This is a genomic window from Pseudomonas sp. MG-9 (genome assembly GCF_018729515.1).
GTDB classification, from domain to species: domain Bacteria; phylum Pseudomonadota; class Gammaproteobacteria; order Pseudomonadales; family Pseudomonadaceae; genus Aquipseudomonas; species Aquipseudomonas serboccidentalis.
The window spans coordinates 225,799-341,141 of the sequence record NZ_JAHHZH010000004.1; the positions used below are offsets into that span (position 1 = coordinate 225,799).

Sequence of the window (115,343 nt, forward strand, 5' to 3'; positions counted from 1 at the left end):
TCTTTTTAGCGGTACACGCCATCCTTGCCGTGAGCAGCCGTCGCGCGATTGCTGCGCACGCTGATCATCTGTTTGATGTCGATCCATTCGATCCCCTGGGACTTGAGCTTGGGTAATTCCCGCTCCAGCACCGCCAGCGTCTGCGGGTACGGATGGCCGATCATCACTGCCGAGCCCTGTTTGCGTGCCAGGCTGATCGCCGTCTGCAACTGGGTGAAGATGGCGGCCTCGGTTCGCTCGTCATCGAGGAACACATCCCGCGAGACGCTCGCCAGATCGATCTTCTGAGCCTGTTGCGCAGCCACGGTTTGCGCGCTGGTGCGGCTGTCGACGAAGAACTTGTGACGACGCTGCAACTCACCCATCAGCCATGCCATCGCTACGGGTTGTGCGGTCATGCGGCTGCCCATGTGGTTATTGATGCCGGCGGTATACGGGACCATTTTGAAGGCGGCGTCGAGGCGTTTTTCCAGTTCTTCGAGCGGCAGCTCGGGATGCCAGGCGTAGGGGCCGGTGGCCGGGTCCATGGGCATGTGCAGGATCACGATCTTGCCGGCGCGATGGGCTTCGCGGGCGAACTCGGTGGCATGCGGGGTGTCGGGCATGATCGCCGTGGTCACCGGGCCGGGCAGGGCCAGCACGCGGCGATCCCGGGGCAGGTTTTGCCCCAGGTCGTCGATGATCAGCGTCAGGTAGGCTTTTTGTGCTGTGACTCTGGCGGGCTCTGCGTGAGCAGCACCCGCCAGACAGCACAGCAGGACGACGAGGAAACGCAAAGACATCCTCAACGGCCGGAGGTGATGCTCAGGCCTTTGAGCAGGCTCAGGGCCTGGGCCAACTGGTAATCGTCATCCTGCGGCATGGCTTTGGCCTTGGCGCTGGAACCGGTCGGCTTGTCCGCGCCGCCATTGCCGTTGCCCAGGTGACCTTGCAGGTCGGCTTCCTTGAAGTAGTCGCCGTCCGCTTCGTTGGTGATCTTGGCCTTGCGCACTTCGATGTCCGGGACGATGCCCTGGGCCTGGATCGAGCGGCCATTCGGCGTGAAGTACAGCGCCGTGGTGATCTTCAGCGCACGGTCGTTGTTCAGCGGCAGCACGGTCTGCACCGAGCCTTTACCGAAACTGGTGGTGCCCATGACCACGGCGCGCTTCTGATCCTGCAGGGCACCGGCGACGATTTCCGAGGCCGAGGCGCTGCCACCGTTGATCAGCACCACCATCGGCACCGCTTCGCTTTCGTCTTTGCCGGTGGCGGAGAAGCGCAGCTCGGAGTTGGCGATCCGGCCTTTGGTGTAGACGATCAGGCCTTTCTTGATGAAGTGGTCGACCACTTCCACTGCGGCCTGCAACACGCCGCCCGGGTTGTTGCGCAGGTCGAGGATGATGCCGTTGAGCTTCTTGCCGTTGTCCTTGCGCAGCTTGGCCAGGGCCTTGGAGACCTCTTCGCCGGTCTTGACCTGGAACTGGGTGATGCGGATGTAGCCGTAGCCCGATTCCAGCAGCTGTGCCTTGACGCTCTTCACTTGAATCACGGCGCGGGCCAGGGTCACGTCAAACGGCGTGCCGCCGTCACGGACCAGGGTCAGGGTGATTTTCTGGCCGATCTTGCCGCGCATCTTGTCCACGGCTTCGGTCATGGTCTGGCCGCGAGTCGGCTGACCGTTGATCTTGACGATGAAATCACCGGCCTGGATGCCGGCCTTCGATGCCGGGGTGTCGTCGATCGGCGAGACGACTTTGATGAAGCCGTCTTCGGAACCGACTTCGATGCCCAGGCCGCCGAATTCGCCGCTGGTGCTTTCCTGCAACTCGGTGAAGTCTTCAGGGCCCAGGTACGCGGAGTGTGGATCGAGGTTGCTGAGCATGCCCTTGATCGCGTTTTCCAGCAGGGTCTTGTCGTCCACCGGCTCGACATAGGCGGCCTTGATCCGATCCATTACCTCGGCAAAGGTGCGCAACTCTTCCAGCGGCAACGGTGCCTTGGCGGTCGCGGCAGTGCCTGCCGGAGCGACGGCCGGGGCCGGTTGAGCAGCGAACGCCAGAGGCGCGCCGATCACCAGGGCGATCGTCAGGGCCAGCGAGGTAAGGCGGGACAAATGCAGCATGTCGAACGAACTCCTGAATTAGGCGACGCGCTTATCCTTGCGCGTGACACCATTGCGCCGGATCACTCGGGTGACCCTGCTGACGAATTGCGAAATACAGCGCTGGCGTGTCCTGACCACCACTGTTACCCACAGTGGAGATCGACTCACCGGCTTTTACCACGTCACCGGCCGACTTGAGCAGCGTCTGGTTGTGACCGTAAAGACTCAGATAACCATTGCCGTGATCGAGGATCACCAGCAGTCCGGCACCGCGCAACCAGTCGGCGAACACCACGCGTCCGCCGTGCACGGCATGCACCTGGCTGCCGGCGGCGGCGCTGATCATCACGCCATCCCACTTGGTGCGCGCATCGTCGCCACGGCTTTCGCCGAAACGTGCCAGCAATCGACCATCAACCGGCCACGGAAGTTTTCCCCGGGTTGCAGCAAAAGGGCCACCGAAGGTCTCGCCGCTGCTGGAAACCAGCGCGCCTGGCGTTGATCTGACGGGTTTTCGTGGGGCGTCGCTGTTATCAGCCTGCGCCTCACGCAAACGCTTTTTTTCCGCTTCCTGCTGGGCGATCAGCGCTTTCTGCCGCGCTTCTTCTGCCTCACGGGCCTGGCGGGCCAGGGTTTCTTCAATGGTTTTAAGGACTTTAGACAGGTCTGCCTGATCCTGCTCGCGGGCGGCCAGCTTCTGGTCGCGGGCTTTCACGTCATCGTTGAGCTTGGCGAGGACTTGCTGGCGTTCCTTGCGTACTTTTTCCAGTTCGTCGCGCTGGGTGTCGAGGCTGCTTTTCTGGACCAGCAATTGCGCTTGCTGCATGGCGATGTCTTTTTCGACATTGGCCAGTTGGCGCAGGGTTTCGTTGAAGTTCTTCAACTGTTCCAGGCGGGCCTGGCTCAGGTAATCGTAATAGGTGAGGGTGCGGGCGAATTTCTCGGGATTCTGCTGGTTGAGCAGCAGCTTGAGATATTCCTGACGGCCGTTCTGATAGGCCGCGCGGGCCTGCATGGCGATCAGTCGCTGTTGTTCAGTGCGCGCGCTCTGGAGTTTTTTTTTCTCCGCATCAAGCCGCTGCAGCTCGGATTCGCTTTTCTTCAGCTCTTTTTGCAGGGCATCGACCTGCTTCTCGAGCTTGCCCATCTCGGTTTCGGTGCCCTTGAGCTCTTTCTGCACGCCGGATTTTTCTTCCTGCAGCTTGCCCAGCAGCTTTTTCAGCTCGGCAATGTCCTGACGCGTGGCATCCAACTGCTGTTGGGTTTGCGCGCGCTCGTCAGCGAAGGCCGGTTGGAGCAGGCAGGTCAGAGCGAGGGCGATCAGGACGCGGAGCATAGAGGCGGGCGGCACCAGGGTAATGGACGGCCTAGTATGCCCGCCCGACGCTGCAAAAAAAACGCCCAATTGGGCTTGTGTGATAACTGGCTGGAGATACAGCTGAAAATAATCTTTGAAACCTCCACAAACCAATGTAGGAGTGAGCCTGCTCGCGATGGCGTTCTCACATTCAACAGAGTAGTTGACTGTCAGATTGCTATCGCGAGCAGGCTCACTCCTACAGGGTTTTGCGGTGTTTTATTGATTCGGGTCAGACCAGAATCGACGTACCGGTCATTTCCGCCGGTTTCTCCAGGCCCAGCAGCATCAGCATGGTCGGTGCCACGTCCGCCAGTACGCCGCCCTCGCGGACCTTGAGGTCACGCTTGCCGACATAAATGAACGGTACCGGCTCGGTGGTGTGCGCGGTGTGCGCCTGGCCGGTGGACGCGTCGGACATCTGCTCGACGTTACCGTGATCGGCGGTGATCAGCGCTTCGCCGCCGACTTTTTCCAGTGCCTCGACGATGCGGCCGACGCAGGTGTCCAGGCATTCCACGGCTTTCACCGCAGCGTCAAACACGCCGCTGTGGCCGACCATATCGCCGTTGGCATAGTTGACCACGATCACGTCGTAGCGCTGGTGTTCGATCGCATCGACGATGCGGTCGGTGACTTCCGGTGCGCTCATTTCCGGTTGCAGGTCGTAGGTGGCGACTTTCGGCGACGGGATCAGGATGCGCTCTTCGCCCGGGAACGGTTCTTCACGGCCACCGGAGAAGAAGAAGGTCACGTGCGCGTATTTTTCGGTTTCAGCGATACGCAGCTGGGTCTTGCCGTTCTTCGCCAGATAGTCGCCGAGCACGTTTTCCAGGCTGCCGGCGGCGAAGGCCGATGGCGCAGGGATGCTGGCGGCGTATTGGGTCAGCATGACGAAGCCGGCCAGTTTCGGCTGACGCACGCGCTCGAACTCCTTGAAATCGTCTTCGACGAACACGCGGGTCAGCTCGCGGGCACGGTCGGCGCGGAAGTTCATGAACACCACGGCATCGCCGTCCTCAACCTTGACCGGCTCGCCGATGGTGGTGGCTTTGACGAATTCGTCGCTCTCGCCACGGGCATAGGCGGCATCGAGGCCTGCCTGGGCGGTGGCCGCGTTGAATTCGGCGTTGCCGTCGACAATCAGGTTGTAGGCCTGGGATACGCGGTCCCAACGGTTGTCACGGTCCATCGCGTAGTAGCGACCGACGATGCTGGCGATGCGACCCTTGCCCAGCGCCTGGAAGGTCGCGTCGAGCAGTTCGATCGACGAAGTGGCGCTTTTCGGCGGGGTGTCGCGGCCGTCGAGGAAGGCGTGCAGGTAGATTTTTTCGGCGCCACGCTTGAAGGCCAGTTCGGCCATGGCGATCAGGTGATCCTGGTGGCTGTGCACGCCGCCATCGGACAGCAGGCCCATGAAATGCACGGCCTTGCCGGCAGCCACGGCTTTATCCACGGCGGCGCAGATGGTCGGGTTTTCGAAGAACTCGCCGTCGCGGATCGCTTTGGTCACACGGGTGAAGTCCTGATACACCACGCGACCGGCGCCGAGGTTCATGTGGCCGACTTCGGAGTTGCCCATTTGACCGTCCGGCAGGCCGACGTCCATGCCGCTGCCCGAGATCAAACCGTTCGGCACGCTGGCCCACAGGCGATCAAGTACCGGCTTCTTCGCCGCATACACGGCATTGGATTCGTGGCTGTCACTGTGACCGAAGCCGTCGAGAATCATCAGGACCAAAGGTTTAGGCGTGGTAGTCATGGAATCCACTCGTGGCTAATAAAGAAGAGGGCGATGGAAAAGGGAGTAGGAGTTTAAAGCGAAGTTCCTGCGGCGTCACCGCCGGACGGGGTTTGGCCCACCATAGCGGCTGTGTATACTGGCCGACATTTTAACGCCCTGGAACCTCCTTCGATGGTTGCTCACCTGATTGAATTTGCCACTAACCACTACATTCTTGTCGGTATCTTCGTCGTACTGCTGGCTCTGTTGCTTGCCCACACCATGCAGGGCGGCGGTAAAAGCCTGAGCACCGGCGAGCTGACCGCACTGGTCAACAAAGAAGCAGGCGTGGTGGTGGACATCCGTCCGACGAAGGATTTCGCTGCCGGCCACATCGTTGGCGCGGTGAACATTCCCCAGGACAAACTGGCTGCGCGCATCGGCGAGCTGGAAAAACACAAGGCCAAGACCATCATTCTGGTCGACGCCCTGGGCCAGACCGCCGGTACCCACGCCCGCGAACTGATGAAATCCGGCTTCACCGCCGCCAAGCTGTCCGGCGGGATCTCCAGCTGGAAAGGCGACAACCTGCCGCTGGTGAAGTGATATGAGCGAAGTCATCGTCTACTCCAGCGATTACTGCCCTTATTGCATGCGAGCCAAGCAATTGCTCGCGAACAAAGGTGTGGCCTTCAAAGAGATCAAGGTCGATGGCAAGCCGCAGGTGCGCGCCGAAATGACCCAGAAAGCCGGACGCACGTCCGTGCCGCAGATCTGGATCGGTGAAAAGCACATCGGCGGTTGTGATGATTTGTATGCCCTGGAGCGCGCCGGCAAGCTCGACGCGCTGCTCAAGGCCTGAACGGCTGCACCCACGTACAGCACTCCCTAAAAGACCCAAGATCGATAAGGATCTGAGATGACTGACCAACAGAACACTGCAGCCAGCGAAGAAGAAACCGCACCGCAATTCTCCTTGCAGCGCATCTACGTACGCGACCTGTCCTTCGAAGCTCCGAAAAGCCCGGCGATCTTCCGCCAGCAGTGGGATCCGACCGTCGGTCTGGATCTGAACACCCGTCAGAAAGAACTGGAAAACGATTTCTACGAAGTCGTGCTGACCCTGTCCGTCACCGTGAAAAACGGCGACGAAGTGGCCTTCATCGCTGAAGTGCAACAGGCCGGTATCTTCCTGATCAAGAACCTGGACGCGGCTTCGATGAGCCACACCCTGGGTGCGTTCTGCCCGAACATCCTGTTCCCGTACGCTCGCGAAACCCTGGACAGCCTGGTGACCCGTGGTTCGTTCCCGGCCCTGATGCTGGCTCCGGTGAACTTCGACGCCCTGTACGCGCAAGAGCTGCAGCGCATGCAGGAAAGCGGCGAGACGCCAACCGTTCAATAAAAGCTTCGTTTGCCCCATGAAAAAAGCGCCTTCAAACGGCGCTTTTTTCATGGGGTAAACGAAACCTTCGTGTAGGAGCTGCCGAAGGCTGCGATCTTTTGATCTTGATCCCCGAAAAACAAGATCAAAAGATCGCAGCCTTCGGCAGCTCCTACAGAGGGTTGTAGGTCCGCTGCGGTGTTACTTGAAGTCGTTCTGCCGCCACGCTTCGTACACGGCCACCGCCACGGTGTTGGACAGGTTCAGGCTGCGGCAGCCTTCACGCATCGGCAGGCGCAGGCGCTGTTCGGCGGGCAGGGCGTCCAGCACCTCTGGCGGCAGGCCACGGCTTTCCGGGCCGAAGATGAACGCATCGCCAGGGACGAACGCGGCGTCGTGAAACGGCCGCGAGCCCTTGGTGGTAAAGGCGAACAACCGTGGGTTGCCCAGGCTTTCAAGGCAGCTGGCGAGGTCGGTATGGCGCTGCAGCGTGGCATATTCGTGGTAGTCGAGGCCGGCCCGGCGCAAGCGCTTGTCGTCCATCTCGAAACCCAGCGGTTCGATCAAATGCAGGTGGCAGCCGCTGTTGGCGCACAGCCTGATAACGTTGCCGGTATTCGGCGGAATTTCTGGTTGAAAAAGGATGACGTGAAACATGCACGGCTCCGAAGGTAAAGATGACGCGCATTCTACGCCGCAAGCCGACCCGCGTTCGAAACTATTCCCGCGGGTGATCGGTTCGCTGGCGATTTTCGGCCTGATGGTCGGTTTGATGATCGGTCGCCTGACCACGCCAGATCCGAGCGTGCTGCAGCAGGTCGACGTGACGGATGACGGCCTGGTGGTCTGGTTCAACAACGAGCCCAAACTGCACGGCGAGATCATCGACGGCACCGTGGCCCTGCTGTTTCAGGCTGAAGGTAATGCGCAGAAGGGTCAGCTCAGGCTCAACGGCAAGGACGTGAATTGGCGGACGCGAGTGAGTGATGGTGGTTTGTTGTTGACGGTGCTGGCGGCGCGGCCGCTGCAGGGGGACTGGGCCGGCAGTCAGGTCGATGACCGCTGGCGGCTGGAGATCCATCTCCGGGAGCAATAAAAGCGGGAATCCCTGACCTGCCTGTATCAGGGTTCCCAAAACGGGGTGGACTTCGCTGAGAGCGTCGGTCCGGTGTAAAGAGGGAACCCCCGGCCTGCCTGTACCAAGGATCCCAAAAGGGTGGGCGCATCGCGTTGCGGTGTGCGTCCGGTGTAAAGAGGGGAATCCCCGGCCTGCCTGTACCAAGGTCCCCGAAACGGGTGGTGAATCGAATCACCTGTGAGGGTTATTGCAGGGGGCGTGCCAGTTTTAGTATTTGGAAACAGAAAAATCTCTCAGAAACGCGAAAGCCCCGTCATTCGGGGCTTTCGCGTTTCTGTGGCTTGGGTTTTTCAGTTTTTGCTGGATGTTTTTTGAACAGGTTGCGATGCCCGATCACGGGTCATCGTGCATTGATGCGGTGCACGCAGGCCTAAAAGCATCGCGAGCGGGCTCACTCTTACCGTTGAAATGCGTTCCCCTGTAGGAGTGAGCCTGCTCGCGAATGGATGTAACGGGCAGCGATGAGCTCAGGGCTTAACCCTCATCCCCCTCATCATCATCCCCGCCATCCACTTTCATCCCCAATTCCTTGATCTTGCGCGTCAGGGTATTGCGACCCCAACCGAGCAATACCGCCGCATCACGACGGCGACCGGCCGTGTGCTTCAGCGCGGTCTCGATCATGATCCGCTCAAATGCCGGCACTGCGCTGTCGAGCAAGCTCGACTGGCCACGGGCCAAGGCCTGATCGGCCCACTGGCGCAGTGCCTGTTCCCAGTTGGTCACCGGTGCCGAATCCTGCGGCAAGCTCAGCAATTCCGGCGGCAGGTCGCTGATGTGCACCTCGCGCCCGGACGCCATCACGGTGATCCAGCGGCAAGTGTTTTCCAGCTGCCGTACGTTGCCCGGCCATGGCAGGTTCTTCAGGTATTCCTCGGTCTCGGTTTTCAGCAGCTTCGGCTCCACTGCCAGTTCTTGCGCGGCGCGGCTGAGGAAGTGCTTGGCCAGGGTCGGAATGTCTTCGCGACGATCCGACAGGCGTGGAATGTGGATGCGGATCACGTTGAGGCGGTGGAACAAGTCCTCACGGAATTTCCCGGCGTGCACCAGGGTTTCCAGATTCTGGTGCGTCGCGGCGATGATCCGTACGTCGACTTTGACCGGCACGTGCCCGCCAACGCGATAGAACTCGCCGTCAGCCAGCACCCGCAGCAAGCGGGTCTGGGTGTCGGCCGGCATGTCGCCGATTTCATCGAGGAACAGCGTGCCGCCGTCAGCCTGTTCGAAACGTCCGCGCCGCAGGTTTGCCGCGCCGGTAAACGCGCCTTTCTCGTGACCGAACAGCTCGGACTCCATCAGATCCTTCGGGATCGCCGCCATGTTCAGCGCGATGAACGGCGAGGCCGCCCGCGGGCTGTGGCGGTGCAGGGCGTGGGCCACCAGCTCTTTACCGGTGCCGGATTCGCCGTTGATCAGCACAGTGATGTTGGAGTGGCTCAAGCGGCCGATGGCGCGAAACACTTCCTGCATCGCCGGCGCTTCGCCGATGATTTCCGGGGTGCGGGTCAGTGCCGGCACCACTTCCAGGCCTTGCTGTTCCTGCGCATGCTGATTGGCGCGCTTGACCAGCGATACCGCCTCATCCACGTCGAACGGCTTGGGCAGGTATTCGAAGGCGCCGCCCTGATACGAGGCCACTGCGCTGTCCAGGTCGGAGTGAGCGGTCATGATGATCACTGGCAACCGTGGGTGCTGTTCGCGAATCCGCGCCAGCAGGTCCAGACCACTGGCGCCCGGCATGCGGATGTCGGAAATGATCACATCAGGCTGCTGACGGGCCAGACGACTCATCACGCCATCGGCGCTGTCGAAGCTCTGGGTGGTCATGCCTTCTTGCTGCAAGGCCTTTTCCAGAACCCAACGGATAGAACGGTCGTCATCGACGATCCACACGGTTTCACTACGGCTCATGTCGATGTGGCTCCTTGTTCCAGTGGCAGAAAGATCGAGAACGTGGTGTGGCCGGGGTGGCTGTCACACTCGATCAGGCCCTGGTGCTGGCTGATGATGTTCTGGGTGATGGACAGGCCCAGCCCGGTACCGTCCGGGCGGCCGCTGACCATGGGAAAGAAGATGGTTTCCTGGAGTTCCGCCGGGATCCCGGGGCCGTTGTCGATAATCTCGATCTTGGTCACCAGGCGATGGCGGACGTGCCCAATGGTGAACTGGCGCATGGTCCGGGAGCGCAGGCTGATGCGGCCCAGGCGCAGCTCGTTCTGGCTGCTGATCGCCTGCATCGCGTTGCGTACGATGTTCAGTACGGCCTGAATCATTTGTTCGCGGTCGATCAACACGTCGGGAATGCTCGGGTCGTAATCGCGCACCAAGGTGATGCAGCCCTGACTTTCCGCTTCGACCAGCTGGCAGACGCGTTCGAGCACTTCGTGGACGTTGCACAGGGCCAGCGACGGCAGCTTGTTCGAGCCGAGCATGCGGTCGACCAGATTGCGCAGGCGGTCGGCCTCTTCAATGATCACGTTGGTGTAGTCGCGCAGGTTGTCTTCCGGCAGTTCGCGGGCCAGCAACTGCGCGGCGCCACGGATGCCACCCAGCGGATTCTTGATCTCGTGGGCGAGGCCGCGCACCAGCATCTTGCTGGTTTCCTGCTTGGACAATTGCGCCTCTTCCTTGGTGATCCGCAGCAGGCGATCACGCGGGTGTACCTCCAGCAGAAGCATGGTCTCGCCGTTGCTGAGGATCGGCGTCACCGCGTAGTCCACGGTCAGGGTCTGGCCGGTGAGGGCGGTGAGCATCGCTTCGCGCTTGGTGAACGGGTGTGCCTGTTCCACCGCCTGACGCAGCGAGTTGAGCGCCTCGGTGGATTCGGTGAACAGCTCGCTGATGAACTGTCCATGACTGCGCTGACCGCTGATGGCCAGCAGCATTTCCGCCGCCGGGTTCATGTACTCAAGGCGCAGTTCGGCGTCGAGCAGAATGGTGGCGGTGGTCAGGTTGTCGAGCAGCAAACGGTGGATTGCGTCGCTTATGGTCATCTGGACCCCTTTTGGAGCAAGGCGTGCGCGAGAACTAAGCGCTGATGCGAGGAAAATGCAAAAACCAAACCAAGGCTCCGAAAAGAAGCGCTCAACCCCTGAAACAGGCGTTTGACGCTCGTTTGCGTGGCGTCCTGCCGGGGCTGGCGGGTACTTTCGAACCAAAATGGGTTGGAATGTGGGTACGGTGCAGCTTGTTGCACCAATATAGTGCGCAAAGCTGGGCGGCGTTAGAAGAAACGCAGGAAGGGATTTTTCGGCTCGGGCGGTTTGTCCTTCAGCGGGCATTCCGGGCGCACGCCGTAGTCCTCGCCGACGCAGGGTTTGACCTGGCGTTTCTGCGCAAGCGAGATGCGCAGCATGTGGAACGGCTGGTTGGCAGTACGTTCGACGGTGCGGCCTTGCTCATCGAGGATTTCCACCGACAGGTTGTGGCTGCCCCGGTCGATGTTGCTTAACGCAAATACCGGGCTCAAGCCCGGTTCGCCTGTGGCCTGGCCGTCCAGCAGCAGGCGATAGCGATGACCGTGTTGCAGGCCCGGTTCGCTGGTGACGCTGACGATCAATTCACCGGCGCTACTGCGGATGGTCGCGTCCGGCTCGGGAATCAGAATGCGCAGCATGTCGTAGTGGAACAGCGGTTGCTCCAGGGATTTTTTTGCAGTGCTGATCGGCACGGCGGCCGTGGGGTTGGCCGACATGCGATTGCTGGTCGCGATGGGTACGCGCTTGGCGTTGCCACGCGGCTGGTCGGTGTAGACGCGATTGCCCTGCGCATCGACATAGGTGAAGACCTCCGCCGAAACGGGCAGGGCCAGCAGGCACAGAATCAGCCAGACGCCTCTCATGGCTTGTGCACCCGCTGCACCGTAAGCACCACGACCGGGCTCTGCTGGATGATTGCCTGACCATCAATCACCTGCACCGCCAGGCGATGCTCACCACGATCGATATTCACCAGTTGCAGGATCGGCACGTTGCTCGGCTGGCCGTACGGCTCGTCGTCCAGGACCAGCCTTAATTGGTGCGGCGCCTGCAGACGCGGTGTGATCAGCACATTGACGGTGAACGTGCCGTTGTTGGCGCGCAGGGCTTCTTCGCTGGGCAGGCCAGTCAGTTCCAGCACTTCATAAGCGTTGCGTGCCGCTGGGCGTTTGTCCGTGCTGGAAGGCGCCGGTGCGCTCGGTGCCTGGGGCTCGACGCTGTTGAGCGGCGGCAACTCCACTGGCTGCGCCTGTACGCCGTCCGGCGAATGATCGCTGTAGACCGTGTTGCCGTTGGTGTCGGTGTACTTGTAGATCTGCGCGGCGGCGGGCAGGGCGATCACCAGCAGGAGGAATAGAAGACCACGACCCATGGACTCGACCGATCAACAATGAGATTGGCTTGCAGCATAGGCCAGGGACGGCGGTAAGCCCAACCGGGACAACATCCGCTCACACAAACCGCCCGGATCTTTATCGTGAAACGCCCGCCTCAAGTACGCTTTCGCGGGCGCCAGACAGGACACCAGCCTCGTAATGCTCGATGTAAGTCAAAGCGCCATTGGCGTCGGTATCGCGCAGCTCGCCGTCTTTTTTGCCGGCGACGAAGTTCACGGTCTGGGTGTGGCCGTTGTCGGCCTTGAGTGTCCATGGGCCACTTTGCAGGTTGTCGGTGTAGTTGCCGGTACCTGCTTTGGTTGTCCACAGGCCTTGGCGCTTGTCGTCGACATAACTGCCGCGCTCGGTGGTGCCGGCGGTGGTCAGTTCGCTCGGGCCATTGAGTTGTCCGTGGGCATAGGTCTGGAACCCGCTGGCAACCCACTCCATGTCGTCGTAGTTGTGAAGTTGCCAGCGGCCCTCACGCAAATCATTGTGGTACTCGCCGTCCAGCGTTTGCCCGTCCTGATAAATGGACCACTGCCCCTCCCGTTTACCCTCGGCAAAATGACCGGACTCCGAATATTTCTCGTCTTTGGAAATAGACCACGGACCGGTACGCACACCCTGCTTGTAGGCGCCTTGGGCTGAGATGGATCCGGAATCATAAGACACCGATTGGCCATCTTCACCGCCGGTGAATTTCATCGGGTCGGATTCCCAGGCGATACGTCTGACCCGATAGTTGTACAGCGTGCGGTTGCCCTCGACGAGGGTTTTGTCGAGCCAGCGCCAGAAGGTGACGGTCAGAAAGCGTCCGTCTTTTTCCTGATAGGTCTTCTTGAAAAAGTACGGTTCGTCGTCCGGTGTCGGGTCGGGGAGTGGGTCGTAGTACTGGCTGTAATAGCTAACCAGCGTTCCTTGGCTGAGATCGAGCTGGTCGAACTCCGGCACGCCGGACGCTTCGTAGAAGAAACGATAGTTGAGCGGGGTGATACGGCTAAGGGCTTTCTTGACGGTCAGCGCATCCAGGCGTTTCTGGCCTTCGGTGATACGATCCAGCGCCGGCTGCAGGAGCGTGACGCGGCTGTAGAGCTGATCATTGGCGTCGTATTTGTAGGCGTAGACCTTGTAGCGATCGTTTTGTCGGAATAGCACGAAGCGCGTCGGATCCTCGCTGTCGAGTGACTTGAGAAATACCGAATCGATGGTCGCCTGACCGAAGTCATCCAGCAGCTGCGGGTTTGCCTCAGGCGTGTCGCAGACGCAGTAGTAACCTTTGACGCCGCCAGCTTCTTTGATAAATGCCAGAGTGGCCGAGCTTTCCTGCAATCCCTGGATCAGCGGATGAGCCAGTGGTTTGTTTTCATAAAACTCAGCTGCGTTCACAGCCTGACAGGCGAGGCCGGTCATCAGGGGCAGAGCCCATAACCACTTCATGCGAATCCCTTCGTCAAGGCGCCAGTTGTGGCGCAGAGGCGGCGGATTATCCATGGATGAGCGCGCACAAAAAAGGCCTCCCGAAGGAGGCCTCTTTTTGTCACGCCGCGTAGCGCGGCGCTACCGGATCAGCAGCTGTAGTACAGCTCATATTCCAGTGGGTGCACGAAGGTGCGAACCTTGATTTCTTCTTCGGATTTCAGCGCGATGTAAGCGTCGATGAAGTCGTCGGAGAACACGCCGCCCTTGGTCAGGAACGCACGGCCCTTGTCCAGCTCTTCCAGGGCTTCTTTCAGGCTGCCGCAAACTTGTGGGATCTCTTTCGCCTCTTCAGGCGGCAGGTCGTACAGGTTTTTGTCAGCGGCATCGCCTGGGTGGATCTTGTTCTGGATACCGTCCAGGCCGGCCATCAGCAGTGCTGCGAAAGCCAGGTACGGGTTGGCAGCCGGATCCGGGAAGCGCGCTTCGATACGACGGCCACGTGGGCTGTTGACGTAAGGAATGCGGATCGAGGCGGAACGGTTGCGCGCCGAGTAGGCCAGCATTACCGGAGCTTCGAAACCTGGCACCAGACGCTTGTAGGAGTTGGTGGCCGGGTTGGTGAAGCCGTTCAGGGCCTTACCGTGCTTGATGATACCGCCGATGAAGTACAGGGCGGTTTCGGACAGGCCGGCATAGCCTTCGCCAGCGAAGGTGTTCTTGCCGTCTTTGGCGATGGACATGTGGACGTGCATGCCCGAGCCGTTGTCGCCGTACAGTGGCTTCGGCATGAAGGTCGCGGTGCGGCCGTAAGCGTCGGCAACGTTGTGTACAACGTATTTCAGAGTCTGAACTTCGTCAGCTTTCTTCACCAGGGTGTTGAACTTGACACCAATTTCGTTCTGACCGGCAGTCGCCACTTCGTGGTGGTGAACTTCAACGGTCTGGCCCATTTCTTCCAGTGCGTTGCACATGGCAGTACGGATTTCGTGGTCGTGGTCAAACGGCGGAACCGGGAAGTAGCCGCCTTTGATACCAGGACGGTGGCCTTTGTTGCCGCCTTCGATGTCCTGGTCGGACATCCACGAACCCTGTTCGGAGTAGATCTTGAACATCGAGCCGGAGATGTCCGACTTGAACTTCACTTCGTCGAAGATGAAGAATTCTGGCTCTGGACCGGCGAAGACGGTGTCACCGATACCGGTGGTCTTCAGGTATTCCTCGGCGCGGTGAGCAATGGCGCGCGGGTCACGATCGTAACCTTGCATGGTCGACGGTTCGATGATGTCGCACACCAGGATCAGGGTTGGATCTTCGGTGAACGGATCGAGAACGGCAGTATCGTCGTCCGGCAGCAGGATCATGTCGGAGGCTTCGATGCCTTTCCAGCCAGCGATGGAGGAACCGTCGAACATCTTGCCGACTTCGAAGAAGTCGTCTTCCAGCGCATCGCGAGCCGGCATGGTCACGTGGTGCTGAGTGCCTTTGGTGTCCGTGAAGCGCAGATCAATCCACTTGACGTCATGATCTTTGATGAGTTGAACCGACTTCGACATAGTGTCCTCCGGGTGGCTTAGGGCTTGGTAGTGGATGCCCTTAATATGGGTGATGCCGGCGCAGATACTCTGCCAAGGCAACCTGCCTCACAAGGGAGCAAATTGCATGCCAGTGCCCCACCATGGGTTTTTTGCCCCAAATTCACGCTTCCCGCGGTGCGAAGCGCAATAAAGGGGAAAATCTCGCCCCTTAATGTAGCGTGCAAATTTGAAAGTGACCCGTTTTGGTGCATGAAAAACCTTCTGCATATTAACTGGTTAAACCTTGAGCAATTTCCGCTATAATCCGCGCCCCCCTTTTTCGGCTGGCCCTGCGCGCGCTGTTTTCATGAAACTAATCGTAAAAGTCTTCCCCGAGATCACCATCAAGAGCCGCCCTGTCCGGATGCGTTTCATCCGCCAGCTGGCCAAGAACATCCGCGCCGTGCTCCGCGATCTGGACCCGGCCGTGGTGGTGAACGGTGTGTGGGACAATCTCGAGCTGGAAACCCGCGTTACCGACCCCAAAGCCTTGAAAGAGATGGGTGAGCGCCTGGTCTGCACGCCGGGCGTTGCGCATTTTCTGCAGATCGACGAGTACCCGCTGGGCGACTTCGACGACATCACCGAGAAGTGCAAACAGCACTACGGCGATGTGCTGGCCGGGAAGATTTTCTCGGTGCGCTGCAAGCGTGCAGGCAAGCACCCGTTCAGCTCGATGGACGTCGAGAAGTATGTCGGCAGCAAGCTGCGTCGTGAGTGCGGCGCGGCCGGAATCGACCTCAAAGCACCGGAAATCGAAGTTCGCATCGAAGTTCGCGACCAACGGTTGTTTGTCATCCACAGCCAGCACAACGGCATCGGCGGCTACCCGCTCGGCGCCCTGGAGCAGACGCTGGTATTGATGTCCGGTGGCTTTGACTCGACGGTTGCCGCTTACCAGATCATGCGCCGCGGCCTGATGGCGCATTTCTGCTTCTTCAATCTGGGCGGTCGTGCCCACGAATTGGGCGTGATGGAAGTCGCGCATTTCATCTGGAAGAAGTACGGCAGCTCGCAACGCGTGCTATTTGTCAGTGTTCCGTTCGAAGAAGTGTTGGGCGAAATTCTCGGCAAAGTCGATAACAGTCATATGGGCGTCGTATTGAAGCGTATGATGTTGCGCGCGTCCTCCGCCATTGCCGACCGCCTGCACATCGATGCACTGGTGACCGGCGAAGCGATCTCCCAGGTGTCGAGCCAGACCTTGCCGAACCTGTCGGTGATCGACTGCGTGACCGACAAGCTGGTCCTGCGCCCACTGATCGTTGCGCACAAGCAGGACATCATCGACACGGCCAACGAGATCGGCACCGCCGATTTTGCCCGGCACATGCCGGAATACTGCGGGGTCATTTCGGTCAATCCGAAGACCGCCGCCAAACGCTACCGCGTCGAGCACGAAGAGAAAGAATTCGACATGGCGGTCCTCGAGCGTGCGCTCGAAAACGCCAAACTGGTGCCAATCGATCGGGTGATCGACGAATTGGGCCAGGACTTGCAGATCGAAGAAGTCGGCGAAGCGCTGGCCGGTCAGATCGTCATCGACATCCGTCACCCGGATGCGGCCGAGGATGACCCGCTGGAACTCGCCGGCATAGAGGTACAGACGATGCCGTTCTACGCAGTGAACGCTCGTTTCAAGGAGCTGGATCCGACTCGCCAGTACCTGCTGTATTGCGACAAAGGCGTGATGAGTCGCCTGCATGCTCACCATTTGCTCAGTGAGGGGCATGCCAATGTGCGCGTTTATCGACCGAGCTAAGTGCCCGGGGCTGTTTGCCTGTGGCCTGCGTCACCGGCCCCCCGACACCGCCGTCAAGCTGTAACGGCCATGCCGGACACTACTGTTAATCGCTGCCAAGACTTGTCAGCAAACCGAATCCTCTGATCGAGATACACAAGTGATCGAAAATCTACGTAACATCGCCATCATTGCCCACGTTGACCATGGTAAGACCACCCTGGTAGACAAACTCCTGCGTCAATCCGGCACCCTGGAGCGCAACGAGCTCAACGACGAGCGCGTGATGGACTCCAACGACCAGGAAAAAGAGCGCGGTATTACCATTCTGGCGAAAAACACCGCCATCAACTGGAACGGCTACCACATCAACATCGTGGACACCCCGGGCCACGCCGACTTCGGCGGCGAAGTAGAACGCGTAATGTCGATGGTTGACTCCGTTCTGCTGCTGGTTGACGCTCAAGACGGCCCTATGCCGCAAACCCGTTTCGTGACCAAGAAGGCGTTCGAAGCCGGCCTGCGTCCAATCGTGGTCATCAACAAGGTTGACCGTCCAGGCGCGCGTCCGGACTGGGTTCTGGATCAGATCTTCGACCTGTTCGACAACCTCGGTGCGACCGAAGAACAACTGGACTTCCAGGTTGTTTACGCTTCGGCCCTGAACGGCATCGCCGGTCTGGACCACACCGCCATGGGCGAAGACATGACTGCTCTGTACCAGGCAGTTGTTGACCACGTTCCGCCTCCGGCCGTTGACCGTGACGGTCCGTTCCAGATGCAGATTTCCGCTCTGGACTACAACAGCTTCCTGGGTGTTATCGGTGTTGGCCGTATCGCTCGTGGTCGCGTCAAGCCGAACACCCCGGTTGTCGCTATCAGCGCCGACGGCAAGCGCCGCAACGGTCGTATCCTGAAGCTGATGGGTCACCACGGTCTGCACCGCGTTGACGTTGAAGAAGCAGCGGCCGGCGACATCGTCTGCATCAGCGGCTTCGACGAGCTGTTCATCTCCGACACTCTGTGCGATATCAACACCGTCGAGGCGATGAAGCCGCTGACCGTTGACGAGCCAACCGTTTCCATGACCTTCCAGGTAAACGACTCGCCATTCTGCGGTAAAGAAGGCAAGTTCGTGACCTCCCGTAACATCAAGGATCGTCTGGACAAAGAGCTGCTGTACAACGTTGCACTGCGCGTTGAAGAAGGCGACTCGGCTGACAAGTTCAAGGTTTCCGGCCGTGGTGAGCTGCACCTCTCGGTACTGATCGAAACCATGCGTCGCGAAGGCTTCGAGCTGGCCCTGGGCCGTCCTGAAGTGATCATCCGTGAAGTTGACGGCGTGAAGCAGGAACCGTTCGAAAACGTAACCATCGACATCCCTGAAGAATCGCAGGGCAAGGTCATGGAAGAGATGGGTCTGCGTAAGGGCGACCTGAGCAACATGGTGCCGGATGGCAAGGGCCGTGTTCGTCTGGAATACAACATCCCTGCTCGCGGTCTGATCGGTTTCCGTAACCAGTTCCTGACCCTGACCAACGGTGCTGGCATCCTGACCTCGATCTTCGACCGTTACGCTCCAGTGAAGTCGGGCCACATGTCCGGCCGTCAGAACGGCGTTCTGGTTTCGGTTGAAACCGGCAAGGCACTGACCTACTCGCTGGAAACCCTGCAGGCTCGTGGCAAGCTGTTCGTAGAACACGGCCAGGAGATCTACAACGGTCAGATCGTTGGTCAGAACAGCCGCGACAACGACCTGGGTGTGAACCCAACCAAAGGCAAGAAGCTCGACAACATGCGTGCTTCGGGTAAAGACGAAACCATCGCTCTGGTACCACCTGTTCGCTTCACCCTGGAACAGGCTCTGGAATACATCCAGGAAGACGAGCTGTGCGAAGTCACTCCTAAGTCCATCCGTCTTCGCAAGAAGATCCTGGACGAAAGCGAGCGTACCCGCGCTGCCAAGAAAGCCAAGGCATAAGATTTAGCCCAGGCTGAAAAAAACGCCCCCGGTCGCGAGACCGGGGGCGTTTTTGTTTGTCTGCGATTCAAGGCAAAAAAAGATCGCAGCCTTCGGCAGCTCCTACAGGGATACGCATTCCCCTGTAGGAGCTGCCGAAGGCTGCGATCTTTTGATCTTCAGAACTTCTCGATCGACCGGGAATTCTGCACGCGTTCGACTTCTTTCGGCTTGTACGCGCAGTATCCCGGACGCGGCCCGATCTTCGGGTGGTTGCGGCAGGTGTCCGGGCGCTTGTCATAAATGGTGCACAGGCGGCTCTTACGATCCAGGTAGTAGCAATCGTTGTTGCTCATGCGCTGCAGGGTGAAGATCCCCGACTTCTGGTTGAAGCGCTCGACCAGCCCTTCCTTTTGCAGGCGCTTGGCGATGTTCTTCGGCGGGTCGCCCAGCTCGAACTCGTCGACCACGCCGATGCGCACCAGGTCCTTGATCTTGACCTCGACCGGCAGGGTGCAGCAGCTGGAGACACAAGAGCCGCACATCGGGGCCGAATATTTGGCCCACGTATCGAGACGGTCGATCTCGGCGGCGGCAATCAGGTTGGGCTTCATCATCGGGAATTACCAGGCGTGTGCATCAGGGCGCGCGATCATACCGGGACTGGTGGATTTTTGAACAACCTTTCGCCAGATTTTTCCAAATGCCACTCAATTGGCCGTCAGTACGGCACGGCCCCTGCATTCAATAGCCCACTCGCCAAGGTAATGCCGGGCTATCTCACCGTCTTCGGAAAAACTGCAGAACCTGCGCCTCTACCGTCGGTCAGACCGTCTAGGCTCAGACAATTCCCCGCTCGCTCGAGGTCCTATCGATGACTCAAGAACCACTAGTTCGCGAAGCAGAGGTGGCCGCATTCCGCGACGCCGTCCTGACCAAACTCACCTACGCGGTGGGCAAAGACCCGGATCACGCCTTCGACCATGACTGGTTCGAGGCCATTGCCCTGGCGGCGCGCGACCACATGGTCGAGCACTGGATGGACCACACCCGACAGATCTACCGCAAAGGCCAGAAGCGGGTGTATTACCTCTCGCTGGAATTTCTCATTGGTCGCTTGCTCTACGACAGCCTGAGCAACCTCGGTCTGCTCGATGTCGCCCGTGAAGCGCTGACTGAACTGGGCGTCGATCTGGAGCGCATCCGCCTGCTGGAGCCGGATGCGGCACTCGGCAACGGCGGCCTCGGGCGTCTGGCGGCGTGCTTCATGGAAAGCATGTCGACCCTCGGCATCGCCGGGCATGGCTACGGCATTCGCTACGAACACGGCTTGTTCCGTCAGGCCATCGTCGATGGCTGGCAGCAGGAACAGACCGAACACTGGCTGGATTTCGGCAACCCGTGGGAGTTCGAACGTCCGGAAGTGGTGTACACCATCGGTTTCGGCGGCAGTGTCGAAACCGTCACCGATGCCAGCGGCAAATCCAGGCAGGTCTGGTCGCCAGCCGAAACCGTGCGGGGGATTGCCTACGACACACCGGTGGTCGGTTGGCGCGGGGCGAGCGTCAACACCTTGCGCCTGTGGCGCGCGCGGGCCATGGAAGATCTGCACCTGGAGCGCTTCAACGCCGGTGACCACTTGGGCGCCGTGGCTGAAGTGGCCCGAGCTGAAAGTATCTCCCGCGTGCTCTATCCGGCGGACAGCACCGAAGCCGGGCAGGAGCTGCGCCTGCGCCAGGAATACTTCTTCGTTGCCGCGTCGCTGCAAGACTTGCTGCGTCGTCATCGCAACATGCACACCTCGGTACTGACCCTGGGCGATCACGCGGCGATCCAGCTCAACGACACCCACCCCTCGATTGCCGTTGCCGAACTGATGCGGCAACTGGTCGATGTCTACGACGTGGCCTGGGATGCGGCGTGGCAAGTCACCGTCGACACGCTGTCGTACACCAACCACACGCTGCTGCCCGAAGCGCTGGAAACCTGGCCGGTCGGCCTGATGGAGCGCATGTTGCCGCGGCACATGCAGATCATCTACCTGATCAATGCCCAGCACATCGATTCGCTGCGGGCCAAGGGCATCCATGACTTTGACGTGCTGCGTGCGGTGTCGCTGATCGAAGAGGACAACGGCCGCCGGGTGCGCATGGGTAACCTCGCGTTCCTCGGTTCGCACAGCGTCAACGGCGTGTCCGGGCTGCATACGCAGTTGATGCGCAAGACCGTGTTTGCCGAATTGCACAAGCTCTATCCGGAGCGGATCAACAACAAAACCAACGGCATCACCTTCCGCCGCTGGCTGTTTCAGGCCAACTCCGAACTGACCTCGATGCTGGTCGATGCCCTCGGTCCGCAAGTGCTGGATAATCCGGAAGAACGCTTGCTCGACCTCGAACCGTTCGCCGAGAAAACCGCGTTCCGCAAGGCCTTCGCCGAGCAGCGCCTGCATAGCAAAAAGGCCTTGGCCTATCTGATTCACGAGCGGCTGGGGATCGCAGTCAATCCGGCGGCGATGTTCGACGTGCAGGTCAAACGGATCCACGAATACAAGCGTCAGTTGCTCAACCTGATGCACACCGTGGCGCTGTATCAGGCGATTCGCGCCGAGCCTGAAGTCGACTGGGTGCCACGGGTGAAGATCTTTGCCGGCAAGGCGGCGGCCAGTTATCACCAGGCCAAACTGATCATCAAACTGACCAACGACATCGCCCGGGTGGTGAACAACGATCCGACCGTGCGCGGTCTGCTGAAAGTGGTGTTTTTGCCCAACTACAACGTCAGCCTGGCCGAGAGCATCATTCCGGCGGCGGATTTGTCCGAGCAGATTTCCACCGCCGGTTTCGAAGCCTCGGGCACCAGCAACATGAAATTCGGCCTCAACGGCGCACTGACCATCGGCACCCTCGACGGCGCCAACGTGGAAATGTGCGAGCGCATCGGTGCCGAGCACATGTTCATCTTCGGTCTCAGCGCGCAGCAGGTCGAAGCGCGCAAACAGAACCACGAGTTCAGCGCCGCGCCGGACATCGCCGCGTCTCACCGCCTGAGCGACGTGCTGCAAGCGATCCGCAGCGGCGTGTTCTCGCCGGATGACACGTCGCGTTACACCGGGCTGATCGATTCGCTGGTGGACTACGACCGCTTCCTGGTCTGCGCCGACTTCGATTCCTACTGGGAAGCGCAAAAACGCGTCGATGCGCACTGGCTCGATTCCAACAACTGGTGGCGTTCGGCAGTGCTCAACACGGCGCGGATGGGCTGGTTCTCCTCCGACCGGACTATCCGCGAGTACGCCACCGATATCTGGAAAGCGCTGGAGTAACTTTTCGCTCGGCTCGATATAATCGGCGCGCCGGAAAAGATCGCAGCCTTCGGCAGCTCCTACAGGGTTATGTGAACACCTGTGTAGGCGCTGCCGAAGGCTGCGATCTTTTTGGATCAGGCTGCGCTAATCTTCCCGGATTGGCCTTTGCGCTTAGGGATATCGACCATGCAATGGATGTTCATGTTGATCGGGCTGGTGCTCGGCTGGCTGCTCGATGAGTCGTTCAGTGCCGCGCTGCTCGGTGCACTGCTCGGGCTTGCGATTGGGCAAACGCTGCGCATCGCCCGGCTTGGCTCGCAGGCGGCGGAGCAACAGCGCCAACTTGAACAGACGAAGGTGGCCTTGCAAGGCGTCGCGCAGCGCCTGTATCTGCTGGAAGGCTCCCCCTCTCACGGGGTGCCACCGGCAGCCGCGGAACCGTTCAGCGAGCCGCTCGTCGAGCCCGTTTACACCGCTGAGGATGCCTCAGCGCCCGAATTGGTCTGGGAACTGCCGCCCGAACTCGAACCGATCTCTGCCGTCGCCAGCGAAACCAGTCAGCCGCTACCGGCCGATGTCTGGCATCTGGACGCCATCACTGACGAACCCGCACAACCCGCTGAACCCCGTGGTCCGAACCTCATCGAACGTGGCATCAGCGCTGCGCGCAACTGGCTGTTCGGCGGCAACACTGTGCTGCGGGTCGGTGTGGTGCTGTTGTTCTTCGGTCTGGCCTTCCTGTTGCGCTACGCCACCGAAGGCATGGTGGTGCCGATCGAACTGCGTTACGCCGGTGTCGCGGCGGCGGCCTTGGCCCTGCTGGCGCTGGGCTGGTGGCTGCGTCGGCGTAACAGCAGTTATGCGCTGATTTTGCAGGGCACCGGGATCGCCGTGCTGTACCTGACGGTGTTTGCGGCGATGCGTCTGCACCCGTTGCTCGACCCGTCCGCCGCGCTGGGGCTGTTGGTGGCCGTGACGGTGTTCTCGGCGATTCTCGCCATCACCCAGGATGCGCTGGGGCTGGCCGCCGCGGCGGCATTGGGCGGTTTCGCCGCGCCGATCCTGACCTCGACCGGCGCCGGCAACCATGTCGCGCTGTTCAGCTATTTCGCGTTGCTCAACGCCGGCATTCTCGCCATCGCCTGGTTCAAGGCCTGGCGCCTGCTCAACCTGATCGGTTTTGTCGGCACCTTCGGTATCGGTTTCGCCTGGGGACTGCGTTCGTATGCGCCTGAGTTGCTGTGGAGCACCGAGCCGTTCCTGATCCTGTTCTTCCTGATGTATCTGGCCATCGGTCTGCTGTTTGCCCGGCGCAAGTTGCTCGACATGCCCGATGCGCCGGCGGACGGCGACCGCGAGGCGCTGCTGCACTGGTCGGCCCGCAAGGGCGATTACGTCGATGGCACGATGCTGTTCGGGCCGCCGATCGTGGGCTTCGGTCTGCAGTTTGCGCTGGTGCAGCATCTGGAGTTCGCCGCCGCGTTCAGCGCGCTGGCGTTGGGCGTGATCTACATGGGGCTGGCCCGGGTATTGATGGGCGGACGCGCCTTGTTGCTGGGCGAAACCTGTCTGGCGCTGGGGGTGATTTTCGCCAGTCTGGCGATCCCGCTCGGCCTCGATGCGCGCTGGACCTCGGCAGCCTGGGCGGTGGAGGGCGCGGGTATTTTCTGGCTCGGCTTGCGTCAGCAGCGACCGTTCGCCCGGGCGTTTGCCCTGCTGCTGCAACTGGGTTCGGCGCTGGCCTTTCTCAGTCAGTTGCGGGTCGGCGAAAGCAGCCTGCTCGACGGTGCACCGCTGGGCGCGCTGATGCTCGGCATCGCGCTGCTGTTCAGTTTCTATCAACTGCGCAAGGCCTCGCCGGAACAGGCTTCGCCGTGGGAGCGCCAAGGCCTGCCGGTGCTGGCGGCCCTGGGCCTGACCTTCCTGTACCTGTTGGCGCCGCTGTTCTTCTTTGTTCAGGCCACGGCGATCAGTTGGGCGCTGGCCGGGTTGGCGACATTGTTCGCCGGCCTGCGTCTGCAGTCGCGCACGTTCCTGTTCACCGCGTTTGCCGTGCAGTTGCTCGGTGGTGCGTTGTTCCTGCTGCGCCTGCAAGGCGCGGGTGAGGATTCGGCGGCGGTGTTCAGCGCTGGCTGGAGCGGTTTGCTCAGTGCGTCGCTGATTGGCCTGGCATTGATCGCTGGCATGCTGCTGGCGGCGCGCGACGAGATGGTGCGCGGCGATGTGCGTCTGCTGCGCGGCTTATCGGTGGTGCTGTTGGCGGGGTTGGTGCTGATCAATCTGGCGGTGCTGTTCGTGTTGCCATGGCAAACCGCGAGCGCGGTATGGGCCGCCAGCGGATTGCTGATCATCTGGCTGAGCCTGTACCTCCAGCAACGCGTGAGTTTCGTTTTCGGCCTGTTGTTGCAGTTGATCGGCGGCGCGGCGTTTTTGCTGGCCGGTCCCGAGTTGCTCGGACCGCTGTCCAGCGAAGGTCTGCGACCGCTGGCTCATGGCGGTTTCTGGACGCCGCTGGTGTTGGGGCTGGCCGCCATGATCGGTGCCTGGCGCCTGCAACTGGGCAATCACGCTTCGGCGTTCGATGCACTGAGTTTGCAGCGCCTGTCTGAGGTGCTGCTGGTGTGGGGCGCCGGATGGTGGGCGTTGGCGTGGGTCAGCGAAGTGCTGCGATTTGCGCCGCTGAACCTGCAGGCAACCCTGTTGCTGCTGGTCGCCGCACTGAGCGTGGCGCTGTGGACATTGCTGTCGCTGCGTTTGAAATGGCCGGCGCTGGGCCTGCTGTGCACCTTGCTGATTCCGGCGGCGGGACTGGTGCTGCTGGCAGCGTGGCATTCGCGTTATCACCCGGCGGCGAACATCGGCTGGCTGGCGTGGGCACTGGTGTTCGTCGTGCACTTCTTCAGCTTGCGGCGTCTGGCGCCAATGCTGCCGGCAAGGGCCCTGAGCACGGCGCATGTGCTCGGCTGCTGGCTGCTGATCGGCGTGCTGGCGCTGGAATTGCGCTACGGCCTGCTGCTGTTGTCCGAGCAATACAACGCCTGGCGCTGGCTGGGCTGGGCGATCCTGCCGAGCCTGTATCTGTTGCTGGCGGCAGCTGCGCGCAACTGGCCGTGGCCGGTGGCAGCGTTCCCCCGCGAATATCGCTTGTACGCCGCTGCGCCATTGGCGGTGCTGATGCTGGCGTGGTTCTGGCTGGCCAACGGCGTCAGCGACGGCAACGCCGAACCGCTGCCGTACGTGCCGCTGATCAACCCGCTGGAATTGGGCCTGCTGTTCGCCCTGTTCGGGGTGTACGTGTGGTCGCGCTATGCCGTGGCACAGTTTGCGATCCGCAAGGATTACGCCGAGTACGCCACGCAACTGATCGCCGGGGTTTCGCTGTTCGCCTTGTGCACCGCGCTGGTCACCCGTGCTGCGCACCATTGGGCGGGGATTCCGTTCGAACTGGATCTGCTGCTCGAATCGATGCTGGTGCAGGCCGGGTTGTCGATCGTCTGGACGCTGATGGCGCTGGGTCTGATGATCGGCGGGCATCTGCGTCATCGGCGCGAGGTGTGGCTGATCGGCGCGGCGCTGATTGCGCTGGTGGTGGCGAAACTGGTTTTTGTCGAATTGAGCAACCGTGGCGGACTGGCACGGATCGTCTCGTTTATCGGCGTCGGCGTGTTGTTGCTGGTGGTGGGCTACTTCGCGCCGCTGCCGCCCAAACGCGTCGAAGCCGAACCGGCGGCGGACAAACCCGTCGCAGACACCGAAGGAGTTTCATCTTGAGTCGCATGCTGAATCTGGGGTGGTTGGCGCTGGGCGTGGTGATGGCTGCCGGCGCCCAGGAAAAACCGGCGGACTTCGCCACGCAGGTGCCGCTGGTGGTGAGTGGCAACGGCCCCTGGTATCGCCTCGAGCTGCCATTGAGCGCGCAATTGCAGGCACGCCAGACTGACCTGAGCGACCTGCGGGTGTTCAATGCCGCCGGCGAACCGCAAGCCTATGCCCTGGCTCGCGAGTCGGCGCAGACCCGCGACGACGGGCAGTTGCATGAGGTGAAGTGGTTCCCGTTGTACAACGCCGCCGACGCCAGTGAGCGCGCGCCGAATGTGCGGGTGCAATCGACCACCACCGGCACGCTGGTGGAAGTGCAACCGTCCAGCCAACTGGAGGCCGGCGAAGAAGTGCTGCGTGGCTGGCTGCTCGACGCCAGCGCGATCAAGGCACCGTTGCAGCAGTTGATCCTCGACTGGACCAGCGAACGCGACGGCTTCCAGCGCTTCAGCATCGAGGCCAGTGATGATTTGCAGCATTGGCAGGCGTGGGGGGACGGGCAGGTCGCACGGCTGACCTTTTCCGACGAGCGCATCGAACAGCACGAAGTGGCGCTGCCGGGACAATCGGCGCGTTATCTGCGTCTGCTGTGGGAGGCGTCGACGTCGGCGCCGACCCTGACCTCGGCGCAGCTGAAAAGCAGCGATCCGCGTAACGTGCCGTTGCCGTTGGTCTGGTCGCAAGCGCTGACCGGCAGCAGCGCCAAGGCCGGCGAGTACACTTGGCAGTTGCCGATGGGGCTGAACGTCGAGCGGGTGCAGGTTGAACTCAAGCAACCGAACAGCTTGGCGCCGGTGACGCTCGCCGGCCGGCGCGAGAGCAGCCTGCCGTGGCAGCGCGTAAGCAGCGGTTTGCTGTACCGCCTGACCCAGAACAGTCAGGACGTGGTGCAGAACGAATTGCAGCTGTATGGGCAGACCGTGCAGCAATTGAAGCTGACGGTGGATGAGCGCGGCGGTGGCCTTGGTGAGCAGGCGCCGAGCCTGAAGTACGCGGTGCGGGCGACGCAGGTGATTTTCCTCGCGCGCGGCGAAGGGCCTTACAGCCTGGCATTGGGTAACCCGAGTGTGAAAACGGCGAACCTGCCGCTGGCCACGCTGATTCCGGATTTCAAACCGGAGAAACTCGCGACGCTGGGCAAGGCAACGGTGCAGGGCGAAGCGATTGCTACGCAGGCTGCGCCGGCCACCACCGCGGTGGTGGCCGAGACCAACTGGAAGAAAATCGGTTTGTGGGCGGTGTTGCTGGTGAGCGTGGTATTTCTGGGGGCGATGGCGGCGAGTCTGCTGCGCAAGCCTCCGACCAACTCCTGAGTCGGCGGGTGCTGTGCACCCGATCGCGAGCAGGCTCACGCCTACAATTGGAATGCGTACCCCTGTAGGAGTGAGTCTGCTCGCGAAAGCGATCGCTCAATCGACAACGGTCTTGAACTGCCATCCGTCCCGTTTCGAACTACGCTGATTGCGGTGCCTGAACTCTCTCGACCCGATCACGTCTGATACAAGCAATTGCGCCCCAATGCACGTTACCGGGCGTCATCGCTCGCTACGTTTTCAGACTCCCTGTAAACTGCGCGGGTTTTTAGCCCCCCCCAATCCACCGGAGCCGTCCATGTCCCGCGTTACCCTGAGTCGCTATTTGATTGAGCAGACCCGCAGCAATAACACTCCTGCCGATCTGCGCTTCCTGATCGAAGTGGTGGCGCGTGCCTGCAAAGAGATCAGCCACGCCGTGTCCAAAGGTGCCCTGGGTGGTGTTCTGGGCAGCATGGGCACTGAAAACGTCCAAGGCGAAGTGCAGAAGAAGCTCGACGTTCTGTCGAACGAGATCCTGCTCGAAGCCAACGAATGGGGTGGTCACCTGGCCGGCATGGCGTCCGAAGAAATGGACAATGCCTACCAGATCCCGGGCAAATACCCGAAAGGCGCGTACCTGCTGGTATTCGACCCACTGGACGGCTCGTCGAACATCGACATCAATGCCCCGGTCGGTACCATCTTCTCGGTACTGCGTTGCCCGCACGAATACCTGAGCCAGAACGAGCCGCTGAACGAAAAAGCGTTCCTGCAGCCAGGCACCCAGCAAGTCGCTGCCGGTTACGCGATCTACGGCCCGCAGACCATGCTGGTGCTGACCCTGGGCGACGGCGTCAAAGGCTTCACCCTGGACCGCGAAATGGGCAGCTTCGTCCTGACCCACGAAGACATCACCATTCCTGAGTCGACCCAGGAATTCGCGATCAACATGTCCAACCAGCGCCACTGGGAAGCCCCGGTACAACGCTACGTCAGCGAACTGCTGGCCGGCGAAGAAGGTCCGCTGAAGAAGAACTACAACATGCGTTGGGTTGCCGCGATGGTCGCCGACGTGCACCGCATCCTGACCCGTGGCGGTCTGTTCATGTACCCACGTGACAGCCGCGAGCCATCGAAGCCGGGCAAACTGCGTCTGATGTACGAAGCCAATCCGATGTCGTTCCTGGTGGAACAGGCCGGTGGCGCATCCACCGACGGTCACCAGCGCATTCTCGACATTCAGCCGGAAGGTCTGCACCAGCGCGTAGCGGTGTTCCTCGGCTCGAAAGAAGAAGTCGCCCGCGCTACGGCCTACCACAAGGAATAAACCATGAACGCGCCCTGGCAGCCGTTGCTCGATTGGTGGTTCGGACATGCCGAATCACCGGACGAGATTGCGGCTGACAAGGGCAAGTTGTGGTTCGGTAAGCGTGACAGCCAAGACCTCGAAGCGCGTGAGCGTTTCGGGGTCTTTGTCGATCAGGCCCTGGCCGGCGAATTAACCGAGTGGACGCAACGTCCCGAAGGTTGGCTGGCCGTGGTGTTGCTGCTCGATCAACTGCCGCGAATGATCTTTCGCGACTCCCCCAAAGCCTATTCCGGTGATCTGCGTGCGCAGAAACTCGTCGCGCAAGGCATTGCTGCGGACTTCGACCGGCAACTGAAACCGATCCAGCGGGTATTCATTTATCTGGTGTTCGAACACTGCGAAAACCTCGCGGTGCAGAACGAGGCGGTGTCCAGGTTCATGGAGCTGGTGGCTGAACAGCCGGAAGCCGAGCGGGCGGTGTTTGCCGACAATCTGGACTACGCCGAGCGGCATCGGAAAGTGATTGCGCAGTTTGGCCGGTTTCCGCATCGCAATGCGGTGTTGGGGCGCGAGTCTACGGCTGAGGAGTTGGCGTTTCTTTCTAAACCGGGTTCCAGATTTTAGATCTCAGTGCGGCTGATGCCGCTTTCGCGGGCAAGCCCGCTCCCACACTGGTTTTGTGATCACCACCGATCCAATGTGGGAGCTAGCCTGCTGGCGATGGGGCCAGTGGCTGCGCTTCAGATCCTGAAACTGCCCACCAGCTGCTTCAACCGCGCCGCCTGCTGCTCAAGATCCGAGCATGCGCGCAAGGTCGCCTGCAAGTTCTCCACACCTTCCTGATTCAGTGTGTTGATCTCGTTGATATCAACGTTGATCGACTCGACCACAGCGGTCTGCTCTTCGGTCGCTGTCGCCACCGACTGGTTCATTCCGTCGATCTCGCCGATGCGCTGGGTCACGCTGCCCAGGCGTTCGCCTGCCTGGTTGGCGATGCCGACGCTGCTTTCGCTCTCGCGCTGGCTCTCGGTCATGATGCTCACCGCCTGACGCGCGCCGACTTGCAGTTCTTCGATCATCTTTTGCACTTGCTGCGCCGAGTCCTGAGTGCGGTGTGCGAGGTTGCGCACCTCGTCAGCGACCACGGCGAAACCACGGCCAGCTTCACCGGCACGGGCCGCTTCGATGGCGGCGTTGAGCGCCAGCAGGTTGGTTTGCTGGGAGATGCTGGTGATCACTTCCAGAATCTGCCCGATGTTCACCGTATTACTGTTGAGGGTTTCGATGTTGCCGCAGGAGTCGCTGATTTTTGCCGACAACTGCTGCATGGCGTGAATGGTTTTATCCACAACCTGCTGGCCGTCGACCGCCAGGCTGCGTGCATCGCTGGAGTGTTGCGAGGCGAGGGCGGCGTTCTGCGCGATTTCCTGGGCGGCGGCGCCGAGCTGATTGATCGCGGCGGCTACGCTGTTAGTGCGGCTGGCTTGCTGGTCGGAGTTGTACATCGACGAGTTCGATGCCGCGACCACGCGCAAGGCGACCTCGTTGACTTGGCCGGTGGCCGAGGACACTTCGCGGATCGAGGTGTGAATACGTTCGACGAAGCGGTTGAACGACAGGCCCAGTGCGCCGAACTCGTCGTGGCCATGGATCACCAGACGCTTGGTCAGATCGCCTTCACCTTCGGCGATGTCGTGCATGGCGCGGCCCATGGTCAGCAGCGGTTGCATCAGCACGCGGATCAGCATGCCGAGCAGGGCGATGATGATCACCACGGCAATCACCATGGCGATCAGCGCCGAAGTGCGGAATTCGCTGAGCATCGAGAACGCGGTGTCTTTATCCAGCACCAGCGCCACATACCAGTCAGCCGATGGCACGCCATTGACGCGGGTGAACGAGACGAGTTGGGTCTTGCCGTCGAACTCGACTTCTTTCAGGCCCGGGCTGACTTTCGGCGCGCCGTTCGGGTAGGCCTCGGCGAGGGTCTTGAGCACCAGTTTGCTGTCCGGGTGGATGAGGATCTTGCCGTCGCTGCTGACAATGAACGCGTGGCCGTGGCCACCAAAGTTGAGCGAGTTGATGATCGCGCTGACGCTGGTCAGGTCGATGTCGGCACCGGCCACACCAATCATCTGGCCCTGACGCTGCACCGGGGTGGCGACGGTGATCACCAGTTTGCCCGACGAAGCGGCGATGTAGGGTTCGGTGACGATGGTCTGCTGGGCACTGTTGGCCGCCTTGTACCAGCCACGGGCGCGCGGGTCGTAGTCCGGCGCGCGGTTGCCGGCGGGCACCGAGAACATCACGCCGTCGACACCACCGAAGTAGCTGAGCTGGAAATTGCCGGTGTAGGCGGGCAGGTCGATGATGCGTTTCAGGCTGGCGGGCGCACTGCCGTCCACGGCGACCTGCTGCGACAGCGATTGCAGCAACTGGATGCGGCTCTCCAGCCAGGTCTGGATGTTGCTGGTGGTCAGGCTGCCCAGTTCCTGCATCGTGGCTTCGGTGCTGCTGCTCAGGGCTTCGCGTTGTCGATAGTCGTTGAAGAAAATGAAACAGGCGAACGCAACGGCCACCACGAGGGCGGCAGCCAGCAAGATCTTGTGGCTGAATTTCATGTTTCTGGTCATCGAATGAACTACCGCGAAGGGGCTGGTCGAGAAATGGCGGCAATTTGCCACACCTGGGGGCTTTGCGCTGCTCTTATTTCGACTGCGGCCCGCCAAAGATTAGGCGGTTTCGATGAAATGCGACGAAATGCTCAATAGCTGTAAAAAGTCGCTGATTTGCCGGTAAATGCCAGACGAGCGGAGCAATAAATAGCCATCGTCGTGGGGAACCAGACAGGGGTTTTCTCTTCTAAGCTTCTGGTTGGCGCCATGCCATCCCCCTTCCGCTCCAGGAGTTACTTCATGTCGCTGCGATCTATCGCCCTACTGACTTTTTGCGTGCTGCTGGCCGCGTGCAGCAAGGTCAATCAGGAAAACTATTCCAAGCTTTCGGCCGGCATGGCCAAGGCCGAAGTTGAGACGTTGCTCGGCAAACCGACCGACTGCTCGGGCGCGCTCGGCATGTCCAGTTGCACCTGGGGCGACCAGAAAAGCTTTATCAGCGTGCAATACGCCGGTGACAAAGTGTTGATGTTTTCCGGCCAAGGCCTGAAGTAATCCGGGGCTACGCGCCCACGGGAGAAAAATAATGAAGCGGTTATTGTTTGTTCTTTTTGCCGGCCTGGTACTGGCCGGCTGCGCCACGCATGGTGAAGATCCGCTGGCGCCCAAGACAGTCCACAGCGTCAACCTCAAGCGTTATCAGGGCACCTGGTACGAACTGGCGCGACTGCCGATGTACTTCCAGCGCGATTGCGCGCAATCCGAAGCCCATTATTCGCTCAAGCCGGATGGCAACGTCGATGTGCTCAATCGCTGCCTGACCGCGGACTGGCAATGGGAAGAAGTCAAAGGCACGGCGTACCCACAGGTGCCGGGCAAAACCGACAAATTGTGGGTCGAGTTCGATACCTGGTTCTCGCGCCTGATTCCGGGTGTGGCGAAGGGCGAATACTGGGTGCTGTATGTCAGCGATGACTACAAGACCGCTATCGTTGGCGACCCGAGCCGCAAGTACATGTGGTTGCTGTCACGCACGCCGACCGTCAACGGTGTGGTGCGTGAAGAATTGCTGAGCAAGGCGCGGCAGCAGGGTTATGACACCACGCGACTGATCTGGCGGGCGTCTGATCGGCAGATGGCCAAGACTTCGAACTAAAGGTCACCACAAAACCAATGCAGGAGTGAGCCTGCTCGCGATGGCGGTGTGTCAGTCACATATTTATGTCTGACACACCGCCATCGCGAGCAGGCTCACTCCTACATTTTGTTATGTGTCAGCTCAGAAGGTCACGCAGGACTTGGGTGAATGCGCGGCTGCTTTCCTCTTCGCCAGCATGCCGGCCATCACGCACCACCCACTGGCCGTTGACCAGCACATCACGCACCTGACGATCACCACCGGCAAACAGCCAGCGATTCAGAATCCCGTCGCCCGTGGCCGTGGCCAGATACGGATCATTGCCATCGAGCACGATCCAGTCCGCACGCTTGCCGACTTCCAGTGCGCCAATCGGTTGCCCCAGCGCTTGGGCGCCGCCGTCCAGCGCCGCGTCATACAGCGTGCGCCCGACCATCGGCTGATCCGCGCCATACAAACGGTTGCGCCGTTGATCGCGCAGACGTTGGCCGTATTCCAGCCAACGCAACTCTTCGACCACGCTGAGCGACACATGGCTGTCGGAACCGATACCCATGCGCCCGCCCTGAGCGAGGAAATCCACTGCCGGGAAGATCCCGTCGCCGAGGTTGGCTTCAGTGGTCAGGCACAGGCCGGCGATGGCGCGGCTCTTGGCCATCAACGTGACTTCTTCCGGGTTGGCATGGGTCGCGTGGACCAGGCACCAGCGCTGATCGACCTCGGTGTTTTCGTAGAGCCATTGCAACGGACGACGACCGCTCCAGCTCAGGCAGTCATCGACTTCCTTCTGCTGTTCGGCGATGTGAATGTGCACCGGGCACTGCTTGTCGCTGGCCGCCAATACTTCGCTGATCTGCTGCGGGGTGACCGCGCGCAACGAGTGGAAACACAGGCCCAGCGATTGCGCCTTTTGCTGCGCCAGCAATGGCTGCAGGCGCGATTGCAGATTCAGGTAGTTTTCGGTGCTGTTGATGAAGCGGCGCTGGCCGTCGTTCGGCGTCTGCCCGCCGAAGCCCGAGTGGCTGTAGAGCACCGGCAGCAGGGTCAGACCAATGCCACTGTCACTCGCGGCCTGGCTGATGCGCAGCGCCAGTTCGGCCGGGTCGGCGTAAGGCTGGCCGTTATTGTCGTGATGCACGTAATGGAATTCGGCGACCGCGGTGTAACCGGCCTTGAGCATCTCGATGTACAGCTGACGGGCAATCACGCCGAGCTGCTCGGGGGTGATTTTCCCGACCAGCCGGTACATCAGGTCGCGCCAGGTCCAGAAACTGTCATTGGGATTACCGGCCACTTCGGCCAGTCCCGCCATTGCCCGCTGGAAGGCGTGGGAGTGCAGATTGGGCATGCCCGGTAGCAGCGGACCGCTTAGCCGTTCGGCGCCGTCTGCGGTGGAATCGGCCTGAATTTGGGTCAACACGCCATCGGCGCTGACCTCAAGACGTACATGGTTGGCCCATCCGTTAGGCAGCAGCGCGCGTTCGGCAAAGAAAGCGGACATGGTTCAGCACCCCATCGTGTGTTATTTGTATATACATATACAGACGTTTGCCTGCCCGGTAAACTCCGGCAAGCTAGCAACTTTCATCCAATGAACAGGGATCAACCGTGCCGACTCCGCCTCCAGTCTCCCCGTTGGCCGCGAACATGGGCGACAGTCCGGCGCCCTTGTACGCCCGCGTCAAACAGATGATCACCCAGCAGATCGACAGCGGTAACTGGCCGCCGCACTATCGCGTGCCGTCGGAAAGCGAACTGGTCAGCCAGCTCGGCTTCAGCCGCATGACCATCAACCGTGCGCTGCGCGAGATGACCGCCGACGGTCTGCTGGTGCGCATGCAAGGCGTCGGCACGTTCGTCGCCGAACCGAAGAGCCAGTCCGCGCTGTTCGAAGTGCACAACATCGCCGACGAGATTGCCTCCCGTGGCCATCGCCACACCTGCCAGGTGATCACCCTCGAAGAAGAGGCCGCCGGCTCCGAGCGCGCACTGGCGCTGGACATGCGCGAAGGACAGAAGGTCTTCCATTCGCTGATCGTGCATTACGAAAACGACATTCCGGTGCAAATCGAAGACCGTTTCGTCAATGCGCTGGTTGCTCCGGAATACCTCAAGCAGGATTTCACCCTGCAAACTCCTTACGCCTATCTCAACCAGGTGGCGCCGCTGACCGAAGGCGAGCATGTGGTCGAAGCGATTCTCGCCGAGTCCTCCGAGTGCAAGTTGCTGCAAATTGAAAAGGGTGAGCCATGCCTGTTGATTCGTCGTCGTACCTGGTCGGGCCGTCAGCCGGTGACCGCTGCGCGCCTGATCCACCCCGGCTCCCGTCATCGTCTGGAAGGACGCTTTCATAAATGAATGGTTTGAAGGTTTTACGCGCTGAAGGCTACCCGCGCATGCCGTGGAAAAACGGCGGCGGCAGCACCGAAGAAATCACCCGTGACGCCGGTGCCGGCCTTGATGGCTTCGGCTGGCGCCTGTCGATTGCCGACATTGCCGAGTCGGGCGGTTTTTCGACCTTCGCCGGTTACCAGCGGGTGATCACGGTGCTGCAGGGTGACGGCATGACCCTGTGCGTCGATGGCGATGACACGCGCCCGCTGTTACCGCTCGACCCGTTTGCCTTCAGCGGCGAAAGCCAGGTGTCCTGCACTTTGCTCGGCGGCGCGATCCGCGATTTCAACCTGATCTATGCGCCGCAGCGTTACAGCGCGCGGTTGCAATGGCTGGACGGCGAACAGCGGTTTTTCAGTTCGGCGGGGACGGTGTTGGTGTTCAGTGTCAGTGAGCTGCTGCAAGTGCAGGTGGGTGACAGTGTTGCGCAGTTGGGGCGACATGATTGTCTGCAACTGGACGGTAACAATGGCTTGGTTGAGGTTTCCGTTGATGCGGGTTGCTGTGTCATTGAGCTGACTACGCGCTGATTCAAAAATATTAAAAGATCGCAGCCTTCGGCAGCTCCTACATTGGGATTGATGTACACCCTGTAGGAGCTGCCGAAGGCTGCGATCTTTTGCTTTTGGGGTGTTCCCAACCCACGCACCAACTTGTTACCGAACGCCCCAGCGTGGCGCAAAACCGCGCTCACCCAACCAAGCCCCGACCGCACAAAATCTCTCCGCGAAAAATTTCATCCACGCCTGAACCCTTGATTCAGGCGCCCTCCAGCCGTGTCCGCGTTTTTTCTTGAGCGCCTCTCCAGCAAGTTGGCCGCTTGATTGCATATGCTTGTATGTACAAGTAAAGACGTATGCGTATGAGTCGCTCGAGACTCTCCGCAGCGTCCACTGATTCGCTTGTCGCGCATTGACGCGCACAGGCTGCTTGCCCACTGCCAGGGTTGGTTTGAATTGATCGCTGAGGAGTCTTTTTCGTGACTGACAATACCCAGAAACCTACCAAGGTTCGTAATGTTGAAATCCGTGCCGCCCGCGGTAACAAGCTGACCGCCAAGAGCTGGCTGACCGAAGCGCCGCTGCGCATGCTGATGAACAACCTCGATCCGGAAGTGGCCGAGAACCCGAAAGAGCTGGTGGTCTACGGTGGTATCGGTCGCGCCGCGCGTAACTGGGAGTGCTACGACAAGATCGTCGAAAGCCTGACCAACCTGAATGACGACGAGACCCTGCTGGTGCAATCCGGCAAGCCGGTCGGCGTGTTCAAGACCCACGCCAATGCCCCACGCGTTCTGATCGCCAACTCCAACCTGGTGCCGCACTGGGCGAGTTGGGAACACTTCAACGAACTCGACGCCAAAGGCCTGGCCATGTACGGCCAGATGACCGCCGGCAGCTGGATTTACATCGGTAGCCAGGGCATCGTTCAGGGCACCTACGAAACCTTCGTTGAAGCCGGTCGCCAGCACTACAACGACAACCTCAAGGGCAAGTGGGTCCTGACCGCAGGTCTGGGCGGCATGGGTGGCGCTCAGCCACTGGCTGCAACCCTGGCCGGCGCCTGCTCGCTGAACATCGAATGCCAGCAGGTGAGCATCGATTTCCGTCTGAAAAGCCGTTACGTCGATGAGCAAGCCAAAGACCTCGACGACGCCCTGGCACGCATCGCCAAGTACACTGCCGAAGGCAAAGCGATCTCCATCGCGCTGCTGGGCAACGCGGCAGAAATTCTCCCGGAACTGGTCAAGCGCGGCGTACGCCCGGACATGGTCACCGACCAGACCAGCGCCCACGACCCACTCAACGGCTACCTGCCAGCCGGCTGGACCTGGGACGAGTACCGCGCCCGCGCCAAGATCGAGCCGGCTGCTGTGATCAAAGCCGCCAAGCAATCGATGGCCGTGCACGTCAAAGCGATGCTGGACTTCCAGAAGCAAGGCATCCCGACCTTCGACTACGGCAACAACATCCGTCAGATGGCACAGGAAGAAGGCGTCGAAAACGCGTTCGACTTCCCGGGTTTTGTACCGGCCTATATCCGTCCACTGTTCTGCCGCGGCATCGGTCCATTCCGCTGGGCGGCGCTGTCGGGTGACCCGCAAGACATCTACAAGACCGACGCCAAAGTCAAAGAACTGATCCCGGACGACGCCCACCTGCACAACTGGCTGGACATGGCCCGCGAGCGCATCAGCTTCCAGGGTCTGCCGGCACGTATCTGCTGGGTCGGCCTGGGCCTGCGCGCCAAGCTCGGTCTGGCGTTCAACGAAATGGTGCGCAGCGGTGAGCTATCGGCACCGATCGTGATCGGTCGCGACCACCTCGACTCCGGCTCGGTGGCCAGCCCGAACCGTGAAACCGAATCGATGCAGGACGGTTCCGACGCCGTGTCCGACTGGCCACTGCTCAACGCGCTGCTGAACACCGCGAGCGGCGCGACCTGGGTCTCCCTGCACCACGGTGGTGGCGTGGGCATGGGCTTCTCGCAGCACTCGGGCATGGTGATTGTCTGCGACGGTACCGATGAAGCGGCCGAGCGTATTGCCCGCGTTCTGCACAACGACCCGGCCACCGGTGTCATGCGCCACGCCGATGCCGGTTACCAGATCGCCATCGACTGCGCCAAGGAGCAGGGGCTGAACCTGCCGATGATTACCGGTAAATAACGCACAACCCCTGTATGAGCTGCCGAAGGCTGCGATCTTTTGATGTTGATTTTTTAAGATCAAGAGATCGCCGCCTCGTTTCACTCGACAGCTCCTACAGGCGTACGAACCAACCCAGAATAACAATCCACAGAGGTTGAATCATGGCTGTAACCCCTGATCGTGCAGGCAACAAACCGTTGATCGAAAGGCGTTCGATCGACTACATCCCGGAAGCGGAAAGACACGGTCGTCTGTTGAGCCAGTTCACCCTGTGGATGGGTGCGAATCTGCAAATCACCGCGATTGTCACCGGGGCGCTGGCCGTGGTGCTGGGTGGTGATGTGTTCTGGTCGTTGATCGGTCTGTTGATCGGCCAACTGCTGGGAGGTGGCGTGATGGCGCTGCATGCGGCACAAGGGCCGAAGCTTGGCCTGCCGCAGATGATTTCCAGCCGGGTGCAGTTCGGCGTCTATGGCGCGGCGATCCCGATCGTCTTGGTGTGCCTGATGTACCTGGGCTTCACCGCCACCGGCACGGTGTTGTCCGGTCAGGCGCTGGGTCAGTTGTTCGGCGTCAGCGACACCGTCGGCATCCTGCTGTTCGCCAGTGTCATCGTGGTGGTCACGGTGCTCGGTTATCGGGTGATTCACTGGATCGGTCGTGTCGCCAGCGTGATTGGCGTGATTGCCTTCGTGTACCTGTTCAGCCGTCTGCTGAGTCAGGTTGACGTGGGCGCACTGTTGCAAATCCGCCACTTCAGCTGGAGCAGCTTCTTGCTGGCGGTGTCGCTCGCGGCGTCCTGGCAGATCGCGTTCGGCCCGTATGTGGCGGACTATTCTCGCTACCTGCCGAGCAAGATTTCCTCAGTGAAAACGTTCTTCGCCGCTGGCGCAGGTTCGGTCATCGGTGCGCAGGTAGCGATGGTCCTCGGCGTGTTCGCCGCGGCTTCGGCCAACGGGCAGTTCGCCGGGCATGAAGTGGCTTACATCGTCGGGCTGGGCGGCACCGGTGCCACCGCTGCGCTGCTTTACTTCAGCATCGCGTTCGGCAAGGTCACCATCTCGACGCTGAACTCCTACGGCAGCTTCATGTGCATCGCCACCATCATCAGTGGCTTCCGTGGGCATCTGACGGTCTCGCGTCTGCAGCGTCTGGTGTTCGTGCTGGTGATCGTCGGCGCGGCAACCCTGATCGCCTTGCTCGGCCAGCACTCGTTCCTGGGTGCGTTCAAGTCGTTCATTCTGTTCCTGCTGGCGTTCTTCACGCCTTGGAGCGCGATCAACCTGGTCGACTACTACTGCATCACCCGCGAGCGCTATGACGTGCCGGCGCTGGCCGACCCGAACGGTCGCTACGGCCGCTGGAACCTGCTCGGGATCAGCATCTATGTGTTCGGTGTGCTGGTGCAGTTGCCGTTCATCTCCACCAAGTTCTACACCGGCCCGCTGGTGGCCGCCCTCGGTGATGTGGATATCTCCTGGATCATCGGTCTGGTGCTGCCTGCGGCGCTGTATTACCTGTGCGCCAAAAAATGGCACGGCTCGGTGCCTGATCAACTGATTCTGCCGGTCGAGCAGAACAGCGTTGTACCACCTGAAAAAAGTGGGCCCGGTCGCGCTGCGGCGCAGGCCTGATTGGACGTGGACAGGGCTGGATGCCTCTTGACTGCCGTAAGCCAATTCATGATTAGGAGCGTCGCAACAATGAAATCGAACAAGACCCTGCTGACTACACTGCTGTCCATGGGCCTGTTGGCCAGTGCCGGCGCCACCCAGGCGGCCGGTTGGTGCGAGTCCGGCAAACCGGTGAAATTCGCTGGCCTGAACTGGGAAAGCGCCATGCTGCTGACCGACGTGCTGCAAGTGGTGCTGGAGAAAGGTTACGACTGCAAGACCGACAGCCTGCCGGGCAACTCCATCACCATGGAGAACGCCCTGAGCAGCAACGATATTCAAGTGTTCGCCGAGGAATGGGTCGGCCGCAGTGAGGTCTGGAACAAGGCCGAGAAGGCCGGCAAGGTCGTCGGTATCGGCGCCCCGATCGTTGGCGCCATCGAAGGTTGGTACGTGCCGCGCTACGTGATCGAAGGCGATGCCAAACGCAAGATCGAGGCGAAAGCCCCGGACCTGAAAAACATCGCTGACCTGGGCAAATACGCAGCCATCTTCAAAGACGCTGAAGAGCCGTCCAAGGGCCGTTTCTACAACTGCCCGGCGGGCTGGACCTGCGAGCTGGACAACAGCGAAATGCTCAAAAGCTACGGCCTGGAAAACACCTACACCAACTTCCGTCCGGGCACCGGGCCTGCGCTGGATGCGGCGGTGCTGTCGAGCTACAAGCGTGGCGAACCGATCCTGTTCTACTACTGGTCGCCAACCCCGCTGATGGGCCAGATCGATGCAGTCAAACTCGAAGAGAAACCGGGCGTCGACAAGACCGTGAGCATCAAGGTCGGCCTGTCGAAAACCTTCCACGAGCAAGCCCCGGAACTGGTGGCCGTGCTGGAAAAGGTCAACCTGCCGATCGACCTGCTGAACCAGAACCTGGGACGCATGGCGAAGGAACGTATCGAGTCGCCAAAACTGGCGAAAATCTTCCTCAAGGAACATCCTGAGGTCTGGCACGCGTGGGTCAGCGACGACGCAGCCAAGAAAATCGACGCGGCCTTGTAGGTTGAGCTTTCCGACTGCCGGCAACGGCAGTCGGACGCTTGATCGCAACCCCTTGATTGAGAGTCTCTTATGTTTCCCGAAAGCTTTACCTTTTCCATCGCCGACTGGGTCAACGGTTGGGTCGATTCGCTGGTCACCAACTACGGTGATGTGTTCCGCCACATCTCGGACACCCTGCTGTGGGCCATCGTCAACCTAGAAGGCCTGCTGCGTGCGGCGCCGTGGTGGTTGATGCTGGCGATCGTCGGGGTGGTTGCCTGGCATGCCACGCGTAAAGTCGTGACTACCGCTGTCATCGTCGGCCTGCTGTTTCTCGTTGGTGCCGTTGGCCTGTGGGACAAGCTTATGCAAACCCTGGCGCTGATGATGGTCGCGACGATCATTTCGGTGCTGATCGGCATACCGCTGGGGATCCTCTCGGCGCGCAGCAATCGCCTGCGTTCGGTGCTGATGCCGCTGCTCGACATCATGCAAACGATGCCAAGTTTCGTGTACCTGATCCCGGTGCTGATGCTGTTCGGCCTGGGCAAGGTCCCGGCGATTTTCGCCACGGTGATCTACGCCGCGCCGCCGCTGATCCGCCTGACCGATCTGGGCATTCGCCAGGTCGACGGCGAAGTGATGGAAGCGATCAACGCCTTCGGTGCCAACCGCTGGCAGCAACTGTTCGGCGTGCAACTGCCGCTGGCCCTGCCGAGCATCATGGCCGGGATCAACCAGACCACCATGATGGCCCTGTCGATGGTGGTAATCGCCTCGATGATCGGCGCCCGTGGCCTCGGTGAAGATGTGCTGGTGGGGATTCAGACCCTCAACGTTGGACGCGGCCTCGAAGCCGGTCTGGCGATCGTGATTCTCGCAGTGGTCATCGACCGCATTACTCAGGCGTACGGTCGGCCACGGCATGAGGTGAGCAAATGAACAACGCAACCGTGAGCAAGATCGAAGTCAAAAACGTCTTCAAGATTTTCGGCAACCGTGCCAAGGACGCACTGGCGATGGTCGGTCAGGGCAAGACCAAGGATCAGGTGCTGAACGAGACCGGTTGCGTGGTCGGGGTCAACGACTTGTCGCTGAGCATCGGCACCGGCGAGATCTTTGTGATCATGGGCCTGTCCGGTTCCGGCAAATCGACCCTGGTGCGCCACTTCAATCGCCTGATCGACCCGACCAGCGGGGCGATCCTGGTGGACGGCGTGGACATCCTGCAATACGACATGGATGCCCTGCGCGAATTTCGCCGGCACAAGATCAGCATGGTGTTCCAGAGCTTCGGCCTGCTGCCGCACAAGACCGTGCAGGAGAACGTCGCCTACGGCCTGAAAGTGCGTGGCGAGAGCAAGCAGATGTGCGCCGAGCGCGCGTTGCACTGGATCAACACCGTGGGCCTCAAGGGTTACGAAAACAAATACCCGCACCAGCTCTCCGGCGGTATGCGCCAGCGCGTCGGCCTGGCCCGTGCACTGGCGGCGGACACCGACATCATCCTGATGGACGAAGCGTTCAGTGCGCTGGACCCGCTGATCCGCGCCGAGATGCAGGACCAGTTGCTGGAGCTGCAAAAGACCCTGCACAAGACCATCGTCTTCATCACCCACGACCTCGACGAGGCCGTGCGCATCGGCAATCGCATCGCGATCCTCAAGGACGGCCGCCTGATTCAGGTCGGCACTCCGCGAGAGATCCTGCATTCGCCGGCGGATGAGTATGTCGACCGGTTCGTGCAGCGGCGGGCGGCGGTGGTTTGAGATGAGTGCTTGGTGAAAATCCATTGTGGCGAGGGGGGTTGCCCCCGTTGGGGCGCGCAGCGGCTCTGAAAATCTACGACTGCTGCGCAGTCGAACGGGGGCAAGCCGCCTCACCACAGGGTTCATGCATCAACAGAATTGGTATGAGGTTTTAGATGTCCCAGGCTGAAAAAATCGTTATCACCGGCAGCCCCCTGCGTTGGCAGGACGTGGTCGCCGTCGCCCGTCATGGTGCGCAACTGGAACTGTCGAGCGAGACCTGGGCGCGCATCGAAAACGCTCAGGGCATCGTCCAGCGCATCGTCGAAAGCGGCGAACGTGCCTATGGCGTCAACACCGGTCTGGGCGGCTTGTCCAACGTTTCGCTGAAAGACGAGCAACTGAGCCAACTGTCGCGCAACACCTTGCTCAGCCACGCCTGCGGCGTCGGCCCGGTACTGCCCGATGAGCAAACGCGCGCGATCATCTGCGCGGCGATCCACAACTACAGCCACGGCAAATCCGGCATTCATCGCCGCGTGGTCGAAGGCCTGCTGGCGCTGCTCAATCGCGGCGTCACCCCGCAGGTTCCATCGCAAGGTTCGGTGGGTTACCTGACCCACATGGCGCACATCGGCATCGCGCTGCTGGGCGTGGGCAATGTCAGTTATCGCGGGCAAGTCACCTCGGCGCAACAGGCGCTGGCCGAAGAAGGTCTGCAACCGGTGCAACTGGGGGCGAAGGACGGTTTGTGCCTGGTCAACGGCACGCCGTGCATGACTGGTCTCAGCTGCCTGGCCATTGCCGACGCGACGCGGCTGGTGCAATGGGCCGATGTGATCGGCGCCATGAGCTTCGAAGCCCTGCGCGGCCAGATCGCCGCGTTCGACGCTGAGATCATCGCGCTCAAGCCGCACCCGGGCATGCAGCAGGTCGGTAGCAATCTGCGCGCGTTGCTCGATGGCAGCGAAGTGATCGCGGCGAGCAAAGGCATTCGCACTCAGGATGCGCTGAGCATCCGTTCGATCCCGCAGGTGCATGGTGCCGCGCGCGATCAACTGGATCACGCAATCAGGCAGGTCGAAGCCGAACTCAACGGCTGCACCGACAACCCGTTACTGCTGGGCACGCCGGAGAATTTCCGGGTGATGTCGCAGGCCAACCCGCACGGCCAGTCAGTGGCGATGGCGGCGGACTTGCTGGCGATTGCCATGGCCGAAATCGGCTCGATCGCCGAGCGTCGGCTGGATCGACTGGTCAACCCGCACGTCAGCGGTTTGCCGGCGTTTCTGGTGGCCAATCCGGGGGTGAACTCCGGGATGATGATCGTGCAATACGTCGCCGCCTCACTGTGCGCGGAAAACCGTCAACTGGCGCAACCGGCGGTGCTCGACAACTACGTCACCTCGGGGCTGCAGGAAGACCACCTGAGCATGGGCACCACTGCGGCGCTGAAGCTGCACCGCGCCTTGGAAAACTGCACGCAGATCCTCGCCATCGAGTACCTGCTGGCGGCGCAGGCCTTTGAATTCCTCAAGCAACAGCGCTTTGGCGCAGGCACTGACCGGGCGTGGCGACTGCTGCGCGAAACCGTCCCGGCCTACGATCAGGATCGCTGGCTGGCACCGGATATCGCTGCCGCCGCAAGCGTGTTGAAAAACCCGAATTCGCTGCACAACGTATTACCGAATCTGCACTGACAATACCCATACCAGCGTGCCAAGGCGCTAATCGTCCATAAGACGAGAAGCGACGGATAACGGAATGCTCCGGAGCGACTGGTAGTTAATAACAATGCCTAAACAGGAGCATTTTAATGACTGCGCTGAATCTGATTCCCGGCCAACTGAGCCTGGCCCAACTGCGTGACGTCTACCAACACCCGGTCAAGCTGACCCTCGACCACAGCGCCTGCGCGCAGATCGAGGCCAGCGTGGCCTGCGTCGAGCAGATCCTCGCCGAGAATCGCACTGCCTACGGCATCAATACCGGTTTCGGCCTGCTGGCCTCGACCCGCATCGCCAGCGAGGACCTGGAAAACCTGCAGCGTTCGCTGGTACTGTCCCACGCCGCCGGTGTCGGTCAGCCGATCAGCGATGAGCTGGTGCGCCTGATCATGGTGCTCAAAGTGAATAGCCTCAGCCGTGGGTTCTCCGGCATCCGCCGCGTGGTGATCGATGCGCTGATCGCGCTGATCAACGCCGAGGTTTATCCGCACATTCCGTTGAAAGGTTCCGTAGGCGCTTCGGGTGACCTCGCGCCATTGGCGCACATGTCGCTGGTGCTGCTGGGCGAAGGCAAGGCGCGCTACAAGGGCGAGTGGATGGAAGCCACCGAAGCGCTGAAAGTCGCCGGCCTGACCCCGCTGACCCTGGCCGCGAAAGAAGGCCTGGCTCTGCTCAACGGCACTCAGGTGTCCACCGCGTTTGCTCTGCGTGGTCTGTTTGAGGGTGAAGATCTGTTCGCTGGCGCATTGGCGCTGGGCGGTCTGACTGTTGAAGCGGTACTCGGTTCGCGTTCGCCGTTCGACGCACGCATTCATGCTGCTCGTGGCCAGAAAGGCCAGATCGACGCCGCTGCGGCCTACCGCGATTTGCTCGGTGAGCGCAGCGAAGTCTGCGACTCGCACCAGAACTGCGAAAAGGTCCAGGACCCGTACTCGTTGCGTTGCCAGCCACAAGTCATGGGCGCCTGCCTGACCCAGTTCCGTCAGGCTGCTGAAGTACTCGCTGTCGAAGCCAACGCAGTGTCTGATAACCCGCTGGTCTTCGCCGCAGAAGGCGATGTGATTTCCGGCGGTAACTTCCACGCCGAACCGGTGGCGATGGCCGCTGACAACATGGCCCTGGCCATCGCCGAAATCGGCTCGCTGAGCGAACGCCGCATCTCGCTGATGATGGACAAGCACATGTCGCAACTGCCGCCGTTCCTGGTGGCCAATGGCGGCGTCAACTCGGGCTTCATGATCGCCCAGGTGACGGCTGCCGCACTGGCCAGCGAGAACAAGGCGCTGTCCCATCCGCATTCGGTCGACAGCCTGCCGACCTCGGCCAACCAGGAAGACCACGTATCCATGGCCCCGGCCGCCGGCAAGCGTCTGTGGGAAATGGCCGAGAACACCCGCGGGATTCTCGCGGTGGAATGGCTGGCGGCGGTGCAGGGGCTGGACCTGCGCAACGGCCTGAAGACCTCGGCCAAGCTGGAACAGGCGCGGGCGATTCTGCGCAAGGAAGTGCCGTTTTACGAGAAAGACCGCTTCTTTGCGCCGGACATCAATGCGGCAACCGAGCTGTTGGCTTCACGGTGCCTGACCGAACTGGTTCCGGCGAAGTTGCTGCCTAGCCTGTGATGGCTTCTTCGCGAGCAAGCTCGCTCCCACATTGGAATACGTACCCTTGTGGGAGCGAGCCTGCTCGCGAAATCGATTTTGAATACTGTGGAGACTAAGGGATGAAAACCCTCTGGCAACACTGCCACGTCGCAACCATGGCGCAGGGCGTCTACTCGATCATCGAGGATGCGGCCATCGTGACGTCTGGTGCGCACATCGAGTGGATCGGTCCGCGCCATCAATTGCCCTCCGGCGAATACCCGGCGGTCAACGACCTGCAAGGCGCGTGGGTCACCCCCGGCTTGATCGACTGCCACACCCATACGGTGTTCGGCGGCAACCGTAGCGGTGAATTCGAGAAACGCCTGCAAGGCGTCAGCTACGCTGAAATCGCCGCGCAGGGCGGCGGCATCGCCAGCACCGTGCGCGCCACCCGTGAAGCGACCGAGGACGAGTTGTTCGCCAGTGCCGCCAAACGTCTGAAAAGCCTGATGCGCGACGGTGTGACCACGGTCGAGATGAAGTCCGGCTACGGTCTGGATCTGGCCAGCGAACGCAAGATCCTGCGGGTCATCCGTCGTCTGCAGAAAGCGTTGCCGATCAGCGTGCGCAGCACCTGTCTGGCCGCCCACGCGTTGCCGCCGGAGTACAAGGATCGCGCTGACGCTTACATCGATCACATCTGCGCCGAGATGCTGCCGGCGCTGGCCGCCGAAGGGCTGGTCGACGCCGTGGATGCGTTCTGTGAATACCTGGCGTTTTCGCCGGAGCAGGTCGAGCGGGTGTTCATCACCGCACAGAAACTCGGTCTGCCGGTGAAGCTGCACGCCGAACAATTGTCGTCGCTGCATGGCTCCAGTCTGGCCGCGCGGTATCACGCGTTGTCCGCCGATCATCTGGAATTCATGGACGAAGACGACGCCATTGCGATGGCCAAATCCGACACCGTCGCGGTGCTGCTGCCCGGCGCGTTCTACTTCCTGCGCGAAACACAGCTACCGCCGATGGACGCCCTGCGCAAGCACAAGGTGAAAATCGCCATCGCCAGCGACCTCAACCCCGGCACTTCGCCGGCGCTGTCGTTGCGCCTGATGCTGAACATGGCCTGCACCTGCTTCCGCATGACCCCGGAAGAAGCCCTGGCCGGTGCGACCATTCATGCCGCACAAGCGCTGGGCATGGCTGATACGCATGGCTCGCTGGAAGTCGGCAAGGTCGCGGATTTCGTCGCCTGGCACATCGATCGTCCGGCGGATCTGGCCTACTGGCTCGGTGGTGATCTGGACAAACGCGTCGTGCGTCACGGCGTTGAATCAAGTCTGTAGGAGAGCGGTTGTGGAAAAGGTTCTGAGTTTCAAACAAGGTCGTGTGCCGCTGCTGATCAGCATGCCGCATGCCGGTTTGCGTCTGACGCCTGCGGTCGAAGCCGGGCTGATCGCGGACGCGAAAAGCCTGCCGGACACCGACTGGCACATTCCACAGCTTTACGATTTTGCCGAGGCGCTGGGCGCCAGCACGTTGGCCGCCGAGTACTCGCGATTCGTCATTGACCTGAACCGCCCGTCCGACGACAAGCCGTTGTACACCGGCGCGACCACCGGGTTGTACCCGGCGACGCTGTTTGACGGCATCCCGTTGTTCCGCGAAGGGCACGAGCCGTCGAAAGCAGAACGCGCGGCCTATCTGGAACAGATCTGGACGCCGTATCACCGCACCCTGCAGCAAGAGCTGGCGCGGCTGAAGGCTGAATTCGGCTACGCGCTGCTGTTCGACGCGCACTCGATCCGCTCGATCATCCCGCACCTGTTCGACGGCAAACTGCCGGACTTCAACCTCGGCACCTTCAACGGTGCCAGTTGTGATCCGCAGCTTGCGACGCAACTGGAAGCCATCTGCGCGCGCCACGGCAACTACAGCCATGTGCTCAACGGACGCTTCAAGGGCGGCCACATCACCCGCCATTACGGCAACCCGGCCGAGAACATCCACGCCGTGCAACTGGAGCTGTGCCAGAGCACCTACATGGAAGAGTTCGAACCGTTCCGCTACCGCGCCGATCTGGCGGAGCCAACGCGGGTGGTGCTCAAGGAATTGCTGCAAGGTTTCCTCGCCTGGGGCGAGAGCCACTACGCGCGATAACGTCAGGCACATAGACCCCTTGTAGGAGTGAGCCTGCTCGCAATAGCGGTATGTCAGTCGCTGGAGAGTGTTGACTGAACGATTGCCATCGCGAGCAGGCTCACTCCTACAGGTTCCGCGTTCGAGCAGGGTCGCCGCTGTGCAAATGCCGGTCGCCACAGTTCATCTTTCCCTCTCGTCGCCTGCGTAATGTTTCGGCCACGGTGCACCAGACACCGACCTGACAATAATCCGCTGCCGCACGAGATCTCCCGAATGAAAAAACTCTTCACTCGTTGTGCGTTAATCCTCACCGGCAGTGCGCTGCTGAGTGCCGGCGTCATGGCCAATGACGACGCGTCCTGCAAAACCGTGCGCATGGGCGTGGTCAACTGGACCGACGTGATCGCCACCAGCGGCATGGCCGACGTGCTGCTCAACGGCCTCGGTTACGAGAGCAAGCAGACCAGCGCGGTGCAGCAGATCATCTTTGCCGGCATTCGCGACAAGCGCCTGGACATCTTCCTCGGCTACTGGAAACCGGCGATGGACAAGAACATCGCGCCGTTCCTCGCCGCCAATCAAGTCAAAGTCATGGACAGGCCCAGCCTGGCGGATGCGCAGGCGACGCTGGCGGTGCCGGATTACGTGGCGGCCGCCGGGTTGAAAACCTTTGCCGACATCGCGAAGTTCAAGGATCAGTTGGGCGGCAAGATCTACGGCATCGAGCCGGGCAGTGGGGCCAACACCACCATCAAGACCCTGATCGAGACCAACCACTTCGGTCTGAAGGATTTCAAGATCATCGAGTCCGGCGAGGCAGGCATGCTCGCCGCCGTGCAGCGCGCGGTGAATCGCAAGGAGTTCGTGGTGTTCGTCGGCTGGACCCCGCACCCGATGAACATCAACATGAAGATCACCTACCTGACCGGCAGCGAAGATGTCTACGGCCCCAATGAGGGCGCCGCGACCGTGTCCACCGTCACCTCGCCGGATTACGCCGAGCGTTGCCCGAACGTGCATCGGCTGCTGCAAAACCTGACGTTCACCGCCGCCCAGGAAAGCCAGTTGATGGTGCCGATCATGGAGCGCAAGACCCCACAGGAAGTGGCGAAGAACTGGCTGCGAGAACACCCCGAGGATCTGCAGCGCTGGCTGGCGGGGGTCAGCAGCTTCGATGGCAAGGATGGCGTGGGCGCGGTTCAGGCCAGTCTGAAACCCTGAAGATTCTTTGTGCTGAATGAGTTTTTTGTGGCGAGGGAGCTTGCTTCCGCTGGACTGCGAAGCAGGCCCGATACGGTTGCGACCGCTACGCGCTCGAGCGGGAGCAAGCGCCCTCGCCACAGGATGGTGGTTATCCAGGTAAAGCGCGAACCGAGGGCGTATGGCTCACTACCCACTTTCAGCTTCAATGGCAGACTTCGTCGCCAAGACCATGAGCTTTACCGGCGATGACAGCAGCCTTGCCGGCCTGCGCCGCGGCTACGATGAAATGTGTCGTGCCTTCAAGCCGCCCATGCCGGGGGGGCTTGAAATCGTCGATTTTCAGCTCAGCGGCGTACCGGTGCGCTCATACCGTCCGCCGGTTGAACCAGCTGCCAGCGGCTGGCCCTGCGTGCTGTACCTGCATGGCGGCGGTTGGGTCGTCGGCGGCCTCGACTCCCACGACTTCATCTGTTTCGAGCTGGCCATGACATTGGGCGCGATGGTGGTGGCAGTGGATTACCGGTTGGCGCCGGAGCATCCGTACCCGGCCGGGTTCGAGGATTGCCTGAGTGTCTGGCGCGCGTTGCGCAGCGGGCCGTTCTGGTTTGACCCGCAGAAAATGCTGGTGGCTGGGGACAGCGCCGGTGGCAATCTCGCCGCCGCGTTGTGCCAGGCATTGCGCGATGCCGGCGAGTCAATGCCAGCGGCTCAAGTGCTGGTCTACCCGGGACTGGGTGGCAACGAACGTCTGGCTTCACGCAGCGACTGCGCCGATGCGCCCTTGCTCGGCAGCACTGACGTCGACGACTATCACGCGTTATACCTGCGTGGCAGTCCTGAACCTGACGCTTATGCCATGCCGCTGCTCGCAACCGATTTCAGCGGCTTGCCGCCGGCCTGGATCGCCGTGGCGCAATTCGATCCCCTGCGCGACGACGGCGTACGCTACGCCGAGCAACTGGCCGCCGCCGGCACGGATGCCTCGCTGTATTACGGCGAAGGGCTGGTGCACGGTTGTTTGCGCGCGCGTGGCCAGGTCGCCGAGGTCGACCGGCTCTACGAAAACCTGCTGAGGTTCATGGCTGACAAATTGTGACTGCGTGCGGGCATGCTCATTGACGTAAATCGGGTTTATGATGCCAGACGGCAGAATAATAGAAGTCCCCCCAGGGATGACCTCGACCCCTTACGGAGCGCGCAATGCAGACTTTGTTTCCGCAGATCAAACCCCATGCCCGGCACGATCTGGCTGTCGATGACACCCACACGCTGTACGTCGATGAAAGCGGTTCTCCGGAAGGCTTGCCGGTGGTGTTCATCCACGGTGGTCCCGGCGCCGGTTGCGACGCCCAGAGCCGTCGCTATTTCGATCCGAACCTGTATCGCATTGTTACCTTCGACCAGCGCGGCTGCGGACGCTCCACGCCGCACGCCAGCCTGGAAAACAACACCACCTGGGATCTGGTCGCCGACCTCGAACGTATCCGCAAGCACCTGGGCATCGACAAATGGGTGCTGTTCGGTGGCTCCTGGGGTTCAACCCTGGCGCTGGCCTATGCGCAAACCCATCCGGAGCGCGTACACGGTCTGATCCTGCGCGGGATCTTTCTATGCCGCCCGCAGGAAATCGAGTGGTTCTATCAGGCCGGTGCCAGCCGTCTGTTCCCCGACTACTGGCAGGACTACATCGCACCGATCCCGCTGGACGAGCGCGACGATTTGCTCGGCGCGTTTCACAAGCGCCTGGTCGGCAACGACCAGATCGCCCAGATGCACGCGGCCAAAGCCTGGTCGACATGGGAAGGGCGCACCGCGACCCTGCGTCCGAACCCGCTGGTGGTTGATCGTTTCTCCGAACCGCAACGCGCACTGTCGATCGCGCGGATCGAGTGTCACTACTTCACCAACAACGCGTTCCTGGAGCCGAATCAGTTGATCCGCGACATGGGCAAGATCGCTCATCTGCCAGGGGTGATCATTCATGGTCGCTACGACGTGATCTGCCCGTTGGACAACGCCTGGGAATTGCATCAGGCCTGGCCGAACAGCGAGCTGCAGGTGATTCGCGATGCCGGCCACGCCGCCTCCGAGCCGGGCATCACCGACGCGCTGGTACGCGCCGCGAGCAATATGGCCCGACGCCTGCTCGACCTACCGCCCGAAGAAGCATGAAGGGGCTTTTACAGCGTGTGCGCGGTGCACGGGTCGAAGTTGCCGGAGAAATCGTCGGCGCGGTGGATCAGGGGTTGCTGGTGCTGGTGGCCGTCGAACCCGACGATACCCGTACCAGCGCCGACAAACTTCTGCATAAACTGCTTAACTATCGTGTATTCAGTGACGCCGAGGGCAAGATGAATCTGTCCCTGGCGGATGTAGGCGGCGGGTTGCTGCTGGTCTCTCAGTTCACCCTCGCTGCCGACACCAGGAGCGGGTTGCGCCCGAGTTTCTCGACTGCGGCCCCTCCGGCATTGGGCGAGGAATTGTTCGACTATCTATTAAGCAAAGCGAAACAGATGCATGGCACTGTGGCATCAGGTAGATTCGGCGCGGATATGCAGGTGCACCTGGTCAACGATGGCCCGGTAACCTTCCTGTTACAGACATGAAAGCGCTTGAAACATCTTTTCAAGGGCTTTTCGACTGAAAACAGGCGTTTTTCGCGATAAATACTTTGTTACCCCTGATGCGTTGTCACGCGGGCTACTAGATAATCGCGCGCTATGGGGATCAGCGTTCGCTGGTCCATTTTTGACTTAGGTAGAGACTTGTCTGGATCCGATTGGGGAATCATTTTGCCCCAGTGGAGTCGGAACAATGCTCGCCAACCTGGCATCTAGATAGCTGGCCGTTGGTTTTTTGATCTGTTTTCGGCGAGGGTTGCTCGTGATTGTTAGTCCCTGTAATGCAGCAAAAATGTCTGCCAAACGCATGCGAAGTGCCCTGGTAGCGGGTTCGGCGCTCCTGTGCCTGCTCAGCGCCGGCCAGCTTTGGGCGTTCAATCTTGACGATGTATCGGCCAAGGCTAAAGAGCTGGCCGGGCAGAAGTTCGAAGCCCCGCGCAGCAACCTGCCGAACGAATTCCGTGACATGAAGTTCGCGGACTATCAGAAAATCCGCTTCCTCACCGAAAAGGCTGAGTGGGCCGATCAGAAGACTCCGTTCAAGCTGTCCTTCTATCACCAGGGCATGCACTTCGATACGCCGGTGAAAATCAACGAAATCACGGCGAACACCGTCGAAGAGATCAAATACGATCCGACCCGCTTTGATTTCGGCGACCTGAAGTTCGATCCGAAGGCCACTGAGCAACTGGGCTACGCCGGTTTCCGTGTGCTGTACCCGATCAACAAGGCCGACAAGCAAGACGAAATCATGACCATGCTCGGCGCGAGTTACTTCCGCGTCGTTGGCAAGGGTCACACCTACGGTCTGTCGGCCCGTGGCCTGGCGATCGATACCGCGCTGCCGTCGGGTGAAGAATTCCCGCGTTTCCGCGAGTTCTGGATTCAGCAGCCAAAGCCGGGCGACAAGCACCTGGTGATCTTCGCCCTGCTTGATTCGCCGCGTGCCACCGGTGCCTACCGTCTGATCCTGCGCCCGGGCAGCGACACCATTGTCGACGTCAAGGCGCAGATGTTCCTGCGGGACAAGGTCGGCAAACTGGGCATCGCCCCGTTGACCAGCATGTTCCTGTTCGGCGCCAACCAGCCGTCGAAAGTCCTCAACTACCGTCGTGAGCTGCACGACTCCAGCGGTCTGTCGATCCATGCCGGCAACGGCGAGTGGATCTGGCGTCCGCTGAACAACCCGAAACACCTGGCCGTGAGCAACTTCAGCGTCGAGAACCCGCGTGGTTTCGGCCTGCTGCAACGTGGCCGCGACTTCAGCCACTACGAAGACCTCGACGATCGCTACGACAAGCGCCCAAGCGCCTGGATCGAGCCGAAGGGCGAGTGGGGCAAGGGCTCCGTCGATCTGGTAGAGATTCCGACCGCTGACGAAACCAACGACAACATCGTTGCGTTCTGGAGCCCGGAAACCATGCCGGAGCCGGGCAAGCCTCTGGACTTCGCCTACCGCATGCACTGGACCATGGATGAATCGGCGATTCACGCCCCCGACAGCGCCTGGGTCAAGCAGACCCTGCGTTCGACCGGTGACGTCAAACAGTCGAACCTGATCCGTCAGCCAGACGGCAGCGTCGCTTACCTGGTCGACTTCGAAGGTCCATCGCTGGCGGCCCTGGCCCCGGATGCCGACGTACGCAGTCAGGTCAGCGTTGGCGATAACGCCGAAGTGGTCGAGAACAGCGTGCGCTACAACCCGGAAACCAAAGGCTGGCGCCTGACCCTGCGGATGAAGATCAAGGACGCGAGCAAGGCGACCGAGATGCGTGCCGCCCTGGTTCAGCCAGCGGTAACCGCTGATCTGGCCAAGTCTTCGGTGCCGGCGTCCAACTCGTCCGTCGCCAAGGCCGACAAGATTGCCGCCAAGCAACAAGAGAAAATCGACAAGGAAGCGAAGGCCGCCGAAGCCAAACAGGTCGACGCCAAGCCAGTTGCAGATGCCAAGGACAAGGCGACCAAAGACGCCAAGCAGCCAGTCGCTGCGAACGCGGCCCCAGCCACACCGGAATCGGCACCGACTGAAGAAGTCCTGACCGAGACCTGGAGCTATCAGTTGCCTGCCGATGAGTAACTCTCAAGTACAGCCAGAGACTCTGTCCGAGTATCTGGCGCATTTGCCGATGACTGACGAGCAGCGCGCGGAACTCGCGGGCTGCCAGTCCTTCAGCGAACTGCACCAACGCCTGTCGTCGTCGACGTTCGACGCCCCTGCCGAAGCCGCCCAGGCTTCGGTGGGCAAGCGCCTGGCCCTGAGCACCGCCGAAGAGCTGGAAGACGCCGAAATGCTGGTGCTCGACGCCAGCGGCCGGGTCAGCATGAAGGCGACGCCGCCGATCCATCGGACCAAAGTCGTGCCGGAGCCGTGGCGCACCAATATTCTGGTGCGTGGCTGGCGCCGCCTGACCGGTCGTACCAACCCGCCACAGCCGCCGAAGGACGAGAACGTGCTGCCCGCCGCGCGCTGGCGCACCGTCGGCTCGATCCGTCGCTACATTCTGTTGCTGCTGATGCTCGGCCAGACCATCGTCGCCGGCTGGTACATGAAGGGCATCATGCCGTACCAGGGCTGGTCGTTCGTCGATCTGGAAGAAGTCCTGCACCAGCCGTTGCTGCAAACCGCCACGCAAGTGCTGCCGTATGCGCTGCAAACCAGCATTCTGATCCTGTTCGGGATTCTGTTCTGCTGGGTCTCGGCCGGTTTCTGGACGGCGCTGATGGGCTTCCTCGAGTTGCTCACCGGTCACGACAAATACCGCATCTCCGGTAAAAGCGCCGGCAACGAGCCGATTCCCAAAGACGCGCGCACCGCACTGGTGATGCCGATCTGCAACGAAGACGTGCCTCGGGTATTTGCCGGTCTGCGCGCCACGTTCGAATCGGTCGCGGCGACCGGTGACCTGGACCGCTTCGACTTCTTCGTACTCAGCGACAGTAACGACACCGATATCTGCGTCGCCGAGCAACAGGCCTGGCTGGACGTCTGCCGTGAAGCCAAGGGCTTCGGCAAGATCTTCTATCGCCGCCGTCGCCGCCGTGTGAAACGCAAGAGCGGCAACCTCGACGACTTCTGCCGTCGTTGGGGCGGTGACTACAAGTACATGGTCGTGCTCGACGCCGACTCGGTGATGAGCGGCGAGTGCCTGACCAGTCTGGTGCGCCTGATGGAAGCCACGCCGGACGCCGGGATCATCCAGACCGCGCCGCGTGCGTCGGGCATGGACACCCTGTATGCGCGCATGCAGCAGTTCGCCACCCGCGTGTACGGTCCGCTGTTCACTGCCGGTCTGCACTTCTGGCAGCTGGGTGAATCCCACTACTGGGGTCACAACGCGATCATCCGCATGAAGCCGTTCATCGACCACTGCGCCCTGGCGCCGTTGCCGGGCAAGGGGGCGTTCTCCGGGGCGATCCTGTCTCACGACTTCGTCGAAGCCGCGCTGATGCGCCGTGCCGGTTGGGGCGTGTGGATTGCCTACGACCTGCCGGGCAGCTACGAAGAACTGCCGCCGAACCTGCTCGACGAACTCAAGCGTGACCGTCGCTGGTGCCACGGCAACCTGATGAACTTCCGCCTGTTCCTGGTAAAAGGCATGCACCCGGTGCACCGTGCGGTGTTCCTGACGGGCGTGATGTCGTACCTGTCGGCGCCGTTGTGGTTCTTCTTCCTGGTGCTGTCGACCGCGCTGCTGGCGGTGAACACGCTGATGGAGCCGCAGTACTTCCTTGAACCGCGTCAGCTCTATCCGCTGTGGCCACAATGGCACCCGGACAAGGCGATCGCGCTGTTCTCGACCACCATCGTGCTGCTGTTCCTGCCGAAACTGCTGAGCATCATCCTGATCTGGGCCAAGGGTGCGAAAGAGTTCGGCGGCAAGTTCAAGGTGACCTTGTCGATGCTGCTGGAGATGCTGTTCTCCATGCTGCTGGCGCCGGTGCGGATGATTTTCCACACCCGTTTCGTACTGGCCGCGTTCCTCGGCTGGGCGGCGACCTGGAATTCGCCACAGCGTGACGACGACTCCACACCATGGAGCGAGGCGGTCAAACGCCACGGTCCGCAGACGCTGCTGGGCTTCTTCTGGGCGCTGCTGGTGATCTGGCTGAACCCGAGCTTCCTGTGGTGGCTGGTGCCGATCGTCGGTTCCCTGATGCTGTCGATCCCGGTGTCGGTGATTTCCAGTCGTGTCGGTCTGGGCCTCAAGTCCCGTGACGAGAGCCTGTTCCTCATCCCTGAGGAATACAATCCGCCGCAGGCGCTGCTGGCGACCGACCAGTACACCCACGAGAACCGTTGGCACGCGCTGAACGACGGCTTCATCCGCGCCGTGGTCGATCCACAGCAGAACGCCCTGGCGTGCTCGCTGGCGACGGCTCGTCACGGTCAGGCCGAGCCGATCGAGTGGCTGCGTCAGGAACGTGTACGTCACGCCCTGAAGGCTGGCCCGGCGGCGCTGAGCAACCACGATCGCTTGCAACTGCTGAGCGATCCGGTGGCGCTGGCGCGTCTGCACGAGCTGGTCTGGGCCGAAGGCCACGCCGAGTGGCTGGACGCTTGGCGCGCTTCGGTGAAAGCCGATCCGCATGCGCCGTTGCTGCCGCTGCGACCGGTGAGCATGCAGGCTCAGCCGGCCTGATAAAAAAGATCGCAGCCTTCGGCAGCTCCTACGGGGTTATGTGTACACCTGTAGGAGCTGCCGGAGGCTGCGATCTTTTGCGTTTAAAACCCTCCCCGTAACAACAAATCCCGGCAAAAAACCTTGTGCAAACGAACGAGTGCGTTAGCATCCGTCCCCGAATTGGCGCACCCGGGCATTTTTGCCCGTCACTGCTGGTTTTCGCGCCGCAATTGCAATGGTTTTGGGGACTTGAAGATGAAGAAGTATCTGTCGATGCTGCTGGTCGGCGTCACGGCACTGGTTGCAGTCAATGCGGCGCAGGCCGGCGCCATCGATGACGCGGTCAAGCGCGGCACGTTGAAAGTCGGTATGGATCCGACCTACATGCCGTTCGAAATGACCAACAAGCGCGGCGAGATCATCGGCTTCGAAGTCGACATCCTCAAAGCCATGTCCAAGGCCATGGGCGTCAAGCTGGAGCTGGTCTCCACCGGTTACGACGGCATCATCCCGGCCTTGATGACCGACAAGTTCGACATGATCGGCAGCGGCATGACCCTGACCCAGGAGCGCAACCTGCGCCTGAACTTCAGCGAACCGTTCATCGTCGTCGGCCAGACTCTGCTGATCCGCAAGGAGCTGGAAGGCACCATCAAGTCCTATAAAGACCTGAACACCGCCGACTACCGCATCACCTCCAAACTCGGCACCACCGGTGAGATGGTCGCCAAGAAGCTGATCGCCAAAGCCAAGTACCACGGCTACGACAACGAGCAGGAAGCCGTGCTCGACGTGGTCAACGGCAAGGCCGACGCCTTCATCTATGACGCGCCGTACAACGTGGTGGCGGTGAACAAGGTCGGCGCCGGCAAGCTGGTGTTCCTCGACAAGCCGTTCACCTACGAGCCACTGGCCTTCGGCCTGAAGAAAGGCGACTACGACAGCCTCAACTTCATCAACAACTTCCTGCACCAGATCCACGAAGACGGCACCTACGATCGCATCCATGACAAGTGGTTCAAGAGTACCGAGTGGCTCAAGGACATGGAATAACGCCGGTCACCTAGACCGCGTCGCCTCAATCGCGAGCAGGCTCACTCCTACAGGGGAATGCATTCCAATGTAGGAGTGAGCCTGCTCGCGATGAGGGCCTCAAAGGCAATACAAAATCCGGAACCTGCAATGAAACAGAAAAAAGCCCAATGGCCCTGGCACGTCCTGACCGTGCTGGTGCTGGTCGGCCTGGCGGGCGCGTTGTATTACGCCACGTCGCTGATGTCCTACGAATGGCGCTGGAATCGCGTGCCGCAGTACTTCGCCTATCAGGCCGAAGAAACCCAGCGCGCGACCGACATTTCCACCGTCACCGAATTGGTGCGCAAGGGCAGCAGCGCGCAAGTCACCCTGCGCAACGACGCCGGTGACGAGCAGCACCTGACCGTCGACGAGAACAGCCTGCAATTCGCTCAGGGCGACGATGTGGCGGAAGGCGACGTCGTGGGTGTGACCCGGCATTGGGCGGCAGGGCCGCTGTTGTGGGGACTATGGACCACGCTGTGGCTGTCGGTGGTGTCCGGCGTACTCGGTCTGTTGATCGGTCTGGTCACCGGGCTGTGCCGCCTGTCGAACAACCCGACCCTGCGCGACTTGTCGAGCATCTACGTCGAACTGGTGCGGGGCACGCCGCTGCTGGTGCAGATTTTCATTTTCTACTTCTTCATCGGTACGGTGATGAACCTGTCCCGGGAGTTCGCCGGGATCGCCGCGCTGTCGCTGTTCACCGGTGCTTACGTGGCCGAAATCATCCGTTCCGGCGTGCAGTCGATTGCCCGCGGGCAGAACGAAGCGGCGCGCTCGCTCGGCCTGAGCGCCGGCCAGTCGATGCGCCACGTGGTGCTGCCGCAGGCGTTCAAACGCGTGCTGCCACCGCTGGCCGGACAGTTCATCAGTCTGGTCAAGGACACCTCGCTGGTGTCGGTGATTGCCATTACCGAGTTGCTGAAAAGCGGTCGCGAAGTCATCACCACCTCGTTCTCGCCGTTCGAAATCCTGTTCTGCGTCGCCGGCCTGTACCTGTTGATCAACCTGCCGCTGTCGAAAATCGCCAGCCGGCTTGAGCGGAGGCTCGCGCAAAGTGATTGAAGTCCGCGATCTGGTAAAAGTCTTCGACACCCGTGGCCAGGTAGTCCGGGCTGTGGATAACGTCACCACCACCGTGGCCAAGGGCGAAGTGCTGGTGGTGATCGGCCCGTCGGGTTCCGGTAAGTCGACCTTCCTGCGTTGCCTCAATGGCCTGGAAGAGTTCGACTCGGGCTCGGTGAGCATCGACGGCCTGCAACTGGCCGACCCGAAAACCGACGTCAACGCCTACCGCCGCGAAGTCGGCATGGTGTTCCAGCATTTCAACCTGTTCCCGCACATGACCGTGCTGGAAAACCTCTGTCTGGCGCAGAAAGTCGTGCGCAAGCGCGGGCAGAAGGAAAGCGAGGCCAAGGCTCTGGCGTTGCTGGAGAAGGTCGGCATTGCGCAGAAGGCCCGGGAATATCCGTCACGCCTGTCCGGCGGTCAGCAACAGCGCGTGGCGATTGCCCGGGCGTTGGCGATGGACCCGAAAGTGATGCTGTTCGACGAGCCGACTTCGGCCCTCGACCCGGAAATGGTCGGTGAAGTACTGGATGTGATGAAGAACCTGGCCGTGGAAGGCATGACCATGGTCTGCGTCACCCACGAAATGGGCTTCGCCCGGGAAGTGGCGGACCGGGTGCTGTTCTTCGATCACGGCAAACTGCTGGAAGATGCTTCGCCGGCCGAGTTCTTCGATGCACCGAAGGATCCTCGGGCGCAGGCGTTCTTGCGTCAGGTCTTGTAAAGCAAAAAAGATCGCAGCCTTCGGCAGCTCCTACAGAGTTATGTGTACACCTGCAGGAGCTGCCGAAAGCTGCGATCTTTTGCTGTGATGCTTAGACCTTGAACCGCCCCACCAGCATCTGCAGATGCGTCCCCAAGCGCGCCAGTTCAACACTCGATGCCGCGGTCTCTTCACTCGCTGCCGATGTCTGATCTGACACATCCCGCACATTCAGCACGCTACGGTTGATCTCCTCGGCCACGGCACTCTGCTGCTCGGCCGCTGCGGCGATCTGCTGGTTCATCGCCTGAATCGCCGACACGGTGCGGGTGATGCTTTCCAGTGAGCCACCGGCACGGCGTGTCAGTTCGACGCTGCTGTCGGTCAGGCTACGGCTGTTGTCCATGATCGTTGCCACTTGCTGGGTGCCGTTCTGCAGGCCGACGATCAGCTCTTCGATCTCTTCGGTGGACTTCTGGGTGCGCTGGGCGAGGCTGCGCACTTCATCGGCGACCACCGCAAAACCACGCCCGGCTTCACCGGCACGCGCGGCTTCGATCGCCGCGTTGAGCGCCAGCAGGTTGGTTTGCTGGGCCACGGACTTGATCACGTCGAGCACGCTGCCGATCTTGTCGCTTTCGCGCTTGAGCTCGCCCATGGCCTCGGTGGAGTGGCCGACTTCGACCGCCAGACGCTCGATCTGCGCGATGGCTTCACCGACCACCTTGTCGCCTTCACGGGCCTGCTGATCGGCGGCCACGGCGGCTTCGGAAGCCTCTTCGGCGTTGCGCGCGACTTCCTGCACGGTGGCGGCCATTTCGTTCATGGCGGTGGCGACCTGATCGGTCTCGATCTTTTGATTGTTGACCCCGGCGCTGGTCTGCTCGGTGACCGCCGACAGCTCTTCGGCGGCGCTGGCAATCTGTGTGACGCCGTCGCTGATGCCGCCGATCAGGTCGCGCAGGCCTTGGGTCATGCTCTGCATTGAACGCTGCAACTGGCCCAGTTCGTCGCGGCGCTGCGACACCAGGTTGTGGGTCAGGTCGCCGGCAGCCACGCGCTCGGCGACTTTCAGGGTCTGGTTCAGCGGAATGATGATCTGCCGGGTGATCGCCCACGCTGCCAGCAGGCCGAAGGCCACGGCCAGCAGGGTAGCGATGATCAACATGTTTTTGGCGTGCGCGGCATCGGTATCGCGCACCACGGTCTGCGATTCGGTGAGTTGCTTGCTGACGTCGAGCAGGATGTCGCCCTGGGCCGACATGCGTGCCAGAGCCTTGGCACTGGCGACCTGCGAGTCGCGGAACTGGCTGACCGCTGCACGATAGGCCTTGAGCGATTCGGTGGCCTGTTGCAGGTTGGCGATGTGCTGCTCAGGTAGTTTGGCCGGCAGGGTTTCGAGGTTTTTCAGGGCATTGTCGATGGCATCGAGCGCCGGTTGCTCGGCTTCGGTTTTGCCACTGTAGGTGTAGCCACGCACCTGGAAGCGCGCTTGCTGGATCAGTTTGCTCAGGTCGATCACGGCGTTGAACTGGGCGACGCTGTCGCCCTGCAGCATGGATTTCTCCACTTCGGCGACCTTGGCCACGGCGTTGTCGGCGGTGGCGCCGAGTTTGCTGCGGGCGTCTTCACGACTGGCCCCGGCCTGCACCATGTCGGCGAAGGCGCGTTTGTATTCGGTGACGGCGGCCAGCTGTTGGTCGACCTTGGCGGCGTCGGCCGGTTGTTCGATCAGGCCGCGCGCGGTTTGCAGGCCGCTGTCGAGCTTGGTCAGCAGCTCGTTGACCAAGCCCGGGCCTTGTTCGCCGCGACGCATTTCGTAGTCCAGGCGTGCCAGACGCAGGTCCTTGGTCAGCTCGTTGAGGCTGGAGATGAAACCCAGCTTGTCACCGCGGCTGATGATGCCCCCCATGCCGGTCCACCCGGTGAAAGTGATCAGCAGGGTGAGCAACAGCACCAGGCCGAAACCGATCCCCAGCTTGCGTTTGACGCTGACGTTTCCAAGATTCTCGGCTAACCAACGGTACATGCGACGACTCCCCTCGGACCACTAATTGGACTTATGAGGACTGTATCGGCTGGATGATGGCAATCTGTAACCCGAATTGTCCTGAACCGCCGATCCTGGATACCCGTAGGAGCTGACGAGTGGAACGAGGCTGCGATCTTTTGATTTTGTTTTTAAAGCAAGATCAAAGTATCGCAGCCTTCGGCAGCTCCTACAGGGGAGGCCTTGTTGGGGTTAGAACAGGCGGGCGAGCAGGGCGGTGACGGCGGTTTCGACGCGCAGGATGCGCTCGCCCAATTGCACCGGTTGCAGGCCGGACTTGCCCAGCAGGTCGATTTCGTAGGGGATCCAGCCGCCTTCGGGGCCGATCGCCAGGGTCACCGGTTCGCTCAGCGCCCGTGGGCACGGGGGGTAATTGCCAGGATGGCCGACCAGGCCGAGGGTGCCTTCGGTGATCGCCGGCAGGCGGTCTTCGACGAACGGCTTGAAGCGCTTCTCGATGATGATTTCCGGCAGCACGGTATCGCGAGCCTGTTCGAGGCCGAGGATCAGATTCTCGCGAATCGCTTCCGGCTCCAGGAATGGCGTCTGCCAGAAGCTCTTCTCGACGCGGTAGCTATTGACCAGAATCACCTTCGACACGCCCATGGTCGCCACGGTCTGGAACACCCGGCGCAGCATCTTCGGACGCGGCAGGGCCAGCACCAGAGTCAGCGGCAGCTTGGCGGGCGGTGGCTGATCGAGAGTGACGCGCAGTTCGGCTTCGCCGGCCTCAAGGCGCAGCAGCTCGGCCGAACCCATCAGCCCGTTGATGCGCCCGACCCGCAGGCTGTCACCGACTTCCGAGCGATGAACTTCCTGCATGTGGGTCAGGCGTCGATCACGCAGCACGACGCGGTCGGCCGCGATGAAGTCGGCCTCTTCGAGCAACAACAGGTTCATGCCTGGGTCGCTGGCGGCTGGTCGTTGTGATCGTCGGCCGAATTCTCGTCCGGACGTTCGCGCTTGCTGATCAAACCGCCAAACAGAATGCCGATTTCAAACAGCATCCACATCGGTACGGCCAGCAGGGTCTGGGAGAAAATGTCCGGTGGCGTGAGGATCATGCCGACCACGAAGCAGCCGATGATCACGTACGGGCGAATCTTCTTCAGGTATTTGACGTCGACCACGCCGATCCATACCAGCAGCACCACGGCCACGGGGATCTCGAACGCGACGCCGAAGGCGAAGAACAGCGTCATCACAAAATCGAGGTAACTGGCGATATCGGTCATCATTTCCACGCCGGCCGGGGTGGCCGCAGCGAAGAATTTGAAGATCAGCGGGAACACGAAGTAATAGGCGAACGCCATGCCGGTGTAGAACAACAGGATGCTGGATACCAGCAACGGCACCGCAATGCGCTTTTCATGCTTGTACAGGCCCGGCGCGATGAAGCCCCAGATCTGATGCAGGATCACCGGGATCGCGAGGAACAGCGAAACCATCATCGTCAGCTTCAGCGGCGTCAGAAACGGTGACGATACGTCGGTGGCGATCATCGTCGCGCCGACCGGCAGGTACTGGCGCAGCGGCGTCGAGACGAAGGTGTAGATCTGCTGGGTGAAGGCGAACAGCCCGGCGAAGATGATGAAGATCGCCGCCACGCAACGCAGCAGGCGGGTGCGCAACTCGGTGAGGTGCGAAACCAGCGGCATGTGCTGGTCGTTTTCGGGGAGATCGCTCATGGGGCTCGCGGCGGCAGTGTTGGGTCGTGAGGGGCCGGCGCAACAGGCGCGGCGGCGGGAGCAGCGGATTCAACCGGGGGCGTCGCAACAACTGGCGCAGTTTCGTTCGGTACTACAGCAGGTGCAGGGGTCGTCGCAGCGGCAGGGCTGTGAATCGTCTGCTCACCCACATGCTCAACCGGCGTCGGCTCCTGCTGAACCGGCGTGAAAATCTTCCGCGCCTCCTGCTCCAGCGACAGGATGTGCTCGTTGTGCAGTTGCCGACGGATCTCGTCGGCACCGATTTCACGTTCAACTTCCTGTTTGATCGCGTTGAAGCTGCGCTTCAGCCGCCCAACCCACAGGCCGGCGGTGCGCGCAGCGCCCGGCAGACGCTCGGGGCCCAGCACCAGCAGGGCGACGAGGCCGACGAGCAGCAGTTCAGAGAAGCTGATACCAAACATTAGTCAGTGCTCACACGTCTTTGCGGATCGGCTCTTCGACTTTCTGCGCCTGCACGTCGATGGTGTGCGGCGGGTTGGCCTGAGCGGTGGCTTGCGGCTGCACCGGTGGCACTGGCTGCGCAGGCGTCACGGTCGGATCGGCGGCCGGTTTCTCGTCGTCGTTCATGGCCTTGCGGAAGCCCTTGATCGACTCGCCAACGTCGGTGCCGAGGTTTTTCAGTTTCTTGGTGCCGAACACCAGCACCACGACTACCAGAATGACGATCCAGTGTTTCCAGTCAAAAATGCCCATGTTGCTGTTCCTCTCTAAAAATTATTCAGGCGGACGGACGCGAGGCTTTCTCGACGTGTCCGGAAAGGCCGAAGCGACGATCCAGTTCATCCAGCACGGCCTGCGGATGCTGCCCCAGTTGGGCAAGCATGACCATGCTGTGGAACCACAGGTCGGCGGTCTCGTAGATCACATCGCTGCAGTCGCCGCTGATGGCGGCGTCCTTGGCGGCAATAATGGTTTCGACCGACTCTTCGCCGACTTTCTCCAGAATCTTGTTCAGGCCTTTGTGATACAGACTAGCTACATAAGAGCTGTCGGCCGCTGCGCCTTTGCGCTCTTCAAGCACTTGGGCCAGACGAGTCAGGGTGTCACTCATGGGAGGATGTGTCATCAGTCATTTCCTGAGCTGCGCCGGAGCCTGATTTTGTGCAGGGCAAGGCGCGAGGAGTGTGGTTTGGCATTTCAAATAAACGACGAGTAACGCAGCCCTGCACAAAATCAGGCCTGGCCCTTCGGGTTGTCGGCTGAAAGCGCAGCTCAGTAAATGACTGATGACACATCCTATTGTCCTGCGGAATAGATAGCGTGCGGGTCTTTGAGTACCGGGTCGACGGTCTTCCAGTCGCCGTTTTCGAAGACACGATAAAAGCAGCTTTGACGGCCGGTATGGCAAGCGATGTCGCCGATCTGTTCAACCATCAGGATGATCACGTCGGCATCACAGTCCAGACGCATTTCATGCAGCGTCTGCACATGGCCGGACTCTTCGCCCTTGCGCCATAGCTTGCCACGGGAACGTGACCAGTAGATTGCACGGTTTTCCGCAGCGGTCAGTTCGAGCGCTTCGCGGTTCATCCAGGCCATCATCAGCACGCGTCCGGTCTTGTGATCCTGGGCAATCGCCGGCACCAGGCCATCCGCGTCCCACTTGATCTCGTCCAGCCAGTTTTTCATCTTCAATTCCCGAAACGCAGCTACAAGCGTTGAGCTTCAAGCTGCAAGTAAAAGCAGGTTGCGGTGTTCCTGTGTCGTCAGGCTTGCAGCTCGCAGCTTATAACTTGCAGCTGATTCGTGCTATCGGCGAACGACCAGATACAAGCCGACTGCCACCATGATACCGGCCGGCCAATGCCCCAGTTCGTTCAACGGGCCACCGGCGGCGAGAATGGTGCCGCCCGCCAGATGAGCGCAGCCAAGCAGGCGCAGGAACCAGTCGTCCTTGCGTTTGTGCCACGGTGGCGGCGGGTCGTTGGCATGTGGCTGGGACATGCGTTCGAGCAGGTCGCGGGCCATGTTGGCCAGGTGCGGAAGCTGCTCGAACTGGCTCTGCACGTTGCCGAGCAAGGCTTTCGGGCTGACGCGCTCGCGCATCCAGCGTTCGAGGAACGGCTGCGCGGTGTTCCACAAGTCCAGATCCGGGTACAGCTGACGGCCGAGGCCTTCGATGTTCAGCAGGGTCTTTTGCAGCAGCACCAGCTGCGGCTGGACTTCCATGTTGAAGCGTCGCGCGGTCTGGAACAGGCGCATCAGCACCTGGCCAAATGAAATATCTTTTAACGGTTTTTCGAAGATCGGTTCGCACACGGTGCGGATCGCCGCTTCGAATTCGTTGAGTTTGGTTTCCGCCGGCACCCAGCCCGAGTCAATGTGCAACTGCGCCACGCGGCGGTAGTCGCGCTTGAAGAAGGCGAACAGGTTACGCGCCAGATAATCCTGGTCTTCCGGAGTCAGGCTGCCGACGATACCGCAGTCGATCGCAATGTACTGCGGGCTCCACGGGTTGACGGTGCTGACGAAGATGTTGCCCGGGTGCATGTCGGCGTGGAAGAAACTGTCGCGGAACACTTGGGTGAAGAAGATCTCCACGCCGCGCTCGGCGAGCATCTTCATGTCGGTGCGCTGGTCGGCGAGGGTCGCCAGATCCGTCACCTGAATCCCGTAGATGCGCTCCATCACCAGCACTTTCGGCCGGCACCAGTCCCAGTAGACCTGCGGCACGTACAGCAGCGGCGAGCCTTCGAAGTTGCGCTTGAGCTGACTGGCGTTGGCCGCCTCGCGCAGCAGGTCGAGCTCGTCGTAGATGGTCTTTTCGTAGTCCTGCACCACGTCTACCGGGTGCAGCAGGCGGGCATCGGCGGAGACTTTTTCGGCGGCGCGGGCGAGGATGAACAGCCACGCCAGATCCTGAGCGATCACCGGTTTCAGGCCCGGGCGGATCACCTTGACCACCACTTCTTCGCCGGTTTTCAGCTGCGCAGCATGCACCTGCGCCACCGAGGCCGAGGCCAGCGGTTCGACGTCAAAGCGGCTGAACACTTCGCTGATTTTCTTGCCCAGTTGCTCTTCGATCAGTTTGATCGACAGCTGCGAATCGAACGGCGGCACGCGGTCCTGCAGCAGCATCAGCTCATCGGCGATGTCTTCCGGCAGCAGGTCGCGGCGGGTCGAGAGAATCTGCCCGAACTTGATGAAGATCGGCCCCAGGTCCTGCAACGCCAGACGCAGGCGCGCACCACGGCTCAGCTCCAGCGGTTTGCGCGGGAACCAGCGCCACGGCAGCACATAGCGCAGTGCCAGGAGAAACCAGGGCAGTGGCAGATCGAACAGCAGGTCATCGAGGCGGTAGCGGATCACGACGCGCTGGATGCGCAACAAACGGCGGACGGCAAGCAGCTTCATGCGTTATCGCTTGGGTCGAGGGATCGGGAAAGGCGCTCGAAGCGCGCCTCGAGACGTTCCAGATCAAGTTTGATCCGGTCCAGTTCGCTGAACCGCGCTTCGGCTTCGCGTTGCCCGACGAGGGTGCGCGATTCTTCGGCGAGGTATTCGGCGAGGTTCTGGTTGAGGCTGGCAAATCCTTGTTGATACCAGCGTGCGCGGCTGCGCAGATGACCGCCGACCAATTGCGTGGCGACCGGGCCCAGCCAGCGCGAGAGTTCGTACTCCCAGTCCAGCTCCAGGTCCTGTAGCACACCGGCCAGCTCCAGCAGCACGCCGCTGTCACCGTCGAGCTCGACTTCCGGGGCGTGCAGCACCGCGGTCTTGTCTTTGCTCACGGCCAGTTTCACCAGGCTCGACGCGGGCGCGCGCAGGGTGCAGTCGACACCGGTTTCCCAGTGCGAGGCCAGCATCAGGCCCTCATCGCTGGGCAGGATGAACAGTTGCAGCGCCGGGCTGCGGCAATCGACGGCAATCACCTTGCCGGTCAGATGCGCCAGCCGCGGCAGTGCCGTGCTGTCGAGACGCAGCACCCGGTTCAGACCGAGTTCGACGCTGGCGAGCAGCCCGGTAAGCAACATCAGGGCTTGATGCCGCGGTGCAGGGCGACGATGCCTGCGGTCATGTTGTGATAGGTCACGCGGTCGAAACCGGCGTCGACCATCATCGACTTCAGGGTTTCCTGATTCGGGTGCATGCGGATCGATTCGGCCAGGTAGCGATAGCTTTCCGAGTCATTGGTGATGAGCTTGCCCATCAGCGGCATGAAGGCGAACGAGTAGGCGTCGTAAGCCTTGGACATCAGCGCGTTGGTCGGCTTGGAGAACTCCAGCACCAGCAGGCGACCGCCAGGCTTGAGCACGCGCAGCATCGAGCGCAGGGCGTCTTCTTTATGCGTCACGTTGCGCAGGCCGAAGGCGATGGTCACACAATCGAAGTGGTTGTCCGGGAACGGCAGCTTTTCGGCGTCCGCCTGAACGAACTCGACGTTGCCCGACACACCCAGGTCCAGCAGGCGGTCACGACCGACCTTGAGCATGGATTCGTTGATGTCGGCCAGCACCACCTGGCCGGTCGGGCCCACCAGATGGGAGAACTTCTTGGTCAGGTCGCCAGTGCCACCAGCGATGTCCAGCACGCGGTTGCCGCTGCGCACGCCCGACAGTTCGATCGCGAAACGCTTCCACAGACGGTGCATGCCGCCCGACAGAAGGTCATTCATCAGGTCGTATTTCGCGGCTACCGAGTGGAAAACCTCAGCGACTTTTTCCGCTTTCTGGCTTTCCGGAACGTTTTTGAAGCCGAAGTGTGTGGTGGGTTCGGCATCGCTGCCTTTGCGCTGATCAGTCATATCGCTGTCACCAAAAGAGAATGCGCGACATTCTAATCCCCAAGCCATGCTTTGTCTTGGAATGGCTAAAGGTAAGATGGGCAACCTTCGGGACGATTTGCCGCAGACGCGGTCAAGATTTACCGACGCATATTTATTATTCAGGAGTCATTCAATGGCCAAAATCAGTGTTGAGCGTGCCCACAACCTGGGCAAGGAAGCCGCCCGCGAGAAGGCCGACAAGCTGGCGCAAAAACTCTCCGACCAATACGGTCTGGAGCCGCAGTGGTCGGGCGATACCCTGAACCTCAAACGCTCGGGCGTGAAAGGCGCAGTGCATGTGGCAGACGATTCGATCAAGGTCGACGTCGAGCTGGGCCTGATGATGTCGGCCATGAGCGGCATGATCAAAGCCGAGATCGAAAAAGCCCTCGACAAAGCTCTGGTCTGATTTCTGCCTGAAATACGATCCCCTGTAGGAGTGAGCCTGCTCGCGATAGCGGTCTTTCAGTCACCGCAATGTTGACTGACAGACCGCTATCGCGAGCAGGCTCACTCCTACATTTTTTTGCGCTGCACCCGAACTTTTATGTCAGTTGTTAGGGTGCCGTTTCTAATTTTTCTCCCTACTTTGTGCCTGAGCCCGACACATCTGCGGGCAGTTCCTCAAACCTTCTGCGCGTGAGGTGCACCATGGCCAAAGTCATTTTGAAGAAAAAAATCGACGCTTCGACTTCTGCTCTGAGCGACGTCAAATCCTATGCCCGCAAGATCTGGCTGGCAGGCCTGGGTGCCTACGCCAAGGTCGGCCAAGAAGGTAGCGACTACTTTCAGGAGTTGATCAAGGCTGGTCAAACTGTTGAAAAGAAAGGCAAAAAAGTCGTCACCGAAAAACTCGAAGCGGCCAACGCCGAGATCGATGAAGCCAAGGGCGAAGTCAGCTCGTTCAAAGGCCGCGTCGAGGTCCAGCTCGACAAGGTCGAGAAGGCGTTCGACTCCCGTGTAGCAAGCGCCTTGAATCGTATCGGCATTCCGTCTAAACATGACGTTGAGACACTCTCTGCTAAGCTCGATGAGCTGACGGCATTGCTCGAACGCGTCGCGCGTAAATCTTAAGGAGAACGGGATGGCTGGTAAAAAGAACACCGATAAAGAAGGCAGCTCGTGGATTGGGAAAGTCGAAGACTACTCCCGCAAAATCTGGCTGGCTGGTTTAGGCGTGTACTCGAAGATCGACACTGACGGCAGCAAGCTCTTCGAGTCACTGGTCAAAGACGGCGAGAAAGCCGAGAAGCTCACCAAGTCGGCAGTCGGCAAAAAAGTCGATGCCGCCAAGGACTCGGCTTCTTCGGCCAAGTCGCGCATCAGCGGTGTGAAAGATCGCGCACTGGGCAAGTGGGACGAGCTGGAAGGGGCTTTCGACAAGCGCCTGAACAGCGCGATTTCGCGCCTGGGTGTGCCAAGCCGCAATGAGGTGAAAGCGCTGCACAGCAAGGTTGAAACCCTGACCAAGCAGATCGAGAAACTCACCGGTCTGAAAACCCAACCGGTCGCGGCGAAAACCGCTGCGGCCAAACCGGCGGCAAAAACCGCAGCGGCTAAACCCGCCGCAAAAACGGCAGCCAAGCCACTGGCTAAAGCGCCTGCCAAACCGGCTGCGAAAGCTGCGGCCAAGCCTGCTGCCAAAACCGCAGCAGCAAAACCTGCCGCGAAAACCGCCGCAGCCAAGCCAGCAGCAAAAGCTGCAGCCAAACCGGTAGCCGCCAAAGCCGCCGCGAAACCGGCAGCAAAACCAGCCGCCAAGCCAGCCGCGAAAACCGCAGCCGCCAAACCGGCTGCCAAGCCTGCAGCCAAACCGGCTGCGGCGAAAAAACCGGCAGTGAAAAAACCGGCCGCGCCGAAAGCCGCTGCGCCGAAGCCGGCCGCGCCTGCTGCAGCCAAACCTGCCACGCCCGCAACCCCGGTCAGCGCGTCGAACTCCGCCGCTGCACCGACTCCGGTGGCAACCCCGACTGTTGCATCGACCCCGTCGACGCCAACCAGTCAGTCCTGATTCCTCAGGGCAAAACAAAACGCCCGGCCTGTGAAGGTCGGGCGTTTTTGTTTGAAGATCAAAAGATCGCCGCCTGCGGCAGCTCCTACAGGATCGTTGCCAAACCGAAAAATGGGCGGCGAACATGACCAATGTTGGAGCTGCCGCAGGCTGCGATCTTTTGACGTTAATGGTCTTCGAGGTATTGCAAAGCCATCCGCTCCGTCGCCACCTTCACTGGCGGCAGCAGGTGTGGCGCCACCAGCATCATGATCTGGTACACCACCAGCCTGACCTCACCCTCGCGATCGAGAATCCGTTGATAGTCCAGCGAGAACAGCAGGGTCATGGTGATCTGCTCCACCAGTTGCCCCAGCGCTTGAGTGTCACTGACCAACTGCCCCGAGGCTTTCAAGCGCGCCAGCAATGACGCCAACGTGCGCTTGAGGGCGTTGAGCAGATTGCGAATGCCCTTGGCCAGTTTCGGCAGGCGCCCGGCGAGGTTCGACAGGTCCTGGAACAGAAAGCGGTACTGCGCCAGCCGCTCGACGATCAGATGCAGAAACAGCCAGTAATCCTCCGGCGCCAGCTCGACATCCGACGGTGGGTCGAGCAGCGGCGCCAGTTCATTCTGGAAGCGGTCAAACAGGCCGAGTATCAACGGCTCCTTGCCGTGGAAGTGGTAGTAGAGGTTGCCGGGGCTGATCCCCATTTCGTTGGCAACTTCCATGGTGGAGACGTTGGGCTCACCCTTTTCGTTGAACAGTTGCAGGGCACATTCGAGAATCCGGTCGCGGGTTTTCATCCAGTCTTCTTAGAAAAGTTCGGTTACGCGTCAGCGCACATGCACGTAGGTGCCGGGTGCTGCTTCCATCGGTGGATAGTTCGGGTTGCCGAGGGTCATCAGGGTCTCGCGCTGGGCACCGGAGCGCTGCTGAATCCACTCCAGCCACTGCGGCCACCAACTGCCGTCGACGCGTTTGGCGTCGTAGTACCAGGCGCGCGGGTCGCTGCTCAGTTTGCCGTTTTCGACGTAATTGGCTTTCGGGTTGCTTGGCGGGTTGAGGATGCTCTGCACGTGGCCGCTGTTGGACAGCACAAAACGCCGCTCACCACCGAGCAACAGGGTCGAGCGGTACACCGCGTCCCACGGTGTGATGTGGTCGTTCATGCCGGCCACGCTGAAGCTGTCGACAGTGACTTTCTGCAGGTCGATCGGTGTGCCGCAGACTTCCAGCCCGCCCGGGTGGGTCAGCGGGTTGTGCTTGAAGAAGTCCAGCAGGTCGCCGTGAAACGCAGCGGGCAGGCGGGTGTTGTCGTTGTTCCAGTAGAGGATGTCGAAGGCCGGCGGTTCTTTGCCCAACAGGTAGTTGTTGACGAAATAGCTCCAGATCAGATCGTTGGGCCGCATCCAGGCGAACACCTTGGCCATGTCGCGACCGTCGAGCACGCCTTTCTGATAGGAGCGGCGCTTGGCCGCTTCGATGGTCTGTTCATCGGCGAACAGGGTGGTCGGGGTTTCGATCTGGCTGTCGAGCAGGCTGACCAGATAGGTCGCACTGGAGATCCGCCGCAGCTGCCGTTTGGCTTGCAGATGTCCCTGCAACGCGGCGATGGTCAGGCCCCCGGCGCAGGCGCCCATCAGGTTGACGTCGCGGGCGCCGGTGATCGCCCGGCAGACGTTCATCGCTTCTTCCACGGCCTCGACGTAGGTCGACAAGCCCCATTCGCGGTGGCGCACATCCGGGTTGCGCCAACTGATCATGAAGGTCTGCAGGCCGTTCTTCAGCGCGTACTGGACGAAGCTGTTGTGCGGACTGAGGTCGAAAATGTAGTACTTGTTGATTTGCGGCGGCACCACCAGCAGCGGCTTGGCGTACTGCTTTTCGCTCATCGGCTTGTACTGGATCAGCTCGAGCATCTCGTTGCGAAACACCACGGCGCCGGTGGTGGTGGCGACCGTCTTGCCGACCTCGAAAGCCTGCTTGGTGACCTGACGCGGCAGGCCGTCGTTGTGCAGCAAATCATCGAGCAGATGGCTCAGGCCGCGCACCAGGCTGTGACCGCCGGAGTTGAACAGCTCCTTGATCGCCAGCGGGTTGAGCAGGGTGTTGGAGGGCGCGACGGCGTCGTTGAGCAGCGTGAAAGCGAAGTGCGCGCGGGCGCGGTCGTCCTCGCTCATGCTGCTTTCGTCGATCCAGCTCTTGACCTGTTTCTGCCAGGCCAGATACGCCTGCAGGCTGCGCCGGTAGAACGGGTTGAGGCTCCACGTCGGGTCGGCGAACCGCGCATCCTGCGGGTTGGTCGGGTGCAAGGTTTCACCGAGCAGCACGCGACCGAGCTGGCCGCCGAGTTTCAAGGCGTGTCTGGCACTGTGGAGAGGGTTGCGCAGGCCGTGGGCCGCAACACTGCGCAACGTCGAGATCAAGTCCCGGCCACGCAAGCCGGTCATTGCACTTTGTGCATTGATGAACACGGCGGGACTGGGCACTACGCCCGTCGCAGGTTTGTCGCGCATGACTCAACACTCCTTCGTCTTCAGGTCAAAAACAAACTCACCGAACCAGAACACCATAGTCGCTGTTACGGGTTGCTGCCTGCGCGGCGTCCTGCCGCGCACTTTGTATCAAGCCCTGCATAAAACCTGCCGCTGCGGTTTATCCGCCCAAAGGTGTCGGGTGCGGGTGCATCACGGCGCGCTGCCGCTCCTCCTCCAGGAATTTCATGATGATCGGCGCCACGGCTTCGGCGCGGGTAATCAGGAACAAGTGGCCATCGTCGATGATGTGCAGTTGGGCGTTGGGAATCCGCCAGGCGAGCATGCGCATGTTGATCAACGGGATCAGCGGATCGTCGTCGCCGGCCAGCACCAGGGTCGGCTGATGGATCTTGTGCAGCCAGTGAATGCTGGTCCAGCCCAGCCCGGCGAACAGTTGCCAGTAGTAACCGAGTTTGCCCGCCGAACGCACCTTGGCCGCATGGCTGGCGGCCAGCGTCGGGTCACGGCGGAACGAGCCGCCATAGATCAGCGGCGCGATCCGGATCACGTGCGATGGCTGGATGTAGCGCCGGGGACTGGCCATCATCCACAGCACTTTCGGCTTGCCCGGCACCATGAAGGCACCGGCCGCGGTCGCTGCCAGCACCAGTTTCTTGCAGCGTTCGGGGTAGTCGTGGGCGAACTGCTGCGCCAGCGCCCCGCCCCAGGACACGCCAATCACGTTGACCTGACCGTAGTCGAGGTAATCGAGCATTCGTGCGGTCAGCTTCGCCAGTCCGGGAAAGCGATACGGCCGGCGCGGCGTCGACGAACCGCCGACACCGGGCACGTCGAAGGCGATCACTTCCAGATCCGGGTCCAGCGCCGCGACGAACGGAAACACCAGCTCCAGGTTGGCGCCGATGCCGTTGAATATCAGCAAGGGCGTCAAGTGAGGCTTGCCGGGGCGTACCGCGGTGCGGAGGGTTTGCCCATCCAGATCGACGGTACGGAAAATGAACGGTTGCGGCATGCTTCAGGCCCTTCGGGTTAGAGTGGAGCAGCTACAAGCCGCAAGCTTCAAGCAGAACCTGCTCAGCTTGCGGCTTGTAACTTGTGGCTTGCCGCTATCTTTCATGTACATAAGTGCCCGGCGATGCTTCACCTGGCGCATACGCCTTGTTGCCCAGTTTGGTCGGCGCCTTTTTCAGATTGCCCGAGCGTTCGGCCTGCCACGTCTGCCAGTGCAGCCACCAGGAGTCGGTGTGCTTGGTGGAGTTCTCTTGCCACTCATCGGCATTGGCGGCCATGCCTTCGCTGGTCATGTAACGCGATTTCGGGTTGCCCGGCGGATTCAGAATGCTCTGGATATGCCCGCTGCTCGACAGCACGAACTCGACCTTGCCGCCAAACAGCTGCGCCGACTTGTAGCAGGACTTCCACGGGGTGATGTGGTCGTTGGTGCCGGCGAGCGAATAGATGTCGGCAGTGACCTGCTTGAGGTCGATCGGCGTGCCGCACACTTCCAGTGCATTGGGGCGGATCAGTGGGTTGTTTTTGAACATCTCGATCAGGTCGCCGTGGAACGCCGCCGGCAACCGGGTGGTGTCGTTGTTCCAGAACAGGATGTCGAACACCGGCGGTTCGTTGCCGAGCAGGTAGTTGTTGACCCAGTAGTTCCAGATCAGATCGTTCGGACGCATCCACGCGAAGATCTTGGCCATGTCCTTGCCTTCGAGCACGCCGGCCTGATACGAGTGGCGCTTGGCGGTCTCCAGGGTCTGCTCGTCGACGAACAGGGCGACGTCGCTGTCCAGGGTGGTGTCGAGCACGCTGACCAGCAGGGTCAGGGCGTTGACCTTCTTCTCGCCGAGGGCGGCGTAGTGGCCGAGCAGGGCGGTGCAGGTGATGCCGCCGGAGCAGGCGCCCAGCATGTTCACGTCTTTGCTGCCGGTGATCGCCGTGACCACGTCGACCGCTTCCTTGAGCGCATCGATGTAGGTCGACAGGCCCCACTCGCGCTGGGCCTTGGTCGGGTTGCGCCAGCTGACGATGAAGGTCTGCACATTATTGCGCAGGCAGAAGCGCGCCAGGCTCTTGTCCGGGCTCAGATCGAATACGTAGAACTTGTTGATCTGCGGTGGCACCACGAGCAGTGGACGCTCGTGAACTTGCTCGGTGATCGGCTTGTACTGGATCAGCTCCAGCACGTCGTTGCGAAACACCACCGCGCCTTCGGTCACGCCCAGGCTCTTGCCGACCTCGAACGCGCCCATGTTGACCTGGCTCGGCATGCCGCCGTTGTGCACCAGATCCTTGGCCAGATGCGAGAGACCGTCAAGCAGGCTTTTGCCGCCGGTCTCGAAGAAGCGTTTGACTGCTGCGGGGTTGGCCGCCGTGTTGGTCGGGGCCATGGCTTCGGTCATCAGGTTGATCACGAAGTGGGCGCGCGCGATGTCTTTGGGTGACAGGCTGCTGTCGTCGATCCAGGAATGGAGCTCCTTGCGCCACGCCAGGTAGGTTTGCAGATAACGTTTGTAGAGCGGGTTCTGGCTCCAGGCCGGATCGGCGAAGCGACGGTCATCGCTGGCCGGTTGCAGTTCGGATTTGCCGAACAGCACGTTCTTCAGTTCGAGGCCGAAATGGGTCACGTGCCTGACGCTATGGATCGGTTGTTTGATGGCCTGGGTCAGCACCATACGAGCAGAGGCCAGCAGATCCTTTCCGCGCAGCCCAACGACGGGATTAAGCCCCAGGGTGTTTTCCGAGGCTTGGTACTTCAGGTCATCGTTATTCTTGTTACTCATCTACGACGCTCCATTGTCCTGAGACGAGTACCCGGTTTTCTGCTGTGCAGTTCCACAGCCAAATGCCAGGTACTACTGCTCGGGTGACCGTTAATTCTGCATAGCTGCTTTACAGTTCATAGAGCACTGCAGGGAACTTGCCAGCTCCATTGGTTACCCGAGTTTAATTTTTTTCGCAAGCAGCCGATCCTCGGCCACACAGCAGAGCATTCAAACAGATGAATTTAGAAAATGCCCTCTAAAGAGCAAGAGTCTCGGACTAGAGCATCAGCTTGACGATCGACTCGTCCGGATCGCGGGTTTTCCCGGCCGCCTTGAGCTCGGCCAGATAATCGGCCCAGAGTGCGTCATAACGTCGCCCCAGCTCGTAGAGGTAATCCCAGGTGAACAGGCCGCTGTCGTGACCGTCGTCGAAGGTCAGTTTCAGTGCGTACTGACCGGCCGGTTCCAGGCCGCTGAGGCCGACATTGAGCTTGCCGAATTGCAGGATCGGTTTGCCGTGGCCCTGGACCTCGGCGGAGGGGGAATGCACGCGCAGGAATTCTGCGGGCAGGGTGTACTCCTCGCCGGACGCGTATTTGAGCGTCAGGGTTTTCGAGGCTTTGTGCAGTTTGATGTCGGTGGGAATATTGGTCATTACAGGTCATCCGACTAGATGGAACACCTCTGTAGGAGCTGCCGAAGGCTGCGATCTTTTGATCTTGTCTTTTAAATCAAAATCAAAAGATCGCAGCCTTCGGCAGCTCCTACAGAGAAGGTGACCTACAGGATATAACGGGACAGGTCCTCGTTCTGCGCCAATTCGCCCAAGTGGCTGTTGACGTACTCGGCGTCGATCAGGATCGGCTTGTCGTCATGGGCGCTGGCGAGGTCGCCGGCACTGAACGACACTTCTTCCAGCAGCCGCTCAAGCAGCGTGTGCAGGCGACGGGCACCGATGTTCTCGGTCTTCTCGTTGACCTGCCAGGCGATCTCGGCCAGACGCTTGATGCCTTCCGGCTGGAACTGGATGTTCAGGCCTTCGGTTTTCAGCAGCGCGCAGTATTGCTCGGTGAGCGAAGCGTGCGGCTCGCTGAGGATGCGTTCGAAGTCTTCCGGGCTCAGCGCCTTGAGTTCGACACGGATCGGCAGACGACCCTGCAGCTCAGGCACCAGGTCGCTCGGCTTGCTCAGGTGGAACGCACCGGACGCGATGAACAGGATGTGGTCGGTCTTGACCATGCCCAGCTTGGTGTTGACGGTGCAGCCTTCGATCAGCGGCAGCAGGTCGCGCTGCACGCCTTCACGGGACACATCGGCGCCGCCGACATTGCCGCGCTTGGCGACCTTGTCGATCTCGTCGATGAACACGATACCGTGCTGCTCGACCGCTTCCAGCGCCTTGGCTTTCAGCTCTTCTTCGTTGACCAGACGCCCGGCCTCTTCGTCGCGCACCAGCTTCAGCGCTTCCTTGACCTTGAGCTTGCGGGCCTTTTTCTTGCCCTTGCCCATGTTAGCGAACAGGTTCTGCAACTGGCTGGTCATCTCTTCCATGCCTGGCGGCGTGGCGATCTCGATGCCGGATACTTCGGCAACTTCGATCTCGATTTCCTTGTCGTCCAGCTGACCTTCGCGCAGGCGCTTGCGGAACAGCTGACGGGTGTTGGAATCGGTGCTCGGGGTTTCTTCATTGCTGAAGCCCATGCGCGCCGGCGGCAGCAGCGCGTCGAGGATGCGGTCCTCGGCGGCGTCTTCGGCACGGTGACGCACGCGGGTCATTTCCTGCTCGCGGAGCATCTTGATCGCGGCGTCGGCCAGATCACGGATGATCGATTCGACGTCACGGCCAACGTAGCCGACTTCGGTGAACTTGGTCGCTTCGACCTTGATGAACGGCGCGTTGGCCAGTTTCGCCAGACGCCGGGCGATCTCGGTTTTACCGACACCGGTCGGGCCGATCATCAGGATGTTCTTCGGGGTCACTTCAACACGCAGCTCTTCAGGCAGCTGCATGCGGCGCCAGCGGTTGCGCAAGGCAATCGCGACGGCGCGCTTGGCATCGTCCTGGCCGATGATATGGCGGTTGAGTTCGTGGACGATTTCGCGGGGAGTCATGGACATAATAATTGACGGTCCTCAAGCAGAAACAAGCCGTGGCGCAAGGCCGACTCAGGCTTCTTCAGCGAGATCCTGCTCCTCAATGGTCTGAGTGTGGTTGGTGAATACACAGATGTCGGCAGCGATGCCGAGGGCGGTTTCGACGATTTCGCGGGCCGACAGGTCAGTCTTTTTCAGCAGCGCGCTGGCCGCAGCCTGCGCGTAACCGCCACCGGAACCCATGGCGATCAGGCCGTTTTCCGGTTCGACCACGTCACCGTTGCCGGTGATGATCAGGGACGCGTCCTTGTTGGCGACCGCGAGCATGGCTTCGAGGCGGCTCAGGGAGCGGTCGGTACGCCATTCTTTGGCGAGTTCGACAGCGGCGCGGATCAAGTGGCCCTGATGTTTCTCGAGCTGGCCTTCGAAACGTTCGAACAGGGTGAAGGCGTCGGCGGTAGCACCGGCGAAACCGGCGATGACCTGACCGTGGTACAGGCGGCGAACTTTCTTCGCGTTGCCTTTCATGACGGTGTTGCCGAGAGAAACCTGGCCGTCGCCGCCCATGACGACTTTGCCGTGGCGGCGGACTGAAACGATGGTGGTCAAGGGAAGAGTCTCCACGCAGCGGGGCGAAAATGCCTTATGCCCATTCATATGGGGGTGCTGGAGAGGATTTCAACCATAGCGCGGGAGAGGGGACGAGCGGTGATCAACTGTAGGCGCTGCCGCAGGCTGCGATCTTTTGATCTTGCTCTTGAAACAAAATCAAAAGATCGCAGCCTGCGGCAGTTCCTACAGGGGATTGGTGTTGCCTGTGGGCGCTAAATCAGCGGCTCTGGCGTTGTTGTAACAACAGATTGCTGAAGCCGCTGCCCGCCAGTTGTTTCTGCGCGGTGGTCAGTTGTTCGCGGTTACTGAAAGGACCGACCAATACGCGGTACCAGGTTTCATCCTTGACCGTGCCCGACTCAACCGAAACGGCCTGACCGAGCAGAATGATCTGCGCCCGCACCTTGTCCGCATCCGCCTCTTTGCGGAACGAACCGGCCTGGAGGAAGAACTTGGTCACTGGCGCAGCCTTGCTCACTGGGGGCGCTGGCGGCGGGGTGATCCCGGCCAGAGCCGCCTGAGCGCGCGCGGTGTCGATCTTCGCCGCTTCCGCCGGGGTTACCGGAGTGGTCGGGATGTTCGGCACTTGCGGCGTCGGCAGGGTTTTCTCCGGCACGGCGTCTGGTGGCACGATCACTTCCGATTCCGGCAGCAGGGTGTAGAAGTCGTACTTCGGCTTCACCGGTTGCGTCGGGCTCGGCGGGGTCTTGTTGGCCTCGGCGATCTTGGCTTTCTGCTGTTGCGCTTGCTCGACTTTCTCGCGCTTGACCGTGTCGCTGCCCTTGCCCGGCTCCAGTTTCATCAGGAACACGATGAATGCACCGACCGTCAGGCCGATGGCCATCCACAGCCAACCCGGGATCGGTTGCTTTGCAGGAGCTTGGTAACGGCTGGCGCCACGCTTGGGTGCAGGTTTTTTCTTGGCAGCCAACTTACATGCGCTCCAGAGTTTCCAGGCCCAACAGTTCCAGGCCTTGCTTGAGAGTACGACCGGTCAGCGCGGCCAGACGCAGACGGCTCTGCATCTGGGCCGGCGTTTCGGCGGCGAGGATCGGGCAGTTCTCGTAGAAGCTGGAGAACAGACCGGCGACGTCATACAGATAGGTGCAGAGGATGTGCGGGGTGCCTTTTTCGGCGACGTTGTTCAGCACTTCGCCGAACTGCGCCAGCTTCGCTGCCAGCTCTTGCTCGTGCGCCGCTTCAAGGACGATCTGGCCATCGACTTCGCTGAAGTCCTTGCCCAGTTTGCGGAATACACCGGCCACACGGGTGTAGGCGTACAGCAGGTACGGCGCGGTGTTGCCTTCGAAGTTGAGCATCAGGTCGAAGTTGAAGCTGTAGTCGCTGGTGCGGTGCTTGGACAGGTCGGCGTATTTCACCGCACCGATGCCGACGACCTTGGCGATGTTGCGCAGTTCGTCTTCGGCAAGCTCCGGGTTCTTCTCTTTGACCAGGTTGTAGGCGCGTTCCTGGGCTTCGGTCAGCAGGTCGATCAGCTTCACGGTGCCGCCGTCACGGGTCTTGAACGGACGGCCGTCGGCGCCGTTCATGGTGCCGAAGCCCATGTGCTCCATCTCCATCGGATGGGTCACGAAACCGGCTTTGCGCGCCACGGCGAACACTTGCTGGAAGTGCAGGGCCTGACGTTGGTCGACGAAGTACAGCGCGCGATCGGCTTTCAGTTTGCCGCTGCGGTAGCGCACGGCCGCCAGGTCAGTGGTGGCGTACAGGTAGCCGCCGTCAGCCTTGACGATGATCACCGGCAGCGGATCGCCGTCGGCATTCTTGAACTCGTCGAGGAACACGCACTGGGCGCCGTTGCTTTCGACCAGCATGCCGGCGGCTTTCAGGTCGTTGACCACGTTGATCAGGTCGTCGTTGTAGGCGCTTTCGCCCATCACGTCGGCCATGGTCAGTTTGACGTTGAGCAGTTCGTAGATCTTCTGGCAGTGCGACAGCGAGATGTCCTTGAACCGGGTCCACAGCGCCAGGCACTCGGCGTCGCCGGCCTGCAGCTTGACCACCAGGCCACGAGCGCGGTCGGCGAACTCTGCGGATTCGTCGAAACGCTGCTTGGCGGCGCGGTAGAAGTTTTCCAGATCGGACAGCTCGTCGCTGGTGATCGGGTTTTCCTGCAGGTACGCCATCAACATGCCGAACTGGGTACCCCAGTCGCCGACGTGGTTCTGACGGATCACTTCGTCGCCGAGGAACTCAAGTACGCGCGCCACGCCGTCGCCGATGATGGTCGAGCGCAAGTGGCCGACGTGCATCTCTTTGGCCAGGTTCGGCGCCGACAGGTCGACCACGGTGCGCTGCGCCGGGCCGGCCTTGCGTACGCCAACGTGAGCATCGGCCAGCGCGGCGTCGAGGCGCGAGGCCAGGGCCTGGGTGTTCTGGAAGAAATTGATAAAGCCTGGGCCGGCGATTTCGGCCTTGGTGACATTTTCGTCAGCCGGCAGCGCGGCGATGATTTTCTCCGCCAGATCACGCGGCTTCATGCCTGCAGGCTTGGCCAGCATCATGGCGATGTTGCTGGCGAAGTCGCCGTGGGTCTTGTCACGGGCGTTCTCCACCTGAATCGCCGGCGACAGGCCTTCAGGCAACACACCTTCGTTGACGAGTTGGGTGAGGGCTTGTTGGATCAGCTGGCGAATGGTGTCTTTCATGGTCTTCTCTTTCGACCGCAAGCGCGGCGGCGCATCGATGCGCGGGTGGAAAAACTGGGCATTATCCGTTGCGAAGACGGGCTTGCCAACCTTAGCAGGCAGGATGTGGATATGTGGTGACATTAAAAGCAAAAGATCGCAGCCTTCGGCAGCTCCTACAGTAAAACGCGAAGAATTCTGTAGGAGCTGCCGAAGGCTGCGATCTTTTGATCTGCTAATACAAATCGACCGGATCCACATCCAGCGACCAGCGCACCGCGCGTCCGCTCGGCATTTGTTCCAGCTCAAGCAACCAACTGGCGAGCAACCGATGCAGCGGTGCCCGCGCCGCCGCCTGCACCAATAACTGTGCACGATAGCGTCCGGCGCGGCGTTCCATTGGTGCTGGCACCGGCCCGAGCAACTCGATGCCGGTCAGATTCTGCTCGGCGAGCAAACGTTCGGCCGCGCTGCACGCTTCATCGAGAAAGCCTTCGGCCTGCCCCGGCTTGTGCGCTTCGGCGCGCAACAATGCCAGATGTGAGAACGGTGGCAGCCCCGCAGCGCGGCGCTCGCTCAAGGCTTGCTCGGCAAAGGCGAAATAACCCTGCTCGGTCAACTGCACCAATAAAGGATGGTCGGCCAGGTGCGTCTGGATGATCACCTTGCCCGGCTCTTCGGCCCGGCCGGCGCGTCCGGCGACCTGCACAATCAATTGCGCCATGCGCTCGCTGGCGCGGAAGTCGCCGGAGAACAGTCCGCCGTCGGCATCCAGAATCGACACCAGCGTGACCCGGGGGAAGTGGTGCCCCTTCGCCAACATCTGAGTGCCGACCAGAATGCATGGCTGGCCCTTCTGAATCGTCGCGAACAACTGATTCATCGCGTCCTTGCGCGAAGTGCTGTCGCGATCGACGCGCAGCACCGGGTAGTCCGGGAACAGAATCGCCAGTCGCTCCTCGGCGCGCTCGGTACCGGCACCCACCGGTCGCAGGTCGACCTTGTTGCACTTGGGGCACTGACGCGGGACGCGTTCGACGTAGCCACAGTGGTGGCAGCGCAGCTCGCCATAACGCTGGTGCACGGTCATCCGCGCATCGCAGCGCGAGCACTCGGACATCCAGCCGCAATCGTGGCACAGCAGGGTCGGCGCAAAGCCGCGACGGTTGAGGAACACCAGCACCTGCTGGCCGGCCGCAAGGGTCTGGCCGATGGCTTGCTGCATCGGCCCGGAAATGCCGCTGTCCAGCGGACGGCTTTTCACATCCAGACGCAGGAAGCGTGGTTGTTTGGCGCCGCCGGCCCGCTCGTTGAGGCGCAACAGGCCATAACGGCCGGTGTAAGCGTTGTGCAGGCTTTCCAGCGAGGGTGTGGCGGAGCCGAGGACGATCGGGATGTTTTCCTGGCGGGCACGTACCAACGCCAGATCGCGGGCGTGGTAGCGCAGGCCTTCCTGCTGTTTATAGGAGCCGTCGTGCTCTTCGTCGATGATGATCAGCCCCGGGTTCTTCATCGGGGTGAACAGCGCCGAGCGGGTACCGATAATAATGTCGGCTTCGCCGTCACGGGCGGCGAGCCAGGCGTCGAGGCGCTCGCGGTCGTTGACTGCCGAATGCAGCAGGGCGATGCGCGCATTGAAACGCTGCTCGAAACGCGCCAGGGTCTGCGGGCCGAGGTTGATCTCGGGGATCAGCACCAGCGCCTGTTTGCCGGCTTCGAGGGTTTCGCGGATCAGTTGCAAATAGACTTCGGTCTTGCCGCTGCCGGTCACCCCGGCCAGCAGAAACGCGTGATAACTGTCGAAGCCGGCGCGGATCGCTTCGTAAGCGGCGCGTTGTTCGGTGTTCAGCGGCAGTTCCGGTTGCGCCAGCCAGTGTTCATGGCGCACGCCCGGGGCGTGCCGGCGGATTTCCACCTGTACCAGCCCCTTGGCCAGCAGCAGGTCGAGGCTGTCCTTGCTCAGCATCAGCTTGCTCAACAACTGATGGGCGACGCCGTGCGGGTGCTGCGCCAGCGTCGCCAGCGCTTCACGTTGCCGTGGGGCGCGGGCGATGCGCGGATCATCGAGGCTGGCGCCGGGCGCTACCGACCAGAATCGCTCCTGGCGAGCCTCGGCCAGTTCGCCCTGACGCAGCAGTACCGGCAGTGCCCAGCTCAACGTGTCGCCAAGGCTGTGCTGGTAGTACTGCGATGTCCACAGGCACAGCTTGAACAGCGCTGGCGGCAGCGGCGGCTCGGCATCGAGCAGGGCCAGCGCCGGTTTGAGCTTTTCCAGCGGCACTTCGCTGGTGTCCGTGACCTCGACCAGGATCCCGATCATCTCCCGCCGACCGAACGGCACACGCAGGCGCATCCCCGGCTGCAACTGGGTGCGCAGCACGCCGGCCGGCGCTCGATAGTCGAACAGGCGGCGCAAGGGCGAAGGCAGGGCGAGGCGCAGAATGGCGTCGGGCACGCGGGGGGATCTCGATCAACAGACGATAAAAGGGCTAGGCACATAACCTTGTAGGAGTGAGCCTGCTCGCGATAGCGGTGTATCAGACGACAAAAATGTCGAATGACAGACCGCTATCGCGAGCAGGCTCACTCCTACAGGGAATCGCGTATTGGGCCGGGAGCCTAGCAGACGGTCGGTCTCAGGGACAGCTTGCGCGATTGACATTGTCTGGTAGAATCCGCGGCCTAATTACGTGCGGTATTCAACAATAGTGTTGGGTGGCGGCACGCTAGCTGAGGAAGACACCATGAAAGCTGATATCCACCCGAATTACCCAGTAGTTGCTGTTACCTGCAGCTGCGGCAACAAGTTCGAAACCCGTTCGACCTTCGGCAAAGCCCTGGCGATCGACGTTTGCAACGAGTGCCACCCGTTCTACACCGGTAAGCAGAAGACTCTGGACACCGGTGGTCGCGTTCAGAAGTTCGCCGACCGTTTCGGTGCTTTCGGCAAAAAGGCCTAAGGTCGATCATTCTGGAAAATCTCGACGGTTTCTCCAGGCTGATGAAAAAGGCGTCCCTTGTGGGCGCCTTTTTTGTGTCCGCGATTTGGCTGGCCGGTGCCCAGGCGTACTGCCCGACACCTGGCGACCTGACCAGCGTCAGCGTCCAGCGTGTGGTCGACGGCGACACCCTGCGCCTGAGTGACGGGCGCAGTGTGCGCATGATCGGCCTCAACACGCCGGAACTGGGCAAGCAGGGCCGCAGCGACGAGCCATTCGCCGTGGCGGCGCGCAAACGCCTTGAAGCTCTGGTGGCGGACAGCGGCGGCCGGGTCGGTTTACAGCTCGGCCAGCAAGCGAAAGACCATTACGGTCGCACCCTCGCGCATGTCTACAGTGCCAGCGGCGTCAGTCTTGAAGCGCAAATGCTCGCCGACGGTCTTGGTTTTCAGGTCGCGGTGGCGCCGAACGTCGATCTTGTTGCCTGTCAGCAGGCTGCCGAACGCAGTGCCAGGCAGGCCGGTCGAGGTCTGTGGCGCCAGTCGCCTGTACTGAAAGCAGAGCAGATCACTGATTCGGGTTTCGCCGTGGTCAGCGGACGTGTGAGCAAGGTTCAGCGCAATCGTGGCGGAATCTGGATCGAGTTGCAGGGCTTGCTTGTATTGCGCGTTGCGCCCAATCTTGTCGGACAATTTGACAGTGCCCGATTGCAGGCGCTGAAGGGCAAGCAAATCGAGGCTCGCGGGTGGATCGTCGATCGCTCGCGACGTGGCGGCCTGAAACCGGGTCAACCGCGTTGGTTACTACCACTGACCGATCCATCGATGCTGCAAAGCGCTCGCTGATTAAAAATTGTAGACATTTTTTCTATCGATTGTGAACAGTCTAGCCCTTGTGCGCCGTGGCTCTTGGCCCAAAGTCGTAGGACAGGGCGCTTGACAGGGGTGACTGCTCAGTCTTGTGGGGACTTTGCGAGGCGCGTATCCTCGCTGACCAGTCTGTCCAACAGTAAAAAGCGGAATGCCAAAATGTCTGATCTGAAAACTGCCGCTCTCGAATATCATGCCAATCCTCGTCCAGGGAAGCTGAGTGTCGAGCTCACCAAGGCCACTGCTACCGCCCGCGACCTGTCGCTGGCCTACAGCCCCGGCGTAGCTGAACCAGTGCGTGAGATCGCCCGCGATCCTGAACTGGCCTACAAATACACCGGCAAGGGCAACCTGGTTGCAGTCATTTCCGATGGCACCGCGATTCTGGGTCTGGGTAACCTCGGCCCATTGGCTTCCAAGCCAGTGATGGAAGGTAAGGGCGTGCTGTTCAAGCGCTTCGCCGGCATCGACGTGTTCGACATCGAAGTCGATTCCGAAAGCCCGCAAGCCTTCATCGACACCGTAAAACGCATCTCCATCACTTTCGGTGGCATCAACCTGGAAGACATCAAGGCACCTGAGTGCTTTGAGATCGAGCGCGCTCTGATCGAACAGTGCGACATTCCGGTATTCCACGATGACCAGCACGGCACCGCGATCGTGACCGCTGCCGGCATGATCAACGCCCTGGAAATCGCCGGCAAAACCCTGCCGGAAGCCAAGATCGTCTGCCTCGGCGCTGGCGCAGCGGCCATCTCCTGCATGAAGTTGCTGGTGAGCATGGGCGCGAAGATCGAAAACATCTTCATGGTTGACCGTACCGGCGTGATCCACTCCGGCCGTGACGACCTGAACCAGTACAAAGCCGTGTTCGCTCACACCACCGACAAGCGCAGCCTGGCTGACGCCCTGAAAGGCGCAGACGTGTTCGTCGGTCTGTCCGGCCCGAACCTGCTGAGCGCTGAAGGCCTGCTGTCGATGGCGGCCAATCCGATCGTCTTCGCCTGCTCGAACCCGGATCCGGAAATCTCCCCGGAACTGGCGCACGCCACTCGCAACGACGTGATCATGGCCACCGGTCGTTCCGACTACCCGAACCAGGTCAACAACGTACTGGGCTTCCCGTTCATCTTCCGTGGTGCCCTGGACGTTCGCGCCAAGCGCATCAACGAAGAAATGAAAGTGGCCGCTGCCAACGCCCTGCGTGAACTGGCCAAGCTGCCGGTACCACAGGACGTATGCGATGCCTACGGTGGTGCTCCGCTGGCGTTCGGTCGTGAGTACATCATTCCGAAGCCAATGGACAAGCGCCTGATCACCCTGATCTCCGACGCTGTGGCCAAAGCCGCGATCGAGACTGGTGTGGCCACCCTGCCGTATCCGAAGAACTACCCGCTGAAAAGCGTGGATGACGTGTTCAACGGCTAAGCCGTTGTAGCGCTTCAATCGAAAGCCCCGGCTCGTAATGAGTCGGGGCTTTTTGTTGGGCAGATCAAAAGATCGTCCGAACGCGGCCCGAACCTGCGGCAGCTCCTACAGGGGGGGGGTCCAAATGTAGGAGCTGCCGCAGGCTGCGATCTTTTGATCTTGATCTTCAGGCAATAAAAAGCCCCGCACTTCTCTCGAAGGCGGGGCTTTTGGTGGTCGCTGCGATCAGAACAGATCGATTGGCGCCTGCTCGTCCGCCGGCAGCGGGCTGCCCGGTACGGCGCCGTTACCCAACTCGTTCACCGACGGCGGTGTGTCTTCAGCCTTGAACAGCTCGAAGTAGGCGCCAGGCGTGCTCGGCGTCGCCGCGCGACCGCTGGCCGGATCCACCCGCAGGCTGAGGATGCCTTCCGGCTCAGGCTGCACATGCGGCGGCTTGTCCTTCAGCGCGGCCGACATGTAGTTCATCCAGATCGGCAGCGCTACAGTGCCACCGAACTCGCGGCGACCAAGGCTTTCCGGCTGGTCGAAACCGGTCCATACGGTGGTCACGTAATCGGCGTTGTAGCCGGAGAACCACGCATCCTTCGATTCGTTGGTGGTACCGGTCTTGCCCGCGATGTCGCTGCGACCCATGGCCAGTGCGCGGCGGCCAGTGCCGAGCTTGATCACGTCCTGCAGCATGCTGTTGAGGATGTACGTGGTGCGGCCATCGACAATCCGCTCGGCCACGGCCGGCGCTTGTGGCGCGGCAGCAGCGCCCGGGGCTTCGCCCGGTACCGGCGCGGCGTTGACGGTGATCGACTGAGGTGCCGGCGCTGCGATGCCATCGGTGGCCGAGCCACCCTGTGGCACGGTCGGCGGGTTGGCGACGAACAGCGTGTCGCCGTTACGGCTTTCGATCTTGTCGATGATGTACGGGGTGATCTTGTAGCCGCCGTTGGCGAAGGTGCTCCAGCCGGTGGCGATTTCCATCGGGGTCAGGGTCGCGGTGCCCAGCGCCAGCGACAGGTTCGGCGGCAGATCCTGCTTGTTGAAGCCGAAGCGGGTGATGTAGTCGATGGTCTTGCCCACACCCATCGCCTGCAGTAGGCGGATCGACACCAGGTTGCGCGACTTGTACAGCGCCTCGCGCAGACGGATCGGGCCAAGGAAGGTGTTGGTGTCGTTCTTCGGCCGCCAGACTTTGTCCAGGTACTCGTCGACGAACACGATCGGCGCGTCGTTGACCAGGGTCGCGGCGGTGTAACCACTGTCCAGCGCGGCGCTGTAGACGAACGGCTTGAAGCTCGAACCCGGCTGGCGCTTGGCCTGCAAGGCGCGGTTGTAGTTGCTCTGCTCGAAAGCGAAACCACCGACCAGCGAGCGGATCGCGCCGTTCTGTGGGTCCAGCGACACCAGCGCGCCTTGCGCCTGCGGGATCTGGCTGAATTTCAGCGAATTGTCCTTCTGGCGTTGTACGCGAATCAGGTCGCCGACCTGAGCCACATCCGACGGCTGACGCGGTGCGGCGCCCATGCTGTTGGTATTGAGGAAAGGGCGCGCCCATTTCATGGTGTCCCAGGCGACGTGTTCTTCGCCGGTACGGGTCAGCACCTGCAAGCCGTTCTTGTCGACTTGAGTGACGATGGCCGGCTCCAGGCTGCTGATGGTGCGCTGCTTGGTCAGTTCGCTGGCCCAGGCCTCATGGGTCTTGCCTGGCAGGCGCGACTCTGGGCCACGGTAGCCGTGACGCTGGTCGTAGGTCATCAAGCCTTCGTGCAGGGCAGTATTGGCCATCTCCTGCAGGTTGCTCGGCACCGTGGTGGTGACGCGGAAACCTTCGGTATAAGCGTCGCTGCCGTAGCGGCCGACCATTTCGGCGCGGGCCATTTCAGCAATGTACGGTGCGTTCACTTCCGGGGTCGGCACGTGATAGCTGGCGTTCAGCGGCTCGTTGATCGCAGCGGTGTAGTCGGCCTCGGAAATCTTGCCGAGCTTGTACATGCGCCCAAGGATCCAGTCACGACGTTCCTTGCTGCGCGCCGGGTTGGCCAGCGGGTTGAAGCGCGATGGTGCCTTCGGCAGGCCGGCGATCATCGCCATCTGCGCCAGGCTGATGTCGCGGATCGACTTGCCGTAATACACCTGCGCCGCCGCTTCGATGCCGTAGGCGCGGTTACCCAGATAAATCTTGTTCACGTACAGCTCGAGGATCTCGTCCTTGGTCAGCTGCCGTTCGATCTGCAGGGCCAGGAGGATTTCGGTGGTTTTACGCGAGAAGCTGCGTTCGCTGGTCAGGAAGAAGTTCTTCGCCACCTGCATGGTGATGGTGCTGCCGCCAGACTGAATGTGCCCGCTTTTGACCAGTTGGGTCGCCGCACGCATCAGGCTGCTCGGATCGACGCCGTAGTGGTTGGCGAAATTGTCGTCTTCAGCACTTAGTAACGCATTAATGAAATTGGGGGGAATGTCGGCGAAACGGATCGGAGTACGGCGCATTTCGCCAAATTCTGCGATCAACTTGTTGTCGCTGCTGTAGACCCGCAGCGGAATCTGCAACTGAATGCTTCTCAGCGCCTCCACAGACGGCAAACCCGGACTAAGGTAAAGAAACGCGCCGCTGAGACCTAAAAGCAGTCCGCAGAAAACGGCGACGATGGACCAACCGAAAAATTTCAGCAGACGAATCAAGGCTTTTGGACATCCAGGGCAAAGAATGAATGTGGCGACAGGGTTCCGGTAACACACAGAACAACCTGGGCCGGCAGTAAAAAGCGGAAAAAAACGCTGGGCATTATAAGCACTTTTCTGCTGGGGGCGTCATTTGCGCTTCTGTCAAGACGGGGTGAAGGAACGCAATGCGTATTACAGAGTCCGTAACTCACGGAAAGTCATAGGGAATTGGTAGTGCTGGGACTCTTCAAGAAAAAGACCAATACGTTACTGGGGATCGACATCAGCTCCACTTCGGTGAAGCTGCTGGAGCTGAGCCGACAGGGCGACCGCTACCGGGTCGAGGCCTACGCGGTGGAACCGCTGCCGCCCAACGCCGTGGTCGAGAAGAACATCGCCGAGCTCGAAGGTGTGGGCCACGCCTTGTCCCGGGTACTGGTCAAGGCGCGCACCGGGCTCAAGAGCGTGGCGGTGGCGGTGGCCGGTTCTGCAGTGATCACCAAGGTCATCGAGATGGACGCCGGGCTGACCGACGATGAGCTGGAAAACCAGTTGAAGATCGAAGCCGACCAATACATTCCCTATCCGCTGGACGAAGTCGCCATCGACTTCGAAGTCCAGGGCGTTTCGCCGCGCAATCCGGAGCGGGTCAATGTGCTGCTGGCCGCCTGTCGCAAGGAGAACGTCGAAGTTCGCGAGGCGGCGCTGGCGCTGGCCGGGCTGACCGCGCGGGTGGTCGACGTCGAGGCCTACGCGCTGGAGCGCTCGTTCGGTCTGCTCGCCACCCAACTGGCGGCCTCGCAGGAGCGCCTGACTGTAGCGGTGATGGACATCGGCGCAACGATGACCACCCTCAGCGTCCTGCACAACGGCCGCATCATCTATACCCGCGAGCAACTGTTCGGTGGCCGGCAACTGACCGAAGAGATCCAGCGCCGTTATGGCCTGACCGTCGAGCAGGCCGGGCTGGCGAAAAAGCAGGGCGGTCTGCCTGACGACTATGTCAGCGAAGTCTTGCAGCCGTTCCGGGATGCGCTGGTGCAGCAGGTGTCGCGCTCATTGCAGTTCTTCTTTGCCTCCGGGCAGTACAACGCGGTCGATCACATCCTTTTGGCCGGTGGCACGGCGTCGGTGCCGGGACTTGATCGCCTGATCGAGCAACGTCTGGGCACCCCGACTCAGGTCGCCAACCCGTTTGCCGACATGGCCTTGAGCAGCAAGGTCAACGCCGGGGCCCTGGCCAGTGACGCGCCGGCCCTGATGATTGCCTGCGGGCTCGCGCTCAGGAGTTTCGACTGATGGCGCGGATCAACCTTCTCCCCTGGCGTGAGGAACGCCGCGAAGAACGGCGCAAACGCTTCCTGCTGATCCTGATCGGGGTCTTCGTCGGCTCGGTGGGCGCGGTGTTCATCGCCGATCAGATCATCAGCACTGCCATTGAGCGGCAGGCAGCGCGCAACGCCTACATCGGCAGGCAGATAGCCGTGGTCGACGAACGGATCAAGCAGATCAGCGAACTCAAGGCGCGGCGCCAGCAATTGGTCGAGCGCATGCGCATCATCCAGGACTTGCAGGGTAACCGGCAGATCAGCGGGCGGATATTCGATCAGTTGGCGCGCACGCTGCCGGACGGCGTGTATTTCACCAGCGTGAAACTGGTGGGCAGGACGCTGACCATCAGTGGCGCGGCGGAGTCCAACAATCGGGTTTCGGAGCTGATGCGCAATCTGGATGCCTCGGACTGGTTTGACGCGCCGAGCCTCAACGAGGTGAAGGCGACGACCGCCGGTCAGGTGGATCAGGCCAACGTCTTTCAGTTGACCGTCCGTCAGACTCAGCCAGCAACCGTGGAGGGCGAAAAATGAAACCGTCCGAATGGTTGCAGGGCTTGCGCAACATCGACTTCAACGATCTGGACACCAGCAACATCGGTTCCTGGCCGGCCGCGGTGAAAACCATGGCAGGGGCGTTGCTGGCGGTGCTGGTGTTGGCACTTGGCTACAACTTTTTCATCAGCGACATGGAAAACCAGCTTGAAGCCAAGCGTCAGGAAGAAGACACCTTGAAGGAACAATTCGCCAGCAAGGCGCACATGGCCGCCAACCTGGAGCTGTACACCCAGCAGATGAAGGAAATGGAAAACTCCTTCGGTGTACTCCTGCGGCAATTGCCCAGCGACACTGAAGTGCCGGGGTTACTGGAAGACATCACACGCACCGGATTGGGCAGCGGCCTTGAATTCGAAGAGATCAAGCTGCTGCCGGAAGTGACCCAGCCGTTCTACATCGAATTGCCGATCCAGATCACCGTCACCGGGGCCTATCACGACCTCGCGACTTTCGTCAGTGGCGTCGCCGGGTTGCCACGGATCGTCACCTTGCACGACTTCGAGCTGGCACCGGCCAACCCGGACGGCGGGACGAAGCTGCGCATGAGCATCCTCGCCAAGACTTACCGCTATAACGACAAGGGGCTGCAAAAATGACCCCGATGCGTTATTTCGCCCTGTCGATGGTGTTGCTGGGGCTGAGCGGATGCGGCAGCAGTGATGAGTTCAGCGACCTCGACGCCTACCTGAACGAAGTGCGTCTGCGGCCGGCGGGCCGGATCGAGCCGACGCCGACTTTCCACTCCTACCCCACGTTCACCTACAGCGCAGCCAACCTGCGCAGTCCGTTCTCGCGCCAGGTACGGGTCGATCTGGCCGGTCAGCAGCGCGGCGCGCGCAACGTCAAACCCGACCCCAACCGGGTCAAGCAATACCTCGAAGGTTTCAACATCGAGCAGTTTGAAATGGTCGGCACGATCTCCAATGCCTCTGGCTCCTTTGCCCTGCTGCGCGGGGCGGGCGGGGTGCATCGGTTGAAAGTCGGCGACTACCTGGGGCGCAACGACGGTCGCATCGTCGCCATCAGCGCCACGCAGGTCGATGTGGTCGAGATCGTGCCCGACGGCGAAGGCGCCTGGCTGGAGCGTCCGCGCACCATTCCTTTGAAAGAGCACTCATAGTGGAAGTCGAACAATGAACAGGATTTTCTCCACCCTCGGTTTTTCGCTATGGATAGCGCTGCTGTCACCGATGGTTCTGGCGGCCAGCCTGAAGACGCTGGATGTCGCGGCGTTACCCGGTGACCGGGTCGAATTGAAGTTGTCGTTCGACGGCCAGCCCCCGCAGCCCAAGGGCTACACCACCGATTCACCGGCGCGAATCGCGCTGGATCTGCCGGGTGTCACCAACCAGCTGACGAGCAAGACCCGCGATCTGGGCAGCGGCAATGCACGCAGCGCCACGGTGGTCGAGGCCAATGATCGTACGCGCCTGATCATCAACCTGACGCAGCTGACGCCCTATACCTTCCGGGTCGAGGGCAACAATCTGTTCGTGGTAGTCGGGCAGGGCGCCAAAGCGGCTGCGCCACGTCCGGCCACTGCGGTTGTGCCACGCCCAGCTGCGGCGCCGGCGAAGGTTTACGCATCCACCGCCAAGGCCATTCGTGGCGTCGACTTCCAGCGCGGCACTGCCGGGGAGGGCAACGTAGTCATTGACCTGTCGGACCCGACCATCGCCCCGGACATCCAGGAACATGACGGCAAGATCATCCTCAGTTTTGCCCGAACCCAGTTGCCGGACCGGCTGCGGGTGCGCCTCGACGTCAAGGATTTCGCCACTCCGGTGCAGTTCGTCAACAGTGCTGCGACTGGCGATCGCGCGATCATCACCGTCGAGCCCAGCGGCACGTTCGACTACTCGACCTACCAGACCGACAACAAACTGACCGTCAGCATTCGCCCGATGACGGTCGATGACCTGCAAAAACGCAATGCCGAGCGCCAGGCCTACAGCGGCGAAAAGCTTTCGCTGAACTTTCAGGACATCGACGTGCGCTCGGTGCTGCAACTGATCGCCGACTTCACCAACCTCAATCTGGTGGCCAGCGACACGGTGCAAGGCGGGATCACCTTGCGCCTGCAAAACGTGCCGTGGGATCAGGCACTGGATCTGGTTCTGAAAACCAAGGGGCTGGATAAACGCAAGATCGGCAACGTGTTGCTGGTGGCGCCGGCTGACGAAATCGCCGCTCGCGAACGCCAGGAACTGGAGTCGCAGAAGCAGATCGCCGAACTGGCGCCGCTGCGTCGAGAGTTGCTGCAGGTTAACTACGCCAAGGCCGCGGACATCGCCAAGCTGTTCCAGTCGGTCACCAGTGCCGAAGCGAAAATCGATGAGCGCGGCTCGATCACCGTTGATGAGCGGACCAACAACATCATTGCCTATCAGACCCAGGATCGCCTCGACGAACTGCGACGGATCGTGGCGCAACTGGATATCCCGGTGCGTCAGGTGATGATCGAAGCGCGCATCGTGGAGGCCAACGTCGATTACGACAAGAGCCTGGGCGTGCGCTGGGGCGGTTCGATCCAGAACAAGGGCAACTGGAACACGTCCGGGGTCAGTAACGGCACCTCGACCACCATCGGCACGCCGGGCAGTACCAGCACCAACTCGCCGTTCGTCGACATGGGCACGGTCGGTAACACCTCGGGGATCGGTATCGCCTTCATCACCGACAACGTGCTGCTCGATCTTGAGCTGACGGCGATGGAAAAAACCGGCAACGGTGAAATCGTCTCCCAGCCGAAAGTGGTTACCTCCGACAAGGAGACTGCAAAGATCCTCAAGGGCACCGAGATTCCGTATCAGGAAGCCAGCTCCAGCGGCGCGACTTCGGTGTCGTTCAAAGAGGCTTCGCTGTCGCTGGAAGTGACGCCGCAGATCACCCCCGACAACCGCATCATCATGGAGGTCAAGGTCACCAAGGATGAGCCGGACTACCTGAACAAGGTGCAGGATGTACCGCCGATCAAGAAGAACGAGGTCAACGCCAAGGTGCTGGTGAACGACGGCGAAACCATCGTGATTGGGGGCGTTTTCTCAAATACTCAAAGCAAGGTCGTAGATAAGGTGCCATTTCTTGGCGATGTGCCGTATCTTGGCCGCCTTTTCCGGCGTGATGTGGTTTCGGAGAAAAAATCCGAGCTGCTGGTATTTCTCACTCCGCGTATCATGAATAACCAGGCGATTGCTGTGAGTCGTTGATTCTGTGCGAAATTTGATTCTTGTAGGACCGATGGGCGCTGGAAAAAGCACCATCGGCCGGTTGCTGGCCAAAGAGCTGCGCCTGCCGTTCAAAGATTCCGACAAGGAAATTGAACTGCGCACGGGCGCCAATATCCCGTGGATCTTCGACAAGGAAGGCGAGCCCGGCTTTCGTGACCGTGAGCAGGCGATGATCGCCGAGCTGTGCGCGTTCGACGGCGTGGTACTGGCGACCGGCGGCGGCGCGGTGATGCGCGATGCCAACCGCAAGGCCCTGCACGAGGGCGGACGGGTGGTGTATCTGCACGCCTCCGTCGAGCAGCAGGTCGGGCGTACGTCGCGCGATCGCAACCGTCCGTTGTTGCGCACCGCGGATCCGGCGAAAACCCTGCGTGACTTGCTGGAGATCCGCGATCCGCTCTATCGGGAGATCGCCGATCTGGTGGTGGAAACCGACGAACGGCCACCGCGCATGGTGGTGCTCGACATTCTTGACCGTCTGGCACAGCTTCCACCCCGTTAAAGCGCCGCCCGAAATGCGCTATCCTCGGCGTCCTGTCACAGTCGTCGAGGTTGTGGCGGGTGGTGTGCGAGCGGCGTCACATCAGCTAAAGGTCGCGGACATCCAATCATTCAAGGCAGGACGCCTGCTTCCATCTTCACTGTGGGGACACATGCAGACACTCAAGGTCGATCTAGGCGAGCGCAGCTACCCGATTCATATTGGCGAAGGTTTGTTGGATCAGCCTGAGTTGCTGGCGCCGCATATCCATGGGCGGCAAGTGGCAATCATCTCCAACGAGACCGTCGCGCCGCTCTATCTCGAACGTCTGACTCGCAGCCTTGCACCGTTCTCGGTGATTTCCGTGGTGCTGCCGGACGGCGAAGCCTTCAAGAACTGGGAAACCCTGCAACTGATCTTCGACGGCCTGCTGACTGCCCGTCACGACCGCCGCACCACGATCATCGCCCTCGGCGGCGGTGTCATCGGTGACATGGCCGGTTTCGCCGCTGCCTGCTACCAGCGCGGTGTCGACTTCATCCAGATTCCTACCACGCTGCTGTCCCAGGTCGATTCGTCGGTGGGCGGCAAGACCGGCATCAACCATCCGCTGGGCAAGAACATGGTCGGCGCGTTCTATCAGCCGAACGTGGTGCTGATCGATACCGCGTCGCTGAAAACCCTGCCGCAGCGTGAGCTGTCGGCCGGTCTGGCGGAAGTCATCAAGTACGGGCTGATCTGCGACGAGCCGTTCCTGACCTGGCTCGAAGACAACGTCGATGCCCTGCGTGCGCTGGACCAGAAAGCCCTGACTTACGCCATTGAGCGTTCCTGCGCAGCCAAGGCTGCCGTGGTCGGTGCCGATGAGAAGGAAACCGGCGTGCGCGCCACGCTCAACCTCGGCCACACTTTCGGTCACGCCATCGAGACCCACATGGGCTATGGTGTCTGGTTGCATGGTGAGGCGGTCGCCGCTGGCACCGTGATGGCGCTGGAAATGTCCGCGCGCCTGGGCTGGATCAGCGAGCAGGAGCGTGACCGCGGCATTCGTCTGTTCCAGCGCGCCGGTCTGCCGGTGATTCCGCCTGAAGAGATGAGCGAAGCCGATTTTCTTGAACATATGGCAATTGATAAAAAAGTGATCGACGGTCGTCTGCGTCTGGTACTGCTGCGCCGGATGGGCGAAGCGGTGGTGACCGACGATTATCCGAAAGAGGTTCTACAGGCCACGCTGGGAGCGGATTACCGCGCTCTGGCTCAGCTTAAAGGTTAATAAGATTCCGATGACTAGTTTGCATGCCGACGAGGCGTTCCTCGGCCATTTCCAGTTAAGTCACGACCCTTTCGCACCGCGGGTGCCGGGCTTCAAATTCTTCCCGGCCCAGCGCAAGCCGGTGCTGGGGCAACTGCACCACCTGGCGCGTTACAGCCAGTTGCTGCTGGTGGTCACCGGCCCGCAGGGCAGCGGCAAGACCCTGCTGCGCCAGGCGCTGGTGGCCAGTACCAACAAGCAATCGGTGCAGAGCGTTGTGGTGTCGGCCCGTGGTGCTGGCGATGCCGCCGGCATCCTGCGTCAGGTCGCCCAGGCGCTGGATGTGGCGCAGGCGGAAGTCGGCGCGATTCTGGCGCAGGTGGTGCAGCTTGCTCTCACGGGGCAGGAAGTCTATCTGCTGGTGGACGACGCCGAGCAACTCGACGAGTCCGCCCTCGAAGCGCTGATGGCGCTGGGCGCCGGTGCGCCGGAAGGTCGCCCGCACGTATTCCTGTTCGGTGAGTCGTCGCTGATCGCTCAGCTGGAGGCCTTGCACCTTGAGGAAGAGCGCTTCCACGTCATCGAATTGCAGCCGTACACCGAAGAAGAAACCCGCGAATACCTCGACCAACGGCTTGAAGGTGCGGGCCGGGGTGTCGAACTTTTCACCGCGGATCAGATCTCTGATATTCACGAAAGCTCCGAGGGTTGGCCTGGCAACATCAACCAGGTCGCTCGCGATGCTCTGATCGAAGTCATGATTGCCAGCCGCTCTGCGGTGAAGCGTCCAAGTATGGGGTTCAACATGCCGAAGAAACACGTATTGGCGATTTCCGCCGTCGTTGTGGTCGCGGTCGCCGCCGCCTGGCTGATGCCGGGTCGCAACAAGGCGCCAACCACCGGCGCACCAGCCAACGAACAGGCACAACTGCCATTGGGTCAGGGCGCCAGCGGTGGCGCGCCGAACGTCGAGTTCGCCGGCAATACCCAGCCAATGCCGCTGCCGCTGGTCGGCAACTCGCAGCCGGTAATGCGCGGCCCGTTGGCTGAAGCTGCTGGCGGCATCACCGAAGGTGACGACGGCGTGCCTGTCGAAGGCTCCAGCGCGACGCCGCCGACGGTAACCACCTCCGCACCACCTGCTGGCGTTCCGGCAGGTCCGGCGCCAACCCCGGTTCCGGTGCCAGCCGCCAAACCGACCCCGGCACCGACCCAGGTTGCCACCGCCAAGCCTGCTCCGGCAGCGCCAGCGGCAAAACCGGCTCCAGCTCCGGCCAAACCTGTAGCGGCCGCCAAACCGGCCGAGAAGCCGGTTACCGTCGCCAAGGCTGCCGGTGGCAGCTGGTACGCCGGTCAGCCGACCAGCAACTATGTGGTGCAGATCCTCGGCACCAGCTCCGAAGCGGCCGCGCAGAACTTCGTCAAGGAGCAGGGCGGCGAGTACCGTTATTTCAAGAAAGTCCTCAACGGCAAGCCTCTCTATGTGATCACCTACGGCAACTTCGCCAATCGTGATGCAGCCGTTTCTGCCATCAAGGCCTTGCCAGCGAAGGTTCAGGCTGGTAAACCTTGGCCTCGCACTGTCGCCAGCGTCCAACAGGAACTGGCAACAACTCGCTGAAGATTCGGCGGCCTTACCCAGGCCGCCTCTCCAAGCACCTCAAAATTTCTACGAGTGCGCGCCGTCCCTGCGACCGCGTGCCTTGTGGTGTCTGCGTCACAGTAGTCTTTGAGTCGTTGCAGTCAGAATTAAAAAAGTTTTGACTAGCACAGCATATCGCTTTAAACCTTTCACAAATGCGACATGGATTTGCGACATTTCGTCGTCAAATTTGTGAGCGTCTGTGTCGCTGTGTACAATGACCACCCTTTTGCCCCCGCAAAGCCGGCGTACGTTCGGCGCGGCAAGCAAGTGGTTGAATTGAAAAGAAATTTGCCTCGTAAAGAGGCAGCCTGGTGAGAAAGTGTCTATGAAAGCAGGTCTGTACCAACCAGATGAATTCAAGGATAACTGTGGTTTCGGCCTGATAGCCCATATGCAGGGCGAACCCAGTCATACCCTTTTGCAAACGGCCATCGAGGCCCTGACCTGCATGACCCACCGCGGTGGGATTAATGCCGACGGCAAGACCGGTGACGGTTGCGGTCTGCTGATTCAAAAGCCCGATGCCTTCCTGCGCGCGATTGCCCAGGAAGCCTTCAGCGTCGAGCTGCCCAAGCAATACGCTGTGGGCATGGTCTTCTTCAATCAGGATCCGGCCAAGGCCGAAGCCGCTCGCGAGAACATGAACCGCGAGATCCTCGCTGAAGGCCTGCAACTGATCGGCTGGCGCAAAGTGCCGATCGACACCAGCGTCCTCGGCCGCCTGGCCCTTGAGCGCCTGCCACAGATCGAGCAGGTGTACATCGGCGGTGAAGGCCTGAGCGATCAGGACATGGCGGTCAAGCTGTTCAGCGCCCGTCGTCGCTCGTCGGTGGCCAACGCCGCCGACACCGACCACTACATCTGCAGCTTTTCGCACAAGACCATCATCTATAAAGGCCTGATGATGCCGGCCGACCTGGCCGCGTTCTATCCGGACCTCGGTGACCAGCGCCTGCAAACCGCGATCTGCGTGTTCCACCAGCGCTTCTCCACCAACACCCTGCCGAAATGGCCGCTGGCTCAGCCATTCCGCTTCCTCGCGCACAACGGCGAGATCAACACCATTACCGGTAACCGCAACTGGGCGCAGGCCCGTCGGACCAAGTTCACCAACGATCTGATGGATCTGGAAGAACTCGGCCCGCTGGTCAACCGTGTCGGTTCCGACTCCTCGAGCATGGACAACATGCTCGAACTGATGGTCACCGGTGGCATCGACCTGTTCCGTGGCGTGCGGATGATCATTCCGCCTGCGTGGCAGAACGTCGAAACCATGGACCCGGATCTGCGTGCGTTCTACGAGTACAACTCGATGCACATGGAACCGTGGGACGGCCCGGCCGGCGTCGTGATGACCGACGGTCGCTACGCGGTGTGCCTGCTCGACCGTAACGGTCTGCGTCCGGCGCGCTGGGTCACCACCACCAATGGTTTCATCACCGTTGCTTCGGAAATCGGCGTCTGGAACTACCAACCAGAAGACGTGATCGCCAAGGGCCGTGTCGGCCCGGGGCAGATCCTTGCCGTGGACACCGAAACCGGGCAGATCCTCGACACCGATGCGATCGACAACCGTCTGAAGTCCCGTCATCCGTACAAGCAATGGCTGCGCAAGAATGCCCTGCGCATCCAGGCGACCATGGAAGACAACGACCACGGTTCGGCGTTTTACGACGTCGATCAACTCAAGCAATACATGAAGATGTATCAGATCACGTTCGAAGAGCGCGATCAGGTGCTGCGTCCGCTCGGCGAACAAGGCTACGAAGCCGTGGGTTCGATGGGCGACGACACGCCGATGGCCGTGCTGTCGCAGCGTGTGCGCACGCCGTACGACTATTTCCGCCAGCAGTTCGCGCAGGTCACCAACCCGCCGATCGACCCGCTGCGTGAAGCGATCGTGATGTCGCTGGAAATCTGCCTCGGTGCCGAGCGCAACATCTTCCAGGAATCGCCGGAACACGCCTCGCGCGTGATCCTCAGCTCGCCAGTGATCTCGCCGGCCAAATGGCGCTCGCTGATGAACCTTGAGCGCCCGGGTTTCGAGCGGCAGATCATCGACCTCAACTACGAGGAAAGCGTTGGCCTCGAAGCGGCCATCCGCAACGTCGCCGATCAGGCCGAAGAAGCCGTGCGTGCCGGTCGTACCCAGATCGTTCTGAGCGACCGTCATATCGCGCCGGGCAAACTGCCGATCCACGCTTCGCTGGCGACCGGTGCCGTGCACCACCGCCTGACCGAAAAAGGCCTGCGCTGCGATTCCAACATCCTCGTTGAAACCGCGACCGCTCGTGACCCGCATCACTTTGCGGTGCTGATCGGTTTCGGCGCTTCGGCGGTCTATCCGTTCCTGGCCTACGAAGTGCTGGGTGACCTGATCCGTACCGGTGAAGTGCTGGGCGACCTCTACGAGGTGTTCAAAAACTACCGTAAAGGCATCACCAAAGGCCTGCTGAAGATCCTGTCGAAGATGGGCATCTCGACCATCGCCTCGTACCGCGGTGCGCAGCTGTTCGAAGCCATCGGCCTGTCCGAAGAAGTCTGCGAGCTGAGCTTCCGTGGCGTGCCAAGCCGCATCAAGGGTGCGCGTTTCGTCGACATCGAAGCAGAGCAGAAAGCCCTGGCCAGCGAAGCCTGGAGTCCGCGCAAGCCGATCCAGCAGGGCGGTCTGCTGAAGTTCGTCCACGGTGGCGAATACCACGCCTACAACCCGGACGTGGTCAACACCTTGCAAGCCGCCGTGCAGCAGGGCGACTACGCCAAGTTCAAGGAATACACCTCGCTGGTGGACAACCGTCCGGTGTCGATGATTCGCGACCTGTTCAAGGTCAAGACCCTCGACAAGCCGCTGGACCTGAGCGAAATCGAACCGCTGGAATCGGTGCTCAAGCGCTTTGACTCCGCCGGCATCTCGCTGGGCGCCCTGTCGCCGGAAGCTCACGAAGCCCTGGCCGAAGCCATGAACCGCCTCGGCGCGCGTTCCAACTCCGGCGAAGGCGGCGAAGACCCGGCGCGCTACGGCACCATCAAGAGCTCGAAAATCAAACAGGTCGCCACCGGCCGTTTCGGTGTGACTCCGGAATACCTCGTCAACGCCGAAGTGCTGCAGATCAAGGTCGCGCAGGGCGCCAAACCGGGCGAGGGCGGACAACTGCCGGGCGGCAAGGTCAACGGGCTGATCGCCAAGCTGCGTTACGCAGTACCGGGCGTAACGCTGATTTCGCCACCGCCGCACCACGACATCTATTCGATCGAAGACTTGTCGCAGCTGATCTTCGACCTGAAACAGGTCAACCCGAAGGCGCTGGTTTCGGTCAAATTGGTCGCGGAAGCAGGCGTCGGCACCATCGCTGCCGGTGTGGCCAAGGCCTATGCGGACTTGATCACCATTTCCGGCTACGACGGTGGTACCGGTGCTTCGCCGCTGACTTCGATCAAATACGCGGGCGCACCGTGGGAACTCGGCCTCGCTGAAACCCACCAGACCCTGCGTGGCAACGACCTGCGCGGCAAAGTCCGGGTGCAGACCGACGGCGGCCTGAAAACCGGCCTCGATGTGATCAAGGCCGCGATCCTCGGCGCCGAAAGCTTCGGTTTCGGTACTGCGCCGATGATCGCCCTGGGCTGCAAATACCTGCGTATCTGCCACCTGAACAACTGCGCCACCGGCGTCGCGACTCAGAACGAGAAGCTGCGCAAGGATCACTACATCGGTACCGTCGACATGGTGGTGAATTTCTTCACCTACGTCGCCGAAGAAACCCGTGAGTGGCTGGCCAAGCTCGGTGTGCGTTCCCTCGAAGAGCTGATCGGCCGTACCGATCTGCTGGAAATCCTCGAAGGCCAGACCGCCAAGCAACATCACCTGGATCTGACCCCGCTGCTGGGCAGCGATCATATCCCGGCGGACAAACCGCAATTCTGTGGCGTTGAGCGCAACCCGCCGTTCGACCAGGGCCTGCTGGCCGAGAAAATGGTCGACATGGCGACGTCGGCGATCAACGACCTCAGCGGCGCCGAGTTCGATCTGGACATCTGCAACTGCGACCGTTCGATCGGTGCGCGGATCTCCGGCGAAATCGCGCGCAAGCACGGCAATCAGGGCATGGCCAACGCGCCGATCACCTTCCGCTTCAAAGGGACGGCCGGTCAGAGCTTCGGCGTGTGGAACGCCGGCGGTCTGAACATGTACCTGGAAGGCGACGCCAACGACTACGTCGGCAAAGGCATGACTGGCGGCAAGCTGGTCATCGTGCCGCCGAAGGGCAGCGTCTATCAGACTCAGAACAGTGCCATCATCGGCAACACCTGCCTGTACGGCGCCACTGGCGGCAAGCTGTTCGCCGCCGGCACCGCAGGCGAGCGTTTCGCCGTGCGTAACTCTGGTGCCCACACCGTCGTGGAAGGCACTGGCGATCACTGCTGCGAGTACATGACCGGTGGTTTCGTCTGCGTATTGGGCAAGACCGGTTACAACTTCGGCTCTGGCATGACCGGTGGTTTCGCCTACGTGCTCGACCAGGACAACACCTTCGTTGACCGGGTCAACCACGAACTGGTGGAAATCCAGCGGATCAGCGGCGAGGCGATGGAAGCCTATCGCAGCCACCTGCAAAACGTGCTGAACGAGTACGTCAAGGAAACCGACAGCGAGTGGGGTCGTGAACTCGCCGAAAACCTTGATGACTACTTGCGCCGTTTCTGGCTGGTCAAGCCGAAGGCTGCCAACCTGAAATCGTTGCTTTCCAGCACTCGTGCCAACCCGCAGTGATATGCGCCTGAAGAGTTTGATGAGGTTTTAACAATGGCTGAACGTCTGAATAACGACTTCCAGTTCATCGATGTCGGGCGCAAGGATCCGAAGAAGAAACTGTTGCGTCAACGCAAGAAAGAGTTCGTGGAAATCTACGAACCGTTCAAACCCCAGCAGTCGGCCGATCAGGCCCATCGCTGCCTGGGTTGCGGCAACCCGTATTGCGAATGGAAGTGCCCGGTGCACAACTTCATTCCCAACTGGCTCAAATTGGTGGCCGAGGGCAACATCCTCCAGGCCGCCGAGCTGTCGCACCAGACCAACACCCTGCCGGAAGTCTGCGGCCGGGTGTGCCCACAGGATCGTCTGTGCGAGGGGGCCTGCACCCTCAACGACGGTTTCGGTGCGGTGACCATCGGTTCGGTCGAGAAGTACATCACCGACACCGCGTTCGCCATGGGCTGGCGACCGGACATGTCCAAGGTCAAACCGACCGGCAAGCGTGTCGCGATCATCGGCGCGGGCCCGGCGGGCCTCGGTTGTGCCGACGTGCTGGTACGTGGCGGCGTGACCCCGGTGGTGTTCGACAAGAACCCGGAAATCGGCGGTCTGCTGACCTTCGGCATCCCCGAGTTCAAGCTTGAGAAGACCGTGCTGAGCAATCGCCGCGAAGTCTTCACCGGCATGGGCATCGAATTCCGCCTCAACACCGAGGTCGGCAAGGACGTGACCATGGAGCAACTGCTCGCCGAATACGATGCCGTGTTCATGGGCATGGGCACCTACACCTACATGAAGGGCGGTTTTGCCGGTGAGGACCTGCCGGGCGTCTATGACGCGCTGGACTTCCTGATCGCCAACGTCAACCGCAACCTGGGCTTTGAAAAGTCGCCGGAAGATTTCGTCGACATGAAAGGCAAGAAGGTTGTGGTGCTCGGCGGTGGCGACACGGCGATGGACTGCAACCGTACTTCGATCCGCCAGGGCGCCAAGTCGGTGACCTGCGCTTATCGTCGTGACGAAGCGAACATGCCCGGCTCGCGCAAAGAGGTGAAGAACGCCAAGGAAGAAGGCGTGAAATTCCTCTACAACCGCCAGCCGATCGCCATCGTTGGCGAAGACAAGGTTGAAGGCGTGAAGGTGGTCGAGACCCGTCTCGGCGAACCGGACGCCCGTGGCCGCCGCAGCCCCGAGCCAATCCCGGGTTCCGAAGAGATCATCCCGGCCGACGCCGTGGTCATCGCGTTCGGTTTCCGTCCGAGCCCGGCGCCGTGGTTCGAGCAGTTCGAGATCCAGACCGACAGCCAGGGCCGCGTCGTCGCGCCTGAGCAAGGTCAGTACAAGCACCAGACCAGCAATCCGAAAATCTTCGCCGGTGGCGACATGGTGCGCGGCTCCGACCTGGTGGTGACGGCGATCTTCGAAGGCCGCAATGCCGCCGAAGGGATCCTCGACTACCTGGGCGTCTAACCAAACAACGCAATACCTTGTAGGAGTGAGCCTGCTCGCGATGACGGTAGATCAGTCACCTGATGCATTGACTGAAACACCGCTATCGCGAGCAGGCTCACTCCTACAGTTGTTTTTGGGTGCTGCAGACTCTGTACTCCAACGCAATAAATTGACCCGATAGACAAAAGGCTGACCTGCATCCGTGCCTTTTGCGTCGCGCTCTGAGAAAATGCCCGCACTTTTTTTCCGGATGCCGACATGACTGCCCTGAAGAACGACCGTTTCCTCCGCGCCCTGCTCAAGCAACCCGTTGACGTCACCCCGGTGTGGATGATGCGCCAGGCCGGCCGCTACCTGCCTGAATACCGCGCCAGCCGTGCCCATGCCGGTGATTTCATGAGCCTGTGCATGAATCCGGAATTCGCTTGCGAAGTCACGTTGCAACCGCTCGACCGTTATCCACAACTGGACGCGGCGATCCTGTTTTCCGACATCCTCACCATCCCCGATGCCATGGGCCAGGGTCTGTACTTCGAGACCGGTGAAGGTCCGCGCTTCAAGAAAGTTGTCAGCACCCTGGCAGACATCGAGGCGCTGCCGATCCCGGATCCGCACAAGGATCTCGGCTACGTGATGGACGCGGTCAGTACCATCCGCCGCGAGCTGAACGGCCGTGTGCCGCTGATCGGTTTCTCCGGCAGCCCATGGACCCTGGCGACTTACATGGTTGAAGGCGGCTCGTCGAAAGACTTCCGCAAGACCAAGGCGATGCTCTACGACAACCCGCAAGCCATGCACCTGTTGCTGGACAAGCTGGCGCAGTCGGTGACCTCGTACCTCAACGGCCAGATCCAGGCCGGCGCGCAAGCGGTGCAGATCTTCGATACCTGGGGCGGCAACCTGTCGGCGGCGGCGTACCAGGAGTTCTCCCTGGCTTACATGAAGAAAATCGTCAGCGGCCTGATCCGCGAGCACGATGGTCGCAAGGTGCCGGTGATCCTGTTCACCAAGAACGGCGGTCTGTGGCTGGAAAGTATCGCCGAAGCCGGTGCCGACGCACTGGGTCTGGACTGGACCTGCGACATCGGCAGCGCCCGCGCCCGCGTTGGCGACAAGGTCGCGCTGCAAGGCAACATGGACCCGACCGTGCTGTACGCAAAGCCTGAAGCGATCCGCACTGAAGTCGGGCGCATTCTGGCCAGCTACGGCAAGGGCAGCGGCCACGTGTTCAACCTCGGCCACGGCATCACCCCTGAGGTGGATCCGGAGCATGCAGGCGCGTTCCTGCGCGCGGTGCACGAGTTGTCGGCGCAGTATCACGAGTGATCGCCACACAATAAAAAACGCCCGGCTAAATGTCGGGCGTTTTTGTTTCCACGATTCAACGTCGTACGCAGATCAATTGTAGGAGTGAGCCTGCTCGCGATAGCGGTGAGCCAGTCGCCCAATATGTTGGCTGACACACCGCTATCGCGAGCAGGCTCACTCCTACATGGGTTGCGCTTCAGGCTTTGACACCGCTGAGTGGCGGCAACTTCGCCAGTTTCAACGCCACCAACAGCGCGATCAGCAACAGCGAGCCGATAAACAGACCGATGCCATTCCACCCGCCGAGATGCCAGAACACCCCGCCTGCCGTCCCGGCAATACTCGAACCGGCGTAATAGCTGAACAGGTACAACGACGACGCCTGCCCCTTGGCCTTGGTCGCCCGCCGCCCGATCCAGCTGCTCGCCACCGAGTGCGCGCCAAAAAAGCCGAAGGTAAAGATCAGCATGCCGACGATCACCAGCAACAGCGGCGTGAACATGGTCAGCGCAAGGCCGGCGAACATCAGCGCAATGGTTGCCCACAACACCTTGCGCCGCCCCAGTTTGTCGGCCAGCGAACCAATCTTCGCCGAACTGTAGATGCCCGACAGGTACACCACCGAGAGCAGCCCGACGAACACCTGATCAAGGTTGTACGGCGCGGCCAGCAGGCGATAGCCGATGTAGTTGAACAGGGTGACGAACGCGCCCATCAGCACGAACGCTTCCAGAAACAGCAGCGGCAGGCCGGCGTCGCGAAAGTGCATGGTGAAGCCGTCGAGCAGGCTGTGTGGGTGCAGTGAGCGTGCGCGGAAGTTGCGCGACTCGGGAAGGATCTTCCAGAACACCGCCGCCGCGACCAGCGCCAGGCCGCCGATCACCAGCATCGCCGTGTGCCAGCTGACAAAGTCGATCAGCACCCCGGTGATCAACCGCCCGCTCATCCCGCCAATCGCGTTGCCGCCAATGTACAGGCCCATCGCCAGGCCAATGTGCTGCGGATGGATCTCTTCGCTCAGGTAGGTCATCGCCACCGCCGCCAGGCCGCTCAATGACAGCCCGATCAGCGCACGCATGATCAACACCCCGTGCCAGCTCGGCATCATCGAACTGGCGATGGTGCACAGGGCGGCGGCGAACAGCGCCGCGACCATCACCGGTTTGCGCCCGATGCGGTCGGAAATCGGCCCGGTGATCAACAGACCGAAGGCCAGCATGCCGGTCGCCACCGAGAGGATCAGGCTGCTCTGCGCCGCGTTGATCGAATACTCGTGGGACAGCAGCGGCATCATCGGTTGCACGCAGTACAGCAGGGCAAAGGTCGCGAAGCCGCCGCTGAACAGCGCCAGCACTGTGCGCATGAACATCGGCGTGCCTTTTTCGATGTAGATCTCTTGCAGCTCGGCGATCACATCGTCCGCGGCAGCAGGCGGGACTTCATGGGCCAGGGGGGCGACAGCTGTTTTCACTTCAGACCTCGGAGGGCACGGCCAGGCAGGCAATGAAAAAATCATATAGCTGGCTAATGTTTCTATCCAATATATTGTTCGACCTGTTTGATAGCTTTAACGACCTAATGGGGTGTCCATGGAATTGCGTCACTTGCGCTACTTCATCGCCGTCGCCGAAGAGCTGCATTTCGGCCGCGCTGCACAGGTGCTGGGCATCTCCCAGCCGCCGCTGAGCCAGCAGATTCAGGCGCTGGAGCAAGAGGTCGGTGCCCGGTTGTTCGAACGCACCAATCGTCGGGTCGAACTGAGTGAGGCCGGCCGATTGTTCCTGGAAGAGGCTCGGCTGGTGCTGGCGCAGGTCGACAAGGCGGCGGATGTCGCCCGGCGTGCGCAACTCGGTGAGCTGGGCGAATTGAAAATCGGCTTCACCTCGTCGGCACCGTTCAACTCGACCATTCCCCAGGCGATCTTTGCCTTTCGCCAGCGTTTTCCGGCAGTGCACCTCAACTTGCGGGAGATGAGCAGCACACAAGTCGCCGAGGGCCTGGTGGATGAGTCGATCGAGGTCGGGATCATGCGCCCGCTGGGCCTGCCGGATTCGCTGAATGTGGTGGAACTGATGCGTGAGCCGCTGGTGGCGGTGCTCGGCTCCAAGCATCCGTTGGCGCAGGGCACTGAGGAAGGGCTATTCCTCTCGGCGCTGGCGCTGGAACCGTTCGTGTTCTTCCCGCGCAGCTACGGCAGCGGTCTGTATGCGCAATTGCTGAGTCTGGCGCGCGATGCCGGGTTCAGCCCGCACTTCGCCCAGGAGGCCGGTGAGGCGATGACCATCATCGGTCTGGTCGCGGCGGGGCTGGGGGTTTCGGTGTTGCCGGCGTCCTATCAGCGGATGCGCATCGACGGTGTGGTCTATCGACCGTTGCTCGATCCGGAGGCGGTGTCGGCGGTGTGGCTGGTGCAGCGCAAGGATCAGAAGTCGCCGATGGCCAAGGCGTTTGTCGAACTGCTCACGCGCAAGGTCGAGGGTGTTTGACCTGCCGCCAAAAGATCGCAGCCTTCGGCAGCTCCTACATTACATGGATATGTGGTCCCTGTAGGAGCTGCCGAAGGCTGCGATCTTTTGATCTTGCCGTTAAGGCAACCGCACCAAATCCCCCTTCAACGCCACCCGCGTCACGAACACCCCGGCCCGGCACTCATAGGTATTCAAATCCTTGCGCACATGCTGGTCGTAATAACTGACGATATTGACCACTGCATTCGCCCCGACCCGCTTGGCGTCGGCCTGCAATTTGATCAGGTTCGACTGCAGCACCCACTCGCACGAAGCGTGATCACTCTTGTTGAAGCCGTTGGTGCGTAAATCGCTGACCACGTCCCGGCGCAACATTTGCTGCGTGCCCTGCGGCCCATTGCCGATCAGAAAGAACTTCACGCTGCCGTCCAGCCGCCCGGCGCGGATCGCGTCCGAGAGCACGGTCTCGAATGGCATGTACATCAGATTCGTGGCGTGGCTGGCGCTGGGCAAAAAACCAAGTAACGCGGCGGCAATCAGGGCTTTCACATGCATGGTCATCTCCTTGACGGTGAAAGAGAACCGCGAGTGCTCGATGGACAGGGCTCGCCGCTCTGACAGGCGAGGTGTGCTGGCTTGTCAAAACGAGTGTAGATGCTGAAAACGAAAAGGGCGCCCGATGGCGCCCTGGTGACAGTGCTCCGGCGATTACTGCACGTTCGCCAGATCACCCTTCAATGCAACGCCGGCCATGATCGCGCCGGCGTGGCATTCGTAGTTCTGCGAGTCCTTGCGCTCGTTGCTCTTGTAGAAGCTGACGATGTTGGTCACGGCGTTGGCGCCGGCGCTTTTTGCCGCTTGGTGCAGGCTGATGATGGCCGATTGCACGACCCATTCGCAGGCCACCTGATCGGACTTGTTGAAGGCGTTGGTCTTTTTGTTGGTCACGGCGCCGCTGCTCACGACGGTGACTTTGCCGGCCGGGGCGTTGCCGGCCAGGTAGAACTTCACACTGCCATCGATCTTGCCGCTGCGGGTCGCTTCGGCCACCGCTTTGTCGAACGGCAGGAAGACCTGGGTGTCACGGGCCTGGCTGACCGCCGGCAAGGCGCAGAGCAGCAGGGAGGCAATGGCGAGTTTGTTGAAACGCATGGAGGTCTCCTTGACCTGGATTGATACGGTTACGGCCAGCGGCGGAAAATCAACGAGGTGTTGACGCCACCAAAAGCGAAATTGTTGTTCATCACATACTCGTGGTGCATCGGGCGGAATTCGCCGCGCAGGTAGTCGAGCTTGCCGCAGTGCGGATCGACCTCATCGAGGTTGAGCGTGTGCACGTACAGGTCGCGATTGAGCATTTCGATACTGAACCACGACTCCAGCGCCCCACAGGCCCCGAGCGTGTGGCCGAGGAAACTCTTCTGCGAGCTGATCGGCATGCGTTCACCGAACAGGCTGCTGGTGGCCAGGGTTTCGGCAATGTCGCCCTGTTCTGTCGCGGTGCCGTGGCCGTTGACGTAGCCGATGGCATCCGGTGTGAGCCCGGCGTCTTCCAGCGCCAGTTCCATGGCGCGGCGCATGGTGATCTGTTCCGGGCGGGTGGTGTGCTGGCCGTCGGCGTTGCTGCCGAAACCGACGATTTCCGCGTGGATCCGCGCGCCGCGAGCCAGGGCATGTTCCAGCTCTTCGAGCACCAGCATGCCGCCGCCTTCGCCGATCACCAGGCCATCGCGGCCCTTGTCGTACGGACGTGGGCTGGTCTGCGGCGCATCGTTTTTCAGGCTGGTGGCGTAGAGCGCGTCGAAGACCATCGCTTCAGTCGGGCACAGTTCTTCGGCACCGCCGGCGAGCATCAGTGGCAGACGGCCGAACTTGATCGCCTCATAGGCATAGCCGATGCCCTGGCTGCCGCTGGTGCAGGCGCTGGACGTCGGGATCAGGCGCCCGGTGAGGCCGAAGAAGATGCTGATGTTGGCGGCGGTGGTGTGCGGCATCATCCGCACGTAGGAGTTGGCGTTGAGGCCCTCGGCGACCGAGTTGAGCAGCATGTTGCCGAACGCCTTGATCTCGTCGGTGCTGCCGGTGGACGAACCGCAGGCAACGCCCATGCGCCCGTCCTTGATCGATTCGTCGCCGAGCAGGCCGGCATCCGCCAGGGCCTGTTCTGCCGCGCCCACCGCCAGCCGCGACACCCGGCCCATGCTGCGCAGTTGCTTGCGCGTCCAGTGCGCCGGGACGACAAAGTCATCGATCGGACCGGCCAGACGCGTGTTGAGTTCGCTGAAGCGGTCCCACTCGTCCATCCGGCGGATGCCGCTGCGGTTGGCCGCGAAGTTGCCGGCGATGGTCTGCCAGTCGCTGCCCAGCGAGGTGATGCCGGCCATGCCGGTGACGACGACGCGCTTCATCAGCACAAGCCTCCGTTGACCGCCAGGACCTGGCGGGTGATGTACGAGGCTTCCGCCGACATCAGGAAATTCACCGCACTGGCGACCTCTTCCGGGGTGCCCATGCGTTGTGCGGGGATCATTTTCATCAGCTCTTCCACCGGCACGTTTTCATCCAGCATCGCCGTGTCGATCAGACCCGGCGCGACGCAGTTAACCGTGATTTTGCGCTTGCCCAGCTCGATCGCCAACGCTTTTGCAGCGCCGATCACCCCGGCCTTGGAGGCGCTGTAATTGACTTGGCCACGGTTGCCGATCAATCCCGACACCGAGGTGATGCAGACGATCCGACCGGCGGCGCGACGGCGGATCATCGGCATCATCACCGGGTGCAGGACGTTGTAGAAACCGTCGAGGTTGGTGCGCAGCACCACGTCCCAATCGTCATCGCTCAGCGCCGGGAAGGCGCCGTCGCGGGTCAGTCCGGCGTTGAGCACCACACCGTAATAGGCGCCGTGGGTTTCGACGTCGGCCTCAAGTATGGTTTTGCAGGTTTCGCGGTCGGCGACGTCGAATTGCAGGATGCGCGCCTTGCGACCCAGCGCCTGGATCTCGGTCTGCACCGCTTGGGCTTCGACAACGCCGCTGCGGCAATGCAGGACGATGTCGTGCCCGGCCTGCGCCAGACGCAAGGCAATGGCGCGGCCGATGCCACGGCTGGAGCCGGTGACCAGTACGGATTCAGTCATCGTTCGACTCCCGGTTTTGTTCAAGATATTGGGATGGCTGGGGTGGACGGAACACATTCAACCGCGCGCTGGCCTCGATGCCGGGCCCGTGGATGTGGCATTCGAACACGCCCATGCCGTTGTCGTCTTCCAGCGAACGGATGCCATGGATGGTCAGTTCGCTGCCGGCCGGGAACACCTCGACGTTGCACTCGAATTTACGCGTGCCGAGCAGGAAACCCAGCACCACCGGGTTGCCCTTCTGCCGTGCGTGGCAACCGGCGAACGCGGCGACACTCTGCGCCATCAACTCAACGCCGACCCACGCCGGCAGGCTGCCGTCGGACAGGCTGAACAAACCGTCGGGCTTGACCGTGAGGCACGTGTGTATCTGCTCCTCGTCGAAACTGAGGATGCGATCGATCAGAATCATGTCGCCAGCGTGGGGCAGCAGTTCGGCGAGCGGCCAGTCGGTCATGGTGCGTCTCCGATAATCAGGCTGACGTTGTTGCCCCCGAAGGCAAACGAGTTGCTCATCAGGTAGCGGGGTGCAATGGACGACAGGCGTTCGCTCGCGGTCACCCAGTTCAGGGCCGGCAGGTCGGGATCGGCCTGGGCATCCCAGACGTGCGGTGGCAAGGCTTGTTGCGGATTGTCGGCGCTCAGGCTCAGCCAGCAGAACGCCGCTTCCAGCGCACCGGCCGCGCCGAGGGTATGACCGGTCATTGGCTTGGTCGACGAGCAAGCCACGCCGTCCGGGAACAGGGTGGCGACCGCCAGACTTTCCATCGCATCGTTATGCTGGGTCGCCGTGCCGTGCAGGTTCAGGTAATGGATTTGCGCAGCTTGCAGCTGTGCGCGGTTCAAGGCTTTCTGCATCGCTTGCAGGGCGCCGCGGCCGCTCGGTTCCGGGGCGGAAATATGGTGCGCATCGGAGCTGGCTCCGGCGCCGAGCAGGGCGATGGCCGGGCCGCCGTCCCGCTGCTTGCTCATCAGGAACAGCACCGCCGCTTCGCCGATGTTGATGCCGTTGCGGTTGGCCGAGAACGGATTGCAGCGCTCGTCGGACACCGCCTCCAGCGCGCTGAAACCGTTGAGCGTGAGTTTGCACAGGCTGTCGACCCCGCCGCACAGCACGGCATCGCACAGGCCCAGATCAAGCAGGCGCTGCGCGCTCATTAAGGCCCGGGCGCTAGAGGTGCAGGCGGTGGAGATCACGTAGGCCGGGCCGCTGAGTTGCAGCCAGTCGGCCAGAAAATTCGCCGGTGCGCCGAGCTCCTGTTGCCGATAGTCGTACTCAACAGGGAACTGTTGCTCGCGGATGTAGTGCGCCAGACCGCGGCTGGCTTCGTCGATGCCCGAAGTGCTGGTGCCGAGCACCACACCGATGCGCTCGCGGCCATAAGTCTGGATGGCCCGGTCGATGTCAGCGCGAATCTGCAACGCAGCTTCCAGCAGCAGTTGATTGTTGCGGCTGCTCTGGTCGGCCAGTTCGGCCGGGATCGCCGCCAGCTCACCGTGCACTGCCGCCACGGGCAGTTCACGCCCGGCGACCCAGCCGGATTCGCGGCGCATGCCCGAGCAGTCACCGGCAAACAGATTCTGCGCGACTTGATGCTTGTCGCGACCCAGGGCGCAGATCACGCCGAGGGCATTGAGGTAGGCAGTCATGGCGTCGATTCACCGAGGGGAGAAACCCGATAGTGCGGGCCTTGGGGCAGATTCAATTCGAAGCTCAACGGTTGTGCATAACGGATCGCCCAGCGTGGCGGCAGCGAGCGTTGCCCAGCCTGTTGCTGCGCGGCGGGATAATTGCGCAACAGCTCGCCGGACGGGGTCAGGGCGAACAGCAGCGCGGCAAACAGCTCCCGGGCTTCCGGGTTGGGCGGCAGCAGACCGTCGGCCTGCCAGCGCCCGTCGATCAGTTGCTGACGGGCCTGAGGAATGCCCAGCGGGTCCATCATCGACCAGCGAATGCCAGGGCCTTCGCGCTGGATCACCAGCAGCCAGTCCTGACGCTGATCGGCTTGCTGGCGTTCGATGTGCAGTTGCAGCGGCAGGGGCAAAGTCGGGTTGCTCGCGGGCAGCGGGGCCTGGCTGGCGCAACCACTTAGCAGGGCGAACATCACCAACATCAGCCACACCACAAACCTTGTAGGAGTGAGCCTGCTCGCGATGACGGTGGCACATTCGAAAAACATGTTGGTTGACCTACCGCTATCGCGAGCAGGCTCACTCCTACAGGTTATGTGTCGCATCAGAGACCACCTTCAAGCGGCTTGCGGGCAACGACATTCACCAAGGTTTCCTCGCGCTCGCCAAACGGTTTCGGCTTGCGCACCCCAAACCGTTCCAGCAAACCGAAATCCTTCGACCGGCTCCACCACAGATACGGGTACGAGACATTGCGTTCACCGAACTCGAAACCCTGCTGGCGAATCATCTCCAGGTACTGCGCGGCACTCTTCTGCACCTGCATCGGATGGCGGAACAGCCAGCGGATTATCCAGGTATCAATGTAGGCCTCGGTGGACTCGGCGAACAGCAGATAACCGCCCGGCTTGAGTACGCGGTAGAACTCGGCGAGGGCTTTTTCCTGTTCGACCAGGTGATGAAAGGTCTGGTGGCAGAACAGCAGGTCGACACTGGCGTCCGCCACGTTGAGCGTCGCGCAGTCGCTGCCGAGCAGTTCCACGTCAAAGCCTTGCCGCGCTGCTTCTTCGGCGCTCAATTGCAGACTGTGCGGGTCGGCATCGACGCCGATCAAACGCTGTGGCGCGAAGGTCTGGCGCAGATACCGGAACGACTTGCCTTGGCCACAGCCGGCATCCAGCAGCACCGGATTGGCCGGCAGCGCCTCGCTGAAGAGCCCGCGCAGGTCGTTGATCGCCACGCGCAACACATGGTGCTGCCAGGTGTGGCTGCGCAGGAACCAGAAGCCGAAGCGGGTTTCCTCGACGTAGCTGTCGCTCAAGTAATTCATGGGGCGTCCTTTGCACAGAGTTCGGAAATCATCTTCAACCGGCGGCGCGCTTCGCTGACGAACGGGTTGCGTTCATCCCAGGCGTAACCGGCGAGGATCGAGCAGATCATCCGGCGAATGTCCGCCTGGCTGTCTTCATAAAAAATCACGTCCTGAAAGGTGCCGGCGTACCAGCCCTCGACGTAGCAACGGAAGGTGTCGACCCCGCGTTTGAGCGGCTCGGCGAACTCGCGCTGCCAGTCGACGGTTTCGCCCTGCAACTGCCGGTGCAGGACGGCGGCGGCCATGCTCGCCGAGCGCATGGCGATGGTCACGCCGGAGGAAAACACCGGATCGAGAAATTCCGCCGCGTTGCCGAGCAGGGCGAAGCCCGGGCCGTGCAGGGTTTTGACGTTGGCCGCATAGCCGCCGAGGGTGCGCGCCGGGGTGTCCCACACGGCGTTGTTCAGCACGCCGGCGAGGCTTGGGGTCTCGGCGATGAAACCGCGCAGGCAGGCATCCAGATCGGTATCGCGGCCGTTGAAGTGTTCGGCGGCAGCGACTACGCCCACCGAGCAGCGACCATGGCTGAACGGGATCGTCCAGAACCAGATGTCGCGATGCTCTGGGTGGGTGGTGACGAGGATCTTTTCGCGGTCGAAGGCCGGGTTGTCGATGTGATCTTCGACGTGGGTGAACACCGCCTGGCGCACCGGGAAATTCGACGGTGCTTCCAGATCGAGCAGGCGCGACAGCACCCGACCGTAACCGCTGGCGTCGAGCACGAAATTCGCTTGGATGCGGTACTCGCTACCGTCTTCGCGCAGCACGTCAAGCTGCGGTTTGGCGCGGTTGAAATCGACGCGGACGATGGCGTCGCCATAGCGGATCTCGACACCTTGCAGCACTGCCTGATCGGCCAGCAGCTTGTCGAAATCGGCGCGCTGCACCTGGAACGTGGTCGGCTTGCCGCCGGTGAAGGTATCGCCGAAATCGAAGGCGCTGTAGCGCTCGCCCCAGGCGAACGCGGCACCGGTCTTGCGCTGGAATCCGGCGGCGTTGACCGCGTCGAGCATGCCGGCCTCTTCGACGAAATCCAGACAATGACTGAGCAAGCTTTCACCGATGGAAAACCTTGGAAAATGCTGGCGCTCGATCACCAGCACATCGTGGCCCTTGCGCTTGAGCAATGCGGCGGCGATGGCCCCGGATGGGCCCGCGCCGATGATCACGACCTGACGGGATTCCATTTCAACGATTGGCACGTGAGCTCCGGGACAGTGGGTTTTGCAAGTTCAGGGGCGCGCGATGCAGGCCGATCAGGGCCGGCAACAGCGTCGCGATCAGGCCCATCAGCATCAGTGCGAAGTACAGCGCCGGGCTGATGAGCTGTTGTTGCAGCAACAGGTTGAGAAAGACGATTTCGCTCAGGCCGCGGATGTTCAGCAGCACGCTTTCGCGCCAGCGGCTGGCGCCTTCGAACGACGCGCCGGCCCAGCCCAGACCGAGCCAGTTGCCGAGCAGTTTACTGGCAATCGGCAACAGCAGCAGTGCCACCCATTGCAGCGCACCAAGGCTGGCGAGGGCGCTGTGCACGTCGATCTGCACGATGCCGAAGGTGAGGATCAGCGGGATCGCGATCCACGTCTGCAAGCGGCTCATCCACAGCGCTGGCAATGGCAGCACCAACGGCACTTTCAGCAGCGCCATGCACAACAGGTAACCGATGCCGAAAATCAGTGCGTTGAGCTTGTAGTGCTCGGTCAGCACCAGCAGCGCGAAGAAGCCGAGGCTGTAAGTCAGCGGTCGACGCACACGGAGCAGATGCAGCAGCACCGGCACGCAGGCCAATCCAAGTGGCAGCAACAGACTGCTCAAATGCAGGCTGCCCTGAGCGAGGCCGAACAGCGTCCAGCAGGTCAGATCGATCAGGATCGCGGTCTGCACCAGACGCCTTGTGGCGGCGGGCGGGTAATCGATGTGGCGCAAGTACAGGTACAGCACCGGGATCGCGGTGATCGCGAACACCAGACCGATCGCCAGCGAGTTCAGCCACGGTTGCGTCGGCAACAGCCAACAGGCGACCGCCAGCCCGCAGGCGAACGGCACGGCAAAACTCGGCACGGCGATTTTCACGCTCTGGCGGTCCAGACGCAGGTCGATCACATCGCTGAGGATGTGCCCGAGCAACAAGGCGAAACTCAGGCTGTAGAGGTCTTTCAGCCACACGGGCGCGATCAGCTCGGCGCCGCTGAGCTGCCAGCCCGGTTCGATCCAGAAATACATCAGCAGCGGCAAACCGAAGCTTGCCAGGAGCAACTGGCTGACGATCGGGATCAGGCCGAAATACCGGCCGACACGGGTCGCCACGGCGAACAACGCCAGGGCCATCAGCCAGAAGCCGACGACCATCACGCTGCCGGCTCCGCGACGGCGGCGCTGTGCGCGTGACGTCCGGCCCACGGCGCGAGGATGAAGCTGAAGGCCAGCCCCAGGCTTACCGACAGGCCGAAATTGCTCACCGCCGGCGTACTCGACACCGCCAGCAAACCGAACGACAGCCAGGTCGTCAGCGCCGCCAGCAAGGTGCCCAGCAGGCTGACAGCCGCGCCGCCGACCTGCTCACGCATGAGGATCGCGTAATCGACGCTGATCGCCGTTACGAGCAGCAGGCCGAACAGGCTGAACAGGGTCAGCGGCTGGCCGAGCCAACCGAGGCTGGCGAGGCTGCACAGCGCCGCCAGCAGCGGCAGGGCGACGATGCGCAAGGCGCCGCCGAAGCCGAACGGCACGATCAGCACCAGCACGATCAATACACAGGAGGCGAGTTTCAGTTCGGCGGCGCTGATCTGGGTCGCGGCGAATACGTTGTTCAACTCGCCGAGACGATCAACCAGCATCACTCCCGGTAAGTCCAGCGCCTGCACCCGCAGCAGCGACGGATTGTTCAAACCTTGCAGGCTGGTCATCGCCGCCACGCCATCATCGGTCGGGCCGAGCCACAGCGTGCGGTACGGTTCGCCCAAGGGGCCCGCCAGCGCGGCGTCGATGTCCTCGGCGGGCAGGTTCTGCAACTGTTGCAACTCGGATTGCAGCGCGGCGAGCGGTACGCCGAGGTCGAGCAATGGCTGCCAGAACTGCGGCAGTTGGCTCAGTGCCTCGCGAACCTGCTGTTGCTGGCTCGGTGGGCTGAGCAGTTGATCGAGGGCCAGATAGCCTTGCAGCTTGTCGAGGTTGACCAGTTGCTGCAGACGTTCGCTCAACGCGGCCTGACGCTCCAGCAGTTCCTGCTGATTGGCCCCGCGCACCAGGAAGAACTGGCTGGTCGG

The 115,343-nt window shown here is 61.3% G+C and carries 98 protein-coding genes and 2 pseudogenes (1 of these 100 running past the window's edge); 51 read left to right on the forward strand and 49 right to left on the reverse strand.

Annotated features, from left to right (window positions below; genetic code table 11):
- Positions 1-5: 5 nt before the first annotated feature.
- The 4 genes from KKQ10_RS11975 to gpmI all read right to left on the reverse strand — a co-directional run bounded on the left by KKQ10_RS11975 (position 6) and on the right by gpmI (position 5,205).
- The gene (locus tag KKQ10_RS11975; protein WP_215501215.1) at positions 6-782 is read right to left on the reverse strand and encodes a divergent polysaccharide deacetylase family protein; all 777 of its coding nucleotides are present in this window, start codon (positions 780-782) and stop codon (positions 6-8) included.
- Between the two features lie 2 nt (positions 783-784).
- Positions 785-2,104: a S41 family peptidase gene (locus tag KKQ10_RS11980; protein ID WP_127648574.1), complete on the reverse strand. Its 1,320-nt coding sequence runs from the start codon at positions 2,102-2,104 to the stop codon at positions 785-787.
- Between the two features lie 31 nt (positions 2,105-2,135).
- Positions 2,136-3,422, reverse strand: coding sequence for a murein hydrolase activator EnvC family protein (locus tag KKQ10_RS11985; RefSeq protein ID WP_215501216.1), 1,287 nt, complete (start codon positions 3,420-3,422; stop codon positions 2,136-2,138).
- A gap of 253 nt (positions 3,423-3,675) precedes the next feature.
- Positions 3,676-5,205 carry a 2,3-bisphosphoglycerate-independent phosphoglycerate mutase gene (gpmI, locus tag KKQ10_RS11990; protein ID WP_215501217.1) on the reverse strand — a complete coding sequence of 510 codons (1,530 nt, stop codon included), beginning with the start codon at positions 5,203-5,205 and terminating at the stop codon, positions 3,676-3,678.
- A 153-nt stretch (positions 5,206-5,358) separates the two neighbouring features.
- On the opposite strand from gpmI, the gene KKQ10_RS11995 reads away from it, so the two are divergent.
- Genes KKQ10_RS11995 through secB form a run of 3 tightly spaced genes read left to right on the forward strand, consistent with a single transcriptional unit; the run spans position 5,359 to position 6,571 of the window.
- Positions 5,359-5,772 (forward strand): rhodanese-like domain-containing protein, encoded by a 414-nt coding sequence (locus tag KKQ10_RS11995; RefSeq protein WP_025110926.1) that lies wholly within the window; start codon positions 5,359-5,361, stop codon positions 5,770-5,772.
- Position 5,773: 1 nt separating this feature from the next.
- On the forward strand, positions 5,774-6,028 hold the full coding sequence (gene grxC / locus KKQ10_RS12000) for a glutaredoxin 3 (protein ID WP_127648577.1): 255 nt from the start codon (positions 5,774-5,776) through the stop codon (positions 6,026-6,028).
- A gap of 57 nt (positions 6,029-6,085) precedes the next feature.
- The gene (gene secB, locus KKQ10_RS12005; RefSeq protein WP_215501218.1) at positions 6,086-6,571 is read left to right on the forward strand and encodes a protein-export chaperone SecB; all 486 of its coding nucleotides are present in this window, start codon (positions 6,086-6,088) and stop codon (positions 6,569-6,571) included.
- 180 nt (positions 6,572-6,751) lie between these two features.
- On the opposite strand, the gene KKQ10_RS12010 is transcribed toward secB, so the two are convergent.
- The gene (locus KKQ10_RS12010) at positions 6,752-7,207 is read right to left on the reverse strand and encodes a tRNA (cytidine(34)-2'-O)-methyltransferase (RefSeq protein ID WP_215501219.1); all 456 of its coding nucleotides are present in this window, start codon (positions 7,205-7,207) and stop codon (positions 6,752-6,754) included.
- Here KKQ10_RS12010 and KKQ10_RS12015 point away from each other — a divergent pair.
- On the forward strand, positions 7,206-7,646 hold the full coding sequence (locus KKQ10_RS12015; protein ID WP_127648579.1) for a hypothetical protein: 441 nt from the start codon (positions 7,206-7,208) through the stop codon (positions 7,644-7,646). The genes KKQ10_RS12010 and KKQ10_RS12015 overlap by 2 nt on opposite strands.
- 516 nt (positions 7,647-8,162) lie before the next feature.
- Here the strand turns inward: KKQ10_RS12015 and ntrC are convergent.
- From ntrC to glnA, 6 genes are all read right to left on the reverse strand, one after another.
- On the reverse strand, positions 8,163-9,599 hold the full coding sequence (gene ntrC / locus KKQ10_RS12020) for a nitrogen regulation protein NR(I) (RefSeq protein ID WP_127648580.1): 1,437 nt from the start codon (positions 9,597-9,599) through the stop codon (positions 8,163-8,165).
- Positions 9,596-10,681, reverse strand: coding sequence for a nitrogen regulation protein NR(II) (gene glnL, locus KKQ10_RS12025; RefSeq protein WP_127648581.1), 1,086 nt, complete (start codon positions 10,679-10,681; stop codon positions 9,596-9,598). Before glnL ends, ntrC begins: the two co-directional genes overlap by 4 nt.
- Before the next feature lie 230 nt (positions 10,682-10,911).
- A complete protein-coding gene (locus KKQ10_RS12030) occupies positions 10,912-11,529 on the reverse strand; it encodes a DUF4124 domain-containing protein (protein WP_215501220.1) in 618 nt (205 codons plus the stop codon).
- On the reverse strand, positions 11,526-12,038 hold the full coding sequence (locus KKQ10_RS12035) for a DUF4124 domain-containing protein (protein WP_215501221.1): 513 nt from the start codon (positions 12,036-12,038) through the stop codon (positions 11,526-11,528). Before KKQ10_RS12035 ends, KKQ10_RS12030 begins: the two co-directional genes overlap by 4 nt.
- 100 nt (positions 12,039-12,138) lie before the next feature.
- Positions 12,139-13,482 (reverse strand): toxin-antitoxin system YwqK family antitoxin, encoded by a 1,344-nt coding sequence (locus tag KKQ10_RS12040; protein ID WP_215501222.1) that lies wholly within the window; start codon positions 13,480-13,482, stop codon positions 12,139-12,141.
- Positions 13,483-13,610: 128 nt separating this feature from the next.
- Positions 13,611-15,017, reverse strand: a complete 1,407-nt coding sequence (gene glnA / locus KKQ10_RS12045; protein ID WP_127648584.1) for a glutamate--ammonia ligase — start codon at positions 15,015-15,017, stop codon at positions 13,611-13,613.
- 328 nt (positions 15,018-15,345) lie between these two features.
- On the opposite strand from glnA, the gene thiI reads away from it, so the two are divergent.
- Together thiI and typA are read left to right on the forward strand one after the other, a co-directional pair.
- Positions 15,346-16,800, forward strand: a complete 1,455-nt coding sequence (thiI, locus tag KKQ10_RS12050) for a tRNA uracil 4-sulfurtransferase ThiI (RefSeq protein WP_215501223.1) — start codon at positions 15,346-15,348, stop codon at positions 16,798-16,800.
- 139 nt (positions 16,801-16,939) lie between these two features.
- On the forward strand, positions 16,940-18,760 hold the full coding sequence (gene typA, locus KKQ10_RS12055; RefSeq protein ID WP_127648587.1) for a translational GTPase TypA: 1,821 nt from the start codon (positions 16,940-16,942) through the stop codon (positions 18,758-18,760).
- 158 nt (positions 18,761-18,918) lie between these two features.
- Here typA and KKQ10_RS12060 read toward each other — a convergent pair whose 3' ends face one another.
- Complete coding sequence (locus KKQ10_RS12060; RefSeq protein ID WP_007961740.1) at positions 18,919-19,356, reverse strand: YkgJ family cysteine cluster protein; 438 nt, start codon at positions 19,354-19,356, stop codon at positions 18,919-18,921.
- 257 nt (positions 19,357-19,613) lie between these two features.
- Here KKQ10_RS12060 and KKQ10_RS12065 point away from each other — a divergent pair, with 257 nt between their 5' ends.
- The 5 genes from KKQ10_RS12065 to KKQ10_RS12085 all read left to right on the forward strand — a co-directional run bounded on the left by KKQ10_RS12065 (position 19,614) and on the right by KKQ10_RS12085 (position 29,093).
- Positions 19,614-22,064 (forward strand): glycogen/starch/alpha-glucan phosphorylase, encoded by a 2,451-nt coding sequence (locus KKQ10_RS12065; protein ID WP_215501224.1) that lies wholly within the window; start codon positions 19,614-19,616, stop codon positions 22,062-22,064.
- Positions 22,065-22,232: 168 nt separating this feature from the next.
- The gene (locus KKQ10_RS12070; RefSeq protein ID WP_215501225.1) at positions 22,233-25,817 is read left to right on the forward strand and encodes a DUF2339 domain-containing protein; all 3,585 of its coding nucleotides are present in this window, start codon (positions 22,233-22,235) and stop codon (positions 25,815-25,817) included.
- The gene (locus KKQ10_RS12075) at positions 25,814-27,178 is read left to right on the forward strand and encodes a DUF3999 domain-containing protein (protein WP_215501226.1); all 1,365 of its coding nucleotides are present in this window, start codon (positions 25,814-25,816) and stop codon (positions 27,176-27,178) included. Before KKQ10_RS12070 ends, KKQ10_RS12075 begins: the two co-directional genes overlap by 4 nt.
- Positions 27,179-27,476: 298 nt before the next feature.
- A complete protein-coding gene (locus KKQ10_RS12080) occupies positions 27,477-28,487 on the forward strand; it encodes a class 1 fructose-bisphosphatase (protein WP_127648591.1) in 1,011 nt (336 codons plus the stop codon).
- A gap of 3 nt (positions 28,488-28,490) precedes the next feature.
- Positions 28,491-29,093: a DUF924 family protein gene (locus KKQ10_RS12085; protein ID WP_215501227.1), complete on the forward strand. Its 603-nt coding sequence runs from the start codon at positions 28,491-28,493 to the stop codon at positions 29,091-29,093.
- Positions 29,094-29,209: 116 nt separating this feature from the next.
- Here KKQ10_RS12085 and KKQ10_RS28720 read toward each other — a convergent pair whose 3' ends face one another.
- Complete coding sequence (locus KKQ10_RS28720) at positions 29,210-29,974, reverse strand: methyl-accepting chemotaxis protein (RefSeq protein ID WP_371260421.1); 765 nt, start codon at positions 29,972-29,974, stop codon at positions 29,210-29,212.
- Between the two features lie 93 nt (positions 29,975-30,067).
- Positions 30,068-31,102 (reverse strand): annotated as a pseudogene (locus KKQ10_RS28725) (cache domain-containing sensor histidine kinase); the annotation flags it as partial.
- Between the two features lie 282 nt (positions 31,103-31,384).
- Here KKQ10_RS28725 and KKQ10_RS12095 point away from each other — a divergent pair.
- The gene (locus tag KKQ10_RS12095) at positions 31,385-31,639 is read left to right on the forward strand and encodes a hypothetical protein (protein ID WP_007961748.1); all 255 of its coding nucleotides are present in this window, start codon (positions 31,385-31,387) and stop codon (positions 31,637-31,639) included.
- A 31-nt stretch (positions 31,640-31,670) separates the two neighbouring features.
- The gene (locus KKQ10_RS12100; RefSeq protein ID WP_007961749.1) at positions 31,671-32,240 is read left to right on the forward strand and encodes a lipocalin family protein; all 570 of its coding nucleotides are present in this window, start codon (positions 31,671-31,673) and stop codon (positions 32,238-32,240) included.
- Positions 32,241-32,358: 118 nt separating this feature from the next.
- Here the strand turns inward: KKQ10_RS12100 and KKQ10_RS12105 are convergent, their stop codons facing one another.
- On the reverse strand, positions 32,359-33,723 hold the full coding sequence (locus KKQ10_RS12105) for a formimidoylglutamate deiminase (RefSeq protein WP_127648594.1): 1,365 nt from the start codon (positions 33,721-33,723) through the stop codon (positions 32,359-32,361).
- Between the two features lie 146 nt (positions 33,724-33,869).
- Between KKQ10_RS12105 and hutC the strand changes: the two genes are divergently transcribed.
- The 20 genes from hutC to KKQ10_RS12205 all read left to right on the forward strand — a co-directional run bounded on the left by hutC (position 33,870) and on the right by KKQ10_RS12205 (position 58,432).
- A complete protein-coding gene (hutC, locus tag KKQ10_RS12110; protein WP_007961751.1) occupies positions 33,870-34,580 on the forward strand; it encodes a histidine utilization transcriptional repressor HutC in 711 nt (236 codons plus the stop codon).
- Positions 34,577-35,146 carry a HutD/Ves family protein gene (locus tag KKQ10_RS12115; protein WP_215501229.1) on the forward strand — a complete coding sequence of 190 codons (570 nt, stop codon included), beginning with the start codon at positions 34,577-34,579 and terminating at the stop codon, positions 35,144-35,146. The genes hutC and KKQ10_RS12115 overlap by 4 nt, the downstream gene beginning before the upstream one ends.
- A gap of 449 nt (positions 35,147-35,595) precedes the next feature.
- Positions 35,596-37,284 (forward strand): urocanate hydratase, encoded by a 1,689-nt coding sequence (gene hutU, locus KKQ10_RS12120; protein WP_215501230.1) that lies wholly within the window; start codon positions 35,596-35,598, stop codon positions 37,282-37,284.
- A 143-nt stretch (positions 37,285-37,427) separates the two neighbouring features.
- Positions 37,428-38,900: a purine-cytosine permease family protein gene (locus KKQ10_RS12125; RefSeq protein WP_127648596.1), complete on the forward strand. Its 1,473-nt coding sequence runs from the start codon at positions 37,428-37,430 to the stop codon at positions 38,898-38,900.
- A gap of 69 nt (positions 38,901-38,969) precedes the next feature.
- Positions 38,970-39,938, forward strand: a complete 969-nt coding sequence (locus KKQ10_RS12130) for an ABC transporter substrate-binding protein (RefSeq protein WP_127648597.1) — start codon at positions 38,970-38,972, stop codon at positions 39,936-39,938.
- A gap of 69 nt (positions 39,939-40,007) precedes the next feature.
- On the forward strand, positions 40,008-40,859 hold the full coding sequence (locus KKQ10_RS12135; RefSeq protein ID WP_007949591.1) for an ABC transporter permease: 852 nt from the start codon (positions 40,008-40,010) through the stop codon (positions 40,857-40,859).
- A complete protein-coding gene (locus KKQ10_RS12140; RefSeq protein ID WP_127648598.1) occupies positions 40,856-41,686 on the forward strand; it encodes a quaternary amine ABC transporter ATP-binding protein in 831 nt (276 codons plus the stop codon). The genes KKQ10_RS12135 and KKQ10_RS12140 overlap by 4 nt, the downstream gene beginning before the upstream one ends.
- 155 nt (positions 41,687-41,841) lie before the next feature.
- A complete protein-coding gene (gene hutH / locus KKQ10_RS12145; RefSeq protein WP_215501231.1) occupies positions 41,842-43,365 on the forward strand; it encodes a histidine ammonia-lyase in 1,524 nt (507 codons plus the stop codon).
- Between the two features lie 116 nt (positions 43,366-43,481).
- Complete coding sequence (gene hutH, locus KKQ10_RS12150; RefSeq protein ID WP_215501232.1) at positions 43,482-45,014, forward strand: histidine ammonia-lyase; 1,533 nt, start codon at positions 43,482-43,484, stop codon at positions 45,012-45,014.
- A 101-nt stretch (positions 45,015-45,115) separates the two neighbouring features.
- Positions 45,116-46,321, forward strand: a complete 1,206-nt coding sequence (hutI, locus tag KKQ10_RS12155; protein ID WP_215501233.1) for an imidazolonepropionase — start codon at positions 45,116-45,118, stop codon at positions 46,319-46,321.
- 10 nt (positions 46,322-46,331) lie between these two features.
- Entirely contained in the window at positions 46,332-47,135 is an 804-nt protein-coding gene (gene hutG, locus KKQ10_RS12160) for an N-formylglutamate deformylase (protein WP_215501234.1), read from the forward strand.
- Positions 47,136-47,390: 255 nt separating this feature from the next.
- Positions 47,391-48,338 carry a choline ABC transporter substrate-binding protein gene (locus tag KKQ10_RS12165; RefSeq protein WP_215501235.1) on the forward strand — a complete coding sequence of 316 codons (948 nt, stop codon included), beginning with the start codon at positions 47,391-47,393 and terminating at the stop codon, positions 48,336-48,338.
- A 160-nt stretch (positions 48,339-48,498) separates the two neighbouring features.
- Complete coding sequence (locus KKQ10_RS12170; RefSeq protein WP_215501236.1) at positions 48,499-49,416, forward strand: alpha/beta hydrolase; 918 nt, start codon at positions 48,499-48,501, stop codon at positions 49,414-49,416.
- A 104-nt stretch (positions 49,417-49,520) separates the two neighbouring features.
- Entirely contained in the window at positions 49,521-50,492 is a 972-nt protein-coding gene (pip, locus tag KKQ10_RS12175) for a prolyl aminopeptidase (protein ID WP_121183273.1), read from the forward strand.
- The gene (dtd, locus tag KKQ10_RS12180; RefSeq protein ID WP_215501237.1) at positions 50,489-50,926 is read left to right on the forward strand and encodes a D-aminoacyl-tRNA deacylase; all 438 of its coding nucleotides are present in this window, start codon (positions 50,489-50,491) and stop codon (positions 50,924-50,926) included. Before pip ends, dtd begins: the two co-directional genes overlap by 4 nt.
- Before the next feature lie 307 nt (positions 50,927-51,233).
- A complete protein-coding gene (locus KKQ10_RS12185; RefSeq protein WP_164747835.1) occupies positions 51,234-53,018 on the forward strand; it encodes a glucan biosynthesis protein in 1,785 nt (594 codons plus the stop codon).
- Positions 53,011-55,581: a glucans biosynthesis glucosyltransferase MdoH gene (gene mdoH / locus KKQ10_RS12190; protein WP_127648607.1), complete on the forward strand. Its 2,571-nt coding sequence runs from the start codon at positions 53,011-53,013 to the stop codon at positions 55,579-55,581. Before KKQ10_RS12185 ends, mdoH begins: the two co-directional genes overlap by 8 nt.
- 237 nt (positions 55,582-55,818) lie before the next feature.
- The gene (locus tag KKQ10_RS12195) at positions 55,819-56,616 is read left to right on the forward strand and encodes a transporter substrate-binding domain-containing protein (RefSeq protein WP_065260936.1); all 798 of its coding nucleotides are present in this window, start codon (positions 55,819-55,821) and stop codon (positions 56,614-56,616) included.
- Positions 56,617-56,745: 129 nt separating this feature from the next.
- A complete protein-coding gene (locus KKQ10_RS12200) occupies positions 56,746-57,705 on the forward strand; it encodes an amino acid ABC transporter permease (protein WP_215501238.1) in 960 nt (319 codons plus the stop codon).
- The gene (locus tag KKQ10_RS12205; RefSeq protein WP_095137988.1) at positions 57,698-58,432 is read left to right on the forward strand and encodes an amino acid ABC transporter ATP-binding protein; all 735 of its coding nucleotides are present in this window, start codon (positions 57,698-57,700) and stop codon (positions 58,430-58,432) included. The genes KKQ10_RS12200 and KKQ10_RS12205 overlap by 8 nt, the downstream gene beginning before the upstream one ends.
- Before the next feature lie 91 nt (positions 58,433-58,523).
- Here the strand turns inward: KKQ10_RS12205 and KKQ10_RS28730 are convergent, their stop codons facing one another.
- From KKQ10_RS28730 to ubiE, 11 genes and pseudogenes are all read right to left on the reverse strand, one after another.
- Positions 58,524-59,396: a methyl-accepting chemotaxis protein gene (locus tag KKQ10_RS28730; RefSeq protein WP_418323032.1), complete on the reverse strand. Its 873-nt coding sequence runs from the start codon at positions 59,394-59,396 to the stop codon at positions 58,524-58,526.
- Positions 59,379-60,440, reverse strand: a pseudogene (locus KKQ10_RS28735) (methyl-accepting chemotaxis protein); the annotation flags it as partial. The gene KKQ10_RS28730 and the pseudogene KKQ10_RS28735, both read right to left, overlap by 18 nt.
- 213 nt (positions 60,441-60,653) lie before the next feature.
- Positions 60,654-61,361: a 16S rRNA (uracil(1498)-N(3))-methyltransferase gene (locus tag KKQ10_RS12215; RefSeq protein WP_008080621.1), complete on the reverse strand. Its 708-nt coding sequence runs from the start codon at positions 61,359-61,361 to the stop codon at positions 60,654-60,656.
- Positions 61,358-62,149: a twin-arginine translocase subunit TatC gene (gene tatC / locus KKQ10_RS12220; protein WP_215501240.1), complete on the reverse strand. Its 792-nt coding sequence runs from the start codon at positions 62,147-62,149 to the stop codon at positions 61,358-61,360. The genes KKQ10_RS12215 and tatC overlap by 4 nt, the downstream gene beginning before the upstream one ends.
- A complete protein-coding gene (gene tatB, locus KKQ10_RS12225; protein WP_215501241.1) occupies positions 62,146-62,592 on the reverse strand; it encodes a Sec-independent protein translocase protein TatB in 447 nt (148 codons plus the stop codon). Before tatB ends, tatC begins: the two co-directional genes overlap by 4 nt.
- Before the next feature lie 10 nt (positions 62,593-62,602).
- Positions 62,603-62,884, reverse strand: coding sequence for a twin-arginine translocase TatA/TatE family subunit (locus KKQ10_RS12230; RefSeq protein ID WP_003220847.1), 282 nt, complete (start codon positions 62,882-62,884; stop codon positions 62,603-62,605).
- Between the two features lie 25 nt (positions 62,885-62,909).
- A complete protein-coding gene (locus tag KKQ10_RS12235; RefSeq protein WP_003220849.1) occupies positions 62,910-63,242 on the reverse strand; it encodes a phosphoribosyl-ATP diphosphatase in 333 nt (110 codons plus the stop codon).
- A gap of 185 nt (positions 63,243-63,427) precedes the next feature.
- Positions 63,428-63,820 carry a phosphoribosyl-AMP cyclohydrolase gene (gene hisI, locus KKQ10_RS12240; protein WP_095667753.1) on the reverse strand — a complete coding sequence of 131 codons (393 nt, stop codon included), beginning with the start codon at positions 63,818-63,820 and terminating at the stop codon, positions 63,428-63,430.
- 120 nt (positions 63,821-63,940) lie between these two features.
- A complete protein-coding gene (gene ubiB / locus KKQ10_RS12245) occupies positions 63,941-65,545 on the reverse strand; it encodes a ubiquinone biosynthesis regulatory protein kinase UbiB (protein ID WP_215501242.1) in 1,605 nt (534 codons plus the stop codon).
- Positions 65,542-66,165, reverse strand: a complete 624-nt coding sequence (locus tag KKQ10_RS12250; protein ID WP_086793910.1) for a ubiquinone biosynthesis accessory factor UbiJ — start codon at positions 66,163-66,165, stop codon at positions 65,542-65,544. The genes ubiB and KKQ10_RS12250 overlap by 4 nt, the downstream gene beginning before the upstream one ends.
- The gene (gene ubiE / locus KKQ10_RS12255; protein WP_003220857.1) at positions 66,165-66,935 is read right to left on the reverse strand and encodes a bifunctional demethylmenaquinone methyltransferase/2-methoxy-6-polyprenyl-1,4-benzoquinol methylase UbiE; all 771 of its coding nucleotides are present in this window, start codon (positions 66,933-66,935) and stop codon (positions 66,165-66,167) included. Before ubiE ends, KKQ10_RS12250 begins: the two co-directional genes overlap by 1 nt.
- Positions 66,936-67,089: 154 nt before the next feature.
- Here ubiE and KKQ10_RS12260 point away from each other — a divergent pair, with 154 nt between their 5' ends.
- From KKQ10_RS12260 to KKQ10_RS12270, 3 genes are all read left to right on the forward strand, one after another.
- Positions 67,090-67,365, forward strand: coding sequence for a polyhydroxyalkanoic acid system family protein (locus tag KKQ10_RS12260; RefSeq protein ID WP_215501243.1), 276 nt, complete (start codon positions 67,090-67,092; stop codon positions 67,363-67,365).
- A 242-nt stretch (positions 67,366-67,607) separates the two neighbouring features.
- Positions 67,608-68,030, forward strand: coding sequence for a phasin family protein (locus KKQ10_RS12265; protein ID WP_127648618.1), 423 nt, complete (start codon positions 67,608-67,610; stop codon positions 68,028-68,030).
- 10 nt (positions 68,031-68,040) lie between these two features.
- A complete protein-coding gene (locus tag KKQ10_RS12270; protein ID WP_215501244.1) occupies positions 68,041-68,967 on the forward strand; it encodes a phasin family protein in 927 nt (308 codons plus the stop codon).
- A 166-nt stretch (positions 68,968-69,133) separates the two neighbouring features.
- Here the strand turns inward: KKQ10_RS12270 and KKQ10_RS12275 are convergent, their stop codons facing one another.
- The 10 genes from KKQ10_RS12275 to KKQ10_RS12320 all read right to left on the reverse strand — a co-directional run bounded on the left by KKQ10_RS12275 (position 69,134) and on the right by KKQ10_RS12320 (position 82,023).
- Entirely contained in the window at positions 69,134-69,751 is a 618-nt protein-coding gene (locus KKQ10_RS12275; protein ID WP_127648620.1) for a TetR/AcrR family transcriptional regulator, read from the reverse strand.
- Between the two features lie 30 nt (positions 69,752-69,781).
- Positions 69,782-71,464: a class II poly(R)-hydroxyalkanoic acid synthase gene (phaC, locus tag KKQ10_RS12280; protein WP_127648621.1), complete on the reverse strand. Its 1,683-nt coding sequence runs from the start codon at positions 71,462-71,464 to the stop codon at positions 69,782-69,784.
- A 139-nt stretch (positions 71,465-71,603) separates the two neighbouring features.
- Entirely contained in the window at positions 71,604-72,458 is an 855-nt protein-coding gene (phaZ, locus tag KKQ10_RS12285; RefSeq protein ID WP_127648622.1) for a poly(3-hydroxyalkanoate) depolymerase, read from the reverse strand.
- A gap of 94 nt (positions 72,459-72,552) precedes the next feature.
- Positions 72,553-74,232 (reverse strand): class II poly(R)-hydroxyalkanoic acid synthase, encoded by a 1,680-nt coding sequence (gene phaC / locus KKQ10_RS12290; protein ID WP_215501245.1) that lies wholly within the window; start codon positions 74,230-74,232, stop codon positions 72,553-72,555.
- 259 nt (positions 74,233-74,491) lie between these two features.
- Positions 74,492-74,869, reverse strand: coding sequence for a gamma-butyrobetaine hydroxylase family protein (locus KKQ10_RS12295; protein ID WP_127648624.1), 378 nt, complete (start codon positions 74,867-74,869; stop codon positions 74,492-74,494).
- A gap of 125 nt (positions 74,870-74,994) precedes the next feature.
- A complete protein-coding gene (gene hslU / locus KKQ10_RS12300; RefSeq protein WP_215501246.1) occupies positions 74,995-76,332 on the reverse strand; it encodes an ATP-dependent protease ATPase subunit HslU in 1,338 nt (445 codons plus the stop codon).
- Between the two features lie 48 nt (positions 76,333-76,380).
- Positions 76,381-76,917, reverse strand: coding sequence for an ATP-dependent protease subunit HslV (hslV, locus tag KKQ10_RS12305; protein WP_003220875.1), 537 nt, complete (start codon positions 76,915-76,917; stop codon positions 76,381-76,383).
- Between the two features lie 220 nt (positions 76,918-77,137).
- Positions 77,138-77,851: an SPOR domain-containing protein gene (locus KKQ10_RS12310; protein WP_215501247.1), complete on the reverse strand. Its 714-nt coding sequence runs from the start codon at positions 77,849-77,851 to the stop codon at positions 77,138-77,140.
- A gap of 1 nt (position 77,852) precedes the next feature.
- Entirely contained in the window at positions 77,853-79,589 is a 1,737-nt protein-coding gene (gene argS, locus KKQ10_RS12315) for an arginine--tRNA ligase (protein WP_127648627.1), read from the reverse strand.
- A 214-nt stretch (positions 79,590-79,803) separates the two neighbouring features.
- Positions 79,804-82,023: a primosomal protein N' gene (locus tag KKQ10_RS12320; protein WP_215501248.1), complete on the reverse strand. Its 2,220-nt coding sequence runs from the start codon at positions 82,021-82,023 to the stop codon at positions 79,804-79,806.
- Positions 82,024-82,312: 289 nt separating this feature from the next.
- Between KKQ10_RS12320 and rpmE the strand changes: the two genes are divergently transcribed.
- The 3 genes from rpmE to KKQ10_RS12335 all read left to right on the forward strand — a co-directional run bounded on the left by rpmE (position 82,313) and on the right by KKQ10_RS12335 (position 84,804).
- Positions 82,313-82,528 carry a 50S ribosomal protein L31 gene (gene rpmE / locus KKQ10_RS12325; protein ID WP_127648629.1) on the forward strand — a complete coding sequence of 72 codons (216 nt, stop codon included), beginning with the start codon at positions 82,313-82,315 and terminating at the stop codon, positions 82,526-82,528.
- Between the two features lie 41 nt (positions 82,529-82,569).
- The gene (locus KKQ10_RS12330; protein ID WP_215501249.1) at positions 82,570-83,352 is read left to right on the forward strand and encodes a thermonuclease family protein; all 783 of its coding nucleotides are present in this window, start codon (positions 82,570-82,572) and stop codon (positions 83,350-83,352) included.
- Positions 83,353-83,535: 183 nt separating this feature from the next.
- Positions 83,536-84,804, forward strand: a complete 1,269-nt coding sequence (locus KKQ10_RS12335; protein ID WP_127648631.1) for a malic enzyme-like NAD(P)-binding protein — start codon at positions 83,536-83,538, stop codon at positions 84,802-84,804.
- A 225-nt stretch (positions 84,805-85,029) separates the two neighbouring features.
- On the opposite strand, the gene KKQ10_RS12340 is transcribed toward KKQ10_RS12335, so the two are convergent.
- On the reverse strand, positions 85,030-87,474 hold the full coding sequence (locus tag KKQ10_RS12340; RefSeq protein ID WP_425518810.1) for a penicillin-binding protein 1A: 2,445 nt from the start codon (positions 87,472-87,474) through the stop codon (positions 85,030-85,032).
- Positions 87,475-87,693: 219 nt separating this feature from the next.
- Between KKQ10_RS12340 and KKQ10_RS12345 the strand changes: the two genes are divergently transcribed.
- From KKQ10_RS12345 to hemE, 11 genes are all read left to right on the forward strand, one after another.
- Positions 87,694-88,758 (forward strand): pilus assembly protein PilM, encoded by a 1,065-nt coding sequence (locus KKQ10_RS12345; protein ID WP_127648633.1) that lies wholly within the window; start codon positions 87,694-87,696, stop codon positions 88,756-88,758.
- Positions 88,758-89,324 carry a PilN domain-containing protein gene (locus KKQ10_RS12350; RefSeq protein ID WP_215501251.1) on the forward strand — a complete coding sequence of 189 codons (567 nt, stop codon included), beginning with the start codon at positions 88,758-88,760 and terminating at the stop codon, positions 89,322-89,324. The genes KKQ10_RS12345 and KKQ10_RS12350 overlap by 1 nt, the downstream gene beginning before the upstream one ends.
- Positions 89,321-89,944 carry a type 4a pilus biogenesis protein PilO gene (gene pilO / locus KKQ10_RS12355; protein WP_215501252.1) on the forward strand — a complete coding sequence of 208 codons (624 nt, stop codon included), beginning with the start codon at positions 89,321-89,323 and terminating at the stop codon, positions 89,942-89,944. Before KKQ10_RS12350 ends, pilO begins: the two co-directional genes overlap by 4 nt.
- Positions 89,941-90,468 (forward strand): pilus assembly protein PilP, encoded by a 528-nt coding sequence (locus KKQ10_RS12360; protein WP_215501253.1) that lies wholly within the window; start codon positions 89,941-89,943, stop codon positions 90,466-90,468. Before pilO ends, KKQ10_RS12360 begins: the two co-directional genes overlap by 4 nt.
- Before the next feature lie 13 nt (positions 90,469-90,481).
- The gene (locus KKQ10_RS12365; protein WP_215501254.1) at positions 90,482-92,557 is read left to right on the forward strand and encodes a type IV pilus secretin PilQ; all 2,076 of its coding nucleotides are present in this window, start codon (positions 90,482-90,484) and stop codon (positions 92,555-92,557) included.
- A 4-nt stretch (positions 92,558-92,561) separates the two neighbouring features.
- Complete coding sequence (gene aroK / locus KKQ10_RS12370; protein ID WP_024011270.1) at positions 92,562-93,080, forward strand: shikimate kinase AroK; 519 nt, start codon at positions 92,562-92,564, stop codon at positions 93,078-93,080.
- A 151-nt stretch (positions 93,081-93,231) separates the two neighbouring features.
- Complete coding sequence (aroB, locus tag KKQ10_RS12375; RefSeq protein ID WP_127648638.1) at positions 93,232-94,332, forward strand: 3-dehydroquinate synthase; 1,101 nt, start codon at positions 93,232-93,234, stop codon at positions 94,330-94,332.
- A gap of 10 nt (positions 94,333-94,342) precedes the next feature.
- Positions 94,343-95,932: an AAA family ATPase gene (locus tag KKQ10_RS12380; RefSeq protein ID WP_127648639.1), complete on the forward strand. Its 1,590-nt coding sequence runs from the start codon at positions 94,343-94,345 to the stop codon at positions 95,930-95,932.
- 349 nt (positions 95,933-96,281) lie between these two features.
- On the forward strand, positions 96,282-100,727 hold the full coding sequence (gltB, locus tag KKQ10_RS12385; RefSeq protein ID WP_127648640.1) for a glutamate synthase large subunit: 4,446 nt from the start codon (positions 96,282-96,284) through the stop codon (positions 100,725-100,727).
- A 33-nt stretch (positions 100,728-100,760) separates the two neighbouring features.
- Positions 100,761-102,179: a glutamate synthase small subunit GltD family protein gene (locus tag KKQ10_RS12390; protein WP_007909438.1), complete on the forward strand. Its 1,419-nt coding sequence runs from the start codon at positions 100,761-100,763 to the stop codon at positions 102,177-102,179.
- A 240-nt stretch (positions 102,180-102,419) separates the two neighbouring features.
- Entirely contained in the window at positions 102,420-103,487 is a 1,068-nt protein-coding gene (gene hemE / locus KKQ10_RS12395) for a uroporphyrinogen decarboxylase (protein WP_215501255.1), read from the forward strand.
- Between the two features lie 178 nt (positions 103,488-103,665).
- Here hemE and KKQ10_RS12400 read toward each other — a convergent pair whose 3' ends face one another.
- The gene (locus tag KKQ10_RS12400; protein WP_215501256.1) at positions 103,666-104,940 is read right to left on the reverse strand and encodes an MFS transporter; all 1,275 of its coding nucleotides are present in this window, start codon (positions 104,938-104,940) and stop codon (positions 103,666-103,668) included.
- Between the two features lie 118 nt (positions 104,941-105,058).
- Between KKQ10_RS12400 and KKQ10_RS12405 the strand changes: the two genes are divergently transcribed.
- Positions 105,059-105,955, forward strand: a complete 897-nt coding sequence (locus KKQ10_RS12405) for a LysR family transcriptional regulator (protein WP_127648643.1) — start codon at positions 105,059-105,061, stop codon at positions 105,953-105,955.
- 99 nt (positions 105,956-106,054) lie between these two features.
- On the opposite strand, the gene KKQ10_RS12410 is transcribed toward KKQ10_RS12405, so the two are convergent.
- The 11 genes from KKQ10_RS12410 to KKQ10_RS12460 form a co-directional block, all read right to left on the reverse strand.
- On the reverse strand, positions 106,055-106,492 hold the full coding sequence (locus KKQ10_RS12410) for an excinuclease (RefSeq protein ID WP_215501257.1): 438 nt from the start codon (positions 106,490-106,492) through the stop codon (positions 106,055-106,057).
- Positions 106,493-106,645: 153 nt separating this feature from the next.
- On the reverse strand, positions 106,646-107,089 hold the full coding sequence (locus KKQ10_RS12415) for an excinuclease (RefSeq protein ID WP_215501258.1): 444 nt from the start codon (positions 107,087-107,089) through the stop codon (positions 106,646-106,648).
- Between the two features lie 29 nt (positions 107,090-107,118).
- Entirely contained in the window at positions 107,119-108,345 is a 1,227-nt protein-coding gene (locus KKQ10_RS12420) for a beta-ketoacyl-ACP synthase (protein WP_215501259.1), read from the reverse strand.
- A complete protein-coding gene (gene fabG, locus KKQ10_RS12425; RefSeq protein ID WP_127648647.1) occupies positions 108,345-109,073 on the reverse strand; it encodes a 3-oxoacyl-ACP reductase FabG in 729 nt (242 codons plus the stop codon). Before fabG ends, KKQ10_RS12420 begins: the two co-directional genes overlap by 1 nt.
- Positions 109,066-109,530 (reverse strand): hotdog family protein, encoded by a 465-nt coding sequence (locus KKQ10_RS12430; RefSeq protein WP_127648648.1) that lies wholly within the window; start codon positions 109,528-109,530, stop codon positions 109,066-109,068. The genes fabG and KKQ10_RS12430 overlap by 8 nt, the downstream gene beginning before the upstream one ends.
- Entirely contained in the window at positions 109,527-110,723 is a 1,197-nt protein-coding gene (locus KKQ10_RS12435; RefSeq protein ID WP_215501260.1) for a beta-ketoacyl-[acyl-carrier-protein] synthase family protein, read from the reverse strand. The genes KKQ10_RS12430 and KKQ10_RS12435 overlap by 4 nt, the downstream gene beginning before the upstream one ends.
- On the reverse strand, positions 110,720-111,310 hold the full coding sequence (locus KKQ10_RS12440; RefSeq protein WP_252191585.1) for a hypothetical protein: 591 nt from the start codon (positions 111,308-111,310) through the stop codon (positions 110,720-110,722). The genes KKQ10_RS12435 and KKQ10_RS12440 overlap by 4 nt, the downstream gene beginning before the upstream one ends.
- Entirely contained in the window at positions 111,310-112,035 is a 726-nt protein-coding gene (locus KKQ10_RS12445; RefSeq protein WP_215501262.1) for a class I SAM-dependent methyltransferase, read from the reverse strand. Before KKQ10_RS12445 ends, KKQ10_RS12440 begins: the two co-directional genes overlap by 1 nt.
- Entirely contained in the window at positions 112,032-113,279 is a 1,248-nt protein-coding gene (locus KKQ10_RS12450; protein WP_215501263.1) for an NAD(P)/FAD-dependent oxidoreductase, read from the reverse strand. Before KKQ10_RS12450 ends, KKQ10_RS12445 begins: the two co-directional genes overlap by 4 nt.
- On the reverse strand, positions 113,266-114,429 hold the full coding sequence (locus KKQ10_RS12455) for a cation:proton antiporter (protein ID WP_127648653.1): 1,164 nt from the start codon (positions 114,427-114,429) through the stop codon (positions 113,266-113,268). The genes KKQ10_RS12450 and KKQ10_RS12455 overlap by 14 nt, the downstream gene beginning before the upstream one ends.
- On the reverse strand, positions 114,426-115,343 hold the final stretch of the coding sequence (locus KKQ10_RS12460; protein ID WP_215501264.1) for an MMPL family transporter. It continues 1,422 nt past the right edge of the window; 918 of the gene's 2,340 nt are visible here — the last part of the coding sequence; the start codon falls outside the window, past its right edge — the gene reads right to left on this strand; it ends in the stop codon at positions 114,426-114,428. Before KKQ10_RS12460 ends, KKQ10_RS12455 begins: the two co-directional genes overlap by 4 nt.

Excerpts from the sequence above, each read along its gene's own strand:
- KKQ10_RS11975 (WP_215501215.1), bottom strand. The coding sequence starts at position 782 with ATGTCTTTGCGTTTCCTCGTCGTCCTGCTGTGCTGTCTGGCGGGTGCT.
- KKQ10_RS11980 (WP_127648574.1), bottom strand. The coding sequence starts at position 2,104 with ATGCTGCATTTGTCCCGCCTTACCTCGCTGGCCCTGACGATCGCCCTG.
- KKQ10_RS11985 (WP_215501216.1), bottom strand. The coding sequence starts at position 3,422 with ATGCTCCGCGTCCTGATCGCCCTCGCTCTGACCTGCCTGCTCCAACCG.
- gpmI (WP_215501217.1), bottom strand. The coding sequence starts at position 5,205 with ATGACTACCACGCCTAAACCTTTGGTCCTGATGATTCTCGACGGCTTC.
- KKQ10_RS11995 (WP_025110926.1), top strand. The coding sequence starts at position 5,359 with ATGGTTGCTCACCTGATTGAATTTGCCACTAACCACTACATTCTTGTC.
- grxC (WP_127648577.1), top strand. The coding sequence starts at position 5,774 with ATGAGCGAAGTCATCGTCTACTCCAGCGATTACTGCCCTTATTGCATG.
- secB (WP_215501218.1), top strand. The coding sequence starts at position 6,086 with ATGACTGACCAACAGAACACTGCAGCCAGCGAAGAAGAAACCGCACCG.
- KKQ10_RS12015 (WP_127648579.1), top strand. The coding sequence starts at position 7,206 with ATGCACGGCTCCGAAGGTAAAGATGACGCGCATTCTACGCCGCAAGCC.
- KKQ10_RS12010 (WP_215501219.1), bottom strand. The coding sequence starts at position 7,207 with ATGTTTCACGTCATCCTTTTTCAACCAGAAATTCCGCCGAATACCGGC.
- ntrC (WP_127648580.1), bottom strand. The coding sequence starts at position 9,599 with ATGAGCCGTAGTGAAACCGTGTGGATCGTCGATGACGACCGTTCTATC.
- glnL (WP_127648581.1), bottom strand. The coding sequence starts at position 10,681 with ATGACCATAAGCGACGCAATCCACCGTTTGCTGCTCGACAACCTGACC.
- KKQ10_RS12030 (WP_215501220.1), bottom strand. The coding sequence starts at position 11,529 with ATGAGAGGCGTCTGGCTGATTCTGTGCCTGCTGGCCCTGCCCGTTTCG.
- KKQ10_RS12035 (WP_215501221.1), bottom strand. The coding sequence starts at position 12,038 with ATGGGTCGTGGTCTTCTATTCCTCCTGCTGGTGATCGCCCTGCCCGCC.
- KKQ10_RS12040 (WP_215501222.1), bottom strand. The coding sequence starts at position 13,482 with ATGAAGTGGTTATGGGCTCTGCCCCTGATGACCGGCCTCGCCTGTCAG.
- glnA (WP_127648584.1), bottom strand. The coding sequence starts at position 15,017 with ATGTCGAAGTCGGTTCAACTCATCAAAGATCATGACGTCAAGTGGATT.
- thiI (WP_215501223.1), top strand. The coding sequence starts at position 15,346 with ATGAAACTAATCGTAAAAGTCTTCCCCGAGATCACCATCAAGAGCCGC.
- KKQ10_RS12060 (WP_007961740.1), bottom strand. The coding sequence starts at position 19,356 with ATGATGAAGCCCAACCTGATTGCCGCCGCCGAGATCGACCGTCTCGAT.
- KKQ10_RS12065 (WP_215501224.1), top strand. The coding sequence starts at position 19,614 with ATGACTCAAGAACCACTAGTTCGCGAAGCAGAGGTGGCCGCATTCCGC.
- KKQ10_RS12070 (WP_215501225.1), top strand. The coding sequence starts at position 22,233 with ATGCAATGGATGTTCATGTTGATCGGGCTGGTGCTCGGCTGGCTGCTC.
- KKQ10_RS12080 (WP_127648591.1), top strand. The coding sequence starts at position 27,477 with ATGTCCCGCGTTACCCTGAGTCGCTATTTGATTGAGCAGACCCGCAGC.
- KKQ10_RS12085 (WP_215501227.1), top strand. The coding sequence starts at position 28,491 with ATGAACGCGCCCTGGCAGCCGTTGCTCGATTGGTGGTTCGGACATGCC.
- KKQ10_RS28720 (WP_371260421.1), bottom strand. The coding sequence starts at position 29,974 with ATGTACAACTCCGACCAGCAAGCCAGCCGCACTAACAGCGTAGCCGCC.
- KKQ10_RS12095 (WP_007961748.1), top strand. The coding sequence starts at position 31,385 with ATGTCGCTGCGATCTATCGCCCTACTGACTTTTTGCGTGCTGCTGGCC.
- KKQ10_RS12100 (WP_007961749.1), top strand. The coding sequence starts at position 31,671 with ATGAAGCGGTTATTGTTTGTTCTTTTTGCCGGCCTGGTACTGGCCGGC.
- KKQ10_RS12105 (WP_127648594.1), bottom strand. The coding sequence starts at position 33,723 with ATGTCCGCTTTCTTTGCCGAACGCGCGCTGCTGCCTAACGGATGGGCC.
- hutC (WP_007961751.1), top strand. The coding sequence starts at position 33,870 with ATGGGCGACAGTCCGGCGCCCTTGTACGCCCGCGTCAAACAGATGATC.
- KKQ10_RS12115 (WP_215501229.1), top strand. The coding sequence starts at position 34,577 with ATGAATGGTTTGAAGGTTTTACGCGCTGAAGGCTACCCGCGCATGCCG.
- KKQ10_RS12125 (WP_127648596.1), top strand. The coding sequence starts at position 37,428 with ATGGCTGTAACCCCTGATCGTGCAGGCAACAAACCGTTGATCGAAAGG.
- KKQ10_RS12130 (WP_127648597.1), top strand. The coding sequence starts at position 38,970 with ATGAAATCGAACAAGACCCTGCTGACTACACTGCTGTCCATGGGCCTG.
- KKQ10_RS12135 (WP_007949591.1), top strand. The coding sequence starts at position 40,008 with ATGTTTCCCGAAAGCTTTACCTTTTCCATCGCCGACTGGGTCAACGGT.
- KKQ10_RS12140 (WP_127648598.1), top strand. The coding sequence starts at position 40,856 with ATGAACAACGCAACCGTGAGCAAGATCGAAGTCAAAAACGTCTTCAAG.
- hutH (WP_215501231.1), top strand. The coding sequence starts at position 41,842 with ATGTCCCAGGCTGAAAAAATCGTTATCACCGGCAGCCCCCTGCGTTGG.
- hutH (WP_215501232.1), top strand. The coding sequence starts at position 43,482 with ATGACTGCGCTGAATCTGATTCCCGGCCAACTGAGCCTGGCCCAACTG.
- hutI (WP_215501233.1), top strand. The coding sequence starts at position 45,116 with ATGAAAACCCTCTGGCAACACTGCCACGTCGCAACCATGGCGCAGGGC.
- KKQ10_RS12165 (WP_215501235.1), top strand. The coding sequence starts at position 47,391 with ATGAAAAAACTCTTCACTCGTTGTGCGTTAATCCTCACCGGCAGTGCG.
- KKQ10_RS12170 (WP_215501236.1), top strand. The coding sequence starts at position 48,499 with ATGGCTCACTACCCACTTTCAGCTTCAATGGCAGACTTCGTCGCCAAG.
- pip (WP_121183273.1), top strand. The coding sequence starts at position 49,521 with ATGCAGACTTTGTTTCCGCAGATCAAACCCCATGCCCGGCACGATCTG.
- dtd (WP_215501237.1), top strand. The coding sequence starts at position 50,489 with ATGAAGGGGCTTTTACAGCGTGTGCGCGGTGCACGGGTCGAAGTTGCC.
- KKQ10_RS12185 (WP_164747835.1), top strand. The coding sequence starts at position 51,234 with ATGTCTGCCAAACGCATGCGAAGTGCCCTGGTAGCGGGTTCGGCGCTC.
- mdoH (WP_127648607.1), top strand. The coding sequence starts at position 53,011 with ATGAGTAACTCTCAAGTACAGCCAGAGACTCTGTCCGAGTATCTGGCG.
- KKQ10_RS12195 (WP_065260936.1), top strand. The coding sequence starts at position 55,819 with ATGAAGAAGTATCTGTCGATGCTGCTGGTCGGCGTCACGGCACTGGTT.
- KKQ10_RS12200 (WP_215501238.1), top strand. The coding sequence starts at position 56,746 with ATGAAACAGAAAAAAGCCCAATGGCCCTGGCACGTCCTGACCGTGCTG.
- KKQ10_RS28730 (WP_418323032.1), bottom strand. The coding sequence starts at position 59,396 with ATGCAGAGCATGACCCAAGGCCTGCGCGACCTGATCGGCGGCATCAGC.
- KKQ10_RS12215 (WP_008080621.1), bottom strand. The coding sequence starts at position 61,361 with ATGAACCTGTTGTTGCTCGAAGAGGCCGACTTCATCGCGGCCGACCGC.
- tatC (WP_215501240.1), bottom strand. The coding sequence starts at position 62,149 with ATGAGCGATCTCCCCGAAAACGACCAGCACATGCCGCTGGTTTCGCAC.
- tatB (WP_215501241.1), bottom strand. The coding sequence starts at position 62,592 with ATGTTTGGTATCAGCTTCTCTGAACTGCTGCTCGTCGGCCTCGTCGCC.
- KKQ10_RS12230 (WP_003220847.1), bottom strand. The coding sequence starts at position 62,884 with ATGGGCATTTTTGACTGGAAACACTGGATCGTCATTCTGGTAGTCGTG.
- KKQ10_RS12235 (WP_003220849.1), bottom strand. The coding sequence starts at position 63,242 with ATGAGTGACACCCTGACTCGTCTGGCCCAAGTGCTTGAAGAGCGCAAA.
- hisI (WP_095667753.1), bottom strand. The coding sequence starts at position 63,820 with ATGAAAAACTGGCTGGACGAGATCAAGTGGGACGCGGATGGCCTGGTG.
- ubiB (WP_215501242.1), bottom strand. The coding sequence starts at position 65,545 with ATGAAGCTGCTTGCCGTCCGCCGTTTGTTGCGCATCCAGCGCGTCGTG.
- KKQ10_RS12250 (WP_086793910.1), bottom strand. The coding sequence starts at position 66,165 with ATGTTGCTTACCGGGCTGCTCGCCAGCGTCGAACTCGGTCTGAACCGG.
- ubiE (WP_003220857.1), bottom strand. The coding sequence starts at position 66,935 with ATGACTGATCAGCGCAAAGGCAGCGATGCCGAACCCACCACACACTTC.
- KKQ10_RS12260 (WP_215501243.1), top strand. The coding sequence starts at position 67,090 with ATGGCCAAAATCAGTGTTGAGCGTGCCCACAACCTGGGCAAGGAAGCC.
- KKQ10_RS12265 (WP_127648618.1), top strand. The coding sequence starts at position 67,608 with ATGGCCAAAGTCATTTTGAAGAAAAAAATCGACGCTTCGACTTCTGCT.
- KKQ10_RS12270 (WP_215501244.1), top strand. The coding sequence starts at position 68,041 with ATGGCTGGTAAAAAGAACACCGATAAAGAAGGCAGCTCGTGGATTGGG.
- KKQ10_RS12275 (WP_127648620.1), bottom strand. The coding sequence starts at position 69,751 with ATGAAAACCCGCGACCGGATTCTCGAATGTGCCCTGCAACTGTTCAAC.
- phaC (WP_127648621.1), bottom strand. The coding sequence starts at position 71,464 with ATGCGCGACAAACCTGCGACGGGCGTAGTGCCCAGTCCCGCCGTGTTC.
- phaZ (WP_127648622.1), bottom strand. The coding sequence starts at position 72,458 with ATGCCGCAACCGTTCATTTTCCGTACCGTCGATCTGGATGGGCAAACC.
- phaC (WP_215501245.1), bottom strand. The coding sequence starts at position 74,232 with ATGAGTAACAAGAATAACGATGACCTGAAGTACCAAGCCTCGGAAAAC.
- KKQ10_RS12295 (WP_127648624.1), bottom strand. The coding sequence starts at position 74,869 with ATGACCAATATTCCCACCGACATCAAACTGCACAAAGCCTCGAAAACC.
- hslU (WP_215501246.1), bottom strand. The coding sequence starts at position 76,332 with ATGTCCATGACTCCCCGCGAAATCGTCCACGAACTCAACCGCCATATC.
- argS (WP_127648627.1), bottom strand. The coding sequence starts at position 79,589 with ATGAAAGACACCATTCGCCAGCTGATCCAACAAGCCCTCACCCAACTC.
- rpmE (WP_127648629.1), top strand. The coding sequence starts at position 82,313 with ATGAAAGCTGATATCCACCCGAATTACCCAGTAGTTGCTGTTACCTGC.
- KKQ10_RS12330 (WP_215501249.1), top strand. The coding sequence starts at position 82,570 with ATGAAAAAGGCGTCCCTTGTGGGCGCCTTTTTTGTGTCCGCGATTTGG.
- KKQ10_RS12335 (WP_127648631.1), top strand. The coding sequence starts at position 83,536 with ATGTCTGATCTGAAAACTGCCGCTCTCGAATATCATGCCAATCCTCGT.
- KKQ10_RS12350 (WP_215501251.1), top strand. The coding sequence starts at position 88,758 with ATGGCGCGGATCAACCTTCTCCCCTGGCGTGAGGAACGCCGCGAAGAA.
- pilO (WP_215501252.1), top strand. The coding sequence starts at position 89,321 with ATGAAACCGTCCGAATGGTTGCAGGGCTTGCGCAACATCGACTTCAAC.
- KKQ10_RS12360 (WP_215501253.1), top strand. The coding sequence starts at position 89,941 with ATGACCCCGATGCGTTATTTCGCCCTGTCGATGGTGTTGCTGGGGCTG.
- KKQ10_RS12365 (WP_215501254.1), top strand. The coding sequence starts at position 90,482 with ATGAACAGGATTTTCTCCACCCTCGGTTTTTCGCTATGGATAGCGCTG.
- aroB (WP_127648638.1), top strand. The coding sequence starts at position 93,232 with ATGCAGACACTCAAGGTCGATCTAGGCGAGCGCAGCTACCCGATTCAT.
- KKQ10_RS12380 (WP_127648639.1), top strand. The coding sequence starts at position 94,343 with ATGACTAGTTTGCATGCCGACGAGGCGTTCCTCGGCCATTTCCAGTTA.
- gltB (WP_127648640.1), top strand. The coding sequence starts at position 96,282 with ATGAAAGCAGGTCTGTACCAACCAGATGAATTCAAGGATAACTGTGGT.
- KKQ10_RS12390 (WP_007909438.1), top strand. The coding sequence starts at position 100,761 with ATGGCTGAACGTCTGAATAACGACTTCCAGTTCATCGATGTCGGGCGC.
- hemE (WP_215501255.1), top strand. The coding sequence starts at position 102,420 with ATGACTGCCCTGAAGAACGACCGTTTCCTCCGCGCCCTGCTCAAGCAA.
- KKQ10_RS12405 (WP_127648643.1), top strand. The coding sequence starts at position 105,059 with ATGGAATTGCGTCACTTGCGCTACTTCATCGCCGTCGCCGAAGAGCTG.
- KKQ10_RS12410 (WP_215501257.1), bottom strand. The coding sequence starts at position 106,492 with ATGCATGTGAAAGCCCTGATTGCCGCCGCGTTACTTGGTTTTTTGCCC.
- KKQ10_RS12415 (WP_215501258.1), bottom strand. The coding sequence starts at position 107,089 with ATGCGTTTCAACAAACTCGCCATTGCCTCCCTGCTGCTCTGCGCCTTG.
- KKQ10_RS12420 (WP_215501259.1), bottom strand. The coding sequence starts at position 108,345 with ATGAAGCGCGTCGTCGTCACCGGCATGGCCGGCATCACCTCGCTGGGC.
- fabG (WP_127648647.1), bottom strand. The coding sequence starts at position 109,073 with ATGACTGAATCCGTACTGGTCACCGGCTCCAGCCGTGGCATCGGCCGC.
- KKQ10_RS12430 (WP_127648648.1), bottom strand. The coding sequence starts at position 109,530 with ATGACCGACTGGCCGCTCGCCGAACTGCTGCCCCACGCTGGCGACATG.
- KKQ10_RS12435 (WP_215501260.1), bottom strand. The coding sequence starts at position 110,723 with ATGACTGCCTACCTCAATGCCCTCGGCGTGATCTGCGCCCTGGGTCGC.
- KKQ10_RS12440 (WP_252191585.1), bottom strand. The coding sequence starts at position 111,310 with ATGCGACACATAACCTGTAGGAGTGAGCCTGCTCGCGATAGCGGTAGG.
- KKQ10_RS12445 (WP_215501262.1), bottom strand. The coding sequence starts at position 112,035 with ATGAATTACTTGAGCGACAGCTACGTCGAGGAAACCCGCTTCGGCTTC.